The sequence below is a fragment of the Oscillatoria sp. CS-180 genome (assembly GCF_028330965.1).
Classification (GTDB): Bacteria; Cyanobacteriota; Cyanobacteriia; order Phormidesmidales; family Phormidesmidaceae; genus Halomicronema.
The window spans coordinates 115,344-230,686 of sequence record NZ_JAQMUB010000037.1 but is presented as its reverse complement, the minus strand read 5'-3'; the positions used below and the strand labels follow the sequence as shown (position 1 = coordinate 230,686).

83 protein-coding genes, 1 pseudogene and 1 riboswitch (2 of these 85 cut by a window edge) are annotated in these 115,343 nt (G+C 51.4%); of the genes and pseudogenes, 46 read left to right on the top strand and 38 right to left on the bottom strand.

Going from position 1 to position 115,343, the window contains the following annotated elements:
• From PN498_RS09400 to PN498_RS09365, 8 genes are all read left to right on the top strand, one after another.
• Window positions 1–815 carry the 3' portion of an Rpn family recombination-promoting nuclease/putative transposase gene (locus PN498_RS09400; protein ID WP_272062466.1) on the top strand. 52 nt of this gene lie to the left of the window's left edge, so the window shows 815 of its 867 coding nt (coding positions 53–867); its start codon lies beyond the left edge, outside the window; its stop codon occupies window positions 813–815.
• A gap of 73 nt (window positions 816–888) precedes the next feature.
• Window positions 889–1,623, top strand: coding sequence for a DUF4333 domain-containing protein (locus PN498_RS09395; protein WP_272062465.1), 735 nt, complete (start codon window positions 889–891; stop codon window positions 1,621–1,623).
• 296 nt (window positions 1,624–1,919) lie between these two features.
• Entirely contained in the window at window positions 1,920–2,618 is a 699-nt protein-coding gene (locus tag PN498_RS09390; protein ID WP_272062464.1) for a MotA/TolQ/ExbB proton channel family protein, read from the top strand.
• Between the two features lie 27 nt (window positions 2,619–2,645).
• Complete coding sequence (locus PN498_RS09385) at window positions 2,646–3,062, top strand: ExbD/TolR family protein (RefSeq protein WP_272062463.1); 417 nt, start codon at window positions 2,646–2,648, stop codon at window positions 3,060–3,062.
• Between the two features lie 41 nt (window positions 3,063–3,103).
• Window positions 3,104–3,523, top strand: a complete 420-nt coding sequence (locus tag PN498_RS09380) for an ExbD/TolR family protein (protein WP_272062462.1) — start codon at window positions 3,104–3,106, stop codon at window positions 3,521–3,523.
• 296 nt (window positions 3,524–3,819) lie between these two features.
• Entirely contained in the window at window positions 3,820–4,734 is a 915-nt protein-coding gene (locus tag PN498_RS09375; RefSeq protein WP_272062461.1) for a PstS family phosphate ABC transporter substrate-binding protein, read from the top strand.
• 373 nt (window positions 4,735–5,107) lie between these two features.
• Window positions 5,108–5,983 carry a hypothetical protein gene (locus PN498_RS09370; protein WP_272062460.1) on the top strand — a complete coding sequence of 292 codons (876 nt, stop codon included), beginning with the start codon at window positions 5,108–5,110 and terminating at the stop codon, window positions 5,981–5,983.
• Between the two features lie 172 nt (window positions 5,984–6,155).
• Window positions 6,156–8,195: a hypothetical protein gene (locus PN498_RS09365; RefSeq protein ID WP_272062459.1), complete on the top strand. Its 2,040-nt coding sequence runs from the start codon at window positions 6,156–6,158 to the stop codon at window positions 8,193–8,195.
• Between the two features lie 186 nt (window positions 8,196–8,381).
• Here PN498_RS09365 and PN498_RS09360 read toward each other — a convergent pair whose 3' ends face one another.
• Complete coding sequence (locus PN498_RS09360) at window positions 8,382–9,086, bottom strand: esterase/lipase family protein (RefSeq protein WP_272062458.1); 705 nt, start codon at window positions 9,084–9,086, stop codon at window positions 8,382–8,384.
• Window positions 9,087–9,135: 49 nt separating this feature from the next.
• On the bottom strand, window positions 9,136–10,986 hold the full coding sequence (hepA, locus tag PN498_RS09355) for a heterocyst formation ABC transporter subunit HepA (RefSeq protein WP_272062457.1): 1,851 nt from the start codon (window positions 10,984–10,986) through the stop codon (window positions 9,136–9,138).
• A 1,006-nt stretch (window positions 10,987–11,992) separates the two neighbouring features.
• On the opposite strand from hepA, the gene PN498_RS09350 reads away from it, so the two are divergent.
• Window positions 11,993–12,427, top strand: coding sequence for a hypothetical protein (locus tag PN498_RS09350; RefSeq protein WP_272062456.1), 435 nt, complete (start codon window positions 11,993–11,995; stop codon window positions 12,425–12,427).
• 308 nt (window positions 12,428–12,735) lie between these two features.
• Here the strand turns inward: PN498_RS09350 and thiC are convergent, their stop codons facing one another.
• From thiC to hemH, 3 genes are all read right to left on the bottom strand, one after another.
• Window positions 12,736–14,127, bottom strand: a complete 1,392-nt coding sequence (thiC, locus tag PN498_RS09345) for a phosphomethylpyrimidine synthase (protein ID WP_272062455.1) — start codon at window positions 14,125–14,127, stop codon at window positions 12,736–12,738.
• A gap of 52 nt (window positions 14,128–14,179) precedes the next feature.
• Window positions 14,180–15,676 (bottom strand): sodium:solute symporter family transporter, encoded by a 1,497-nt coding sequence (locus PN498_RS09340; protein WP_272062527.1) that lies wholly within the window; start codon window positions 15,674–15,676, stop codon window positions 14,180–14,182.
• A gap of 177 nt (window positions 15,677–15,853) precedes the next feature.
• Window positions 15,854–15,950: riboswitch (TPP riboswitch) on the bottom strand.
• 71 nt (window positions 15,951–16,021) lie between these two features.
• Window positions 16,022–17,185 (bottom strand): ferrochelatase, encoded by a 1,164-nt coding sequence (hemH, locus tag PN498_RS09335; protein ID WP_272062454.1) that lies wholly within the window; start codon window positions 17,183–17,185, stop codon window positions 16,022–16,024.
• 167 nt (window positions 17,186–17,352) lie between these two features.
• Here hemH and pdxA point away from each other — a divergent pair, with 167 nt between their 5' ends.
• Window positions 17,353–18,456, top strand: a complete 1,104-nt coding sequence (gene pdxA, locus PN498_RS09330; protein ID WP_272062453.1) for a 4-hydroxythreonine-4-phosphate dehydrogenase PdxA — start codon at window positions 17,353–17,355, stop codon at window positions 18,454–18,456.
• 128 nt (window positions 18,457–18,584) lie between these two features.
• Here the strand turns inward: pdxA and PN498_RS09325 are convergent, their stop codons facing one another.
• Window positions 18,585–18,785, bottom strand: a complete 201-nt coding sequence (locus PN498_RS09325) for a hypothetical protein (RefSeq protein ID WP_272062452.1) — start codon at window positions 18,783–18,785, stop codon at window positions 18,585–18,587.
• A gap of 300 nt (window positions 18,786–19,085) precedes the next feature.
• Window positions 19,086–20,237, bottom strand: a complete 1,152-nt coding sequence (gene carA, locus PN498_RS09320; RefSeq protein ID WP_272062451.1) for a glutamine-hydrolyzing carbamoyl-phosphate synthase small subunit — start codon at window positions 20,235–20,237, stop codon at window positions 19,086–19,088.
• Between the two features lie 197 nt (window positions 20,238–20,434).
• Between carA and PN498_RS09315 the strand changes: the two genes are divergently transcribed.
• The 4 genes from PN498_RS09315 (at window position 20,435) to PN498_RS09300 (ending at window position 26,052) form a co-directional block, all read left to right on the top strand.
• Entirely contained in the window at window positions 20,435–21,226 is a 792-nt protein-coding gene (locus tag PN498_RS09315; protein ID WP_272062450.1) for a retropepsin-like aspartic protease family protein, read from the top strand.
• A 442-nt stretch (window positions 21,227–21,668) separates the two neighbouring features.
• Window positions 21,669–23,285 (top strand): mucoidy inhibitor MuiA family protein, encoded by a 1,617-nt coding sequence (locus tag PN498_RS09310; protein WP_272062449.1) that lies wholly within the window; start codon window positions 21,669–21,671, stop codon window positions 23,283–23,285.
• Window positions 23,286–23,496: 211 nt separating this feature from the next.
• Window positions 23,497–25,743: a glycosyltransferase gene (locus tag PN498_RS09305; RefSeq protein WP_272062448.1), complete on the top strand. Its 2,247-nt coding sequence runs from the start codon at window positions 23,497–23,499 to the stop codon at window positions 25,741–25,743.
• 69 nt (window positions 25,744–25,812) lie between these two features.
• Window positions 25,813–26,052: a hypothetical protein gene (locus PN498_RS09300; RefSeq protein ID WP_272062447.1), complete on the top strand. Its 240-nt coding sequence runs from the start codon at window positions 25,813–25,815 to the stop codon at window positions 26,050–26,052.
• An 8-nt stretch (window positions 26,053–26,060) separates the two neighbouring features.
• On the opposite strand, the gene PN498_RS09295 is transcribed toward PN498_RS09300, so the two are convergent.
• On the bottom strand, window positions 26,061–26,945 hold the full coding sequence (locus tag PN498_RS09295) for a phosphodiester glycosidase family protein (RefSeq protein ID WP_272062446.1): 885 nt from the start codon (window positions 26,943–26,945) through the stop codon (window positions 26,061–26,063).
• Between the two features lie 238 nt (window positions 26,946–27,183).
• On the opposite strand from PN498_RS09295, the gene psb29 reads away from it, so the two are divergent.
• The gene (gene psb29 / locus PN498_RS09290) at window positions 27,184–27,960 is read left to right on the top strand and encodes a photosystem II biogenesis protein Psp29 (RefSeq protein WP_272062445.1); all 777 of its coding nucleotides are present in this window, start codon (window positions 27,184–27,186) and stop codon (window positions 27,958–27,960) included.
• A gap of 95 nt (window positions 27,961–28,055) precedes the next feature.
• Window positions 28,056–28,532: a hypothetical protein gene (locus PN498_RS09285; protein ID WP_272062444.1), complete on the top strand. Its 477-nt coding sequence runs from the start codon at window positions 28,056–28,058 to the stop codon at window positions 28,530–28,532.
• A 20-nt stretch (window positions 28,533–28,552) separates the two neighbouring features.
• On the opposite strand, the gene PN498_RS09280 is transcribed toward PN498_RS09285, so the two are convergent.
• On the bottom strand, window positions 28,553–29,170 hold the full coding sequence (locus PN498_RS09280; protein ID WP_272062443.1) for a class I SAM-dependent methyltransferase: 618 nt from the start codon (window positions 29,168–29,170) through the stop codon (window positions 28,553–28,555).
• A gap of 108 nt (window positions 29,171–29,278) precedes the next feature.
• On the opposite strand from PN498_RS09280, the gene argF reads away from it, so the two are divergent.
• Window positions 29,279–30,202, top strand: coding sequence for an ornithine carbamoyltransferase (gene argF / locus PN498_RS09275; protein WP_272062442.1), 924 nt, complete (start codon window positions 29,279–29,281; stop codon window positions 30,200–30,202).
• A 151-nt stretch (window positions 30,203–30,353) separates the two neighbouring features.
• Here argF and PN498_RS09270 read toward each other — a convergent pair whose 3' ends face one another.
• Complete coding sequence (locus PN498_RS09270) at window positions 30,354–31,562, bottom strand: argininosuccinate synthase (RefSeq protein WP_272062441.1); 1,209 nt, start codon at window positions 31,560–31,562, stop codon at window positions 30,354–30,356.
• 163 nt (window positions 31,563–31,725) lie between these two features.
• Here PN498_RS09270 and PN498_RS09265 point away from each other — a divergent pair, with 163 nt between their 5' ends.
• From PN498_RS09265 to PN498_RS09255, 3 genes are all read left to right on the top strand, one after another.
• Window positions 31,726–32,670: a glycosyltransferase family 2 protein gene (locus PN498_RS09265; RefSeq protein WP_272062440.1), complete on the top strand. Its 945-nt coding sequence runs from the start codon at window positions 31,726–31,728 to the stop codon at window positions 32,668–32,670.
• Between the two features lie 34 nt (window positions 32,671–32,704).
• Window positions 32,705–33,292: a leucyl/phenylalanyl-tRNA--protein transferase gene (aat, locus tag PN498_RS09260; RefSeq protein ID WP_442951409.1), complete on the top strand. Its 588-nt coding sequence runs from the start codon at window positions 32,705–32,707 to the stop codon at window positions 33,290–33,292.
• A gap of 61 nt (window positions 33,293–33,353) precedes the next feature.
• Window positions 33,354–34,637 carry a lipid-A-disaccharide synthase gene (locus PN498_RS09255; protein WP_272062439.1) on the top strand — a complete coding sequence of 428 codons (1,284 nt, stop codon included), beginning with the start codon at window positions 33,354–33,356 and terminating at the stop codon, window positions 34,635–34,637.
• Window positions 34,638–34,873: 236 nt separating this feature from the next.
• Here the strand turns inward: PN498_RS09255 and ccsB are convergent, their stop codons facing one another.
• Window positions 34,874–35,896 (bottom strand): c-type cytochrome biogenesis protein CcsB, encoded by a 1,023-nt coding sequence (gene ccsB, locus PN498_RS09250; RefSeq protein ID WP_272062438.1) that lies wholly within the window; start codon window positions 35,894–35,896, stop codon window positions 34,874–34,876.
• 196 nt (window positions 35,897–36,092) lie between these two features.
• Window positions 36,093–37,487, bottom strand: coding sequence for a Ycf66 family protein (locus PN498_RS09245; RefSeq protein ID WP_272062437.1), 1,395 nt, complete (start codon window positions 37,485–37,487; stop codon window positions 36,093–36,095).
• Between the two features lie 154 nt (window positions 37,488–37,641).
• On the opposite strand from PN498_RS09245, the gene PN498_RS09240 reads away from it, so the two are divergent.
• The gene (locus tag PN498_RS09240; protein WP_272062436.1) at window positions 37,642–38,343 is read left to right on the top strand and encodes a diacylglycerol/polyprenol kinase family protein; all 702 of its coding nucleotides are present in this window, start codon (window positions 37,642–37,644) and stop codon (window positions 38,341–38,343) included.
• Window positions 38,344–38,373: 30 nt separating this feature from the next.
• Here the strand turns inward: PN498_RS09240 and PN498_RS09235 are convergent, their stop codons facing one another.
• The gene (locus PN498_RS09235) at window positions 38,374–38,712 is read right to left on the bottom strand and encodes a hypothetical protein (protein WP_272062435.1); all 339 of its coding nucleotides are present in this window, start codon (window positions 38,710–38,712) and stop codon (window positions 38,374–38,376) included.
• 720 nt (window positions 38,713–39,432) lie between these two features.
• Here PN498_RS09235 and PN498_RS09230 point away from each other — a divergent pair.
• Window positions 39,433–39,963, top strand: coding sequence for a pentapeptide repeat-containing protein (locus PN498_RS09230; protein ID WP_272062434.1), 531 nt, complete (start codon window positions 39,433–39,435; stop codon window positions 39,961–39,963).
• Between the two features lie 18 nt (window positions 39,964–39,981).
• Here the strand turns inward: PN498_RS09230 and PN498_RS09225 are convergent, their stop codons facing one another.
• The gene (locus PN498_RS09225) at window positions 39,982–40,737 is read right to left on the bottom strand and encodes a VOC family protein (RefSeq protein ID WP_272062433.1); all 756 of its coding nucleotides are present in this window, start codon (window positions 40,735–40,737) and stop codon (window positions 39,982–39,984) included.
• 143 nt (window positions 40,738–40,880) lie between these two features.
• On the opposite strand from PN498_RS09225, the gene PN498_RS09220 reads away from it, so the two are divergent.
• Window positions 40,881–41,156: a hypothetical protein gene (locus PN498_RS09220; protein WP_272062432.1), complete on the top strand. Its 276-nt coding sequence runs from the start codon at window positions 40,881–40,883 to the stop codon at window positions 41,154–41,156.
• Here the strand turns inward: PN498_RS09220 and PN498_RS09215 are convergent.
• From PN498_RS09215 to PN498_RS09125, 19 genes are all read right to left on the bottom strand, one after another.
• Window positions 41,153–41,935 carry a DUF4058 family protein gene (locus PN498_RS09215; protein WP_272062431.1) on the bottom strand — a complete coding sequence of 261 codons (783 nt, stop codon included), beginning with the start codon at window positions 41,933–41,935 and terminating at the stop codon, window positions 41,153–41,155. The two genes, PN498_RS09220 and PN498_RS09215, sit on opposite strands and share 4 nt — an antisense overlap.
• A 200-nt stretch (window positions 41,936–42,135) precedes the next feature.
• The gene (ppsA, locus tag PN498_RS09210; RefSeq protein WP_272062430.1) at window positions 42,136–44,592 is read right to left on the bottom strand and encodes a phosphoenolpyruvate synthase; all 2,457 of its coding nucleotides are present in this window, start codon (window positions 44,590–44,592) and stop codon (window positions 42,136–42,138) included.
• Between the two features lie 139 nt (window positions 44,593–44,731).
• Window positions 44,732–47,704, bottom strand: coding sequence for an SBBP repeat-containing protein (locus PN498_RS09205; protein ID WP_272062429.1), 2,973 nt, complete (start codon window positions 47,702–47,704; stop codon window positions 44,732–44,734).
• Between the two features lie 97 nt (window positions 47,705–47,801).
• A complete protein-coding gene (locus PN498_RS09200; RefSeq protein WP_272062428.1) occupies window positions 47,802–48,614 on the bottom strand; it encodes a class I SAM-dependent methyltransferase in 813 nt (270 codons plus the stop codon).
• A 40-nt stretch (window positions 48,615–48,654) separates the two neighbouring features.
• Entirely contained in the window at window positions 48,655–49,641 is a 987-nt protein-coding gene (locus PN498_RS09195; RefSeq protein ID WP_272062427.1) for an NAD-dependent epimerase/dehydratase family protein, read from the bottom strand.
• A gap of 36 nt (window positions 49,642–49,677) precedes the next feature.
• A complete protein-coding gene (locus PN498_RS09190) occupies window positions 49,678–51,153 on the bottom strand; it encodes a hypothetical protein (RefSeq protein WP_272062426.1) in 1,476 nt (491 codons plus the stop codon).
• 241 nt (window positions 51,154–51,394) lie between these two features.
• The gene (locus PN498_RS09185) at window positions 51,395–53,314 is read right to left on the bottom strand and encodes a hypothetical protein (protein WP_272062425.1); all 1,920 of its coding nucleotides are present in this window, start codon (window positions 53,312–53,314) and stop codon (window positions 51,395–51,397) included.
• Between the two features lie 54 nt (window positions 53,315–53,368).
• Window positions 53,369–56,281: a type I polyketide synthase gene (locus PN498_RS09180; RefSeq protein WP_272062424.1), complete on the bottom strand. Its 2,913-nt coding sequence runs from the start codon at window positions 56,279–56,281 to the stop codon at window positions 53,369–53,371.
• Window positions 56,282–56,382: 101 nt separating this feature from the next.
• Window positions 56,383–61,275: a type I polyketide synthase gene (locus PN498_RS09175; protein ID WP_272062423.1), complete on the bottom strand. Its 4,893-nt coding sequence runs from the start codon at window positions 61,273–61,275 to the stop codon at window positions 56,383–56,385.
• Between the two features lies 1 nt (window position 61,276).
• Window positions 61,277–66,148 (bottom strand): type I polyketide synthase, encoded by a 4,872-nt coding sequence (locus PN498_RS09170; protein ID WP_272062422.1) that lies wholly within the window; start codon window positions 66,146–66,148, stop codon window positions 61,277–61,279.
• Between the two features lie 164 nt (window positions 66,149–66,312).
• Entirely contained in the window at window positions 66,313–72,897 is a 6,585-nt protein-coding gene (locus tag PN498_RS09165; RefSeq protein WP_272062421.1) for a type I polyketide synthase, read from the bottom strand.
• 105 nt (window positions 72,898–73,002) lie between these two features.
• The gene (locus tag PN498_RS09160) at window positions 73,003–74,373 is read right to left on the bottom strand and encodes a hypothetical protein (RefSeq protein ID WP_272062420.1); all 1,371 of its coding nucleotides are present in this window, start codon (window positions 74,371–74,373) and stop codon (window positions 73,003–73,005) included.
• Window positions 74,374–74,564: 191 nt separating this feature from the next.
• The gene (locus PN498_RS09155) at window positions 74,565–74,861 is read right to left on the bottom strand and encodes an acyl carrier protein (protein ID WP_272062419.1); all 297 of its coding nucleotides are present in this window, start codon (window positions 74,859–74,861) and stop codon (window positions 74,565–74,567) included.
• A gap of 110 nt (window positions 74,862–74,971) precedes the next feature.
• Window positions 74,972–75,247: a hypothetical protein gene (locus tag PN498_RS09150; protein WP_272062418.1), complete on the bottom strand. Its 276-nt coding sequence runs from the start codon at window positions 75,245–75,247 to the stop codon at window positions 74,972–74,974.
• A gap of 268 nt (window positions 75,248–75,515) precedes the next feature.
• Complete coding sequence (locus PN498_RS09145; protein ID WP_272062417.1) at window positions 75,516–76,202, bottom strand: DevA family ABC transporter ATP-binding protein; 687 nt, start codon at window positions 76,200–76,202, stop codon at window positions 75,516–75,518.
• A 191-nt stretch (window positions 76,203–76,393) separates the two neighbouring features.
• Window positions 76,394–77,569, bottom strand: coding sequence for an ABC transporter permease DevC (gene devC, locus PN498_RS09140; RefSeq protein WP_272062416.1), 1,176 nt, complete (start codon window positions 77,567–77,569; stop codon window positions 76,394–76,396).
• A gap of 181 nt (window positions 77,570–77,750) precedes the next feature.
• Window positions 77,751–78,950, bottom strand: coding sequence for an HlyD family efflux transporter periplasmic adaptor subunit (locus PN498_RS09135; RefSeq protein ID WP_272062415.1), 1,200 nt, complete (start codon window positions 78,948–78,950; stop codon window positions 77,751–77,753).
• A 171-nt stretch (window positions 78,951–79,121) separates the two neighbouring features.
• A complete protein-coding gene (locus tag PN498_RS09130; RefSeq protein ID WP_272062414.1) occupies window positions 79,122–79,397 on the bottom strand; it encodes a hypothetical protein in 276 nt (91 codons plus the stop codon).
• A gap of 384 nt (window positions 79,398–79,781) precedes the next feature.
• Window positions 79,782–81,608, bottom strand: coding sequence for a fatty acyl-AMP ligase (locus PN498_RS09125; protein ID WP_272062413.1), 1,827 nt, complete (start codon window positions 81,606–81,608; stop codon window positions 79,782–79,784).
• Window positions 81,609–83,166: 1,558 nt separating this feature from the next.
• Between PN498_RS09125 and PN498_RS09120 the strand changes: the two genes are divergently transcribed.
• The 10 genes and pseudogenes from PN498_RS09120 to PN498_RS09075 all read left to right on the top strand — a co-directional run bounded on the left by PN498_RS09120 (window position 83,167) and on the right by PN498_RS09075 (window position 95,001).
• Window positions 83,167–89,304 carry a calcium-binding protein gene (locus PN498_RS09120; protein WP_272062412.1) on the top strand — a complete coding sequence of 2,046 codons (6,138 nt, stop codon included), beginning with the start codon at window positions 83,167–83,169 and terminating at the stop codon, window positions 89,302–89,304.
• 211 nt (window positions 89,305–89,515) lie between these two features.
• Window positions 89,516–89,734: pseudogene (locus tag PN498_RS09115) on the top strand (Uma2 family endonuclease); the annotation flags it as partial.
• A 111-nt stretch (window positions 89,735–89,845) separates the two neighbouring features.
• Window positions 89,846–90,190 carry a hypothetical protein gene (locus tag PN498_RS09110; RefSeq protein ID WP_272062411.1) on the top strand — a complete coding sequence of 115 codons (345 nt, stop codon included), beginning with the start codon at window positions 89,846–89,848 and terminating at the stop codon, window positions 90,188–90,190.
• Window positions 90,190–90,546, top strand: a complete 357-nt coding sequence (locus PN498_RS09105; RefSeq protein ID WP_272062410.1) for a type II toxin-antitoxin system PemK/MazF family toxin — start codon at window positions 90,190–90,192, stop codon at window positions 90,544–90,546. Before PN498_RS09110 ends, PN498_RS09105 begins: the two co-directional genes overlap by 1 nt.
• Before the next feature lie 89 nt (window positions 90,547–90,635).
• Window positions 90,636–91,394 (top strand): endonuclease III domain-containing protein, encoded by a 759-nt coding sequence (locus PN498_RS09100; RefSeq protein WP_272062409.1) that lies wholly within the window; start codon window positions 90,636–90,638, stop codon window positions 91,392–91,394.
• 466 nt (window positions 91,395–91,860) lie between these two features.
• On the top strand, window positions 91,861–92,133 hold the full coding sequence (locus PN498_RS09095; RefSeq protein WP_272062408.1) for a DUF2281 domain-containing protein: 273 nt from the start codon (window positions 91,861–91,863) through the stop codon (window positions 92,131–92,133).
• On the top strand, window positions 92,120–92,536 hold the full coding sequence (locus tag PN498_RS09090) for a type II toxin-antitoxin system VapC family toxin (RefSeq protein WP_272062407.1): 417 nt from the start codon (window positions 92,120–92,122) through the stop codon (window positions 92,534–92,536). The genes PN498_RS09095 and PN498_RS09090 overlap by 14 nt, the downstream gene beginning before the upstream one ends.
• 122 nt (window positions 92,537–92,658) lie before the next feature.
• Window positions 92,659–93,555 carry a S1C family serine protease gene (locus PN498_RS09085; protein ID WP_272062406.1) on the top strand — a complete coding sequence of 299 codons (897 nt, stop codon included), beginning with the start codon at window positions 92,659–92,661 and terminating at the stop codon, window positions 93,553–93,555.
• A gap of 3 nt (window positions 93,556–93,558) precedes the next feature.
• Entirely contained in the window at window positions 93,559–94,257 is a 699-nt protein-coding gene (locus tag PN498_RS09080) for a helix-turn-helix transcriptional regulator (protein ID WP_272062405.1), read from the top strand.
• Window positions 94,258–94,767: 510 nt separating this feature from the next.
• On the top strand, window positions 94,768–95,001 hold the full coding sequence (locus PN498_RS09075) for a hypothetical protein (protein WP_272062404.1): 234 nt from the start codon (window positions 94,768–94,770) through the stop codon (window positions 94,999–95,001).
• 173 nt (window positions 95,002–95,174) lie between these two features.
• On the opposite strand, the gene PN498_RS09070 is transcribed toward PN498_RS09075, so the two are convergent.
• Entirely contained in the window at window positions 95,175–95,468 is a 294-nt protein-coding gene (locus PN498_RS09070) for a hypothetical protein (RefSeq protein ID WP_272062403.1), read from the bottom strand.
• Window positions 95,465–96,016: a DUF6036 family nucleotidyltransferase gene (locus tag PN498_RS09065; protein ID WP_272062402.1), complete on the bottom strand. Its 552-nt coding sequence runs from the start codon at window positions 96,014–96,016 to the stop codon at window positions 95,465–95,467. Before PN498_RS09065 ends, PN498_RS09070 begins: the two co-directional genes overlap by 4 nt.
• A gap of 188 nt (window positions 96,017–96,204) precedes the next feature.
• Between PN498_RS09065 and PN498_RS09060 the strand changes: the two genes are divergently transcribed.
• The 4 genes from PN498_RS09060 (at window position 96,205) to PN498_RS09045 (ending at window position 100,191) form a co-directional block, all read left to right on the top strand.
• Window positions 96,205–96,558 carry a Pepco domain-containing protein gene (locus PN498_RS09060; protein ID WP_272062401.1) on the top strand — a complete coding sequence of 118 codons (354 nt, stop codon included), beginning with the start codon at window positions 96,205–96,207 and terminating at the stop codon, window positions 96,556–96,558.
• 15 nt (window positions 96,559–96,573) lie between these two features.
• Window positions 96,574–98,238 (top strand): GUN4 domain-containing protein, encoded by a 1,665-nt coding sequence (locus PN498_RS09055; protein ID WP_272062400.1) that lies wholly within the window; start codon window positions 96,574–96,576, stop codon window positions 98,236–98,238.
• A 781-nt stretch (window positions 98,239–99,019) separates the two neighbouring features.
• Window positions 99,020–99,178, top strand: a complete 159-nt coding sequence (locus tag PN498_RS09050; protein WP_272062399.1) for a hypothetical protein — start codon at window positions 99,020–99,022, stop codon at window positions 99,176–99,178.
• Window positions 99,179–99,309: 131 nt separating this feature from the next.
• Window positions 99,310–100,191 carry a Uma2 family endonuclease gene (locus PN498_RS09045; RefSeq protein ID WP_272062398.1) on the top strand — a complete coding sequence of 294 codons (882 nt, stop codon included), beginning with the start codon at window positions 99,310–99,312 and terminating at the stop codon, window positions 100,189–100,191.
• A gap of 66 nt (window positions 100,192–100,257) precedes the next feature.
• On the opposite strand, the gene PN498_RS09040 is transcribed toward PN498_RS09045, so the two are convergent.
• Complete coding sequence (locus tag PN498_RS09040) at window positions 100,258–100,815, bottom strand: Uma2 family endonuclease (protein ID WP_272062397.1); 558 nt, start codon at window positions 100,813–100,815, stop codon at window positions 100,258–100,260.
• 244 nt (window positions 100,816–101,059) lie between these two features.
• Here PN498_RS09040 and PN498_RS09035 point away from each other — a divergent pair, with 244 nt between their 5' ends.
• Window positions 101,060–101,902: a Tab2/Atab2 family RNA-binding protein gene (locus PN498_RS09035; protein ID WP_272062396.1), complete on the top strand. Its 843-nt coding sequence runs from the start codon at window positions 101,060–101,062 to the stop codon at window positions 101,900–101,902.
• A 647-nt stretch (window positions 101,903–102,549) separates the two neighbouring features.
• Here PN498_RS09035 and PN498_RS09030 read toward each other — a convergent pair.
• Both PN498_RS09030 and PN498_RS09025 read right to left on the bottom strand, forming a co-directional pair.
• Window positions 102,550–103,299: a creatininase family protein gene (locus PN498_RS09030; protein ID WP_272062525.1), complete on the bottom strand. Its 750-nt coding sequence runs from the start codon at window positions 103,297–103,299 to the stop codon at window positions 102,550–102,552.
• A gap of 104 nt (window positions 103,300–103,403) precedes the next feature.
• Entirely contained in the window at window positions 103,404–103,802 is a 399-nt protein-coding gene (locus PN498_RS09025; RefSeq protein ID WP_272062395.1) for a response regulator, read from the bottom strand.
• A 220-nt stretch (window positions 103,803–104,022) separates the two neighbouring features.
• Between PN498_RS09025 and gyrA the strand changes: the two genes are divergently transcribed.
• The 8 genes from gyrA to PN498_RS08985 all read left to right on the top strand — a co-directional run.
• The gene (gene gyrA / locus PN498_RS09020; protein ID WP_272062394.1) at window positions 104,023–106,569 is read left to right on the top strand and encodes a DNA gyrase subunit A; all 2,547 of its coding nucleotides are present in this window, start codon (window positions 104,023–104,025) and stop codon (window positions 106,567–106,569) included.
• A 219-nt stretch (window positions 106,570–106,788) separates the two neighbouring features.
• Complete coding sequence (locus PN498_RS09015) at window positions 106,789–108,090, top strand: ABC transporter ATP-binding protein (RefSeq protein WP_272062393.1); 1,302 nt, start codon at window positions 106,789–106,791, stop codon at window positions 108,088–108,090.
• Window positions 108,091–108,510: 420 nt separating this feature from the next.
• Window positions 108,511–110,376, top strand: a complete 1,866-nt coding sequence (locus PN498_RS09010) for an NAD(P)H-quinone oxidoreductase subunit F (protein ID WP_272062392.1) — start codon at window positions 108,511–108,513, stop codon at window positions 110,374–110,376.
• Between the two features lie 67 nt (window positions 110,377–110,443).
• A complete protein-coding gene (locus tag PN498_RS09005) occupies window positions 110,444–111,970 on the top strand; it encodes an NADH-quinone oxidoreductase subunit M (protein ID WP_272062391.1) in 1,527 nt (508 codons plus the stop codon).
• 87 nt (window positions 111,971–112,057) lie between these two features.
• A complete protein-coding gene (locus PN498_RS09000; protein ID WP_272062390.1) occupies window positions 112,058–113,359 on the top strand; it encodes a CO2 hydration protein in 1,302 nt (433 codons plus the stop codon).
• 71 nt (window positions 113,360–113,430) lie between these two features.
• Window positions 113,431–113,577: a hypothetical protein gene (locus PN498_RS08995; protein WP_272062389.1), complete on the top strand. Its 147-nt coding sequence runs from the start codon at window positions 113,431–113,433 to the stop codon at window positions 113,575–113,577.
• Between the two features lie 34 nt (window positions 113,578–113,611).
• A complete protein-coding gene (locus PN498_RS08990; RefSeq protein ID WP_272062388.1) occupies window positions 113,612–114,013 on the top strand; it encodes a fasciclin domain-containing protein in 402 nt (133 codons plus the stop codon).
• A gap of 349 nt (window positions 114,014–114,362) precedes the next feature.
• On the top strand, window positions 114,363–115,343 hold the start of the coding sequence (locus PN498_RS08985; RefSeq protein ID WP_272062387.1) for a cation:proton antiporter domain-containing protein. Its footprint extends 1,077 nt past the window's final position; only the first 981 of its 2,058 coding nucleotides appear in the window; the start codon lies at window positions 114,363–114,365; its stop codon lies off the right edge, out of view.

Below are 115,343 nucleotides of genomic sequence, written 5' to 3'. Positions count from 1 at the left end.
TCTTCGAACTCATTGGTCAGCCTACCAGTGAGGCTCAGGGATACCGTTTTGAATCGATAGAAGTGAAACAGACGGCCTTTCGACTGGACGGAGTATTCCTACCTCCTGCAAATCAGTCTGATGCGCCTGTCTATTTTGTAGAAATACAGTTTCAGCGCGATGCGATGCTTTATCGACGGCTGTTTTCGGAAGTGTTTTTATATCTCCGGCAGCGGCCAGCGGTCAAACAATGGCGAGCCGTTGTTGTATATCCCTCCGTAGCAATGGAAATCAGGGAAGCGGAGATGTTTGATGAGTTGCTCGACACCTCATACATGCGAGTAGTTTATCTCGATCAGCTAGGCGCAATTTCAGATTTATCTCTTGAGTTAGGTATTCTGCGGCTAATTGTGGAGCCAGAAGCTAGCGTACCTGTAGTCGCAAAGAGCCTCATTGACCGGGTGCAGCAGTCGAGAACGGCTGACGTAGATACAGTGCGACTTGTAGAATTAATTGAAACGATTGTTGTATATATCTTCCCCCGTCGTTCCCGCCAGGAGATTGCTGCCATGTTAGGACTTGTAGATTTGAAAGAAACTCGGGTCTATCAAGAAACTCGTGAAGAGGCCCTCAAAGAGGGGCGAGAAGAGGGGCGAGAAGAAGAAGCCAAAGCACTGGTTTCGCGTCTGCTGGTTCGTAAGGTTGGTAACCTTACGACTGATTTACAGGAGCAAGTGAATCAGTTGCCACTGGAAACCTTAGAAGTACTGGGAGAAGCATTGTTTGATTTTAATGACATCGCAGATCTCAGAACCTGGCTGGAGCAGCAAGCCTGATCAAGCGTTTGAACCTTTAACACCGTCTTTACTTAATTTCGGTAGTAAATCCGTATAGTAAAAGCCTGACCCAATGCAACGAACATCTATGTCTTCTCTCTCCCGTATGGTTCTTTTGGCCGGTGGGCTGTTAACGCTGACAAGCTGTTTCAATCGTCTCAACGCAACCGCTGTTGAGCAGGAAATTGAAGCTGAGATCGAGAGTCAAAGTCGACGGCTCTCTATTTCTGAAGTTCGTTGCCCCCGTAACATCTATCGACAGGCCGGTGCTTATTTTCGCTGTGTTGGCTATCTAAGACCTGAAGGGCAATTCACCATCAACGTGACGCAAAGAGACAGTCAGGGCAGCATAGAATGGGACGTGCCCAATTCTCAAGTTATTCTCAACGTCGCCAAGATTGAAGAAGACCTTGAGCAAGACTTTGCCAAAGCATTTTCTAGGCGAGCTTCCCTCAACTGCGGAGATATGTATCGGCTAAATCAGCCAGGTGAGGAGTTTGAGTGTGAGGTCGTTGGCGGAGTAACCGTCGAACAGGACGAGATTACAGCGCTTTTGGTCAAAGTTGACCCCGAAGGTAATCTGAACTGGTATGAGGTACGAGACGCGATCGCGCCCGTAGCTAATGCAGCAACCAGTGCGGCAACGGGCACGACTGGAAGCACATCAGGAGCATCAGGGCAGGCCACACCGACACCTGGGGCAGCAGCTTCTACCGGTAATCCTCAGGCGGCTAGTGGTGAAAGCACAGAAAAGAAAGCCGGTACTCGACAGGTTGAGCGCCCGCGAGTCCCCGGAGATGATGATTAGGAATGAATTTCAAGTTCTCAGTTTTGAGTTTTGAATGATTGAGTTATCGGCGAATCCAAAGCTCAAAGTTGATACTTAAAGAAGTTCCCGTTCCTTAGAGCACGGAACTACGCTCAGAGCACAAGCGTCATTCAGGGCAGTCACTTCTTAATCTTCCGTTAAACTCAAGGATGGCTGCTGTTAATCTTCGCTGCAAAGAGTTTCGCTATGCTGAGCGACAGGGCGATTTAGAAAAAAGCGGTTCTTCTATCCACTCAAGTCTGACATTGTTCTTTTGCCTAAATTAAGCGGCTCCCATGACAACTGTATTTGATTTTTTAGCGAAAGGCGGTCCGGTGATGGTTCCCATCCTAGGCTGTTCTGTCTTAACAATTGCTACCGGGTTTGAGCGAGCTTGGTTCTGGACACGTTTATTACAGCGAGAAACCGAAGTTGTTAATCAGGTTTTGGATGCAGCTCGTCGAGATTTGAATGAAGCAGCAGCGATCGCGGCTCAAGCCAGAGATACCGCTGTCGGTCGCTTTCTATTGGCTCCTCTGCGGCTTAAAAATCCCTCGCCCGAAACGTTTCGTTTGGCGCTAGAAAACGCGGGCGATAAAGAGTTTGCTCAGATGCGGCGTGGGGACAAGATTTTAGAGACGATTGTTGCGATCGCACCCCTATTGGGACTGCTAGGCACTGTCACGGGTCTCATTGCGACGTTTAACAACTTGAATATTGGCAGTGGCGGCAGTACCGATACGTCCCAAGCAGCAGCAGGTATTGGGGAAGCGCTAATCACAACTGCGGCTGGAATGGTCGTAGCAATCATGGCACTGCTGGTTTTTCGAGTAATGGTGACTTTTCAGGCCCAGCAGATGGACTACTTCTCGGAGGCAGGCAACGAGCTTGAGCTGATCTATCGCCAATATTGGTATGAACCAGCGGTAGCAGCCCTGGACGGTCAGAAAACAGATCCGCCTCGCCCCGAAGCATTTATTGCTGAACGATACTAAGGACTGGAACTATTTCAGGCATTGATCATGCGCTTTCGAGAGAGTAGAGACACGCCCCCACCTCAGGTTGATCTGGTCCCCATGCTGACTGTCATGATGGGGGTCTTAGCCTTCTTCGTCGTGGTCACCATGACGTTGGGCAACGAGGAAATGATTGATATGAAGCTGCCTGCGGCCCAACCGGAAGAAGAACAACCTCCCCAACCCGTTACGACCCAACCTTTCATCGTCGAGATGGACGCTAATGGGGGGTTTAGGCTCAACAATACACCGACCGACAAAGAATCGTTGAAAGCCCAGATGGAATCTCACTTGACTAGGAATGACGATCACGTGGTTTACCTCTTGCCTGATCGCGAATTGCCCTATGAACAAGTTATGCAGTTTTTAGGGGAAATGCGTGAGATTGGAGGTGATCGCGTGTCACTGGCGATCGAAGAATGAACAGACCGCTCACTTACCCTTTCCTAGTCACCCACTCAACTATGCGTTCTCGCCGTAATCCTGCTTCCAAGGTGCCTGAAGTCAACCTCGTCCCCATGATGGACGTGTTGATGACGGTGCTGACGTTCTTCGTCATCATCTCAATGACCTTAACGGGACGACAGCTAATTGGTATTGATATTCCCGATGATGTCCAGGGCACGGACGAAGAAACTGCGGAGCAGGCTATCGAAGAAGAGACGCTAATTATTGGATTAAATAGTGACAGCGAAATTTTGTTTGAGGATCAAACAATTAGCTTTCAGCAGCTTACTCAGCGTATCCGGACTTACTTTTCAGAAAATCCAGAGGGTAAGTTAGTTCTTAAAGCCGATAAAGACTTGCCCTACAACGAAGTAGCGGCCTTTTTAACCGATTTACGGGATATTGGTGGTAACCAAGTTTCTTTGGCCGTCGAGTAAGGCCTTATTAAAAAGTCAGCTTTCTCTGACTTTTAAGCAGGCTACGCATAGAATTATCACCGTTATTTAACCTGACATTAAATCCATCAATAAACTTTGAAGAATAAAGTCATTAACTCAATCATAGGCAACCCCTGAATGACGGAATTCAGAAGAGAAGGTTCCGACGAGCAAAATTAAGCCAAATTTAACCAATTCAAAAACTTCTCTTGGGCTTTGTTGCAGTCGCTTTTAATCTTGAACCGATACCTTACTCGGTGGCTTTGAGTTTTTGATAGCTCTACGGAGTGTGCTGTATGTTTGCTAATGGAATTAAAGTTGCCGGTGCTTTTGCAATCGCGGCAACAGTTGGTCTGGGAACTTCCGCTTCTGCTCAGGTATCCGGGGACATTGCGATCGATGGTTCTAGTACTGTCTTCCCCATCAGTGAAGCGATGGCTGAGGAATTCATGGCAGAGAACCCCGACGCTCGCGTAACCGTCGGCGTTTCTGGTACTGGCGGCGGCTTTCGTAAGTTCTGCGCAGGCGAAACTGACATCTCCAATGCTTCTCGCCCTGTGAAGCAAGAAGAACTGGATGCTTGTGCTGAAAACGGCATCGAGCCAATCGAACTACTCGTTGGTACTGATGCTTTAACCGTCGTTGTTGATCAAGATAACGACTGGTTGACTGCTATTACCTCTGACGAGCTCAACAAGATCTGGGCTCCTGAGGCAGAAGGCACAGTGACTCGCTGGAATCAGGTGAACGCTGACTGGCCTAACCAGCCTATCCGTCTGTTTGGTCCTGGTACTGACTCGGGTACCTTTGACTTCTTTACAGATGAAATCAACGGTGAAGAGGGTGCTAGCCGCGCTGATTACACTGCTAGTGAAGATGACAATATCTTGGTATTGGGTGTCTCTCGCGACCCTAATGCTCTGGGATACTTTGGTCTAGCGTATTTCCTAGAGAACGATGATGAGCTACGTGCACTACCCGTCGATGGTGTAGAGCCAACTCCTGAAAATGCTAAGAGCGGTGACTACTCTCTGGCTCGTCCTCTATACATCTACGTTAACCCTGCATCTCTAGATGAGCCTCAGGTTCGTGCATTTGTTGAGTATTACCTAGAGACGGCTCGTGATACAGACATCATCACTGAAGTGGGTTATGTTCCACTTGAGGAAAATGCTTACGATGATGATCTTGAGATCATTGGTGCAATGTAGCCTTGGATAGCCACAAGCTTTTGACAGCTAGTTGAAAGCGTACCCCAGGGCAATAGCTTGCTCTGGGGTTTCTATTGATCCAGTTGTCTGCTTAGGTTTCAAAATGGGGCCGTTGTCCATTCCGTGAGAACAAGGCAGCGAGTCATTTGGCGATACGCAAGCACTCAAATGCTGCCGATAGTTGTACCTGTCAGGCAGAAACATATCTTAGGATGAGGTTAGGCACGATCGCCGGAAAATTTCAGGCTAACAACAGTCTCCTTTGAGCCAAAATTGCTTAGGGATCCTAGCTGCGACAGGCATCTATCTTCAAACGTCTTACGCTATTTTGTCCTCCAATATCCGACTTTGGTAGTGACCCATTGAAAAGGGAATGTCTGAATTAGAGACCTTAGAATCCGCAGACCCATCGAATATTCCTGCATCTGCATCCAAGCAGAAGTTGACCTGGCGCTGGCAGTGGCTAATTGCGCCACTTATGGGCATTTCTATCGTTCTCCACATTGCTTTGCTCTTTGTCCCGCTTCCCTCCAGAGAAGTGGCGGAGGAAGAGACGGCTGAGGACGAGATTGAAGAAGTTGACGATGAGGAGCCGATTGATATCCTCAGTCTCTCAGACATTGAAATTCCTGAACCACCTGCCGAGCCACCACCAGAGCAGCCTCAGCCTCAGCAGCAAGCCCCTCCGCCTGATGCCGTCCCCCCTCCACCTGACCCCACCCAGGTAGAGGAACTGCCACCTGAGGAGCAATTTATCGAAGAAGACTTTCCCGAAGAGAATGGTTTTCCTGAAGAAGAGGCTCCAGTTGGATTTGATCTGGCTAGACAGCAAACTCTGCTGGGGCAAACAGGTGCCATCAATCGCGAGTTTGACCAGACTGACTATTTTCCCTTGTATGCCTGGAATCCCACAGGAGACAATTCGCCAACTTATCTAGGCGGTTGGGCACCTGAAACACTAAGCTGCTTTTTCTCATCTATTGAAGAGAGCTCATTCGTCTTAGACCCCAGAGCTGATCGATTGAAATACTTAGTGCGTAACTATGGTTTAGTAGTCAGTGAAGACTTGCCTCAAACCTTTGCTGGACAGACGGTGGTTCCAACGGCTGAGTACTGCGGAATGCCCCTTTATGAAGTCCAGGAAGGAGGAGCAACGACGGGAATCTATGTTTCGACCATAGGCATAGGCCCTGGCAGCCCACCAGGGGCAATTCTCCTGATTTTTTGGACGTCGGACCCCCGTGTGTAAACGCTGATAGGTCCGCTAGCTAGAAAAAGCTTCTCCGCTGTGTGAAACTTGAAAGTCGGTTAACTGCTCACGAGCGACTGGATTTGACTCAAAATTGCGATCGCAAACTGCCATGAATCTGCCCCCTAAACCAACTAAGAAAAAACCGCTTTGGTATTTTTTATTGCCTCCGATGCTTTTAGCATCCCTAGGGCTGCATGGATTGGTCCTGTTTACTCCGGTGGCGCCTTCTGAAGATGATCTTGTGCCGCCGCCTGATCCAGAAGATACAGGTATTGCCATAACTAAGGTTGATCCCCCTCGGCCTCGTCCGAGGGCTGCGGCACCTGCTAATACAGGCACAGTTAAAACCAACCCAACCACTACTCCCGCCACTCAAGCCCGAGCCAATGCGGCAGCAGGGACCAGTGGTGGCGCGTCCCGTTCTGGAGGAAATCGTAGTGGCACTCGTAGCAGTAGGACAGGTAATCGCACCGGTGCATCCAGTTCAGACAATCGTTCCTCCCGCTCTCAAGGTAGAGTGCCTCAGGTCTCTCCCGCTGCTGACACTGTCCAGAATCCTAATACCGATCCGCCAAACGTTACTGCGCCGCCGCTACAGGCGCTTGCTGATTCCCCGGAGAAGGCATTTGAGGAGTATGTAGCCGTTTTTGGTGCCTACAATGGCGTCAAGATTGCTGAGGCTGAAGCGACAGATCTGAGGGAGTCCTGGATAGAGAGTTTTAGCGATCGCGGTGCCGCCTTCACCGATCTAGAAATCCAGCCACTCAATGATTTTGACGACCTGCCCTACGAAGCCAATATTTGTCTGCCCGGTGACCCTACAGCAGCGGAGATTCTGGTCTTAGTGGATGCAGACGGCACAGTTGATGAATACAAGCAGTTTGTGCAGAGGACCGGCTATCGCAACTTTGACCGGGAAGCCCTAAAGCTGCTTGATAGCTATGACTTTCCTGATTCGGATGCACCCCAAGCCTATCTCGCAGAAATTGCAGTGGACTACGATGCTGAAGATTGTGAATGGCCACCTTCGATTGAAAAGATTCCAGACGAATACTTTGCTGTTCTCGATGACTACGTTGGTCCTGACCTGACTACACCAGCTGAGGCTAAAACCGCTCGCGAAAATTGGTTAAAAGCCCTCAGCGAAATTGAAGATATTGAGCTTCCCGCAGCCGAGACAGCTCCGGAGGCAACAGAAGGAGAGGACGCTTCGCAGGCTAGTAGCGTGGCTGTAGAGATACTGGACGATCTTGAAGAGAAAGTTCCCTACCCGTTGGGCATTTGCCTGCCGATCGCCCCTAAAGATGCCGAATGGGGTGTTGTAGTGGGTCCAGACGGGGTCCTAGTCGGTGATCCTCAGCCCTTGCGCTCAACGGGCTATCAGGATTTTGACGATCGCTCCCTAGAGCTGGTCCAAAACGTTGACTTCCCTGAAGCTGAAACACCACAAGTTTATGTTGTTGAAGTGGAAGTGGACTACAACGCGGTCAACTGCCAGACTTTGGACTCCGACGAGTTTGAAACACCGACAACGACCGCCGCTAACGGCAGACGTCCAGAACAAAGCACTGAAGATGCTCCAGCAGAGGAAAACGAAACAGCCGCCACTGAAGAAGAACAAGACGTAACAGATCAATCGACCCGGACTCCCGAAGTAGCCGCAGCGACCAGTCCGGCCACGCCCCAAAACCGCAACTCGGCCAGGACTTCCAATACTTCAAGGACCAGGGTTAGTGATACTGACTCTGGCGACTCTGACGATGCCGTGCCTGTGTCTGAGCTAGTTGCGTTCAATCCTGAGAAGCAGGCGGAACTGATTGAAGCTGGCAGAATCAATGTGCTCAACAACTCCGTGGGCAGTCTGAATGCGCTACCCGAAATTGCTGCTGATGCGATCGCAGATGGCTGGCCAACTGGCATCGACCAAAGCTGCTTTCTAGCTGATCTAACCCCCGAAACCGGTCCTGTCCCTGTGAGTGCGGCCAAGGATGCCCTAGTGATGACTGAAAGCTTCGACTTCGTTCCGTCAACGCTTTCACGTCTCTATCAGACTGAAATTGCAGATGCCGGCGAATACTGCGGTGCACCTCTCTTGAGAATGGCTGTAGAGGGAACCCCACAACTTTTCTCATCCATTGTAGGATTTGGGGCAGGCAACTCAAACGCACTAGTGGTGATTTGGCCGGAAGATCCTCGGGAGCTTGAGTAGTCCAGATGAAGGCAGAGAAATATTGGCACAGTAAGGGCTTCAGCGTTTCCAAACGACTCCCTTGCTGGCAGTAGCGATCGCTCTAATTCACTAAGTAAGGAACGGGAACTTATTTAAGTATCAACTTTGAGCTTTGGATTCGCTGATAAATCAATCATTCAAAACTCAAAACTGAGAACTTAAAATTCATTCATTCCTAAGATAGAGCACCCACTGATCGACGACCTGAGGCGAACCATACCAAGCAATCCCCGGCTTCGGAGAATGGTATACCCCTTCCAGAGTAATATTCTTGGCATCGGGAAGATGGGCTGCTGTGATCGGGGTGATGCCATCGCCCCAGCAGGCCCCCTCACCAACCGTGAGCTTGTAGCTGTTGTATGTAAACCAAGTGCGCCAGCGCCGACCAAAAACGGCCTTCCCTGCAATACAGATGTAGTTGACCGTATCGTGGTGAACACCCGGATAGGTTTGATTAACAAAATCTAAGTTGCGACGAGTCCAGCGTTCTTGACTAACGTGGGGGGTGCCCAACGTCAGCAGCGTTTCCACCTGCTTATACCCCGACCAAGTATTTTGCCGAGTTTGATCCGCTTTGTGGACTGCGTAGGGAACATCACCCAAATAGATGCGGGCAATCCACCCGCCTGCTGAATGGCCCACCAGATTGACGCGATCGCACCCCGTTGTGGATGTTGCTTCGTTGACGGTTTGAGCGATCGCCGCCAAAATAGGCTGCACTGATCGCCCTCCAATGGTCGGCAACCAGCTTGCCTGCGTCAACGGCACCGTCTTTGTCCAGATCCCCCGCTGATTTAGGTCCGCCGCCAAAGAACGATAGGGCGCTGCCCCAGCAAGATATCCCGGAATAATCACCGTCGGCAAAGGCATAAAGTACGCTCACGGACTACATGATTATTATCCCGTATGAGTCATGTCCTTAAACCGTTTCGGGTTTCTTGAACTGGGTGTCGGCATTTTCGAGGAACTGGGCTTTGTGATAGTCCCAGAGTTTGCCTTTCTGCGCTAGCAAGCCTTGATAGGTGCCTTGCTCGACGATGCGGCCTTTTTCAAGGACAACGATTTTGTCGGCATGGGTAATGGTGGAGAGGCGATGGGCGATCGCAATCACGGTTCGGTTGGTGGAGAGCTGCTCTAGGGATTTTTGAATCAGCTGCTCTGAGACGGAATCGAGGGCGCTGGTGGCTTCGTCTAGAATCAGGATTTCGGGGTCACGCAGGAGGGCACGGGAGATCGCGATGCGCTGGCGCTGTCCCCCCGAAAGTTTGACGCCGCGATCGCCCAACACGGTATTGAATCCTTCCGGTAAGTTCTGAATAAAGTCAATGGCATTGGCCAGTTCAGCTGCGCGATAAACGTCGGTGTCGTTGACGTCTTCTAAGCCATAGGTAATGTTATTGATCACCGACGTATTAAAGATGAAGGTTTCCTGACTGACGATGGCAATCTTATTCCGTAGAGAAGTGATTTCAAAGGCTCTTAAATCAACGTCATCGACCAGAATTTGCCCTGCTTGCGGGTCATAAAAACGACAAAGCAACGATGCTAACGTAGATTTTCCAGAACCAGAAGCGCCCACCAAAGCAGTTGTTTTGCCTTTTTCAATCACCAAATTGATATCCTGAAGAATACGACTGTTGGTATCGTAGGCAAAGCTGACAGAACAGAACTGAAAAGCATTCTTCAAGCCTGAAAAGGCGATGCGACCATTTGCAAAGTAAGGCTTATTGTGGGTCGATACCAGGTTCCTGACATTGTGCAGCGATCCTTGTTGATAGCTAACTTGCCCAGATAAATAGTGCATATATCGGAGCGTTTTAACGACACTATCGAGGATGTAGACAAACATCAGCAGTTGGGCAACGGAGACCTCGAAAGACAGGTAGCCTATTGCAATGATAAATAGAATAATAGTGGAACCGAACCCAAAGGAAAGAGGACCCTGTAAAGCAACTCGGGATAGAGCTTCAACCTCAGCATCAGCAATTTGTTGACTCGCGCGATTGAAGCGTAATTTCTCGATTTGCTGAGTTGCAAAGGCATGAACAGTAAGAATACCAGACAGAAATTCAATCCCTCTCGCGGTCATCTCGCTATTGGCAATTGTAATTTTTTGACTAGATTGACGAATATATCTTCTCAGTTTTGAAATAACAATTGAAAGAATACTGAGTAAAGCAATCGCAGTTAGAGACAACTTCCAAGAAATCCAAATAATGATTAATCCATAAATAGTGACTCGTACACTGTTGACGAGCAAAAAGGAAATTGAGCCAAATAAGTTTTTTAACTTGGTGATATCGTTCGTCAGGAGACTCACTAAGTTACCTGAACGAACGTCAGAAAAATAGTCGAGTCTGAACGCACACAGTTGCTCAAAGACACGCCGTCGCAGTCGATCTAGCAGCGTAATTTCGACGGTTCCAGTGAGCATGGCTTGCAGAAAATCAACGCCGGCACGTAACCAAGTCACCAACAGGGTAATACCGGCAATTCTAATTAACTGCTGATTTTGGGGTAGATCAACTCCCAAAACATGAGTATCAATCCAATGAATACCGGTCTGAGTACCTTCAGGTTCAAGGGAGGTCAGGCTTTGCAAAAAAGTCAATAGCAGACCGATGCCAAGGCCATCTAAGATCGATACTAAGACTGAACAAATAAGCGCTAGAGCAGCTAATAATTTAAGATGGCCTAATTCATGCAAAACGAAGTCATAATTCTGAAACCTAGCTCTAATGATTTTTAATACCGAGCGGTAGATTGTCATAAGTCGCAGTGTTGGCATAGCTCAGGATTTTTGAGTAAATCCAAGGTTTAATTTAGAGTTTGATTGATTATATTGGCTAGGTTTTGCACATATGGTTCACGTAGCAGGGAACCATGCAGCCCTTTGACGACTTGAATTTCATAGATGCATTCGTCAATGGCGTTGATGCCCGCAGTGATAATGGCGCAATCAGCCGGCTGTAGACCTGAAGTTGGGGTGCCCAGGAGAAGGCATGGACGTTCGGGGGCGGTGGTTCTAGTTCAGCCGAATCTAATCGACTCCCTAAACCAACAACAAGTTCCCGCTGAGGTTGATGGGCGATCGCTGCAATTACGTCTTTAGGTGCTGCTTATTGCTCTTCGCTAGACTGCGACCGCCATGATAGATCACCGCATGATTTCAAGTAAAATCATATTCTTAAGTTGTGTGAATTATGTATTGAAATTGAAATATAAGTTCTTTATCGCAACAAAAGTAAAAGAAGATTGAGTCCGTTCTCAGTAGAACATTAAACGGAACAGAAAGAACCTGATGTGACCATTAAAATTGATGCGATAGCACTACCTAAAGATTGAGATCTCGCCGTAAAAGCAGCCAAAATGTCCGTATTCGACATTTAAAATGAGCAGCCGCAGCAATAATACAGTATGGCAACACACCATTCATTTCTTAAGAGAATCAGATAGTGTTATCGCTTTTCCAAAAAATCAGTGGTTTTATTTAAGAAGATTTTAGGGTTGGATGCTTAAATACGGTAAAGCTGAAAAAAAAAGAATTTTCTTGCTCTATTAGAAGCTTCACCTATCAAAATGGGGGCAAGTCATAGATTGTAGATATGTAGCACTAGTCATTCTGTTCGAGGTAATGAGTATCTTTAAATACTTAGTACATTAACAAGATGACTTGCAGGCTTGTTCTAGTTGGACTAGCGATCGCTATAGCTCTACGTAACTACGTGTTAGTGAGCAATTTCCTTTCTACCAATCCCCAACCTTATGGTTAACCAATGAAACCTTCCCAAGACTATGTACTCGTTTTGGATGAGCAACAGCGGCAGATGCGATCGCCAGAGCTCCCGGACATCTCTAGCCAGTATCCATTTATTGTTGTCTCCTCCGTTGAGCATGCAGTCGAGCAAACACGGCAAGCGATCCCCTGTTTGGTAATCCTGGTGGGCGAGAATCACGCCTGGTTTGAAAATCAGGTCAAAGCCTTAAGACATTCGTCGCAATCCCCTTCTATGACCATTGTGGCGTTGACAGATTCGGCCTCCCCAAGATGGAATGCGTCCGAAAAAGCTTTGCAGCTGGATGGTTTCCTGGTTAAGCCTTTGACGGACGATATATTGGTTTCGCTCGTTCAATCTGCGATCGTCAAGCAATCCTATCGCTCTGGTGGTTGGGATACTTTTTCGGAACCCACTCAGGGACAGGTCTGTTAAAGATTGGGTCTATGCCATAGAACTGGCATCTTGCACCTATGCATCACCTGATATACATAAGTATCTGCATTTAGCTCTCTAATCTGCCGCCAGAAAACCCAGCGTATCCTTTGCTGACGTTGGGTTACGCTGCGAGAAGGTAGGGCCTGCACTGCGTTCTACACTAACCTACAAGTACCCCATTTGGAACGCTGATAAAGCCATAGGCTATTGCGCCAAACATCATGCGGATGCTTAGCGCAATAACCAGAGCTCATTGTCTTGTCCTAGTGAAACTGGCAACGGCTGTAATTCACCACTGGACCTTGCTAAGCATGAGCGGGTTGGGCGTCTCTGGGTGATTCGGCTTGGGCTAAGAATTTCTCAAGTTCAGTCAAAGCCTCAGCATCAACCTTCGTTTGCATGGGGCAGAATTTAGGTCCACACATGGAGCAGAATTCCGCCGTTTTGTAGATATCGGCGGGCAGGGTTTCATCGTGGTATTCTTTGGCCCGTTCAGGATCAAGGGATAGCTCAAACTGACGATTCCAGTCAAAGTTGTACCGGGCGTGAGACATTTCATCGTCACGATCGCGAGCTCCTGGACGATGCCGCGCAATATCAGCCGCATGGGCTGCAATTTTGTAGGCGATGAGTCCAGCCCGAACATCTTCGGCATTAGGTAAACCCAAGTGCTCTTTAGGCGTCACGTAACACAGCATGGCTGCGCCACTCCAGCCGGCCAGCGCCGCACCGATCGCAGAACTGATATGGTCATAGCCTGCTGCGATGTCAGTCACCAGTGGTCCCAAGACATAGAAAGGGGCTTCGCTACAGTCCTCCATCTGCTTTTTGACGTTGAAATCAATTTGGTCCATCGGCACATGTCCGGGACCTTCCACCATGACCTGAACATCGTGCTCCCAAGCTTTGCGCGTCAGCTGTCCTAGGGTTTTCAATTCGGCTAGCTGGGCAGTGTCACTGGCATCATGCAGACAGCCTGGTCGCAGCGAATCCCCCAAGCTAAAGGACACGTCGTAGCGTTTGAAGATCTCGATGATGTCCTCAAAATGAGTATATAAAGGATTCTGCTTGTGATGATGCAGCATCCATCGAGCCAGAATGCCGCCACCGCGAGAAACAATGCCTGTAATGCGATCGCGTACCAACGGTAGGTGCTCAATCAGGATTCCAGCATGGATGGTCATGTAGTCTACCCCCTGCTGAGCGTGCTTTTCGATAATGTGCAAAAAGTCCTCAGGAGTGAGCTTTTCAATGTTGCCGTGAACGCTCTCCAGCGCTTGGTAAATCGGCACCGTACCGATGGGGATAGAAGACTTCTGGATAATTGCAGTCCGAATTGTATCTAGGTCACCCCCTCCGGTAGACAGATCCATTAGCGTATCTGCGCCGTATTTCACCGCTAGATGGAGTTTGGCAACTTCTTCGTCAATGTCAGACGAATTGGGAGATGCACCAATGTTGGCATTCACCTTGCACTTGGCAGCAATGCCAATCGCCATCGGTTCCAAATTGGGATGGTTAATGTTAGCCGGAATGATCATTCGTCCCCGCGCCACTTCCTCTCGAACTAGCTCAGCAGAGAGGTTTTCCCGCTTAGCCACATAGTCCATCTCTTCAGTGATCAGACCTTGGCGAGCATAGTGCATCTGAGAGACGTTTGTTTGACCTTGGCGCTTGGCAATCCATTCGGTTCGCATGATCAATAATTCCTCTGATAGATAAACAGCAAATTCTGAGATTTACCGTGTGCTAGCAACTCACCTTTGTCGATAGGGCGGGTTCATCGTAGGCACGGATGTTGTCGTTCAAAGATTTGAAGTCAAATGCGACGGTTTGTCCTCGTTGGGCATTGACTCGCATCCAAATCATGGAAACCAAGGAGGAGACAATGATGGGAAGCACAAAACTGAGCAGCAGGTCTCCTGACAAGGGCAGGCTATTCCAGGGGCTGAAATCAGGACGTGGGAAAAAGAGTGCGCCCGCACAGATACCCAAGAGGGTGCTCCAAAAAGCAATAGATCCTGTTAACCGCCGAGAATAGAGTCCTAACAAAACTGGAAACAACGCTCCGGCACAGACTAAATCTGCCAGTAAAAACAGATAAAGCACGTTGTACCCCTGGGCGGCAATCAGTACCGTTGGTACCCCGATCGCTACAGTCAGAATTCGAGACGCTTTGAGGATGCCAGCAGACTGCATTGTGGGAAAGAGGCGAATCAAATCCGTCGTGAAAACGCTGGCAATGCCATTGAGGAGAGTATCCAGGCTGCTCATGACCAGCGCCAGGACTAATATGAGAACGGCAATTGTGACCCAACTAGGCAGTGCTAGCGCTTGAATCAGCAAGAAAAAAGCGCGATCACCACTCAATCCGAAGTGCATTGCCAGAATGCCTAACAACCCTGAGATAAACAGCATTGGCAGAATAAACACAAACGAACCGAGAAACGATCGCCGCACAACGAGATTGTTCTTGCAGGCATAGACCCGCTGCCAGTTGGCCTGATTAAACATCTCCGCTGCGATGACAGCGACCACAAGAGTGGCTCCAAACTTAATGCCAGGGCCATTTGCCAGCGTCAGCAGCTCTGGAGCGGTTTGGGCAACAGGCGCGATCGCATTACCCCATCCACCTAAGGCAAACACGGCGATGCCAAAACTGAACAGCAGCAGTGGCACAATCACTGCAAACTGAACGGCGTCGGTGAACATGGTAGTTCCCAAGCCGCCAACGGTGGTGTATGCAAAAACAGCAGCAATCACCAAGAAAGCGGTTAGCCCTAAAGGAATACCCGCCATCAATTCAACCGCTTTGGCGATCGCGGTCAGCTCAGCTGTCAGATAAACAAACATGTAAAAGACGATAATGCCCAACGTCAACCCGTACATGGCATTACCGAAACGATGCAGGACATACTCATTTAGCGAATGCCCCTGTGGCATTAGAAAGCGAATGCGGGTTCCCACAAAGGCAAACAGCGCCGAGGGGACTGCTTGCCCGATACAGTACCCTACGATACCGGCAACGCCACTACTGGCACCGACTTCCGGTGGACTGAACAAAATCCAGGCCCCCATAGCAGAAGCAACTATCGTGGCAAGCGCTACTCCTGTTCCTACATGATTGCGACTGACCATGTAGTCTTCTAACGTGATCGGTCTACGGCTAGCCTGCCATAGACCCACTAGTGAAAAAGTCCCCACAGTTAGCACCGTGACGACTAGCGCGATCGCACCAAGAGTCATAGACAAAGCACCTCGCTGGTTTAACGCAAGATGCTAGAGGTGGCACTCATGGGAAGGTGGCAAGATGAAGCGGATCTGAATTGACTGGAGAGAAACACGTTTTCAGAGAGCACGGTCTGCTCAGCAGCGACCGTTGATCTCTAGCCTATCGTGCAACCGCTCGTCGTTTCGGTCTCGTAACCTCAATCAACGCTTCCCTCCGCTGGCATTAACCAGGTCAGGTTCTGAGGGTATAATCTCAGCCCGATTCACTCGGACACCCCTAGCTTGGAGGTGATTGTATCACTCCACCCTGGCCAGAAGATCGCTTGAGATACGTTGCTTAAAACACTGCGCAAAGCGGAATTACAGTAGACCAACCAAGTGCAGTGGTCCGTGACCGCTCATAAGTTCCAGAATCAACGCCAAGAAACCCACCATCGCCAGTCGCCCATTCCAGACCTCAGCAACTGGAGTCAGCCCCCAAGCAGAGCGCTCCTGAGGATAAATCTTGACCTTCTTATCCGGCTCAACCACGTCAGAGAAGAGGCGACGAGGAGAATCCAAAGCCTCCATCACCATCTTGGCCATGTCATCAATAAACCCAGGATGGGTGTTGAGGGCAGGCACACGGAGGAAAGTCTCGATACCTGCCTCCTCAGCAATCTCGCGATACTCCATGTCAATCTCTTGCAACGTCTCAATGTGCTCAGAGACGAAACTGATAGGAACCACTACAAGCTCATTGACGCCTCTCTCAGCTAACTCTTCAATGGCGTCTTCCGTGTAGGGCTGTAGCCATTCCACAGGACCCACCCGACTTTGATAAGCCAGTGTGTATTCATTACTGCGGCCCAGCGCCTTCATAATCAAATCAACGCAGTGTTCAATCTCACGCTGGTAAGGGTCGCCAGCCTCTTCGACGTAGCTGACTGGCACACCATGAGCACTGAAAAAGACATGTCCAGTACTGGGATCTGGAAGCTGATCCAGTTCCTGAGCGATGAGGTCAGCCATGGCACGAACGTACCCCGGACGAGCATACCAAGACGGAATCACCGTGTAGCGAATTCGCTCCAGCGAAGGATCTTCTTTCCAAAGCTTTTGCAGCAGGCGGAAGCTGGACCCACTTGTACTAATGGAATATTGCGGATAGAGGGGAAGGACGACCAGTTCTTCGATGCCATCACGCTTGATGCGAGCGATCGCCTCCTCAGTAAACGGATACCAGTAGCGCATACCGATATAGGTTTCGGCCTCATGCCCAGCCGTTTCCAATCGCTGCTTCAAGGCATCAGCTTGCTGTTCTGTAATACGTCTGATGGGTGAACCACCGCCAATCTGACTGTAGTTCTGCTGGGACTGCTTAGCTCGACTGTTAGAGATCAACCATGCCAAAGGCTTCTGCAACCAAGGGACTGGTAAACGAATGATCTCAGGATCGGCAAACAGGTTAAACAGAAAGGGACGGACGTCCTCTAGCTGTTCTGGCCCACCTAAGTTCAGCAGCAATACCCCTACACGGCCCATGACGGTTGAGATCCTAAACTTCTAATAATTCCTAAAATTATCGTAACAATTGATTTAACCATCGGACACACTCGAAACAAAATACCTGTTCGTTTTGTGTCGTAAAAGCGTTCAATTGCCTCAAACACCTGAAGTGTCAACATTCTAAACTAGCAAAGGGATTGCTTATGAAAGAATCCGAAATCATTGACATAGATCAATCCAAGTTTTTCCTCAAAACCGGTAAAACACCTCCGAAGCTGGCCATTCCTTTAGGTGATCCTGCCGGAATTGGCCCCGAGGTTGCGCTAAAAGCACTAGGTCATCCGGCTTTTCAATCGACAGCTGTTATAACGCTGGTTGCTGATAAAGCTTGGTTAAGGGCCATTGCAAACTCTTTCGAGGCTAATGGTCAGTGTACGACGCGATTTGACCAAATCGCCGTTGTAGAGCCAGATCAACTCATTTCGGGTTTAGCGGATGTCGAACCCGGCATTCCAAGCAAAATTTCTGGTGAGGCCAGTTTTCAATGGCTGAAGCGAGCGATCGCGGGGGCCATGTCAGGTGAATTCGACGCGGTAGTCACAGCGCCCATTGCTAAATCAGTTTGGCATGCGGCTGGACATCTCTATCCAGGGCAAACGGAGGTGTTGGCTGAACAGGCAGGAGCCACCCGATTTGGCATGATGTTTGCCGCTCAATCCCCCCACACTCAGTGGTCCCTTCGCAGTTTGCTGGCAACCACCCACATTCCTTTGAAAGCCGTTCCCACGACGCTGAGCGCTGACCTAATGACCCAGAAACTTGATTTGTTAGTGGACTGCTTGCAACAAGACTTTGGCCTGGCGACACCTCACATTGCAGTGGCGGGTCTCAATCCTCACAGTGGTGAAGCCGGCAAGCTAGGCACAGAAGAGCAGGATTGGCTCATTCCTTGGCTAGAAACGGCACGGCAGAGCTATCCTCACGTCAGCCTAACAGGACCTGTTCCACCCGATACGCTGTGGGTTAGTGCTGGACAAGCTTGGTACAGCACTGCAGAGGCCAGTCCCTACGACGCTTATTTAGCGCTTTATCACGATCAGGCGCTAATCCCCATTAAGCTGCTGGCCTTTGATCGAGCGGTAAACACCACAATCGGTCTACCCTTTGTCCGTACGTCACCCGACCACGGTACAGCCTTTGATATTGCAGGCCAAGGTATCGCTCGCTCTGAAAGCATGGAGGCCGCGATCGCCCTAGCAATTGAGCTGGTTAACCACAGAAAAAAGCTCAGCCTCCAAAGAAACTGAGCTTTTTCTCACCTATGGCATGGCGCCTTACAAAAGTGCAAGAGCTAGGATGAAGCATGACACTAGCTTAGCTGCAATCCAATACCCCTCTTGTCTGACACGTGCTGGTCATTGTTCAGTCTGAAAGACTAGCTCAAAGCGGAATGGCTACGGTTGTAGCTATCACTAGCGTTGGCGCTAGGCTTGCCCTGGATGTGGCTCCAGTGAGAAACAGTCTCAGCAGGCATCCCAATCTCAGAGTTGACGCGACCCAGCATGGACTGCTGACGACGCTTGACTGTGTGGTGATGGCGCTGCATTAAAGCACGGGCTTGTTCAAATGTAGACATTACTTTCTTCTCTCCTGAAACGGCAGATATCCGTTACAACTGCTATGAGCAAATCCTAACAAAAAACTGTAGCTGTTGCTACCAAAAGGAGCGATCGCTATAGAAAGTAGCTTTTCTTGGTAAAACGCAAGACTGAAGGACCGTCATCCAGATTAGACTGCACGCTGAGCAGTGCCGTTATGGCCGTCGCCAGTTTCGTCAGGACAAGACAGCAAACTATCAGGCGATGTGCTTAGCACCCAAATGCTCTCAGGTGCACTCACCTAGTTGGCTGAAGTTGCATTTCCAGGATTCCCAGCGTTATGCAGATTGTTTATGTTGCTGCATCAGGGTTACAAATTCACGGAACAGATAATCAGCATCATGGGGACCAGGGCTAGCTTCGGGATGATATTGCACTGAAAAGAGCGGCAATGTTTTATGGCGAATTCCGGCAACGGTGCGATCGTTGAGGTTGAGATGGCTGATTTCGACCTCGGCGTCAGTCAGGGAATCGGCATCTAGCGCAAAACCGTGATTTTGACTGGTAATTTCCACCTGCTGAGTCACGCCACAAGGATGATTAAGGCCACGATGACCGAATTTCAGCTTGAAGGTTTCAGCGCCAAGCGATCGCCCAATAATTTGGTGGCCCATGCAGATGCCAAACGTGGGCAACTGTTTGTCCAGCAGTGCTTTCACAATGGCAGGCGCTTCAGCCACCGCAGCAGGATCTCCCGGTCCGTTTGATAGGAAAATACCGTCAGGACTGTAGCTAAGAATGTTTTCGGCGGGTGTGTCAGCAGGGACTACAATGACTCGACAGCCATAGCGAGTTAGCCGCCGCAGAATATTGCGTTTAATGCCAAAATCAATCGCCACCACCGTGAGGCTAGCAGGAGATATCTCAGCCTCATCTGAAAAACACTCCCAGTTAGTTTCCGTTGCCTCTCTCCATTCGTAGGGTTCAGTAGTAGTAACGACATCAACCAGGTTCAATCCAGTCATGCTGGGCGTGTCCTGAAGCTGCCGTAGGAGTTCCACCGGGTCAAGAATCTCGGTGGAAATGGCCCCATTCATCACGCCCGTCTCTCGTAGCTTACGGGTCAAGGCGCGGGTATCGACACCGAAAATGCCGGGAACTCCATGCTGTTTCAAGTACTCCGGCAGGGATTGAGCCATGCGCCAGTTGCTAGGATGATGGCAAATACTACGAGCGATCGCGCCCCTGACGTGAACTTGATGCGACTCCTCATCACGGGGGTTGACGCCTGTATTACCTAGTTCTGGATAGGTAAAAGTAACAATTTGGCCGCAGTAGCTAGGGTCGGTCAAGACTTCTTGGTAGCCTGTCATCGCGGTATTGAAGACAATTTCTCCCATCACAGTTCCAGGTGCACCAAAGCTCCATCCTTCGTAGATGGAGCCATCTGCCAGAACCAGCAGCGCTGGAGTAAGATTGTCAGAAAACATAGAGTCTCAAGAATGGGTGTAAGCGTGTACCGACAGGGCATCCTTAAGAATAACGGACAATCTTGATGTCCGAGAGGGTAATTTGAACGTTTCGCCTTTGGTTAAGATTCATGACTCGCTCTTGCCGTCGTCTTTTTTTGATTTGTGCCAGTAGTTGCGTTCTTTCGAGCTGCTCGTTACTGCCATTTGCCCGTGAGATGCCAGACAGCGAGGTCTCTGAGGAAAGTGCGATCGCAACTTCGGAAGAGGTTACAACGACTGAGCCTGAATCGACTGAATCGGCTACTGCGCCCGTGACAAACGTATCTGCCTCAGAAAATCCTGCACCTGAGCCAGCAGCGGTTCCTCAATCGAATTTCTTCAACGAGGGGGTGACTCGGGCACAAAGCGCTGTTGCAATTGGACAGTCAGCTCAATCGACAGATGACTGGAATCTGGCCGCTAGCCGTTGGCAGCAAGCAGCCGTTTACATGCAGCAAGTGCCTGCTGCTGACCCGAATTACGCAACGGCGCAGCAGAAGATTCAGGAATATCAGCAGAATCAGGTTTTAGCCGAGAGACGCGCGGCAGGCAAAGGGCCTGCGACGACTCAAGTTGCTGAGGCAGAGCGCCCTGCGGGACTTATTGCAAGCATCCCCATTGTCAACCGCCTACCGGGCGGGTCACCCGTTGTGCCGGTCACGCTGACTGGAAACCAAAGCTCTCGACAGTTCACTATGATGTTTGATACAGGAGCATCAGCCACGTTAATTACTCAGGCAATGGCAAATGAGATCGGCGTCGTGAGCCTGGGCACAGCAACCTTTGTTGTCGCAGACGGACGACAAGTACAAGTGCCCATTGGCTATGTCGATACTCTTGAAGTGGGTGATTTGGTGGTCACAGATCTGGTAGTCGGAATTGGCGGAGACGTCGGTCTGTTGGGTCAAGATGTGTATGGAGAGTACGGTCTATCTATCGGCGCATCCAGAATCGATTTGTATCAGTAAATAGAAACGTCACCACCAGCAAAGTTTTCATGCTAAATATTGCGAAATATTCTGCAAACCTCGCGGTGCTTCTATGATGTGGATAATCCTTTTCAATCAGAAATAATAAAGACGGGTTCTTCTACAAAGTTTCATATGGCTTCTTATGGGTTGATTCCCCCCACTCGATGACGGAAGAAATAAGTTAAAAGGGCTGATGTAGGAAAAGTATTGTTGTCTTGCCTACTTAGGAGACCTCAGTGTGTCTTGAAAGGGCATCCCTGTATTTTCTCCTTTTGAGTCTTTTATGAATGGACGTAAGGTGCTAACTCTACAACATCATCGGTATGGTCGGAGGAAATACGGTTCCGCAAAAACGATTTCCTGCTGACTTTAACCGACCGATACGGATTGCAATCTTATTAATTCAGACTTTCGCGATCGCAGAGATTTAGTTGTGCAGATGCCCGATTTTGCTGGTTCTAGAAGCCCCATTTTGATCGAAACTGAGATTACCGCTGTAACGGTGTATCCGGATCGGGCCAGCGTCACTCGTCAAGGACAAGCTGAAGTTACCCAGCAGCACACAGTCCTAGAACTCAGTCCTTTGCCTGGTGTGCTTCAAGCGGAAAGCATTCAAGCTCACATCATCGGCGGAACGGCTTCGTGCGTATTGCAGAAACCTTGCCTAGAGCTACTGCCCCCCAGTAGTCAACATCGGCAGGATGAAAAGGCCATTAGCGATCGCGTGCGCCAAGCAGAAGGAACTTTTCGTAACTGCAAGGATGTCCTATCAGCTTTGGGACATCAAAAAACCTTTCTTGAAGCGCTTTCGGAACAGACCGCGCTGAGTTTCGCCCAAGGACTCTCGCAGCAGTCGATGACTCTAGAAAACGTGGCTCAGTTTCTGGCGTTTTTTGAACAGTCATACCAACAAAATACGGCAGTAATTGCATCCAAGGAGCGCCTCAAGCAGGAATTCGACTCGCAGCTCCAGCAGGCCAGACAGCATTTGCAACAGTTTCAAGATCAGGCTTCAACGTCGCCATATCGAATGTTGTTGCCTTTGGAGATTCACCAAGAGGGCAGCCTGCAAATTCGCGTCGTTTATGACGTTACTCAAGCTCAGTGGCATCCAGCCTACGATGTTCGCCTGGATAGCGATCAGCAATCGCTTCAGATTGATCGCATTGCTAGCATTCAACAGAACACAGGTGAGGATTGGTCTGAAGTTGATATTACGGTCTCCACAGCGGTACCCGATAAATCTGTAACGGTGGCCAACCCCAGACTTCTACAAATACCGCCTCCGATTGAAGAGCCTGAGGAAGAACCGCGAGGCCGAACTCGGATTAAATCGCGCAGTCCTGTTTTAGACGAAACCTACCGCATGTTGGGAGCGGTTCCTGGAAGCGAGATTCCGATGGATGCTGAGGAAACGGCACCTGAAATCGCAGTGCTGCGTCCTGTTAATCCGGCTATCAGTTTTGAGGCGATCGCGCCCGCTACGATACCCAGTAACAATCAACTTCACCGTGTCTTACTCAACCACCTTCAGGTGGATAGCCAAATCACCTACGTAGCCTTGTCCCAGCGATGCCGTGCGCTCTATTTGTCTGCTGAGTTTACGAACTCAGAGCAGTCACCGCTGTTACCTGGAACCCTCCATCTGTTTCGAGCAGGCGCTTATGTCGGCGAACAGACCATCGATCACATTTCGCCCGGAAAATCGTTTCAAATTAACTTGGGATTGGATGAACGCATTCCTATTGAGCGAGAGCTGGTTATGAGAGAGACGCAATCAGGGGAATTAAGTCGCCATTCGAGAGCTTATCGACTCACCCTGTACAATCCTTTTTCCTACCCCATCAATGTCATGGTGCTTGAACAGGTACCGATTAGTCGCACTAAAGCAATTCGTATTCGTTTGACCAAAGCTGAGCCTCGCGTCTCCCTGACTGAAGTCAATCAGTGTCGGTGGGCGCTACAGCTTGCAGCTCAAGCAACTCAGCACATCTATTACGAATATGTAATTGAGCACCCCAACAGTATCGCGATCGCGGACCTCAACGAAGACTAAACACAGCCATCCAGATAATTTCTGGGGATGAGAAGGCTTTTTGAATCAGGTTTTTCTAGGAAAGCCTTCAAAATCCAGGTAAGAGCGCTACATTCTCATCAAACTATCAGAAATATTTCACAGGGAGTTTAGGTAGTCCGGCGAAGGTGTAGTGGAGTTAGACACCTGATTGAGACTAGTATTCACGCTGTCGTACATCTCCTCTTCGCCCATGACTTCTGTACAGATTAAACAACGTTCGTTTCGTCCTCAGCTAGCCACCCTGTTGATGATTGGCACGCTAGCGCTGGCTGCTTGCGTCGCACTCGCCTGGTTTGCAGGTAATGGTTTGATTACAACGATCTTTCAGCAGCTCGACCATTTGCAACAGCATCCACCCGGTTGGGCCATGACCCCAATGATGTTGGGTAACTATTTCCTATTTTGGGCAGCTTCATTGATGGCGCTGGTTTGGGTCGTGATGCGAATTTCACCGACACCCCAAACCTGGTCCCGCACGCTAGTGATCCTGATTTTGGGCGTGCTCACCATCCGATATTTATTTTGGCGAACCACAGCAACGTTGAATCTCAGTACACCACTGGACGGAGTGTTCAGCTTGGGTTTATTCGCTCTGGAATTATTGATTTTAACTAGCGGTATGGTTCAGCTTTTTTTGTTGCTGCGGGTGCGCGATCGCCGCAAAGCTGCTGACCAGCTAGCTCAAACAGTTCTTGACGGCAGCTACCAGCCTACAGTAGGCGTGCTGATTCCGACCTATGACGAACCGGAGTTCATTTTGCGGCGAACAGTAATCGGCTGTCAGGCTATGGAGTACGGTCCTAAGACCATCTACCTCCTAGACGATACCCGGCGGCCTGCTATCAAGGCTCTGGCTAAAGAGCTGGGCTGCGAATACATCACACGTCCAGACAACCGTCACGCCAAAGCTGGAAACCTGAATCACGCTATTCCCCAAACGCAGGGCGAACTGCTGGTTTTGTTTGACGCTGACTTCGTACCGACCCGGAACTTTCTGACTCGCACAATTGGCTTCTTTCAAGATCCCAAAGTGGCGCTGGTGCAAACGCCACAGAGTTTCTATAACCCTGACCCTATTGCTCGCAATCTTGGTCTTGAGGATGTGTTGACTCCAGAAGAGGAGGTGTTCTACCGACAGATTCAACGAGTTAGAGACGGCGCTGGAGCAGTTGTTTGTGCGGGAACCTCGTTTGTTGTCCGGCGAACTGCCTTAGAGGATATTGGTGGCTTTGTTACCGAAGCCGTAAGCGAGGACTTCTTTACGGGGATCCAGCTAGCAGCCAAAGGCTATCGACTGGTGTATCTGAATGAGAAGCTGAGTGCTGGACTTGCGGCTGAAAATATTGCTACCCATGCTCTACAGCGTGTGCGGTGGGAGCAAGGCACCCTGCAGGCTTTCTTCATCCAGTCCAATCCGGTCACCATTCCAGGACTTAAACCCATTCAACGACTGGCGTACTTCGAGGGATTAATTCACTGGTTCAGCAGCATTGCCCGTGTCGGCTTTTTGCTGATGCCTCTCGCTTACGCCTTTCTGGGCATTATTCCCTTGAGAGCGACAGAATCTGAACTGGTTTACTTTTTCCTGCCCTTCTATCTAGTGCAGCTCAGCGTTTTCTCCTGGCTGAACTATCGATCGCGCTCTGCCCTCCTGTCGGATGTGTATTCACTGGTACTGGCCTTTCCGCTAGCGCTGACCGTATTCCAAGTCATGTTACGGCCTTTCAGCAAAGGCTTTAAGGTGACGCCTAAGGGAACAGCGAGCGATCGCTACCATTTCAACTGGTCGCTAGCTTGGCCCTTGGTTATTGTCTTTGGTCTGACAGCTCTGAGTCTGTGGGTGAATTTGGGCCATTGCTTAGTCACGATGGCAAGCCCGGCTGAGCATTTGCGCGGCATTGGCATCGGCTGGCTTTGGAGCACCTATAACCTGATCATGCTAGGACTGGCGCTGTTGATCTTGCTGGATGCTCCCCGTCCAAGTCCCTATGAGTGGTTCAAAATCCAGCGGGTTGCCCAGTTAAATTTCACCTCTCCCCAAGGGCAAACAACTACGCTTTGGGGCACCACCACCATGATTTCGGAAGTCGCAGCGGCTGTCTCTCTGACCAAATCTCGTGATCTTCCCTTCAAGAGCGGGTCCCCCCAAGCTGTTGAACTGGTACTGGCGGACGAGCAGTTAACACTGCCTGGAACGATCACCTCAACCCGATTGGAAGAGGGAGTACCCACATTCACCATTGAATTCGCACCGTTGTCGCTTCCCCAGCAGCGACAGCTCGTGGAAATGCTGTTCTGTCGGCCAGGACAGTGGCAGAGTCGCTGTTCACCTAACGAATTACAGTCTTTGTGGCTGATTATCAAATCAGTGATGAGACCCCGATTTTTGGTCGAGCGACAACCGCAGCCCAAGCCCGTCTTAGTCAGTCGTGGGTAACGAAGCCGGGGGTCCAAAAGAAAGCTTCAGTCCAACCTTGCTCACAACAACACTTTGAAGGAGATCATCATGATTACCGTAGTCCCTTTGGAAACAACTCAGCGGCTAATGCAGATATCGCAAACTCGCGAATTGGACTTACCAATTCCTCTCAGCAGCGGCTGCGCAGGCTATTTGTCTCAAGAAGAGATGGACATCATCCTACAGACATTAACCGGATTGGCTGAACAGGATGTCTCTGCAGCAGGGTTGGTCAATGACTTGCACGACTATCAAGCCCGGAAAAATCCGGTCATTCCCTGTCACTGAGGCTGCGACTAGTCGGCAATCCGAAATCCGAGATGGTTGGCAACGGGACGCTCTCGCATGGGCAGCTTAGTGTGAACGGGGGCATTGAGCAGAACGGGACCATCGGCAGTATCCCTCACTAGCGTTGTGGAGCCACCGCCGTCTAAATTGATGGCAGCATCGGCTCCTAAGCTCAAGGCAATCTCGGTCAGTTGAGCTAAAGTTGCCCCTTCGCTGTAGTTGGGCTGTTTTCCGTCCACCACAACCAGCCAAAGCCGATCGCCCTTCTCATCCACGGCTGCCATTACTCGGGCATAGGCGCGGTCTTCGGTCTCGATAGGTACGGGACGGCCTGCCCACAGCAAATGCTGAATTCCCGAGATCGCCTGCTGCGTGCCTGGGGGACAAATGCCGTCTACCGCAGTCACCTCAGCTCGATTCGCGGCATCAAAGCAGAGTGCCGGCCATTCTGTCTCGGGGGGTGAATAACCCTCACCGTTCGCAACAGCTATCCCTAAAACGTTGGTGCGATCGCCCGTACGGGGGTAAAAATTCCAAGGTGTTTTCTCGTCAAAGGGATAGAAGAAGTTGGCGTTCACGGCTAGATGTAAATTATTGCGAACCACGAAATCTGAGGTTGTTTGAGCGATCGTTTCTAAACCGTCGTCGCCCGGATTACCGGGACTTGTTAGCACCTTTAAATTGGGTTGCGTCAGATCAATTTCAACAACGTGGATCACCTGCGGCCAAGGCTGATTCTGAATCTGGCGCTCATATGTGATGCCTTCAAACAGTTCTGCCTGAGGAACGGAAATTCGGGAAGGTCTTTGCCATTGCATAGCGCTATACCAAAGCATTGGCGTTGCTGCGGCGATCGCACTAGCAGCCCACACTAACCTCGTCTTCCTCACCATGGATTTTTTCCGACTCCTTTACACCTTGACTCCATTGCCTTCTCTAGCAGCTTTTGCAAAAGCCTATCCCAGATTTCTTGAAATCACGAGTTTCTGGTTGCTTCAGTACGACAGGCGAACTGCAGCTGTAGGCAATTGAGAAATTTCCGAGTCCTGACACCCTCATGCAGCGTTTTGTAGCTTGGCAAACCGACTGCTAAGAGCGAGAATAATAAAGCTGTATTTTCGGCAAATTTCTGTGAGCAACGTCCGCACTGTATCTGACACCAAGCGCGCTTTTTACGATAACTTCGACCGCCCCGTCACTTCGGTTTATCGTCGAGTGATTGAGGAGCTAATGGTGGAGATGCACCTCCTCTCTGTCAGTGGCGACTTCGTTTACGATCCTATTTATGCCTTAGGGATCGTTACAACGTACGACACTTTCATGGAAGGGTACCGTCCGGAGGGCGATATCGAACCCATTTTTTCTGCCCTTTGCCGGTCCATTGAATCCTCTCCCGAACAATATCGAGGCGATGCTCAACAGGTCTTGAGTATGGTCGAAGGCATGTCCATGGATACCTTCAAGAACATGCTGACAACCCTCGACAGTTCTTCTGGGGAAGGGCTAGCTGGAATCTTGAAGGGGATTTCTGAGCGCGATCGCTTCAAATATAGCCGTGCTTTCGGCATTGGTCTTTACACGCTGACGGAAAAAATTGACCCTGAGCTAGTCAAAGACAAAGAAAAGCTCATGACCTTTATGAAAGAGACCGCAGAGACACTCTCGATCTCGTTCGACAAGCTCCAAAAGGATATCGAGCTATACATCAGTAATCTGGACAAGATGGTTCAAGCCAAAGCACTCATGGCTGAAATGCTAGAGGCCGAACGCAAGAAGCGCGAAGAACGAGCTCAGGCAAAGGCAGAGAAAGTGTCATCAGCTGAAGCAGGCTCAGCTGATGACGAAACGCCTGAGAAGTCTGATAGTGCTCCTGTCCCAACGACCACTGGAGAAGGCTCAGAGGAGTAAGAGAGGATTGAGAAAAATTGCTATTCAGCGTTTCAGGCACTCTCCTATTCTGGGATGATCTATGATTGAGTAGTTCAAGTGAACTAAGAAAGACAATGGTTCAGTACACGCTCGCTCAAAGTCCAGAGGTTGTTCTTAACGTTTCGGGTAAAGATTCTCGTAAAGCACGAGAGAAAGCGATGGATCAGCTGGTAGAAATGATGGACGATGGCAAGTTGCCCACAAACCTTGCCAATGGATTTGACCCACAGCAGTTTATCGAAGTGAAAACGCCTGAAACGACTTCTGATGTCAAGAGTCAAGAAGACGCGGTTGTCGAAGCCGTGCAAGTTTTGAGTCATCTAGCGACTTTGAAAATGAAGACTCAGGACTCCCGCGAGGAAGCCTTGCAGGTTCGGAAGCTAGTCGACTTGCTCTTCACCGATGAACCCATTACCGAGGAGCAAATTTCTAGCCTGAAAGACGGATTTAAGACGCTGAAAACCTTTGCTCAAAGCAATCTGAAGTATAGGGATGCGCGATCGCACGCTGAATCTGCGCGTCGAGTGCTAGACGAAGCATTGAAGCCTTAGCCGACAGGGCAAAGGAGACGCTAGCAGAGCTTAGTGGCAATGCCTTGGTAGAAGTAACCGCTGATTTTAGGCATGGTTGGAGCATAGAAGGTCTCCAAGCTCTCTAGAGTCAAATAGTCTTCTACGAGGTCAGCGATCGCCCGATCTAGGTGACAGCCATCTGCAATGCGCTTCTGAAGTGGGGTAATGCGGTGCTGCCAAGTTCGGATGCCGGGTTCAGGACTGCGACCGTGTTCGATGAACGTAAACTTGCCGCCCGGTTTAAGGACTCGCTGAATTTCCGACAGGGCCTGATCAATATTCTCAATACTGCACAGCGTCCAGGTACTCACCACCCAGTCAAACGTATTATCTGCCATTGAAAGGGCTTCGCCACGAAGGGATTGACTCGTAACTGACAGATCGCTAGCTGAAAGGCGCGGTTGAGCGATCGCGGACATCCCGGGATTAGGGTCAATAACCGTCAGTGCTGACACAGCTTCGGGATAGTAGGCCAAATTCAACCCGGTCCCAAACCCAATCTCCAAAACCTCACCTTCAACATTGGCTAGGACTTGTTTTCGGTAAGTGACAAATGGCTCACCGGCCATCACCCAGTCAAGTAACCGTGGAAAGACCTGTCGGTTATACCAGCCCATTTTTTTACAGCACCTTGGTGACGTCACTGTTCTAGAGCGTAAACATTTACCCGTACAACTGTCGAAAGTTTGGTAGCTTTATAGTTTCAAAACGCAGGCAAGAAGCAAATGACAGGGTTAAAGGGTCGAGATTTTCTCAGCATTGCTGATATTACCTCGCAGGAAATGACGCATCTACTGACGCTAGCAGCTCAGCTCAAGACAGGTGAAGTTACGGCTAACTGTTCTGGCAAAATTTTAGGGCTACTCTTTCGCAAGTCTTCAACCCGGACTCGCGTTAGCTTTGCTTCAGCCATGTGGCGTTTGGGTGGTCAGGTGCTAGATCTCAACACGAGCCTGACTCAGATTAATCGAGGCGAGCCGATCAAAGATACGGCCAGAATTTTGGACGGTTATCTCGATATCCTCGCCGTCCGGACCTATGACCAAACAGAGCTTCATACCTTTGCCAACTATGCCAAGATGCCTATCATCAACGCTCTAACGGACTGGGAGCATCCCTGTCAAGTTCTGGCAGACCTGCTGACTGTTCAAGAAGCTTTCCAGGCCAATTTGTCAGGGCTTACCTTGACCTATCTCGGCGACGGCAACAACGTGGCCCATTCTTTAATTCTGGGATGTGCTCTCATGGGCATGAACGTTCGTGTCGCTACGCCCAAGGACTATGCCCCCAATGCTGAGATTGTCGAAACGGGCCGAAAACTAGCGGGCGATCGCAGCACAATTACCCTCACGGAGGATCCCCAAGCAGCCGTTGAGGGTGCTCAGGTCCTGTACACCGACGTTTGGGCCAGTATGGGACAAGAGGATCTGGCGGAGAGCCGTATCCCCATTTTTCAGCCCTACCAAGTCAACCAAGAGCTGTTGGCGATCGCAGATAAAGCGGCGATCGTTTTGCACTGCTTACCCGCCCATCGGGGCGAAGAAATCACGGATGAGGTCATGGAAGGTCCGCAATCTCGGATTTGGCAGGAAGGCGAAAATCGCATGCATGCTCAGAAAGCTCTGCTAGCTGCTCTGTTGGGTGAGTGAGAGGAGAGATATCGTGTTCCCTACGGAGTTGGTAGTCTCTCCTCAAATTTTGAGTTGGTAAAGGTCACAAAATTTTGAGTTTTGAATTGTGAATTGTGAATTGTGAATTGTGAATTCAAATCTTAAAACTCAAAACTTAAAGCTCAAACTCCTAAGCCTCATCCCCCAATCTCTCAGACCAAACGCGGGTAGGCAGCCCCCAAACGTAGATAAACCCTTCAGCGGCTCGGTGGTCGAACTGGTCGTCTGCGCCGTAGGTGGCGAGTTCCTCGCTGTAAAGTGCGTTTTCAGACTGTCGCCCCACAATTTGAGCATTACCCTTGTGCAGCTTGATCCGTATGGTTCCTGAGACAAACATCTGAGTATGTTCGATGAAGGCATCTAGAGAAGACTTCAAAGGGCTGTACCAAAGGCCGTTGTAAACTAGGCGGCTGTAGGTTTCTTCAATACTGCGCTTGTATTGAGTGACATCAGCAGTCAGCGTCAGGCTCTCTAAATCTCGGTGGGCAGCGATCAGCAAGAGTAAGGCAGGCGCTTCATAAATTTCGCGGGACTTGATGCCGACTAAACGGTTCTCAATCATGTCGATACGCCCGACGCCATGATTGCCCGCGATCGCGTTCAACTCGGTCAGCATTTGAATCGCAGACATCTCTTGTCCATTGAGGCAGGTCGGTTCACCAGCGGTAAAGCCAACTTCAACGTACTCGGGCTCATCGGGGGTATCGGCGATCGCCTTGGTCATGGCAAACACCTCCTCTAATGGCTCAGTCCAAGGATTTTCTAAGGGGCCAGCTTCAATGCTGCGGCCCAACAGATTATAGTCAATGCTGTAAGGAGAGGATTTCTTGACTGCGAAAGTGAGGCCAAATTGCTCACCGTAGGCGATCGCCTCTTCTCGGCTCATGCCCCATTCCCGCGCCGGAGCCAGGACCTTAAGATTGGGATTCAATGCCCCAATAGAAACGTCGAATCGGACCTGATCGTTGCCCTTGCCTGTGCAGCCATGGGCCACCGCGTCGGCACTACATTGATCTGCCGCCTCAACTAGAAGTTTGGCAATGAGAGGACGGGCTAGCGCAGTCGATAGAGGATAGCGATTCTCGTAAAGGGCATTGGCTTTGATAGCCGGTACTGCATAGCGTTCTACTAGAGCTTTCTTCGCATCGACTACTAGCGATTCCGATGCTCCAGCCTTAAGGGCTTTCTGACGAATAGGTTCTAGATCTTCTCCCTGGCCCAAATCGGCGGCCAGCGTAATGACCTCCTTGACCCCAAATTCGTTTTTTAAGTAGGGAATGCATACGGTCGTATCAACCCCACCTGAATACGCTAAGACGACTCTCTCTGCTCGACCCATACCCAGTACCTACGAAACTCACAAGCCATATATTGTCTCAGACTTATGGAATTTTGGCTGATCAAAAATTGCTGACCACCGTACTATTGGGCTTTCTGGTTTTCACCCATAAGGTGCGCTACAGCAACTAGAGTAGGATTGGATTGCTGGCTTGAGGTGTGCTGTGTTTATCAGCGTTGTCATTCCGACTTACAATCGCAAACCGATTTTGGAGAAGTGTCTGCGCGCGATGGAGCAGCAGCAGTTGCCAGTGGGTAATCCTGTTGAGGATTACGAGATTGTGCTGGTGGACGATGGTTCAACGGATGGCACGGTGGCTTGGCTACAGGAAAGCGCTGCTGATTTTCCTCATGTTCGCTTATTCGAGCAAGACCATAAGGGACCGGCGATCGCCCGTAATTTCGGAGTGCAGGTGGCGAAAGGCGACACTATCGTCTTTATCGATAGCGACCTTGTCGTGCTGCCCGATTTTCTGCATCAGCACGGAATGGCCTTGCAGCAAGCCTATGCCGAGAAAGGCAGCGATCGCGTCTTCACCTATGGTCGCGTGGTTAATACCTGTAATTTCGAGCACCCGACCTCAGAGCCGTTTAAGGTCACTGATTATTCCCAAGCGTTTTTTGCCACAGGAAACGTAGCGATCGCTCGACACTGGCTAGAACAGGCTGGACTCTTCGATGTTCGGTTTCAACTCTATGGCTGGGAAGATTTGGAACTGGGGGTGCGACTCAAAAATTTGGGGTTGTCTTTGGTGAAGGTTCCTGCCGCCGTCGGCTATCATTGGCATCCACCGTTTTCCCTAGATCAGGTTCCTTCGCTAATTGACAAAGAGATTCAGCGAGGCCGTATGGGTGTTCTGTTCTACCAAAAACATCCTACCTGGGACGTTCGCATGATGATCCAGATGACGTGGCTACATCGATTGCTGTGGGGTATTTTGTCTTTAGGGGGTCGACTTAATGAAAAGACGCTGGCTCCACTTTTGCAATGGCTGATCGATACTGGGCGTCCTCAACTGGCGCTAGAAGTCGCACGAGTGTTCCTTAATTGGTACAACGTTCAAGGTGTCTATGCTGCCTATGCAGAGGCGGAGAAGCAAGCAACCTGATGACGACCTACCAAGATCTCTCTCTAACTAGGACGTGATTTTACCTCAGTACGACATTCCCGCCATCATTGAAGGCTATGCCAAAGGCTATTTCTTGATGTCCGATGACGACGGCGATAGCTTAAATTGGTATTCCAGTCGCCAGCGGACACTCATTCCTTTAGACGACCGATTTCGCTATCCCAAATCGCTGCGGCGGGTTCTCAATCAGGAGCGTTTTCAAACAGCTATTGATCGAGATTTTCTAGCGGTTGTGGACGGATGTGCCGATCGAGATACGACCTGGATCTCGGATGAACTGAAAAGTATCTATTGGGAACTGCATCAAGCGGGTTGGGCACATAGCTTTGAAACGTGGCAGGACGATGAACTGGCGGGGGGAATTCTGGGTCTGTCCATTGGCGGCGCGTTCATTGGTGAGTCCATGTTCTATCGCATCCCTGAAGGATCTAAAGCCGCCATGGTGAAGCTGGTGGAGCATTTGCGATCGCGCCATTTTCACTTTTTTGATGCCCAAATGATGAATCCCCATCTGGCTAGATTTGGCGCATACGTTGTCTCCAATCGTGATTATCGTAAACTGCTGAAGCAAGCGTTAGCGATGCCCTGTCGTTTCCAGTGAGTGGCCAATAGGGTGACAGGGTTTGTCATCGCAGGTGCAAAAGAGCGGATTGAGGGAGCGCATGAATGCAGATCTAGTCATTCTGTCTAACGGACCTGGAGAAATTACGACGTGGGTAAAGCCCGTTGTTGCTGCGGTGCGACAGCAATTTCCCTTATCAGCGGAGATCAGAATCTCGGTTATTCTCTCACCCTGTCCTAATGCCACAGGACGCGAAGGCGACATTGCCCGACAGTATCCAGAGATTGACCGAGTCCAAGATGCGAATCATTTTTGGGCATTTTTGCTGGGGGGAAAAACAGCTGAGACCTGGGATTGGCGCGATCGCGGCGTTGTTCTGTTTCTAGGGGGCGATCAAATTTATCCTGTAATTGTAGGGCGACGTTTGGGCTACAAAACAGTCGTCTATGCCGAATGGTTTGCAAACTGGCCCCGTTGGATTGATGCCTTTGGCGTGATGAACGAGGATCTGGTTGACCAAGCGCCTGACCGTTTTCGCCACAAATATACGGTCGTTGGCGATTTGATGAGCGATGGGCAAGCAGTCATTGCCGATAAAGAACGGGCAGCCGAGCAACTGGGACTGACCGAACAGACTGAATTAATTGGGATGCTGCCGGGATCTAAGTCGGCGAAGCTGACTCAAGGGATGCCTTTGCTATTGGCGATCGCGGACCACTTGCACAGTCAACGCCCCCAAACCCGCTTCGTGATTCCGGTTGCACCGACCCTTGATGTGCAAACCCTACTCGACTACGCCAATCCGCAGAAAAACTCGTTTCACGCCGTCTTCGAAGCTCCGACAGTCACCTGGGTCGAGCCTGAAACGTCCGACAACCTGCCCTATCTTAAAACCAGTCAGGGCACTCAAATCTTCCTCTGGCGTCCTTTTCCAGCCCATGCTGTGACCAGTCAATGTCAGCTCTGTTTAACGACGGTAGGAGCCAACACCGCTGAGTTAGGGTCTCTGGCAATCCCCATGCTGGTCCTGTTGCCAACCCAACAGCTAGAGGCCATGAATGCGTGGGACGGCATTTTGGGACTGCTGGTCAATTTGCCTTTAATTGGCAAGCCTTTGAACAAGCTAATCAACCGAGCGTTTTTGACCTACATTCGCCGCCGGAAGAAACTGTTTGCGTGGCCCAATATTTGGGCGCAGCGAGAGGTCGTACCAGAACTGCTGGGGAGATTGACAGCGGAAAGCGTAGGCGATCGCGTGCTCAATTATCTCAATCAGCCAGAGCAGCTGGGGCAAATGCGCCAAGATTTACAGCAGGTCCGGGGAACACCAGGAGCTGCCCAAAAACTGACGGATCTGGTTTTGCGAGTGCTGGAGGACAATTAGTGAGACGTAAGGGGGAGATGTCGGTAAGGCGCAGTGGTAGTACATTACGGCAGAAATAGGCTCACCATTCGGAATGCCAGGAAAGCCCATCTGCCTTGGTTTTGAGTTTTGAGTTTTGAATTTTGAATTTTGAATTCCGCATAGCGGTGCTAGTCAGCGAATGGACCGTACCAAAATCCCCCAAAGTCTTTTTCTGTGGGGGATGGGTGCCGTTTGATGACGGCTTTTTGCGGTGTCTAGAAAAACCAGCCGTAGCTATGTAGCCCTTTCCCTAGAATGTTGACGCCGAGGTAGCAGACCCAGACGACTAAAAAGCCAGAGGCCGCCAAAATAGCAGGGCGACGTCCTTGCCAGCCTTTAGTGATGCGGGCATGGAGGTAGGCGGCGAAGACAAGCCAGGTGATCAGTGCCCAGGTTTCCTTAGGGTCCCAGCTCCAATAAGATCCCCAAGCTTCGTTGGCCCAAACAGCGCCAGAAATGATGCCAATCGTTAACAGCGGAAACCCTAGACCAATGATGCGGTAGCTGATGTTGTCTAAGGTGTCGGCTAATGTCAACCGTTGAGGAATGAGTGTGCTCGTTGCAGTAGGCTGAACCGCTACTTTTTCCAAAACGGCAGTGTTCCTGGTCTCTCCCCCAGCCGTTGCTGTCGCGAGTTCTGGTGTTGTGGACAATGTATCGACCGCAACTCCGTTGCGCCGTAGCTTGACATCACGAAATCCACCTGTGCCCACGGAACTGCCGCGTAGCTCAACGGCCTGTCCTCGGGTGACGACAAGGAATGCGATCGCCATCAAGGACCCCACCATCAGCGCCGCGTAGCTCAGCAGCATGACGCTGACGTGCATCATCAGCCAGTTGGATTTCAGAGCAGGCACGAGAGGTTCTGAAACCTGCATCGTGTCGGGTAACGACAGCGCAGCAAAAGCGGTGATACCCATAGCAACGGGGGCAGTGACGGTGCCCACCAGCGAACTCTGGCTCATGCGCTCGGCAATCAAATGCACCGCTGTGATTCCCCAGGTGACAAAGAAGAGTGACTCATAGAGGTTACTTAGGGGGAAGTAGCCGCCTTCAATCCAGCGGGCTGTCAGCAGGGCAGCGATCGCCAAATTAGCGACAACCATTCCCATTGTGCCAAAAGCGGGTAAAAAGGTTATTCGTGGAAAAGCGACGCTAATCCAGTAAACCAACATTGTCCCAAAGAGGATGGCAAAAGCCGCATTATCCAACCATCCCTGAAGCGTTACAAGATCCATTGCGCTGTCGTTAACCTAACGTCCACTCTCTATCCTAGCTAGATATGCGGTCCTCAATCTCATTGCCGATCTAAACCTTTCCTATAATTTCGGGTGGGCAATTCAAATGGATGCTAGACAAGCAACGCAATGTAGGCTGTCAATCAGCTACAGCAAAATCGTTAAAATCTTCAGGCTAAGGTCGTCAAGTCAATGACTAGTCGGGCCAATTGCTCTCTTCATCGTCATCTGTCGCCGGTGCGGGCGTCGAGGTGGGAGGGCTATTTTGGACTTCATCTGGCCAGTTCGTTTCTGTTGCACTGGCTCGATCAAAGGACTCAGTTGAAGACGGCGTGGATCCTACTTGTGATGCTTCATCCGGCCAGTTTTGCTCAAACTCAGACTCGTTGCTGTCGCTCTCTGCTGCTTGCGGCTGTATAGTCCTTTGAATCGCATCAGCTGGAGATCGCGGAGGCTCTCTATCTATTTGAGGTACTGCTGGAGGTACTGTACTTTCGTCCTTTTTATCAGCGTCCCCGACATCAACCCAGCTAGCATCGGTTTGTGATGATATGGGGCGTCTGGGTGGGGAGGATGGTTTGGCCTCCGCTGCGTCCGGCGATCGCGGAATAGACGGTGCTCGTCGCGGAATTTCAATCACGGCCCGTTGAGGCTTCGGCTTACGGAAACTTTTTGCCATATCTCCAAACCATGCCGCTACTCCGGCGACAGGATTGACTTTCTTCGTACCCTTTGGAATAGGTTTCGACCCTTGGGCGGCTGGCTCAGAAGTGACGGGCTGGGATGGACGCATTGCTGGACGGGACGACTTTTGAGTCGCAGTGATCCGCTGTGGTGTCTTACTGGTCTTGAATGGTGCAGCCTGCGCAGGTTGTCTATTGGCCCTGACGATTTCGGTTTCAGCGGTTTCCACTTCTGCCGCAGCCGTTTCTACAGTCTCTGCTGGAGCGGCACCTTCGTTGGGCGCAGCGACCTCTTCTGTCTCCAAAGAGGCAGAACTGTCTGAAGGAGGTTCTGTTGGAATGGGTGTAGTCCCCTGCTGAGGACTGCGAGCGGAAACGGTGGCAAACTCTGAAGGCACCGATTGACCTTCTCCCGGAGCCGTCTCAAATTCGTAAGCGGGCGATCGCTTCAAGGGCGGCACATCAGATGAAACATCGACGCCTCTAGGTCCCGCAGTTCGATTTCGCATTGATGAAACCGCCCCACGCACATCCGCCCAAACAGCCTGAATGCTGTTGATCAAAGAGTCGACCTTGATATACGTCTTTAGCTGCTGTTGCAGCCCTTGTCCCCAGCGCTGCAAATCTTCCCCTGTCACGGGTGTTCTAACGGTCTCAGGGGTTAGGTCCCGACGCAGTGTCAGCGTCTGCCAGCCCAACCAGCCCAGCAGTGCCACACTGGCAGTCTGTCCCAGCAGCACTGCCCCGGTAATTCGTCCAGCACAAAACCACAGCACCACGGCATAAAACAGGCCCAAGCCACTCCAGAAAAAATCCTGGCGACGATGAATCTCTGGCACGAAAAAGGCTGCCATATAAAAGCTAAAGCTGCCAATGGCGATAACAATTGCAAGAACGTAAGCCAGCATTAGCGCGATCGCCTCTCCTGCGGTGTGCTCCCTTTAAACTTACAGCGCTTTTTAAAGAGTGGAAGAGTTGAAGAATGATGGCAGAGTAGCAGGAGGATAGAGCAACCGCGTGATGAAAAACGATAGAGTATTTCCACGGAACTGAGGAAAGGTATTGCGAGATGCCCTGCTAGATCTCACAGGTTTGCCACTGCCAGTGGTACAGGTGGCCTTAGTTGGACTTTGGTTAGGGACAGTCGGCTTAATCTCGCAAGGCTTATATTGGACTGGATCCGTTTCCTCAGAAGTGACCCGCAAGATTGTTCATATCGGGGCAGGAAACGTAATTCTACTGGCCTGGTGGTTACAAACTCCGGCCTGGATGGGAATTGCCGCTTCTATAGTCTTTAGCGGCGTCGCACTACTGTCCTACTGGCTGCCGATTTTGCCCGGAATTAATAGTGTTGGCCGAACCAGTTTAGGAACCTTTTTCTATGCCATTAGCATTGGCGTACTGACGGCTGTGTTTTGGGGAAACGGTCATCCTGAATTCGCAGCTTTGGGAATTTTGACGATGACTTGGGGAGACGGCATGGCTGCACTGGTAGGTCAATCCCTAGGTCGCCACATTTATAAGGTTTGGGATATGAAGAAGAGCTGGGAGGGAACAAGCGCGATGCTGGTTGTGAGTTTTGTCGCCTGCTTTCTCGTGCTCCGCATTGTATATGGGCAAGGTTTGACGGTTAGCGCGATCGCTCTCCTTGCCGCCCTATTTGCGACGTTCTTAGAGTCCTTTTCAAAACTAGGATTAGACAATCTAACCGTTCCTCTAGGAAGCGCTTTTTTAGCTTACGGGCTAACCCTATGGTGGCTATGACTTAGACATTCAAGCTGGAACAAGCCATAGCTATTGCCTGCTGGCTATCTCTATAAATGAGATCGCGTCTTGAATGTCGTGTCGCAGATGCTCATCCATTCGATTAGCTAACTTCAGTTCATCTTCCAGCAGGATTGCCACAGCACTACGAACGGGTCCTGTATGTTGGGGAATCCTCAGCGCTTCAGGAATACCCTCAGGCAAAATAGCTTTTCGAGCAGGCCGCCCTGTCAATTCGTGACTGGGATCTAATGGGATTCTTTGGTAGCGATGCATCGTGTTCACCTTTGAGAGCGTGTTCCAGGGATCAGGCAAGGTGGAGACCACCCATTTATCAGGCGTTTCTTGGCGCTGAACAGCAGAGGACATGGCACCCCTCCTAACTTTTCTCTTGAATGTTTTCAACCCCTAACCGAACCGATAACAGACAATCAAACGCACATTTTCTCGGGGTTTAATTTCTAATTGCCTCAACAAAAAAAGTTAGTTCAACAAAAAAGTAAAGCCTTTCAGAACGTCACTTCACAAACTAGTTAGTATCCGGTTCAACAGGAACTCTTTTTTACACCAATTGTCTTTTTAGGTCAGAAAATGGCATTCGAAATTCCCAGTCCCCTTAGCAGGAATTATTTTCGAGAAATGAAATTATTCGCTTATATCACTAAGTTTAGCATTTGTTTTTTGATGTCTGTCCTCAAATCCAGACCGCTTTCATGGTCATACAGATAAGCATTTAATGTCAGGTTGATTAAAGATAGAAATGACAGTAATTTTTCAAAACCATACCGTTGCGCTAATTCACTTTAGCTGCATAATTTTCAACGGTTGAAGACATTAGGGTCTGCGCCATAACAAGCTCTATTCTGTCTTTCACGTTGATCCTTCTAGCGTTTACATACCTTTTCATTGTGTTAACGAATTGACTTCTTCGACTAATGCCAAGCAATAATTGAATTATCTGGTTTTAATTCAACAAAAAATAGCACTCAGATTTGAGTTGGTGTTGGCTTGTCAGAACACCAACTCAGAGAAGTATGTGTTTTTTATGAGGATTCAGGATCAGATTAGGTACGGTTTGGAGCAATAAAAATGAATATTCAACAGTTTTTGCACGAGTACAATCAAGGCGATCGCAATTTTTCTGGCCTCAATCTTCATGGCGCTGACCTTAGCAATCACAACCTCAGTGGTATTGACTTAAGCCGTGCAGATCTAACTGGAGCTAATCTTTCTGGTGCAAATCTTACGCGAGCAAATTTGAGTGGCACCAATTTTACTGATGCAGATTTAAGCGGTGCAGATTTGAGCGGCGCCAACCTTGAACGAGTTAATTTAATCGGCACCTCTTTGGCAGGAGCCGATTTGATCGGTAGTAATTTGACACGAGCTGATATGCGAGCTGCCGATTTAGAAGAAACCGATTTGAGGGGAGCCAATCTCACGGAAGCGGATATCAGTGGAGCAAATTTTCGACGGGCTAATATAAACAGTGCTTGTTTAGATGGCGTCGATTTTGAAAGCGTTGATCTACAGGGAACGGATGTTTCTCAGATTCGTTTGAATGATGAATATGCGCCTACAGGAATGTCACGTGATTGGATAACGTGGGGACCAAACTGATGTCTCCAACTCATCCATTTATGGATGCATAAGACCAAACATAGCCTTCGTTGGGTCCATAAGGATACTAAGCCGTCCTGCATGTGGTCTATCAATTTCTGCCGTAACTACTGCACCCAGTACCCTTGCCTTTGTTGTTGATAAATCGATGGTGTTAGTTGCGAGATAAGGTAACCAAATTGCAGAATCGACGGCATTAGTTTGCTGCACTGCTCCAGCTACATTAATGTTGTTTGCATTGACAAAGAGGACGTATTTCATCTCCTTTATATCAACGTCCTTAGACTTCCAAGCAAACAATTCACTATAGAATTGCCTCGCTGATTCAAGGTCTGCGGTCATTAGTTCATCCCATAGGAACGTACCTTTAGGAGTAGGAAAGTTATGGGTAGGAGAGTTTAAGCAGATGATAGCTCCCTGGGGATCTCGAATGACTGCACTGCGTCCTACTCCTGGAGTGTTGAAAGGGCGTTGGTAAACTGTTGCCCCTAAGATCTCTGCTTTTGCTGTCGTGGCATCAACATCTTCAACATTGACATAGGCGGCCCAGCAAGGAGATATCTCCCACCCAGTATTGACAAACCCCCCATGAGCTTCTCCGTTGGCTAAGATCAATGGGTAATCAGCCTCACCCGGTCTCCACACAAAGTTATCCGTGTGTTCGACTTTGTATTTCCAGCCGAGGAGTTGGGCATAAAACTCCCTTGCTTTATCTACAGAGGGCGTTAAAAGATCATGCCAAACAACTTGCCCGGTGCCTGTCTCGATTCCCATGATTTATTGTGGTTTCAAGCCAAAAAAGAGGAATCATAGCTGACTGCTATCGAACTAACTTAGAGCTAGATCGTCATCAATAGAGCTATGAGAACTGGCCCTACGCTATCTCATCAAGTTGAGAAACTTGTGAGGAGGATTTTGTGGACTTAAGTCGCTTTATTACAGGGGTTACGATCGCCCTTTTGGGCAGCATAGTGTCTGCAACTCCCCTACAGGCAGATTTTCAAGAAGCTCATCCCCCTGTCCCGATTCCTGATGATATTGACGTCATCTTGAGATCTGAGTCAGACTTTTTTGATCGCGGTCGAGAGCAGTTTGATCAGGAGATTGACCGTTTAAGACAGGATCCCTCTGAATCAGATGAGGCGTTGCTGACGATTGAGGAGTTTACAGAAGACGTCGATGAGGAAGATTAGACGTTGTGAAGATGTTCCTTCAGCCAAACTTGATCTGCTTCAGACAGGCTAGGAGCTGGCGGCATTTGGGTATAGTCGATGCGGGTTTGATAGCGACCACGCTCATAAACGCCCTCGAAGATAGGCTGTAGAGCGATCGCGATCGCATCGTCTTCAGGCTTCAGCGGAATGGTGATTGTAGGCAGGGGCTGCCGCAGGCCAAAACCATACAAGTCGGCTTTGGGACGCTGATAGCTGGGGCTAACCAAGATTCGGTACGGAGTGGGCATGACATTACTTGAAAGTGGCATGGGATATCCAGCTCGAAGTAAGTCCAACTCGACCAGACTGGTCGCACTTCCCAATATCTGAGTCCGCTTTTCTGTATAGGTCATGCGTCCTTTCTCTGAGCGCTTGTTCTTGGGTGAAAGTAATTCAATGGCGGTAATGACGGCTCCCGATGTCAAATCACGAATCTCCAGATAGCGCTCTGTAACTTCTTCTGGAATGGGCACTTCCACCTGTTGAGGCTCAACCTGCACCGCTAACACTCCTACATCAGAAGGTTGCAGCAGTGTCTCTTTCTGAGCATTTGAAACAATGACAGCATCTGGAATACCCATTAATGCTCCCTCTATTGCATTGTCTAAGTAGGTACGTGCTTCTACCTCGATGTAGTAGTCGGGAGCCAACTGGGTTTCAATCGCATCCGCCAAGGCCACGATAAAGCGACTATGAAACGAGGACCAGAACGCTGGTTGTTCTAAATATGGGTCCATGCCGGGAAGAGGAGAGGGCATCGCAGAAAGCTGTCTGACACTGGCAAGAAAGTTGTTGCTTTCATTTTACTTAGATCTTGCCGTTGAATTTACGCTACCCCCTGCCTCCCAAATTGGACTAAGGCTATAGAATTCCTAAGCCTTTTGCAAATACTCCATCTAACGGCTAGCGGTAGTGTCAGGTGAGCAATGCCCACCTGACGTGGGATCGGTTCTCTCTCTTAACGTCCGTTAAGCTTTTGTTCGACGTCAGCGATGGTGAGGGTTGTTTTGAGTACCGAATCGGGATTGAGACTAATGGAGTCAATCCCCTGCTCGACCAGGAACTGAGCGAATTCAGGATAATCACTCGGAGCCTGACCACAGATGCCAATCTTGCGATCGCATCCTTTTACCCGTTCAATCACCGTGCGGACAGTCTCCATCACCCCAGCATTGCGTTCATCAAACAGGTGCGCGACCAGAGCGGAATCGCGATCCAGCCCTAGCGTGAGCTGGGTCAAGTCATTGGAGCCAATGGAAAATCCGTCAAAAATCTGGCTAAATTCCTTCGCCAAAACAACATTGTTGGGAATTTCGCACATGACGTAAACTTGCAAACCGGCTTCGCCTCGCTTGAGGCCATAGCTTGCCATTTCCGCAAGTACCCGTTCGCCCTCCGCCGGTGTGCGACAGAACGGCACCATCGGAATGACATTGGTCAACCCCATATCGTGACGCACACGTCCCAAAGCTTTGCACTCCAACCCAAAGGCATCGCGATAGCGCGGATCAGTGTAGCGAGAAGCCCCCCGCCAGCCGATCATTGGATTTTCCTCAACGGGTTCGAAGTCCACGCCGCCCAGCAGATTAGCGTACTCATTACTCTTGAAATCCGACAGGCGAATGACAACAGGTTTGGGATAAAAAGCAGCAGCGATCGTGCCAATACCGTGGGCTAGCCGTTCCACAAAGTAATCTGGCTTGTGAGGATAGCGTGCTGTCAGAGCGGCAATTTCTTGTTTAGCCTCAAAGTCCTTAATTTGGTCAAACTGAAGGAGCGCTAAGGGATGCGCTTTAATGTGGTTGGCAATGATAAATTCCATCCGTGCCAGTCCCACACCGTCACAGGGAATTGCCGCTAGGCGAAAGGCTTCCTCTGGATTGCCAACATTCATCAAAATCTGAGTGCGCGTACTCGGCACCTGATCGATCGCAGTCTTTTCGACCTCAAAGGGCAGCAAGCCCTCATAGACTTTACCGACCTCGCCTTCTGCACAGGACACCGTCACTGGCGATCCGGTCTGCACCACATCGGTGGCGTCGCCACAGCCCACAATGGCAGGGATGCCCATTTCCCTAGCGATGATTGCAGCATGGCAGGTCCGGCCACCCTGATCGGTCACAATTGCGCTGGCTCGCTTCATAATGGGTTCCCAGTCAGGGTCAGTGCGCTGAGTAATCAGGACTTCGCCGGGCTGAAACTCAGCAATGTTTTGGACTGAGCGAATCACCTTAGCTTGCCCCTGACCGATCATTTCCCCCACGGCCTGTCCCTCCAGCAAAGGCGTCAGCGCCTTCACGTCAGTCTGAAGATGATAGGTCTGTAACACCGATTCTGATTTCTGAGATTGCACGGTCTCAGGTCGAGCTTGAACGATGAATAATTCCCGCGTCAGACCATCCTTAGCCCACTCAATATCCATGGGGCTGTGCAGGCCTCGCACTTGAGAGTAGTGGTCTTCAATGATGCAGGCCCAACGAGCCAGCGTCAGAATTTCATCATCGCTGAGAGCATAGCGCTGACGATCCGTCTCAGAAACAGGGACGTTTTTGGTCAGCTTACTACCGCCCACGTCATAGATCATTTTGAGTTCTTTGCTGCCTAATCGCTTCTTCAAAATGGGACGGTATCCCTGTTGCAGCGTTGGCTTGAAGACGAGGTATTCGTCAGGAGTGACTGACCCCTGCACTACGTTTTCTCCTAAGCCATAGGCGGCGGTAATCAGGGCTGCATTCTTGAAGCCTGTTTCCGTATCAATTGAGAACATCACGCCGGAGGTGGCGAGATCGGAGCGCACCATTCGTTGGACCCCGACTGACAGGGCGATAGTGAAGTGGTCAAAGCCTTTGAGGGTGCGATAAGAAATAGCGCGATCAGTGAACAGCGAGGCAAAGCATTTATGGCAGGATTCCAAGACACCTTTAATGCCATGAACATTGAGGTAGGTCTCTTGTTGTCCCGCAAAGCTAGCATCGGGCAGGTCTTCGGCAGTCGCGCTGGAGCGCACCGCAACGTCTATATTTGGGTGCCTGCTTTGCTCACAGAGTTGACGATAGGCCTGGGCGATCGCCCCCGATAGGTCATGGGGAAACGGCGTTTCTAAAATTAAGATGCGAGCCTGCCGTCCACAGTGACGAAGCGCATCAACATCTTCCACATCAAGATTAGCGAAGAGTTCCTTCAGCGGCTCTTCCAAATTGGCCTGCCGAATAAAGTAGCGGTAGGCATAGGCTGTTGTAGCAAAACCCGTAGGAACCTGTACACCTTTTGCAGTCAGTCGCTGAATCATTTCTCCCAAGGAGGCATTCTTGCCGCCGACATGGGGAACGTCATCAATACCAATTTTGTCGAACCAACGGATAAAATCAGCGTTTCCTGTAACTTTGACTGGAGAAGAGTGGATTGCTTGAGTCATAAAAATTAGTCTCAACAAGCGATTTAGACTTCTAATTCCACTCATCTGTAGATCAACAGTTTGAGGAATTTATGAGGATTGGCTACAGGCTCCTATGGATCAGGGTAGATACAGAGTTACAGCACTGGTGATATGGGGATCACGCGATCGCTAAGTCTACTTCAAGAATCATGTCGTTGAAGTCATAGTCGCCGCCGCCAGCCATGTCCTCAAACCCAAAGACATTGTCCGATAACAGGCGGACGTGATCGGTCTGGTCTGAGTTAGCAGCCATAAACGGGAAGTAGATCTTGGGATCGTTCAACGTATTGTCGTCGAGTAGCGCTTGAGTCGAACCATCGACAACGATGAAAGGAGCATACAGATAGCCGCCGGCCAGCGCCTGCTCAGTGCTAGCGGTAGAGCGGTTGTCCACAGTCAACTCAAAGCCGAGTCTTTGTTGCAGAGCAGCAGCGATGTAACCATCCTCGCCAGGTAAAATGTCGGAAAAGCCATCACCGTCAGTGTCTACGCCGCCGTTTTCATCCACCCGATAAAAGCCGATGAGATTGTCGTAGCGAGCTTCGCGACTCAGCGTGAATTCTGCATTCAAAGTCTGACCGACAAACGCTCGTAAATCCAGCAGTTCGCCTTCTTGGTCAGCCTGAAGATCTGCACCGATCGCGATCGCACGGTCTGTCTCAGCCACCTGTAGCTCAACGCTGGGAAAAACTGATTCTAGCTGGGTGTCGCTAGTTTCCCAGGTCAGGACATGGTTTTGAGGCGTTTCGCTAGAAAAAGAGACTGATTTGATCGTCGAAAACTGAGCGATATCAAACGAAGCCCGACCGCCTTTGACTTCATCGGAGGAATATTGGTGAATCAAATAGAAGCGATAGCGATCGTCTGTATCCAGCGCTAGAGTACGGCTGATTTCGTCTCCACCCGGAAGCACAGAAGCCGCAGGTAGAATTGAGAATAGCGTTTTGGCTTGAGCCAGGGCCGCTTCTGAATAGCCGTCCTCTCCCGGCAAGAGTCCTGCAACCCGTCCGTCTGCATCCTCAACTCGAAAGAAACCCATGTCGTGGATTGCTGGCGCGTCGTGGTTTTGCAACAAAAACCGAACGTTTTGGCCATCTGAAACAGCAGGTGGAAAACCGTCGTTACTGACGATGGTGCCGGGTCCTTCTCCCTCAGCATCGGTATCGTTGCCGTCTCCTTCCAGGTCTATTCCATCCGTCGGGCTATTGCCGCCACCGTTGTTCGTCCCATCATCAGGATTGTCCGTAGGAACATCCACCTCACCGTCAGGGATACTCCCATCACCGCCAGAATCAGCGGCATCGGCAAACTCCAGGAGTTGCCCGGATGTGCTGTCAACTTTGGCGATCCAAGCGTCATAAGCCCCTTGCGATAAGGCTCCTAAGGATCCTTCTGTAAAACCCGTGACGAAAAGATGCCCCAGGTCGTCAACCACTAAGTCAGTAGCATAGTCAAGATAGGGAGTGCCCCACTGACGAATCCAAGTTTGCTCTCCATCGGCATTGTATTTGGCAACCCAGAAGTCATAAGAGCCAGCATTTTCTCCACCCAGATCACCATCGGTGTAACCAGAAATGAAGATATTACCGTTTGCGTCAATATCCATTCCCGCAAGGAAAGAACCATCGTCGCCGCTGGTGCCAAACTGTTTGACCCAGGCCTGCGTTCCATCAGGGAGATGCTTCGATAGCCACACATCATAGGAACCAAAGCTTTGGTCCCCCAGTTGACCCAGCGTCCAGCCCGTACTGTAAATGTTTCCAGTCTGATCAACCTCAATGTCCCAGCTAAACTCAAAGTCCTCGCTGCCAAATTGGTCAATCCATATTTGCTCACCTGTTTGGTTATCGAGGTGCGTTACCCAAATGTCGTAAAATCCTGAGCTTTCGGCTTCTAAATCTCCTAGGGTCCATCCAGTGGCGTAGACGCGACCATCGTCACCGACCGCAACCCCATAGGATTCATCGAACGTTTCAGGGACGCCAAATTCTGAGAACCAAAGCAAGTTACCGTCGCTGTCGTACTTGCGAACCCACGGATCATCGATAACAGGAACTCCCCCGAGTTCTTCGGGATTGGGATTGTTCTTGACCCGGTTACCTGAAATGTAGATATTGCTATCGGCATCAATATCAATATCGAAGGAGTCAAATTGCAGATCGAATCCGGTTTGCTGACTCCACAAAAGATTGCCATCACTGTCGTATTTATGAATCCATAAATCTGAACCTCCAGCTTGCTTTGGCTCAACAAAGTCACCCCGTGTAGTTCCGGTAACATAAAGGTTTCCGTCACTATCCGTAATGGTGTTGAAAACAGCTTCAAAGGTATCTGTTCCTAATTGTTTGCTCCACTGTTCTTCGCCTGCGCTGTTGAACTTTGTGAGCCAGCCATCATAGGCACCTAAATTTTCATCTAATAGAGAACCGTTCGTTGCGCCACCGACATAAAAGCTGCCTTCAGAGTCAACGGTAATCGTAATACCAAGGTCAATACCAGCACTTCCCAACTGCTTGATTTGAGTTAGTTCTGAGACAGGAGGCGGCGTGTTTCCGGCGAATAGAAAAACATCGTCCTCAAGGGTTAGGACTAGTTCAGGTGAGGAAATAATAAATCCAATAGCATCGGGAATACCGAAATCTGTTTGCCAAAAAATAATTTCTCCAACACCAATATCAACTAAGAAATAATCGTCTGGATTCCCGTGTAGTTGAATCGTATCTTCAGCAGGATTGAAATCATAGAGAACCGCAAAATCATTGAATCCGAGCGTGAAGGTATTTGTCGGTGTAGTGGCAACATAATATGGCTGCTGCCAATCTCCAAGAACGAAGCGATCGCTACCTCCACTAGGCGGATTACCTGCTAGAGTTTGAAAGAGAGAGTCGATAATAAGACTAGGAACAATTTCTAAATCGCCGAACAGAACATCAATGTCAAAATCATAGTTATTCTGCTCGTCGAAATCGTAGCTAATGAGCGTATCGTTGCCTTGACGACCAAAGACTAATGAAAGCAATTCATTGCCGCCAAAGATAGGTTCGCTTCCAGGTGTAAGAACTTCGTTTGCAAATGGGCTTTGGGGGTTCATTTTTTATAGGAAAGAAGAGTCGCGTGTATTGTCGTAACTTAGAAGCACCTTGAGGTGTTATGGGCTAAAGCAGTCAGGCAGAAGGATAGGAATGAATTTATCCTGGCCTTTTGTTAGCTAAAACCACTAACTGAGGAATATCAAAACCGCCTTTGAAAAGGAAATCAGTTACCGTTCTCCAGCCCCGCCAAGTGAAGAATAGATTACGGGCAGATGGACTGGTTTCAGGATGCAGCTGACCACTTTCAAGGAGTTCACGGCGACTGAGAAAGCACTCATCGACACGATGTAGCTCTACAGAAAAACCAGTTTTGTCCAGCAAATCAAAAACATTCTGCTGGCTGAAAGCATGAAGATGATAAGGGTCAAAGTGACGGGTTTCACCCAGTGGAACGGAAAGCAACAAATCACCCTGAGGCGTCAATAAATTCGAAAGCCGAGTGAGAAACTTTTCGGGTGAGAGCAGATGCTCGATGGTTTCAAAGGAAATAACGACGTCGAAGCGCTCAGGACAGGTGAAGGTTTCTGCATTAGCGTGAACAAATTCCAGACCGTCTGTTTGATATTTAGAGCGGGCGTGGCGGACTGCGTCCTCAAACACATCGACACCTTTTACCGAAGCAGCTCCAGCCAGGTGAAGCATGTGGCTACCGTATCCTTCACCACAGGCAATATCCAGCACTTTTTTGTTTTTCACAAATCGACAGGCGGTTTTATAGCGCTGAAAGTGTTGGTCACGGACTTTCTGCCCTGCCGAATCTGTCCCAATTTGATCTGGCATCAGCCGTTCACCCATACCCCAACTCAGATCAAGGGCCTGTCTGACTTGCAGCTGTTCGGGAGTGTAGAGCACAGCGTTATCGGCGCCACTGAGGGCTTGAGATTGGATGAGAGTTTGTTCAGATTGCATGATCTTTTTGTGGAATAAGGGGGACAGTAAATCGAGAACATTAATGCAGTTGATTGAGCCAAACCTGGGTTCTACTCATGCCTTCTTGAAAGCTAACTTTTGGGATATAGCCAAGCTGCTTTTTAGCTTTTTCAATGGAGTAAGTATGAGGACGAGAGATGAAATCGACTGAATCAGGAAAGACGTCTGGAGACTTGCCGACAACAGTTTGTGCAAAGCTACGTAGGCGAATCAGCAGTTTTAATAGGGGTCCTGGAAGCGCAACAGGTTGAGAAATGTTTTTGAGTTTTGCTAGCTGAGTGAAATACTCTTTCCAAGTCGTAGATTGACCATCAGTGAGATTAAATATCTCTCCGTAAGCCTCATTTTCTATAGCCAAGAAAATCCCTTCGATAAGGTTGTCTATGTATACATGGTTCATAACTCCTTTTCCGTTATTTGCAAGGATAAAAAGCCCTTTTGTCATTAGTTCTAAAGGCTTGACGACCCAATAAGTACTGCCGGGTCCATAAACATCGCCGGGTCTAATGACGGTAACGCCATAGTCAGGGGGATTATTAAGGGCTAAAACGGCTTTCTCGCTGTCGATTTTGGTTTGGCAATAGGGGTTGTTTTCGCCTCTCAAAGGTCCTGACTCAGTCACGCCATCGGGAAAGTCGAAGCCATACACCATGACGCTGGAAAGATGAACAAAGGTTTTTGCGCCAGCCTGACGGGCCGCTTTGGCAACCGTGACAGCACCGTCGACGTTGACCTGGTGGAATTCTTCCAAAGAGCCACCTTCACGGACGATCGCGGCAGTATGCAGCACGATATCCGCGCCTTCACAGGCAGCCTTCGCAGCGTCTGGATCAGTGACACAACCGACAATCACATCGGCCCCTAGCTGACGGGCGAGGTCTGCTTTGGGCTGCGATCGCTGTAGCCCTTTCACCGTCATGCCTCGCGCTAGAGCCAGTTCAGCGGTTCTCAGGCCGATAAAACCGCCAATTCCTGTAATTAAGAGTGTTTTTCCGTTGAGTTCCATGGTGGTTCATCCAAAATCATTAAGCTGTACTCAGCCTCACCAAGAGGCTTTCGCCTGTTCACCCTGTAGAACATCCCTGTTGGCGATCGCCTGAGCTTTAATGTCGTCAAAGGCAAGGGCAGCAATGACGAGGTCTTTAAGTCGGGTTGCAAGACGCCATAAATTTTTGTCTTCTAAGGTGAAATAGCTTTTGAAAAAGCTGTAAGGAAAGAGCAAAACGTTCCACGGAAAACTCGAATCGGTCATCAACCACACGTTATGTTTTCCATAGTTCTCCTCCAGAGCAAGCGACCCAGCAGTCCAGCGCATCATCTGCTGTTCCCACGCTTTCATTGCTGGATTATCGGCGGCAATATCGTCACTATTGGGGACACGATTTGTGAAGACCGCTGCTTTGAAAATGCCGCGTTTAAAGCCAGCATGGTAGGCCACGATTGACGAGTGAGTATCTTCAATTCTGGCTCCGGGATATCGTTGAGCAATTACAGATATGAGGCTGATGAGCACTTCGGATTTACCAAAGGTGCCACCTCCCGGGTTCCAATAAAAGCCCTTGTAATTGCCGTGAGTCAAGCTGATAAACCATTGAAGAGGAGGCACGTCAGCTTTAAGAGCAGGCAGCATTACCGACAGTCCATCAATCATTTTTGTCTGATAGAGTACAAAGCGCTCGATCGCGGAATGAAAGTCCAAGTCAGGATTGTTTTTCAAATGGTCAAGACAGGATAAAACGCCATTGGTAGGCGATTTTTCGTTTAAATATTCGTCTAGGCTGAGAAATATCGTTTCCGCATCCATCCTGATGATGTATGCAGGTGGTTTCCAGCCTTGAGCAATGCTTTTTAGAATTAAGGACTGGTAGATATCGTTCAGCATTCGGATTTTGCCAGCAGCGTAGAGGCTGGCGGGCTGATGGATAACAAAAACGCGATGATGTCGTTCTGGCAAGACAGTTTGACTCAGGCGATATTCGTTTCCAGTCCGTTTAGAATTATCATAAATAGGGGCAGCTTGATCAATCGAAAATCGCTCTTTTAGGTACAGATGAATAACTTGAATAGTCTCAATTTTTTGCAGGCAATCTATCAAAACAGGGCACTCAAAGCCGTTGTTCAAGCCTATAAATAGGTCAAGGCCCATCGCAGAGGCACTGATTTGATTAATCAGGTTAGGCAGGGTGTAGGGCAAATACTGCTCGGCTCCTTTTCCTGCGGCAACCACGGCCATGACGCGCTGGTTGTCGAGTTGGCGATCGCACTTTTCTAAAATCCACTGATGACGCTCTTTGACAGCCTCGACATCGGACTGCAAGCGCTGATCTTGAGCGGCTCGAATCTCAGCTTGAGGAGATTTCTGAGGCCGTATTTGTGGGGGCTGTTTTTCGGTTAGTGAGGTCACGATCGCCTCCAAAGGAAAATTTTGAACTTTGAATTTTGAACTTAAGGCGCTAGCCGATGACTTTAATTCGGGTCGGGTGGGCACTGCCCACCAGTGAGAATCCGCTGCGCGCAATGATCTACACGAGAGACGTTTGACGGTTGGATTCAGTTGAGATTCGATTCGGATGGACGCTGTCTAGGATGTTGATTTTGATGGCAATCTGGCGGCGTTTTTCTCAGGCTGGTTTTGGTGGGCAATGCCCACCCTACGGGACTTTTGAACTTTGAATTTTGAACTTAAGGCGCTAGCCGATGACTTTAATTCGGGTCGGGTGGGCACTGCCCACCAGTGAGAATCCGCTGCGCGCAATGATCTACACGAGAGACGTTTGACGGTTGGGACTAGTCGCTGAGGAAGGGGGTGCGATCGCGCCTTTCAAAGCCGCAAAGTGTCTGCCACCCAGCTCGACCTGCCCCCTATCGCAGCCAGCTTTGAGGCGATCGATGAGGCGATCAACATCGGCGGCGATGATGTTGGTGCCGTGATCGGGTTCGATCAGACCAACGAGGGAAAGACCTTCAGAGTGCTGTTGAGCCAAACGACGAATACTGAGGAAGTTGAAGATGCCCGATTCGTAAGTGCCGCAAGGAACGGAGGGATTTTCGACGCCGCTGACGCCTTCGCCATGTTGAAACCAGTCAAGAGCCGGGTAGCCGTGGAAATGCACCATCGGCAAACCGTTCTGGATGAGGTCTGGGAGGTAAAGCGCCGTGGCTAGAGCAATGCCGACCATGACATAGACGTCGTAGGAGGGTTTGATGTCAGCGGTAGAGGGATTGACGCCAGTGGGCATTTGCAGGCAAAGCTGGTCAGTCAGACCAACCCGCAACACGTCAGTCGCTAGGTCAAGCTGTGTCTTCTTGGCTCCTGATCGCGAACTCACGACCCAAACATCTGGGACCTGCCGGAAAGTTAACCCGGCTGAAGTCTGCACAGGAACGTAGCGACGACCCAGGGTGTTCTGTCGCAGTTCCTGGGGGTCAAAGCCTGCGACTGGAGTCAAGGTTTGCCAGACCTCAGCGGAGATCTCCACATCGCCGATATATTGGGGCGGTTCAGCATAGGCCACAAAACCGTAGGACACACCAGTGCGGCCTTTCGCCATCCAGCTCACAATGTCGCGGTGAGACTGACGCTTCAGCACCTTGTCTAGCTTGAAGCCGTTGGGAAAAAGGCCCGTGTTGTCTAAAGTCTGCCCCAATTTGACTAACTGCTGGGCGTAAATGGAAGCTGTCGGGTTATACTCGCTGACCTTGAATCGACTGAGGGAAAGCGGGAAAATGGGCACGTAGATCTTGGGCACTAAGGACTTCAGGATGAAGTTCTGAATCTGGTCGCGGGTGTAGACTGAATCCGACAGATTCATGTTGAGAATGGAAATCCTGTCCTTGGAGACGCCAACCACAATTTCAGAAAAGGTTTTGATCAGCTTGCCGATGCCGATGTCAATTTTGTCTTGGTAGGACGTTTCGGCACTAACGAAGGTTTCGTCCAGATCCGACAGCACGATGAGCTGAGTATTGGTCGGATCTTCGAGATTTTGCAGATTCTCTTCGGCCCAGCCAATCAGTCCAGCGATGCGAGTGACGGACATTTTCTGACCCTTCAGCGCAAATTTGGCATAGGTCTGATAAAGCGTTTCCGCCACGCAAACTTTGGCTTTGCCGATCCAGTTGGGTTGTCGCTCAACATCAATCACGGCGTTGATGTCCGATCGCACAATGCGCGTTTTGATTTGCCACGGGCGGTTGATTAGCGGCAGTTGAATGTCGTAGGTAAAATCCTTGGTGGCTTCCTCCCACGGCACAATCTGCACGCCTAGTCTGGCTAAGCGCTGCTTCAGATCAGCCTGAAAGTCAACGATGGCGGTTTTGGTATAGCCTGCTGGAAGTGGTGGACAGGCGACTTTGAGCCGCTGCGCCATCGCCTGGGATTCCACAATAGGTGGCTGGAATGCCAAGGTTTGATTGACTCCCAGACCGCTGATGAGGCGACCCATTGTACAAGCGCCTAACTCCTGAGCGGCTTGGGGCAGAGGGGCAGTGGTCGTTGTGGTACTGGCAGGCGTGTCCTGACGGTACAGCGCCAGAATGTCTTCTTTGCGGGCAGCGATCGCCGCCTTAATTTCCGGCGTCACGGTCCCTTTGGGTGCTTGAATGCGCAGTTTGCGATCGTCGGCCCAAAGCTGAATACCTTGCTGAGAAAGGGTTTTGATAAATTCGGTAGTTTGCATGGCTAGTCAGTCATAAGTTTGAGTTTTGAATTTTGAATTTTGAATTTTGCCTAGTTAGATTTCAAAAACCTCAGAGTCCTCTGCCTCGGCAAGCAGGGTGTCCGCTAGGTGTTGGGATAGCTGTTCAATGGTGGGGTAATGCATGAGCAAGATAGGGGGAATATCGATGCCGAGGAGCTGTTTGCCACGGCTAGCGATGCTAATGGCAAGAACCGAATCAAGGCCGTAGCTGTCGAAGGGGAGAGTGGGGTCGAGGTCTTGGGAAGGAATGCCAAGTTCTTGAGAGATTTGAGCGGTAATCCACTGCTGAATATCGGCTTGGGTGCGGGGTGGGGGAGTCAGGCGCGGCATCTCAGGTGCGGAGGGCAGCAGGTGGCCTTCACTGGTCCAGGCGGCGATGAGTTTTTGGCGGTAGGTGGCGACGGCCTGTTCAATGTGGTCCATGATCTGGGCGGGGTCGGGGGTTGGGGGGGCGATCGCCTCCAAGTTCCCCTCCAGTTGAATCTCAGGCAGGGATTTGCCGTTGCCATTGGACTGGGGTGTCTCAACCCAGTAGCGCTGTCGTTGCCAGGGATAAGTCGGCAGAACTCGTTTGCGGCGCGGATAGTCTTGGTCAAAAGCGACCCAATTGACGTTGACACCTTGCACATAGAGGTGGGCTAGGTCAGCCAGCAGGGTTTGCCACTCGTCGTGGGTGGGCATGAGGAGGTGAGGAGACGACGCGACAGTGCTCGTTTCTGGCAGGAGGTTAGTGAGATTTTCGATGGGCAGGTCGGACTGCTGACAGGCCGTTTGCCAATAATCGGCGGTGGCGATGTTAATTCCGGTTTTGGCCTCTAGGGAAGTTTTTAGAGGGAGACGCGGAGATTGATAGGTAACGCTTTGCAGCAGGGTGTCGGCGTCTAGGGATGGGATGCTGGTTTGATATTGGCTGCGGACCATGAGCAGTTTGAGGGCGTCCTCCAAAGTCAACACTCCGGCAATGCAGGCGGCGACCCATTCACCCCTGCCGGTGCCAACAACGCGAGCAGGCTGGATACCCCAAGCCATCCAAGTTTGAGCTAAGGCATAGTCCACAGCGAATAGGGCTAAGGCACGGTGTAGGGGTGTGTCTTGGGGACTCGTTTCGGCAGCGGGATATAGGAACTCGGTCAGAGGTGTCTCGACGTAGGGCGAGATCGCGGCAGCACAGGTCTGAATACTCTGGCGGAAGGTGGCTTGAGTTTCGTAGAGCTGACGTCCGCGCTGCTGATAGGCTTCACCGCGATCGCCAAAGCCAAAAACGACCGGGGGCGCAATGCTGGCCTTACCTTGATGTTGGCAGGGATTGTCGGCAGGGAACTGGCTGAGCGCCTGAGCGATCGCGTCAGCGGAGTCTCCTGTCACGGCCAAACGATAGGGAAAATGATTGCGCCCGGTGTTGGCGCTGTAGCAGATGTCGGCAAGGGAATCACCAGGATGCTCCGTCAGATAGGTCTGCATCTGAGCGGCTTTCTGACACAGAGCCGCTTCGGTTTTGGCCGATAGGGCGAGGAGATGATGGGGGCGATCGCTGATCTCAGCCTGGTCTTCTGACCCATCTTCTACGACAGGCGCTTCAGCTACAATCAGATGAGCATTGGCACCGCTGAATCCGAATGTATTGATACCTGCAATGCGACGACGGTCACTTCGACGCCACGGCATAGCTGCGGTAGGGACTTTCAGGGGCAGGGTATCCCAAGGGATATGGGGATTCGGCTCCTCGAAGTGTAGATGGGGCGGGATTTCTTCGTGTTGAAGAGACAGCACTACTTTCAGTAGACTGGCGATGCCTGCGGCTCCTTCCAAGTGCCCGACGTTGGTTTTTACAGAACCAACAACGAGGGGCGACTGACGCTGACCGTTCTGTCCGAAAACCGTACCCACTGCACCGATTTCGATGGGTTCAATGAGGGCTGATCCGGTGCCGTTCACTTCCAAATAGTCCAGGTCAGCGGGCTGAAGACCACTGGCTTGCAATGCTTGTTCCATGACGGCCTGCTGGGAGGGGCCGCTGTGGGCAACCAGGCTGCTGCTGCGTCCGTTGTGGTTAAGGGCAGAGCCTTGAATCAGGGCGAGGATGTTGTCCTGATCTGAGATCGCGTCCGACAGTCGTTTCAGCACCACCACGCCGCAGCCTTCGCCCCGTACATAACCATCGGCTTTAGCATCGAAGGTTTTGCAGCGTCCATCCGGGGACAGCATTCGAGCTTTAGACAGGGCAACGCTGTTTTGGGGAGCCAGGATTATGTTCACGCCGCCAGCTAGGGCCATGTGGCAGTCCCGCTGTCGGAGGCTTTGACAGGCTGTGTGGACAGCCACCAAGGCCGAGGAACAGGCCGCGTCGATTGCGAGACTAGGGCCTTTGAATCCCAATGTGTAGGAGAGGCGACCTGCTGCCACGCTGTGGGCATTCCCTGTGCCGTAGTAAGCATCCACTGGCGCATCGTTCTCCGTGATGCGGCGGGTATAGTCGTCGGTAGAGATAGCGACAAATACCCCAGTTAGGCTGTTTTGTAGGGCCTCCGGCGCCTGTCCTGCCCGCTCCAGCGCTTCCCAACTTACCTCTAGCAGTAGGCGCTGCTGGGGATCCATATTCATCGCTTCCCGCACAGGGATACCGAAGAACTGTGGCTCGAACTGGTCAACCTGCTCTAGAAAGCCACCGTAACGGGTAGTCATTTTGCCCGGAACGTCAGGATCAGGGTCGTAGAAGGTTTGCAAATCCCAGCGATCGCTCGGCACCTCAGTAATCGCATCCACGCCGTTCCGCAACAGGTCCCAAAAAGCCTCTGGCGTCTCGGCTCCCGGCATCCGACAGCCCATGCCTACAATTGCGATTGGTTCGTGCTGTGCCGATTCCACCGCATCGAGTTTGGCCTGGAGATCTGCGATCGCTCGCAATGCTCGTTTGATAGGGGATTGAGTGGGGTCGGAGGTAGTCATGGTTTTGAGGGAAGAAGTAGGGGTAAGGGGGTGGGATTAAGGGGTAGTAGGGTGCCATCAGCGGAGCGACGCACCAATAGACAAGGCGGAGAGTGAGTCGATCAATATTTCAAGGTGTCCAGAGTGTTCAATAACAAGGCTTCGGCTTCGGTATCAGACAGGATTTCGAGGTCATCGGGTGGAGTTGGATCAGGGACCGGCTGCGCATTGGTACGGGCCGGATCAACCGGGTCAGGACATACCCGTTGCAGCAGGTGAGCGGCAAGGGTATCAACGGTGGGATAGTCGTAGGCGAGGGTGACCGGAATGATGCAGCCGAGATCGGTTTGCAACTGGTTGCGAAGCTCGAATCCCATCAAAGAATCCATACCCAGTTCAATGAAGCCAAGCTGCCAGTCAATAGCTTCGAGCTGGCTGATTTGCAAGATTTGAGCGATTAGGGTTTGGATATGCCGAGTCAGGTGGGATAGTCGTTCGGCGGGCAGCGCTGTCTCTAGCTGCTGCCGGAGGGGAGCCACGGAGATGTCATCTTCAGGGATCGGCGCGATCGCAGACAGGAATCGCGAGGCCAAGGGTGGAAGCTGCTGGACGAAAGTCGGCCAGTCAACGTTCATGACTCCAATCTGCCCTGTGGACTTTCCTAAAATCTGATGCAGAATTTGTACGCCTTCATCGGGGTCAATAGGATTGATGCCGCGATCGCTAAGCTGCACTGGCGATGATTTCTCCAATTCAGCTGCCATGCCCACTGCACCCCAGGGTCCCCAGTTGATGCTGAGGCCGGGGAGTCCTTGCGATCGCCGATACTGCATCAGTCCATCCATGAAGCTGTTGGCAGCGGCATAGTTGGCCTGTCCAAAGGAGCCAAGCAGGGACGCCACGGAGGAGAAGCAGACAAAGGTGTCTAGCTCGTGAGATTGGGTCAGGGTATGCAGGTGCCAGGTGCCGGAGACTTTGGGAGCCATGACGCGGCGGCAGCGTTCCCAGGTCTGCTGTTGCACCAAGCCGTCGTCGAGGATTCCGGCAATGTGGAAGACGCCTTTGAGGGGCGGCAGCGTGCGATCAATTTGTTCAATCACCGCTGCTGTTTGGGCAGAGTCGGCAACGTCGGCCTGAAGAATCTGGATTTGAGCACCAGCGGCCTGCAAAGGGGCAACTTTGGCTGGATCAATTTGAGCCGGGTTGCGGCGGGTGGTTAGCACAATATGCTGCGCACCCTGGTCCACCAGCCATTGGGCGACAACTTGGCCCAACGCACCGAGTCCACCAGTGATTAAATAAGTACCATCAGCAGTCAGTACTGTCGGCGGCTCTGAGAAATCCTCGTCGCGAACCAGTCGCGCAACGTGCCGCTGTCCTTGGTGAAAAGCAAGATAGGCTTCCCCATGCGAGGCCACAACGTCAGGCAGCCAGGTATGGATGTGCTCCGGCGTTAGTTGAGTATCCAGATCAACCAGGCCGCCCCAAAGTTCAGCATGTTCCAGCGCGATCGCTTTGCCGAGTCCCCATAGGCATCCCTGTAAAACGCCAGCAGATGTTGGGGTCGTTCCCGTCACGCCCTGAGTCACCATCCAGAGTCGAGGCGGATTGAGCCAAGACTGTCGGGTCAGAGTTTGGACCAGATGCAGCAAACCGCTACAGGCAGGGGCAAGGGCGGATTCAACGGTTTGAGCTGAACTTTCCGAAGTACTGTCAATGGCAGTACTCTCAACATCCAACCCCCACAAGTAGACAACGCCGCTGAGAGGGCGCGCATCGGTTGACTGAGTAGCGGCGATGAGCGTTTCCCAACCGGAAAGGTCTGTGGGGTTGAGCTGCCAAGTATCGGCAGTTTGGGAGACCGTAGCGGTCGTGGGATAAACGCGGAGACAGGTGTGTCCTTGAGATTGAAGGGCTTTGGCGATCGCTTCTCCCTGTCCGGCGCGATCGCAGAAAATCAGCCATTGCCCCGGTTCCGAATGCTTCACCCCACCGTTTGCAGTACGGGACTGGGGCTGCCAGTCAATCCGGTACAGCCAGTCTTGTAGAGACAGGGGCGTCTCCGCAGGTCCCTCAGTAACCTGAGCCTGCCGCAGCAGGACCTCCACGACCTTGGGCAATACCGCCTGTTCAGAAGAGGAAAACTCCCCAGCATCGGTCAGCAGCTGAGTAAGCGCATCGGACTTACCCGCCTGAATCAGGGCCATGAGCGGATGATGCCCCCTGATGCTGTCGGTGCGGGGAGTAGAAATCGGAGTTTCGTCTACCCAATACCGCTGCCGCTGAAACGGGTAAGTCGGTAGAGGCAAACGGATGCGGTGATCATCCTGCTCAAAACCCTGCCAATCAATGTCATACCCGTGGGTATAGAGCTGGGCAAGACTAGTGAGCAGTTGCGTCCAGTCGGCTTGACCAGGACGCAGGCTGGGCAACCACAGGGCCTCGGTTTGAGGGAAACAGCGGCGACCCATTCCCAACAACACCGGTTTAGGACCCATTTCCAGAAACGTGGTGGTTTCAGCGTGCTGAAGCGTATTCATGCCAGCGGCAAAGCGAACGGGCTGGCGGATGTGGTCACACCAATAGGCAGCAGTCGCGATCGCCTCAGTTGCCACCTGTCCTGTGATGTTTGAGATCAGTTTGATCTGCGGTGGCTGGTAGGTGATCTGCTCCGCGACGGTGGTGAATGCCTGCACCATCGGCTCCATCAGGGGTGAGTGGAAAGCGTGGGAGACTTTCAGGGGACGAATCTCAATGTTGGCGGCAGTGAGGCTATCGCCGAGTGCTGTCAGAGCCTCCTGCTGACCCGACAGCACCAAATTATCGGGACCGTTGAAGGCGGCGATGGCGATCGCCTCCCCGTATTCGGCCAGCCAGGGACGGAGTTCAGCCTCACCAGTGAGCACCGCCATCATCGATCCCGTGGAGGGCAGCGCCTGCATCAGTCGTCCCCGTGCCGCTACCAAGCGCAGCCCGTCTTCCAGACTAAAGACTCCGGCAATGCAGGCCGCAACATATTCACCCAAACTGTGGCCCATCACGACGGACGGCTCTATGCCCCACTGTCGCCACAGCTGAGCCAGGGCATACTCCACCGCGAAAAGGGCAGGCTGAGTGTAGGCCGTCTGGGTTAGCAAATCTGCCATAGCCGCAGCGTTCTCCGGACTGGGATAGAGGACCTCTAGCAGAGGGTGCTCCAGATCAGACCGTAGACTCTCCTGACACTGTTCTAAAATGCGGCGAAAAGTGGGCTGGGTTTCATAAAGCTGTCGCCCCATGCCAATCATCTGACTGCCTTGTCCGGTAAAGAGAAAGGCGATCGCGGATTTGCCCACTGCACTTCGCTTACCCTGAAATACCGAGGGCGATTGCGGACCGTCAATAAATTCAGCTAGCCGCTGCTGAGCGTCTTCGCCTGATTCAGCCAGCACGGCAAGACGATGGGGGAAGGGCGATCGTCCGCTGTTGGCGGTAAAGCACACGTCGCTAAATGCCGGTGGCTGCTCCCTCAAGTAGCACTGGTAGTCTTGAGCCATGTCGCGCAGGGCGGCTTCGCTCTTAGCCGATAGGGTCAGCAGATGCGGACGGTTGACTGCCGGGCGCGATGGGGCTTGAACGGGAGCTTCCTGAAGAATTATGTGGGCGTTGGTGCCGCTGATGGCAAAGGAGCTGACGCCGGCAAGCCGAGGCGTATCGCCCGTCGTATTCCAGGGCTGACACTGAGTGGGGACCTGCACCGGAAACTGCTGCCAGTTGATGTGGGGGCTAGGATCTTGAAAATGTAGATGGGGCGGAATTTGACGGTGCTGCATTGCAAGAATAACCTTGATGATGCCCGCGATTCCCGCGGCGGCTTCCAAATGGCCGATGTTGGTTTTCACAGAGCCGACGTGCAGGGGCTGATCGGCAGGACGATCCAGGCCCAGGACCTTCGCCAGCGCATTCATCTCAATCGGGTCCCCTAGCGGAGTGCCAGTGCCGTGGGCTTCTACGTAGCTGATGTCAGCCGGACTCACTTTGGCCTGCTTGAGTGCCTGTCGGATCAGCTCTTCCTGAGATCGCTGATTCGGCACGGTCAAGCCACTGCTGCGCCCGTCATGGTTGACGGCAGACCCTTTGACGAGGGCCAGGATGCGATCGCCGTTGGCCCGCGCATCTGATAGTCGCTTCAGGACGATCACGCCGCAGCCTTCCCCACGACCGTAGCCGTCGGCATTGGCGTCGAAGGTTTTGCAGCGTCCATCGGGGGACAGGGCCTGCATACTGGAGAGACTGAGGGTCACTTCGGGGGACAGGATGAGCTGCACACCACCGGCCAGCGCCATCGAACATTCTCCTGCCCGCAGACTTTGACAAGCTAGATGGAGCGCCACCAAAGAGGACGAGCAGGCAGTATCGATCGCCATGTTGGGTCCCTGCAATCCCAAAATGTGAGACAGCCGCCCCGAGGCAAAACAAAAGCCATTGCCAGAGGCGGCGTAGGCATCCAGTTGTGATACATCTCCTGTCTGATGTAGCCGTTTGACATAATCGTTCTGCCCAATCCCAACGAAGACGCCAGTGCGGCTCCCTGTTAGTTCTTGGGGAGCTTGTCCAGCTCGCTCCAGCGCTTCCCAACACACTTCCAGCAAGAGCCGCTGTTGCGGATCGAGCTTTACGGCTTCACGGGGAGAGATACCGAAGAACGCCGCATCAAACTCATCCACCTGGTTCAGGAAGGCCCCTGAGCGGGTGTAGATTTTGCCTGTTGTCTCACGACTCGGGCTGTAGTAAGCATCCACGTCCCAGCGATCGCCAGGAATCTCGCGCACAGCATCCTGCCCGTTCTCTAACAACTGCCAAAAGGCTTCTGGCTGGGTGGCCTCTCCTGGAAAGCGACAGCCCATACCGACGATCGCGATGGGTTCTGTCTTGCTGGCTTCAGCGGCCTCTAGCTTTGTAGTGGCTTCTTCCAGGGCTAGCAATAGCCGCTGAGAGGTGGATAGCTGATTGATGCGGTCTGTCAGGTTGCTCATCTCACTCCTGCCCTAATAGTGCTTCTAGTTTTGAAAGTTTGGCGGCGATGGAGGCATTCACCTCCGCTTCCGAGAGATGCTCGATCGCTGCTACCGTCTGAGCCATAACGTCGTCTGCGGCTTGCTGCTGCTGGGCGTTTGGATCTGCTGCCGTCGATTCCCACTGCAAAACGTCCTCAGCGATGTAGTCGGCTAGGTCGCTAATGGTGGGCGCAGTGAAGGCTAAGGTCGAGGGCAGCGCGCAGCCTAACCCAGTCTCGATACGACTTTTCAGCTCCACCGCCATGAGAGAATCCATACCCAAGTCGAAAAAGCCCTGGTCAACTTCCGGCATGGCGTCCGCCTCTAAGCCCAGTACCGTCATTACTTCCACCTGCAAAAGATGAGTGAGCAGGGATCGACGGGAGCCATCTTCAGCGTCGGCCAGTTTGTCTCGCCAAACGGCAGGCTGGGGTGTCATCGCAGGGGCAGAAACGTCCGTTGCTGGAAGCAGGTCGGTGAGCAGGGGCAGCGATCGACCGCCCTTTATCGCCATCCCGAACCGCGACCAGTCCACATTCATCACCGCGACTTGAGGTAGTCGCTCTGACATTAGCGGGGTGAGCACCGTCAGCGCCTGTTCCGACGTCAGCGGCGTCAAGCCTCGTTGTGCTAATCGAGACTGGTGTCGAGTATCTAGGCGAGTTGCCATGCCGCCCTCTGCCCAAGGCCCCCAGTTAATGCTGAGAGCAGGCAGTCCCAAAGCATGGCGATGGTGTGCTAGGGCGTCGAGAAAAGCGTTGGCAGCGGCGTAGTTACCCTGTCCCGGCGATCCTAGGAGGGATGCAATAGAGGAGAAGGTGACGAAGAAGTCTAGGGGCAGCGATCGCGTTAGACGGTGCAGATGCCAAGCGCCCGCCACTTTGGGAGCTAGCGCCCGCTCGAACTGTGCCCAGTTCTGGTGCAGCAAAATGCCGTCGTCGAGAATTCCAGCCGCATGAATAACGCCCCGGAGCGGCGGCAGCGATCGCGCGATCTGAGCCAGTACCTTGTCTAAGGCTGCGGATTGGGTGACGTCAGCCCGAGCAATTTGCACAGTGACCCCCCGTCGCCGCAGTTGCGTAATCCGCTGCTGAGCCTGATCGCTGGCCCCGCTACGGCCCGTCAGCACTAAGGTCCGTGCCCCCTGATCCGCCAACCAGTGAGCAATTTCTAATCCCAGTGCGCCGAGCCCCCCTGTAATCCAGTAGGTGCCGTTGCTTCGCAGCGGCAGGGAGCGTCTTTCTGGAATCGTAACCGGCTGGAGACGAGGGACGTAGCGCTGTCCGCCTCGGAGAGCAATTTGGTCTTTGCCGGTAGGTTGAAGCAGGTCAAGCAGGAGGGCATCAGCGATCGCTCCCCAATCGGTCTCTTCAGGAGACAGGTCAATCAGTCCGCCCCACAGATCGGGATGCTCCAGGGCAATCACGCGACCGAGGCCCCACAGGAGTGACTGGCTGGGGGCAATGCTTGAGGTGTTGGAGGAGGATGGAGCGATGGGGCGATGGGACAATGGGTTAGGCGCTGTGGTTGCTGGGGTAGGCGTTTGGGTGCGGCCTGCGGCAACGGCTCCCTGAGTTATTAACCAGAGTTTAGGCAATGCCACCAGCTTGTGGGCCGTCACCAAGCTCTGCAAGAGCTGTAAAACACTGCCGCAGCCTGCCTGTTGCGCCTGGTCGAGTGCCGCAGGCGACACCATCTCAAAGCGGGAGTTGGACAGGCCCCAGAGGTGAATAACGCCAGAGAACGATCGCCCCGCCAAAGCACCGTCCTCTTCTAGCAGCGCCGCCAGCGCTACCGGCGTTTCTGCACCAGCATGATAAACCTCTGGCCCCGCCAAGACATCCGGCGTCGAGCCATCCGCATCACCGTAGACCAGGACGCACTGATGGCCCTGCTGGATGAGCCGCTGAGCCAAAGCTTCTCCCAGTCCAGTGCTGTCCGCCAGAATGAGCCAGACACCAGATTCGAGAGTCGTAGGGCGATCGCTGATCGCAGGGGGCTGCACCTGCCAAGTCACCTGGTAGGTCATTTCAGGTTGAGCCGGCAATTTTGAGGGCTGCGGAGCCGCACCAACCCAGTAGCGCTGCCGCTGGAAGGGATAGGTGGGTAGTTCTAGCCGCTGTCGGACTGGATAGGGAGCCTCTAGCACCTGCCAGTTAATCTCACAGCCTTGGGTGTAGAGGTGTCCCAGACTAGTCAGCACCGTCTGCCAGTCTTCTTGCTGGGGACGCAGACTCGGCAACCACTGTACGTCGGCCTGAGGCAAACAGCGACGTCCCATCCCCAACAAGATGGGCTTCGGGCCCACTTCTAGGTACAGACGATAGCCCTGTTCCGCCAACGTGTCCATCGCCTCAGCAAACCGCACGGGCTGCAAGATGTGGTCACACCAGTAGGTTGCACTCGTCATCTCATCCCCAATGCCTTGCCCCGTTACGGTCGAAATGAGGGGAATTTTAGGGCTGTGAAACGCCATCTGCTGCGCCACCGCTTCAAAGTCCGCTACCATCGGCTGCATCAGCGGTGAGTGGAAGGCATGGGAGACCGCGAGGCGTCGCGTTTCGATGCCAGCTTGAGTCAGCTGGGTGCAGAGGGTGGCGATCGCCGCCTCAGAACCCGACACCACCTGACTCTCCGGTCCGTTGTCCGCCGCGATGGTCAACCCCTTCGACAAGAAAGGCTGAAGCTGAGCAGCACTGGCAAAGACCGCCACCATCGTTCCGGTTGCGGGTAGAGCCTGCATCAGTCGTCCTCGCTCGGCGATCAGCCGCAGTCCGTCTTCCAGACTAAAGACTCCGGCAATGCAGGCCGCGACATACTCACCGACGCTGTGACCCATCACGACACTGGGTTGTATGCCCCAGCTCATCCAGGTTTGCGCTAAGGCATACTCCACCGCAAAGAGAGCCGGTTGACTGTAGGCGGTCTGGTTCAGCAGTGCCGTCATAGCGCTCGCGTCTGCCGCAGCGGGATAGAGGACGTCCAGCAGGGACGTTTCCAGGTCGGGCCGCAGAATCGCTTGGCACTGCTCCAGAATTTGGCGAAAGGCGGGCAGCGTCTCGTAGAGCTGTCGTCCCATCTCCACCGTCTGACTGCCCTGACCGGTGAAGAGAAAGGCGACTTTAGGCGCTGACTGGGCCGCAGTACCTCGCATAACAGAAGTCGGTTGAGCTAGGAGCCGTTGAGCGGTTTGGGCATCAGGGGCGGCGATCGCCAACCGATGAGACAACCGGGTGCGGAACTGGTTCGCCGTGAAGCAAATGTCGGCAAAGGGTTCGGCGGTAGTCGCCAGGCAGTCACGATACCGGGCCGCTAGCTGATTAAGAGCCGCTTCGGTTTTAGCGGAGAGAGTCAGCAGGTGGAAAGGACGATCTGAGATTTCCTTGCGCTCTGTTTTCTCATGCGTGAAGCGATGAGATGCCGCAAGCCTCTCAGCATTGAGGGATACAGAGGACTGGGGGGCTGCTTCCAGAACAATGTGGGCATTGGTGCCGCTGAAGCCAAAGGAGCTAACTCCAGCAATCTTGCGGGATGCCTCTGCGGGCCAGGGGGTAGTTTCGGTAGGCACCTGTAGCGCCAGCGTTTGCCAGTTGACGCGGTCCGTGGGCGTTGGACAATTCAAGTGGGGAGGAATGACCGCGTGTTGTAGCGCCAGGACCACCTTCATCAATCCCGCAATACCCGCCGCGCCTTCCAAGTGCCCTAGATTGGTTTTGGCAGAGCCCACGAGAAGGGCAGTGTCGTCAGCGCGATCGCGGCCAAACACTGCACCCAGAGCCTCTAGCTCAATCGGATCACCCAATGCCGTTCCGGTGCCGTGGGCTTCCACATAGCTCACGAGGTTCGGCTCAATGCCGCCTTGCTTTAGCGCTTGACGAATCACCGCCTGTTGAGAAGGGCCATTGGGAACCGTCAGGCCACCGCTGCGTCCGTCCTGGTTCACCGCAGAGCCGCGAATCACAGCCAGGATGCGATCGCCCTCGGCCTCAGCTTGAGACAGTCGCTTCAGCACCACCAGACCACAACCTTCACCCCGCACGTAGCCGTCGGCGCTGGCATCGAAGGTTTTACAGCGCCCGTCTGGGGCCATCATGCGGGCTTTGGAAAAATTGATGGTGGTTTCTGGGGACAGCAGCAGATTGACACCGCCTGCCAATGCCAGGTCACAGTCTCCCTGCCGCAGACTTTGGCAAGCTAGGTGAATCGTCACCAGTGAAGAGGAACAGGCCGTATCCACCGACAGGCTCGGTCCCGTCAGTCCCAACAGGTAAGAGAGGCGACCCGCTGCCACGCTGAGGGCATTGCCTGTGCCATAGTAGGCGTCGATGTTGTTCACGTCTCCGGCTGCCCGCAGCACCTGACTGTAGTCGTTATTGCAAATGCCGACAAACACTCCGGTAGCGCTGTTGAAGACGCGATCGGAGGGCTGATTGGCCCGCTCCAGGGCTTCCCAAGCCACCTCTAACAGGAGTCGCTGCTGAGGGTCGAGGCTTTTCACCTCACGGGGGGCAATGCCGAAAAATTGCGCGTCGAACTGGTCAATGTCCTGCAGGAAACCGCCATAGCGGGTAGACATTTTGCCTGGAGCATTCAGGTCAGCGCTGTAGTAAGTATCAATGTCCCAACGGCTTGAAGGAATTTCCGTGATGCCGTCGAAGCCGGACATCAGCTGCTGCCAGTATTGTTCCGGGGTTTCGATGCCACCCGGCAAACGACAGCCCATGCCCACGATCGCGATCGGCTCATTCTTGTCACCCTCAAGGGTTTTCACCTTGGCCTGCAGGTGATCAATTTTGAGCAGGGCCTGCTGCATTAGGGTGCGATAGTCAGGAGTAGTTGCGGAGGTGCTCATGCGGAGTTGGGGGGTGGATGGGTCAGTGGGAAGAACGTGGATGGGTAATTTAGTTCCAGGGGTTTTGGGTTTTGGGTTTTGAGTTTTGGGTTTTGAGTTTTGGGTTTTGGGTTTTGGGTTTTGAATAAACTGCTCAACTCAAACATTCAAAACTCAACTGTTCTTTAATCAATCAGGGCGAGTTTTTCGGCTAGCAGGTCTGCCAGCTGTTGTTCATCTAAAGCCTGTAAGTCTTCTTGGGGAGCTGGTTCAGCCGTTGTAGCGGCAGGGATATCTTCAACAACGTGGGAGGAGTCTGCGGACGATTCTGAGAATTCTAGAGACAGCACGTCCTCGGTCAGGTAGGTCACCAAAGCTTCCAAAGTGGGGTAATCGAACAGCACTGTAGTGGGCAGAGAGCAGCCTAAGTTGCCTTCTAGCTGCCCCTTCAACTCCACCGCCATGAGGGAATCCAGTCCCAAATCGAATAGCCCTTGACGGCTGTCTACCCGATCCGGTGACGACAGTCCCAGCACCTCTGCGAGTCGAGTGCGGAGGTCGGTCAGCAGCAGTCTTTGACGATCGCCCACAGGAGCCGCTTCCAACTGTTGCAACAGCTTGGGCACCACTGTAGGGGCATCAGTCGGGGAACTCAGATCAGCTAACAGCGGCAGTGGGGAATCCGTGGGGAACTGCGCTAGGAAGCGCGACCAGTCCACTGGAAAGACTGCCACTTGAGCTGAGGATTGAGCCAGCAATGTCCCCATAACTTGCAGACCTTCTTGAGGGGCGATCGCTCGCAGTCCGGTTTGTTGCCAGCGAGCCTGATTACGGCTGTCCACCGTGGCCGCCATGCCTCCCTCAGCCCAGGGACCCCAGTTGAGGCTCAATCCAGGCAGTCCGGCCTGCTGCCGCTGCTGCACAACGGCGTCCATGAAGGCATTGGCAGCGGCGTAGTTGGCCTGTCCGGGTGAACCCAAAAGGGCAGAGATGGAGGAAAAGCAGAGGAAAAAGTCTAGAGGCAAGTCCTGGGTCAGAACGTGCAGATTCCAGGTGCCGGCAACTTTGGGAGCAAAGACCTTCTCAAAACGAGACCAGGATTGCTGCATCAGGATACCGTCATCCAGGACGCCGGCGGCATGAACCACACCCCGGAGCGGCGGTAGCGTCGCCTGCACCGTTGCCAGCACCCGTTCCACGTCAGCTGAGTGGGCGATATCGGCCTGCTGCACTGAGACGGTGATGCCTGCTGAGCGTAGGCGAGCGATCGCGGCTTTAGCCGCATCTTTGGGTGCCCGCCGGCCTAGCAGCACCAAATGCTGAGCGCCCTGATCGACTAGCCATTGCGCTACCTGCTGACCCAAAGCGCCGAGTCCCCCGGTAATGAGGTAGCTGGCGTCCGGTGAGACCGTAAACGTGTCGCTTTCAGGGGCGGCTCTGCTGGGTTGAGCCGCGATCGCGGGCAGGGTCACAACAACCTTACCAATGTGCTTAGCTTGAGCCATGTAGCGGAAAGCGTCGGCCACTTGATCAAAGGAAAACACTTTGTGGGGCAGCGGCTCCAGCGCGTCGTTTTGGAATTCTTGGGCGATCGCGTGCAGCAGGTCTGCGATGATGTCGGGCTGCTCGGTAGCAATATCCAGCAGGTCGAACGGTAAGTAAGTGGCATCCGGTCGGGTGGCCTGCACCTGCTCGGTATTCCAAATGCCGAGCTTGCCAATTTCCACAAACCGTCCGTTGTGCCCCAGGGCGTCCAGACTCTTAGGAATGAAGTCCCCGTTTAGGCTGTTGAGAACGATATCAACACCCGCTCCGTCTGTGTCTGTGAGGACCTGCTCAGCAAACTCCAGCGTGCGGGAATTCATGACATGGCGGATACCTCTGTCCTTCAAAAACTGCCACTTGCCGGGACTAGCGGTGCCAAAAACCTCCGCGCCCGCCTGTTGGGCGAGCTGGACTGCGGCCTGTCCGACGCCGCCTGCCGCCGAATGAATGAGGACGCGATCGCCCGCTTTCATATCCGCCTGACAGCGCAGGGCATAGTGGGCCGTGAGAAAGGCAATGGGCAAAGTCGCCGCCGCTTCGAAGCTAAGGCTAGCAGGCTTAGCAACCACAAACTCGTGACGCACCGTGACGTAACTGCTCAAGCTGCCCAGCGAAAAGGCTGCCATCACCTCGTCACCCACCTGAAAACCGCTCACCCCTGCGCCAACCGCCGCAATGATGCCGGCACACTCGCCGCCGAAAGGAATTTCTTCAGCCGCGTCGATGCCCAACTCATCGGCATATTCCCGTAGCATTCCCAGCGCGTTCAGCACATCTCGAAAGTTCAAGCCAGTAGCCCGCACCTCAATCTCTACTTCACCAGGGGCAGGGGCACGGCGAGTTTGAGGGACAGCGCTAAGATTTTCAAAGCTGCCATAGTCGGAGATTTTGAGCTGCACAGCACTCGATTGGGACTTGTCAGCCTCGGGGCGATCGCCCTGCCGCCGCACCAGCCGACTCACATAGCGCTGCTGGCGATAGACCACTTGGTTTTCACCATCGCCCTGCTGTAGCTCGGCCTGAATGGGATCCAGCAGCCGCTCATCAGTTAGATCAAGATCAGGGTCGAGGTCAATGCAGATCGAAGACAGGTGTGGATACTCCAGCTTCAGAGTGCGCCCCAGCCCCCAAACGGTGGCCTGCTCAGGCTTCGCGATCGCCTGCATCCCCCAAATCTTGGCTCCGTGGGTAACGAGGTAAAGGGAGGGTAGGCGGGTTCCCCCGCTCTTGATCAAAGCCTGTACGCTGTGAAGAATGCTGGCGCAGCTGAGCGTCTGTGCAGCCTCCAGGTCGGTGACAAACTGAACCGTGTCAGCCTCCAGAGCACCGAGGTGAATTACCGTTTCGAAGGGCTGGTCACGCTCAGTCAATAGCCGTTGAAAATCGTCAGGGCTAGTCGGATCAACCTGAACGTGCTGGTCAGTCAGAGTACTGAAGTGAGTGCCGTGAGAGGCGATCACACAATGTGCTCCTTGAATGTGTAAACGGTTGGCAAGGGCCTCTCTCAGAGTTTCAGGACCGCCAATGATCAGCGTGAGACCCAAAGGAGCGGAGGAAGGAGGAGCGATCGCTTTCGCCTGCCAGTCCAGCTCATACAGCCAATCGCTTAGGTCTTCGGCCTGCTGAAGTCGCTGCAAGGCCCGCTGACTCACCCGGCGAACGGTCAATCCCTGAATGTCGGCAACCCGCTCTCCGGCTTCGTTGGACAAACACAAGTCTGCCGTCAGGGTCTTGGGCGACTGTTCCTTTGTGGGGTGTAGCTGGACTTGACTCCACAGCGTTGTCCCCAGTTCGCGGTAGACCGTGATGGACTCAAACTTGACGGGGAGATAGGCATCGCCTTGGCCCGCATCGGCAAACAGCGTGCCGAGCACCTGCAGGGAGGCATCTAACAGCACCGGATGGAGGCTGTAAATGTCCGCCTGGGACGCTAACTCCACGGGGAGGACGATTTGGGCGATCGCAGCTCCGGGACGCTTCCAAGCCGACTGAATCGCTTGAAACGTTTCACCGTAGGCCAACCCCCGCCGTCGATACTGCTGATATAGCTCCGGTACCGACACCGCTTCGGGATAGACCTGTCTCATCGCCGCTACGTCAAGCAGTGCCGTGGGTGCAGGAGCCGCGTGGGACAGCAGTTGTCCTGTCGCATGGAGCATCCAAGTCCCAACGGTGTCGTCACTGTTGGGCGGCGTCAGGCTGTAAATCTCAAAGCGATAGCCCTCAGTGTCGGCCTCTGGTTTGAGGACACACTGTACCGTCTTGCCCGCTTCGTCCGCCAGCGTTAGGGCCTGTTTGATTTCGACCGATTCAAGGCGGAGATGGGGCGATCGCCAAATTGCCTTGCCTGCCGCTAGCGCCAGTTCCAAATAGGCTGTTGCCGGTACAATCACCCGCTGATGAACCTGATGGTCTCGCAAATAGCTGGGATGGGTCGGACTGATATGCCCCTCAAACAGAATCACCTCTGGATGCAGAGCCGAATGTAAGCGATGACCGAGTAAAGGATGCAATTCTGGAATCTGAGCAGCAGCGGATAGAGTCGTTGGGGCGATCACGCTCGTCTTCGCTGTTGCCTCGGCCCAATAGCGCTGCCGCTGGAAGGGATAGGTGGGTAGCGCTAGGAGCTGCTGGCTGGAACTGGGTGCTGATACAGCCTGCCAGTCAATCTCACAGCCTTGGGTATAGAGGTGTCCTAGGGTAGTCAGCACCGTCTGCCAGTCTTCTTGCTGGGGACGCAGACTCGGCAACCACTGTACGTCGGCCTGAGGCAAACAGCGACGTCCCATCCCCAACAAGATGGGCTTCGGTCCCACTTCTAGGTACAGACGATAGCCCTGTTCCGCCAACGTGTCCATCGCCTCAGCAAACCGCACGGGCTGCAAGATGTGGTCACACCAGTAGGTTGCACTCGTCATCTCATCCCCAATGCCTTGCCCCGTTACGGTCGAGATGAGGGGAATTTTAGGGCTGTGAAACGCCATCTGCTGCGCCACCGCTTCAAAGTCCGCCACCATCGGCTGCATCAGCGGTGAGTGGAAGGCATGGGAGACCGCGAGGCGTCGCGTTTCGATGCCAGCTTGAGTCAGCTGGGTGCAGAGGGTGGCGATCGCCGCCTCGGAACCCGACACTACCTGACTCTCCGGTCCGTTGTCCGCCGCGATGGTCAACCCCTTCGACAAGAAAGGCTGTAGCTGAGCAGCACTGGCAAAGACTGCCACCATCGTTCCGGTTGCGGGTAGAGCCTGCATCAGTCGTCCTCGCTCGGCAATCAGCCGCAGTCCGTCTTCGAGGGAGACAACCCCGGCAATGCAGGCCGCGACATACTCCCCGACGCTGTGACCCATCACGACACTGGGTTGAATGCCCCAGCTCATCCAGGTTTGCGCCAGCGCATACTCCACCGCAAAGAGCGCCGGTTGACTGTAGGCGGTCTGGTTCAGCAGTGCCGTCATAGCGCTCGCGTCTGCCGCAGCGGGATAGAGGACGTCCAGCAGGGGCGTTTCCAGGTCGGGCCGCAGAATCGCTTGGCACTGCTCCAGAATTTGGCGAAAGGCGGGCAGCGTCTCGTAGAGCTGTCGTCCCATCTCCACCGTCTGACTGCCCTGACCGGTGAAGAGAAAGGCGACTCGGCGCTTCTTGCGGCTGACCACCCGCCCCATCTTGTCAGTCGAGGTTGAGCTAGTGCGAACGGCGTCCGCCGCTGCCGTAGCGGCACGCGGCAGCACCACCGCCATGCGGTAGTCAAAGTGACTGCGCCCTGTCTGAGCACGCTGACAAATCGTTGCTAGATCAGCTTGGGGATTATTGACAAGGAAGGTTTCGTACTGCTGCGCCAGAGTACTAAGGGCATCCTCGCTCTTAGCAGAGAGCGTTAGGAGGTGATGAGAGCGATCGCCTTCGCCTCCCCTAACCCCATCCTGTTGTGGCACCGCCGTAAACTCCGACAGCACCACATGACAATTGGTGCCACCAAAGCTGAAGGAGCTGACCCCGGCATAACGAGCCTGTCCAGCAGACATCTGCCAAGGCTGGCATTCAGTGGGAATTGAAAACAGTGACTCATCCAGCTTGATGTAGGGATTGAGCTGGTTTAGATGCAGGTTAGGGGGAATTTCTTTGTGATGCAGGGACAGGGCTACTTTAATCAGCCCAGCAATGCCCGCCGCCGCTTCCAAATGACCAATATTGGTCTTCACAGAACCAATGCGACAGGGCTGATCGGGTTGGCGTTCCTCACTCAGGACCGTTTGCAGCGATCGCACCTCAATCGGATCGCCTAGCACCGTGCCCGTGCCGTGAGCCTCCACGTAGCTAATTTGGGCGGGCGTAATGTTGGCGTTGGCGATCGCCTGTCGAATTACGGCCTGCTGCGAGGGACCATTGGGAGCCGTCAGACCATTGCTCAGGCCATCCTGATTCACTGCTGCCCCGTTCACCGTCGCAATCACGGTATCGCCATCCCGTAGCGCATCCGACAGCCGCTTCAGCACCACCATGCCGCAGCCCTCGCCCCGCACAAAACCATCCGCACTCGCGTCAAACGTTTTGCAGCGTCCATCCGCCGCCATCATTTGGGCTTTGCTGTAGGTAATCGTGCCTTCCGGCGACACGATCAAATTGACGCCACCCACCAAACACAAGTCTGTCTCGCCCTGTGCCAAACTTTGACTGGCCAGCTGAACGGCCACTAGTGCCGAGGAACAGGCCGTATCGATCGCCATGCTGGGTCCCCGCAAATCCAGCACGTAGGACAAACGATGAGCCGTGATGCTGAGGGCGTTTCCAGTGCCGTCATAGGCATTGATATCCGCCAAATCCAGGTGGCGCGTTAGATAGCGAGAATAGTCGTAGTTGCCGATACCCACATAGACTCCAGTCTGGCTACCTGCGAGGCAATCAGGAGCAATGCCCGCATGCTCCAGCGCCTCCCAAGCCACCTCTAGGACAAGCCGCTGCTGGGGGTCAATGCGTTCAGCTTCACGGGGAGCAATGCCGAAAAACTGCGCGTCAAACTGATCAATCTGATCGAGGAAGCCACCCCAACGGGTACTCATCTTTCCCGGAGCACCCGGTTCCATGTCGTAGAGAGTATCGACATCCCAGCGGTCTTTGGGGACTTCGCCGATCGCATCGACGCCGTTTTTGAGCAGTTGCCAAAAGGCTTCAGCGGTTGCTGCCTGCGGAAAACGACAGCCGATACCAATAATTGCGATGGGTTCCATAACGGAATGAAATCCTCCTGTGTGACCATTTGGGTGGAGCGGGGGAATGGGGAAATTGGGGGGTAGGGAAGTCTCAACAGGGCCTTAGCAAAGCCATGCCAGTCCCTACACAGCTACAGATTCAGAAAACTCTTGAAACGCAGCGCGACTTCTTCTCAGTCCTGCGTCCACTGTGTTCTCCACATCAATCAGGCGCATTTCCCGATTAATCGGCCAAAGATAGTCAATTTGACCAAAAAACTGGCGAAAATCTGTCACAAACCCTTTCTGATAGCGTTTAGCGACGTGGAAGCCCTCATGTTCTGCACAGAACGATTTCTCCATCCAGTGCCGCGCATCCTGGTCTGACAGCTCAAACACAGGAGATTGCAGCAGCCGATAAATAAACTCCATAAAGGACACGTCGTTGCGGAAACAGCGCGCTGGCAGCCCTGTAGAGAGACCGCTGTGATAGCAAATGACGTTGCGCTGGGCTAGATAAACTGCCCAGTTGGCGATCGCCCGCTCATACACGGTTGGCTTGGCAAAATCTCGATACATGTCTCGTCCGACAATCAGCGAGATTGTGGTGTGGAAGGACTCGTCCAGAAAGTGATAGTGGGAAATGGCAGTCGGGATAGGAATGGGTTCACCGGCCTTTTCCAGTTTCTTGAAATAGCGCGATCGCGGATGCTCCTGGCTCTTCAGCAAACCATTAGAGACATAGCGCATGGCGTAATACTGGCAGGCGAGAAACGGCGAGCTGCCCCAGTTGGACGTGAAGAACTTGAGCACGGTTGGCGAAGCTGCTCGCCCCCCCGATCCTTGGGTTGGCGTCGGCGCAAATTTGCCCTGAGCCTCTAGTTCCTTCAGATAATTGGAAACCAGGTACTCACCCGGCTTCAGCATGTGCTTGGCTAAAAACTGAAGCACCGTATCCTGAGACCTGGCAAACCAATTTGAAACGCGACTCGTTGGTGCCTCTTTATTGTCCTTGCCGGTCCAGCCAAAACCCTTACGCCCCAGCAAGGCCGTGCGCGTCCGATGTCCTACCTTCTGAAATGCGTGGATGTGGTGATATTCCTGATCCGTTTCCAGCGTCAACTCGTCACAAAGCTTGTCGTAGCCACTCAGCGTCTCAAAGACTCCCGCCGTCACCTGGTTATAGATGATGGTGTTGACCTCACTCGCCGCCGTGTTGTTGTTTTGAATGACCCAGTAGAGGTGATTCAGTGCTCGCTTTTGATCCGCCGTTGCCTGCTCATACAGTGGCGTGCCATACAACAGCGACTGCTCCGGCTCTGTCCAATAGCAATGCTGATAGTCTGCATACCGAAACGCCTGCTCCAATGCCTCAATCTGCTCGGTGTAGTCAGATTCATCGTTGTTTCGATACGTGATGTCAATGACCTTACGATGTTTGGCAGATCCTTTGACCGTTTTGCCTACAGCAGATTGGGAATCAGCCCGATAGTTTTTCTCAGTTAGTGATGTCATGGGAAAACTCCCTTTCTTAGGAACAGGAATACCAAGATTGCCGAATTGAACGTGGGATGTATTCAGCGCAGAATGCACCATCGCCAAGCGCATGAAGGCGATTTTGAATTTGCGATCGCGAACAGTTGTGGACAGTTAGACCGTATTCAGCACAACGAATGCTCTAAAGCTCCGTAAGCAGGACCCGTTTCTTATGCCGTTGCCAAGTGTCCCGAAAGACTTTCAATAGTGGGATAGTCGTACAGCAACGTTGGATCAAGACGACACTCCAACCAATCCTCCAGATCTCCCGTCATCCCAATTGCAGCTGTAGAATCCAAGCCAAAGCGATCAAACGGAACATCCGTCTCAACCTCATCAGAATCCATCTCTAAAAGCTCTGCTAAATAGTCCACAATCCACTCCTGGATTTCATTAGCAGTTGCTGTTTTAGCAGGCACGTTGTTACTAGCATCAGAGGGCAAAGTTTGGACAATGGAATTACTCATGGGTGACATCCTTAAATCGCGAATAGACGATGGACAGTAAAGGCAGAAAGCGAAAGTCTTTTATTCAGGAAATTCAAAAATTCATCAAAAATAGGTCTTTGGTATTCTGATCAATGTTCAGGATCAGGAATTTTGTAGCGACTGATATAGTCAGCGACCTCTAGCTGATTCAGACCGTTATCAAACAAATTTTTAACAAAAGCCAGACAGTGCAGCTGATAGTCATTCCAGTGGGTTTGTCGAGGCATATATTGAAAGCGATCGCTCCAATTTGAGACCAACAATTTCATATACTTGTGAAATGTCGCTTCGCTAATCTGAAGTTCTTTCTTTGCCTCTGAGCGGCTTAAAAATCGTGTCTTTTCACCTGTTGCGGGGTTCGTCATCGAAATCATGGAAAATCCATAAGATAAACGGCGTCAGAAATAGCTTAAAGATCCTTTGAATCTGTATTCTTGAAACAAGAAGATTGTCATGAACTTCAGTTAGATTGAAAAAATAAATTTCAGAAGAATGGAATTAACTGCAAGTTCAAAGCAAGTTATGGATAAATTTTACTCAGTATACTTGCGAGTTGTCTGTGGATAAAATCAACAAAAATAAGGTTTTAATCTTTTGTTTCCTATCCATCAAATAATCGTATAAAAAGTAATATTAATCACAAATTAGGCAGCCATCTTCCATTCGAATAATGCGATCTGCGACATCTAAAATTCGGTTGTCGTGGGTCACAAGCAAAACAGCAGAACCCTTATCTTTTGCCAGTACTTGCATCAGTTCAACCACATCTCTACCCGTTTTACTATCCAGAGAAGCGGTTGGTTCATCCGCTAAAATTAAGGGCGGATCGGTCACCAGAGCACGGGCGATCGCAACGCGCTGTTTTTCCCCTCCTGAGAGACTTTGAGGATAGTAATTGAGTCGGTGCTTCAGCCTTACCGCAGCCAGCATTTGTTCTGAACGGGCGATCGCTTCCTGACGTGATAGTGAAGGCTGAAATTCAAACGACAGCTGCACATTTTGTGAAGCTGTGAGAAAGGGCATTAAATTGTGGGCTTGAAAAATATAGCCAATTTTTCGCCTCGTCTTAATCATTTCGGTAGGCGTTGCGGCATTCAGGTATTGTCCCAAGAATTGAAGCTGTCCCTGCTGCACCGATCTCAACCCCCCAATCAGCGTCAATAGCGTTGTTTTCCCAGACCCAGATGGACCCGTTAGGATAACAATCTCTTGAGGATGAATTTTAAAGTTGATATTGGAAAGAACCTGCCGCTTCAAAGCGGCTTCACCATAATAGTGGTTGAGGTTTTGAATGCTTAAGATCGGATTCGATAACGTCATTGATTAATATCCAACTCTGAGTTCAAAACTCAAAATTCAAAACTCAAAACTAAGATAGATAAGCTTTCTCAGTATTCTAAATAGTGATCTTATGTCTGCCATGATGGATTAGCTTGTGCAGGTGAGCATTGTTCGTCCTATCCACGAATAGTTTCCAGGATTCAAAATTCATTAAAGGTAATGCGCGATCGCTAGAACACATCTGCCGGGTCAGCCGACCGAATTTTTTGAACTGCTAAAACGCCTGACAGCGTACAAATTGATGTTACTAAGAAAAAGACTAGAGCAATTTTTAACGGTGTCATCACAACAGGAAGTTTAGTAGCATCCTCGGCTATGTCATACACCATCACGGAAATGATTAATCCCGGAATAAATCCTAAAATTGCGAGAATTAGGGCTTGATTAAAAACAATTCTTGACAAGTAATTGGGTTTAAAGCCCATCGCCTTTAAAGTTGCATATTCCTTGATATGCATTGACACATTACTGTAAAGAATTTGGTAGGAAACTCCCGTTCCAACTAGAAATCCAATCACCACCATGGTTCTAAAGACAAAACCGATAGGTGTTCTTAGATTCCAGTAATCTTTTTCCATTTTGATGAAGTCTGGCAGCGTCAAAATTTTGACGTCTTCAGGCAAAAGCTTTTGTAAAGTCCGACGAACCTGTTCTGGATCACCGTCATCTTTGAGATTAATGATACCGATATTAATGTCATCCGCCTGCGCTCCCCCAAAAGCTCTCAGAAAGGAGAGATAGTTAACAATAATATTGCCGTCAATGCCGAAAGACGTTCCTAAACTGAACAGACCGCCCACTTTGAACCTTTCAGCATTGAGATTATTTTCATAAGAGAACAGTTCTATTTCAACGTCTGTATTGTTGTCAAACAGAGCAACAACAGGACCAAATTCGGGGCGTGAATCGCGATCAAACAGGGCGCGATCGCTGAACTTTAGCTGATCTATTTGTCGATCAACTTCATCTAAATTGAGAGCTGAATTCCCAGGATCAATACCAAATACAAAAATGATGTATTTCTGCCCAGTTTCAATGTTTTTAATCTTGCCGAACTGCGTGTAGAGCGGAATCACTGACTCGACTGCATCAGACGCTAGAGTTTGATATAAGCGATTCCGGGGAAACCGCTGCTCCAAGGTCAACGACTGATATTGAGAACTGACCAAAAACAAATCCCCTTTTAAGCTTTTGTGTAGCCGCACCGAACTTTCAAATAGAGCGTCTTGAAACCCCAGTTGAATGAACAGCAGAATTGCCACAAACGCAATGCCCAACAGCGTGACAACGAACCTTGCCTTCTGATGAATGAGTTGTAACCAGGCGATCGGGATAGCGAAGATCATGACAGAAAAAAGAGTGGGGGCGTGGGGGAGTAGAGGAGTTAAGACTCAGGGAGCGAAGATCCAGTAGGGTACGCGCTGCACACCACACAAATGTTGCCTGAACAGAATTGTTCCTAAACCTCCGAAAATAAACAATCGTACGCCGACAAATCAGCCTTTTGCCCCCTTAAAGAAGTCCTATTCACTGAAGAACAACTTGAACCTGGAGATTACTAAAGCGGCTAACCTTCTGGCTTGATTCAGCATCCAGGGCAATTTCGACTTCAACCACCCGATTGTCCGTGTCGCCGGAGGGGTCCACACCGAAAGTTTGCTGATTACCTACCTGTAACCCAATTTTGCTCACGGTCCCAGCTAGGACTGTGCTGACAGCTGGACTGGTAACGATCGCGGCTTGCCCCGTTTGGACGCGCTCAATATCCGTTTCGTAGATCTCCGCAACCACCATCATGCTTTGGGTCTGTCCAATTTCGACAATCCCATCACCGTTTAAGATCTCACCCGGCGAAACGTGCGTTTTGAGAACCTGTCCGGCCATGGGTGTACGGATATAAGTTGCATCTAAATCCGTCTGGGCCTGGGTGACGGCGGCGATCGCCCGACTTAGCTCGGCTCGGGCCACCTGCACATCCACTGGACGAACTTCGGCAATTGACCTCATAGCGGCTTCGGCTTCATTGATCTGTTTTTGCAACGTCTCAACCGTTTGCTGCTGCATTTCTTGGGCCTCACGCAGTTGCTTTTGCGCCGTCTCAAAGGCTAACTGCCTGGAATCCAGATCAGCCGTCGCGATCGCTCCGGCCTGATAGAGCTGCTCATATCGCTGTAGGTCCACCTCGGCGTTCCGCAGTTCCGCAGTCAATCGGGCAACCCTAGTGTCTTGTATCTCTACTTGCCGATTCTGCTCTGCCTTCAGTCGGTTGATCCGCTCAGTTTGAGCTTCGATATCGCCATCGGGGACACCTGCCTCAACCTTGGCGAGCTTGGCTTCTGCGACCTCAACGGCTGCTTCTGCTTGTTGCAACGCAGCTTCTCGCTGGGGTCGATTGTCAAGAACCGCAACCACCTGGCCGGCCTCCAAAAGGTCTCCTTCCTGTACTAACAATTGTTCAATTCGGATACTTGAGCCATCTACAGAGTGAGGCGCAGAGAGGCGTAGAATATCTCCCTGCGGTTCTAGTCGTCCCAGAGCGGAGACGCCTTGAATGGTTGGAATTTCTTCTAAACCCTCCGATTGGGCAACGGCAGATAGTTTGGGTAGTGATGCCGTTCGAATGAGGTCAATAAAAGCGATATAGCCTAGGGCGATCGCAACGGTTGTTAACGCCAGTAAAATCCAACGTTCTAAAGGCTTAGCAAACAAAGAAAACTGAGGTTTCATAGATGTTCACTTCTACCAATCTTTCTAAAAGTTTGATCTGGGCAGGAGGATTGCAGTAAGAATTGCAGACCTAAAGCATGAAATGGACGATAAAGACAGAAGGCCAGAATTTTGGTTAAAACAGCGTAATATTTTGTAGAGTCTCAGATAATTGAAACCCCACAAAATCCACTATTTAGAAACAAGGAGATACTCAATATTGACAGGTCGCTTTTCTGAAATCCATCTTTTCGTAGTGGTTGCTGCCAACTTTTTCACTCGCTTTGATGGCTTATTTTTGGAATAAGCTCGCATAGTCTGAGGCTCGATACAAAGCTCGGCAGCAGCCTCATCATGGGTTAGTCCAAAGGCCAACCGAAAATTCAGAGGATGCAGTTCGTCTAGATTCTCAGCAATAGTAGCAATGTCCAAGGCTGTGGAAATCGTTGACTTTGAAGTTTCAGACATGGTTGGCGCTCCAATTCTACTTTCGTGAATTCCAAATGCTGTTTCCATTGGACATTTAGGGATAGTTATTTCAAAAAATCTTTGACAGCTTTATCAGAATTGCTTAGAAATTAATTCGGCTTTCTAACAACAATTATCTAGCAGATATCAAAAAAGAGAACTACCCTGCCGGGGTACTCTTTTGATTTGTTGTATGAGCAGGTTTATAGGTTTGGCGATCGCATTCGCCTCAGTAATCAACGCTAGCTATTCAGCCGCGCGATTTATTAGCAAATAGCGCTTTGAAGGCTATTGAAGCCCAGTTCACGATTGGTACAAGCTGCTAAAACACTCATTCAGTCGTAATTCTATGATTCAATCGAGAACTTCTAGGGAATAAGGGATTCAATGGTGTTTAACCGAGAAATTCCTAAGCATGTTCGAAATGTCAGCCTCTAGTGCCTTAAATTTGGTCGTTTCGCTAGGAATTTCACTCCAGTCATTAATCACAGCAAGACTGCCATCAAATAAGCTATTGCGACAGGCTCGACGCCGAATCTTTCCGCTAGACGTTTTGGGGATGCTACCCGGCTTAACCAACACAACCATATAGGACCGAAGAGTATATTCAGCCGAGATAGCTTCTCGAATGCGACCCACAACGTCTTTCACGTCAAGCGATCGCAGGGCACTGCGTTCAACTTCCTGCACCACAACAATGCGCTCTTCACCATTGACCGGAATGGTAAATACGGCTCCAGCACCCGCTTTGAGATCAGGATGGCTGCGTTCAATCGTCAACTCAATATCCTGCGGATAGTAATTTTGACCCCGAATGATGATGAGATCCTTCAGTCGCCCCACGACATAGAGTTGGTCATCTCGCAAAAACCCCAAATCGCCCGTTCGCAGAAAAGGACCTTCATTGCTGTCCGATAGATAGGCTTGGAAGGTTGCTCGGGACTCGGTTTCTTGGTGCCAGTAGCCCTGGGCCACACTGGGACCTGCCACCCAAATTTCGCCAATTTCGTCAGAGGCACAGCTTGCTGACGTTTCTGGATTGACAATGCGAATGGTTTGGTCTAGCTGCCCAAGACCACAGCTCACTAGGGTTCTGCCGCTTTGATAAAGCGTCTCTGCAACGCGATTCTGCTCCAGAGCAGCGGTATCAAAAACGCCAGTGGTGGGCGGCTTATCCCGATGTCCGCCAGTGACCATCAGGGTTGTCTCTGCCATGCCATAACAGGGATAATGCGCGGCTGATTGAAAGCCACAGGGCGCAAATTTCTCCGAAAAGGCTTTCAGCGTTTCTGAACGCACCGGTTCTGCTCCGTTAAAAGCAACCCGCCAACTGCTTAGGTCAAGGGAAGCAAGCTGGTCGGGAGTCACTCTTCGAACACACAAATCATAGGCAAAGTTGGGTCCGCCACTGGTCGTTGCTCGATGCTTGGAAATCGCTTGCAGCCATCGAATGGGTTTTTGCAAAAAGTCTAGAGGCGACATCAGCACGGTGGGCGCACCAACGTAGATGGGCTGGAGGATGCCTCCAATTAGACCCATATCATGATATGGCGGTAGCCAAGATACTCCCGTACTGTCAGGCGTATCCCCAAAGCAGGCGTTGATGAGCTGTGAATTATGCAGCAGGTTGCCGTGAGAAATCATGACGCCTTTCGGATTTCCCGTTGACCCTGAGGTGTATTGCAGAAAGGCCAGGGTTTCACTGCGTATCTCAAGGGGCTGCCAATCGTCTGCGATCGCCTGTAAATTCCCGTCTACGCTAACCCAGTTAAGCTGCTCGAAAAGCTCACTTGAGGCAACTTGTCCCTGCATTCGCTCAGCCAGTCCCGCCGTGGTGAGTAACGACTGGACCTCAGCATTCTGAACAATGCTTTGCAACCGCTCCAAGGTTTGATTACGTCGGGGAGGATAAGCCGGCACGGCAACAACACGGGCATACAAACAGCCAAAGTAGGCGGCAATAAAAGCTAAGCCCGGCTGAAAAATCAGCAGGGCACGAGTGTCGGGCACAACCGTTTTTTGCAGATGAGCAGCGATCGCCCGAGCCCAGCGATCAAGTTCGCTATACGTGAGCGTTCCAATTGTTTCATCACTGGCTGTAAATGTAAAAGCGAGTCGGTCAGGTTGCAGCATTGCCCGCTGACGCAGTAGATCAACAAACGTGGATGTGGACGAGAAATTGTCCCGTTTCGGAATAGTTGAGTTATTCATGACCTCTTCCGGGGTAAGTTTTAGAAAAAACGCTTTACAGACGATTTCTGACTGGAACACTGGTTTTCCGCTAGATCCTGGCCTCTGAAAACGGTAAGAAAGGAAGAGGCGATCGAGCGCTAGCAGAGAATCAAAACGGTGCAGGCTGCGCAGTCAGTCAAATAAGAAATCATCGCACTTGCTAAATATCAATTTAGCTAAGGAGAATTCCGCAAATTTCTCAGCTTGCTTACAGGTAATCGATAAAACATGATTGTTATTCCGTATAGATATTTTCCATTCAATAGCAAAAGAATGTCCTGGACAAGTAAGTAATTTCAAACCTATCGCCTTAGTAGCAGGCGTTTTGATTACCACAAAAAATTGTCAGTTCACCAAAAAGTCGCGATGATCCAGACCTAAAACCTGCAAGCTTTCACGAGAAAGCTTGCAAACCTGTGGAAATGGTAGCCGTAGAAGACCAATCGCCTAGAAATTTGCGGTCAAGCGACTCAAGGCACCTTGACCCTATCATTCAAGATGTCAGTCAATCTCATAAAGAGTACAAACTGTAGAGAAAACTACAGTGGCTACTTCCTGGTGACTCGCACTTAACTAGCAATGTTGTCAAAAATTGAAACCTAGAGGCTGCAAAAAGTCTGTTGAAATTCTCTACAGTTCACGTTTCTTAATACTCAGAAAGCCTGCCTTGCACAGACTCAGACAACTTATTCTATAGATTAACGAAACCTAAACCATCGAAGATTTATTTTCAGAAATCATGGAATTAGACCTTTAATGAAACCGTATTATTATCTATATTTGTAATCCTAAAGTCATTTCAAAAGATACTTGGCTAATGTAGATTTTTTCCATAGACGTTTGATGATCTCGTGGCTAGAGTAACAAGTAACACATATTGATGGGGCGTAAAAGATAGCGAAGGTTGCTAGTCTTTGGAGTGGTATTGATTGAAGCAGTATTGAATCCATGCCGGATTTTGACTATGAAAGCATGGTCAAATATCTTAGTGGGTTCCAAACTTCAGGATTATTAGGAATACAGCATTAAGCCATTCAAGCAGCTTTTCCTTTCTATCTAACTAACAGCGCCCATTTTTAGGGTACTACCTTGCTGCGTTAAAGCTGTAATTCCTGAGTCTAAATTCACAACAATTAGAAACGCTATGCCGTTTTATGAGCTCACCTCACGACGTGCTTAAAATGGCTTGTTTGTCTACGCTTTAAGATTTCTAAAAGCGTAATAAGTGTACTGAAGCCATAAAAATAGCATTGAGGTAGTGAAGGCGATCGCGCTTTATCTATCTTTCAGAATGGAGCATTTCTTAGAAATTTCCTCTCATTCAAGTGGCAGACATTTGTTTTTACCGTTGATAGCAACTGGTCTCAAATCCGGGATTGCCATCAGTAGTTAGAAAATCCTGTTGTCAGGCGCTTAAAGATTTCAAGAAATAAGCTTTTCACAACTTTCCGTAATCCCAAAACGCAAGTCCGTATCTCTTTTCGTGGGTCTACCCAATCTCTGAAATTCAAATCCATCAGTCTCAAGGAGTCGCTCAATGTCTTTACGTGCCTTATTAACAACGAGTCCAGGTCTTGCAGCACTTGTAGAAACGAATGTAGAAATTTTAGGTATCGATAATAGGCGAAACACCGATTTTCGAGGAGCCAACCGGCTTCTTTTCCCGATTAGCATCGCAAGTGCATTTCCTGACATTATTGTTGATCCTCCCCTTACCGGAAATGCGGGCGGACCTGATCAACCGCTGGAATTCACCTTCAATTTTCCAGGCGTCAGGGTGTTTATTCCCTTAGTAGGAACTCGCACGAGAGGAGAATTCACCTTTACTCAAGATGATCTCGTTGATGAAGATGGTGATCCAATTGATATTGCCCTTCCAGATACGCCTAACGATTTCATTTTTGGTTTTGGTGGGGGTGACGTTCTTACCGGCAATGGCGGCAACGACTTCTTGTTTGGTGACAGTCTGTCACCCAGCGATGATGGGTTTGGAGTGGACACTATCAACGGCAACTCCGGAGACGACATCGCGGTAGGGGGGGGCAGCGGCGACTTCATTAATGGCGGCAGCGGCAACGACATCCTGCTGGGCGATTATTTTCTCGGTGCCATTGACGGTGAGCTGAATCTGGAGTTTGACAGACTGCCCATTGCTGACATAGGCGAAGAGGCTGATTTCGAAGCGCTATTCGGTGCTTTTTTCGGAGCCATCTTTGGTTTCTTCAGCGGTGGACTGCTCAGCGGAGTACTGGGTGGCTTTTTGGGTGGTTTCATCGGCGATTTATTCTCCTTCTTAGGCATTTTAGATGCCTCCATTAGCGCGTCCGATGTTTCTTTTGGCCTAGCCGATATCAGCATTCCAATTGATTCGGGCGCTGAAGGGGGCGACACCATTTCTGGAGGTACAGGCGACGACGTTATTCTGGGCGATCGCGGCGATGACACGCTCTCTGGGGATAGTGGCGATGATGTGGTTCTAGGCGGGGCGGATGACGACACTATCGAAGGCGGCTCTGGCCTTAACATTCTCTTCGGTGACAACTTACTGCCCGTAATTGTCCCTTCAGACTTCATCGACCTCGGCGATTCCCCAGTCGGTCCGATTGACATTCAGGACCTCATAGACGGCAACGTCACTGAGGAAGAACTCCTTCAGGTCTTCTTGACACGTAATTTTTCAGTCGACATCGGCTTCAATCCGGCCTTCGACTCCAACGCCTTTCAAAATGATCCAGACGATCCCAATAATCAGCCCATCGTCGGCAGTATCAACCCAGGTACGCCTTTAATCATTGGACTAGGACCCGCAGGAGATGATGAAATCTTTGGCGGTGACGACACCGACATCATTTCTGGCGATGGTGGCAACGATACCATTCGCGGCAACGGTGATCAGGATATCCTTTTGGGTGGTGCTGATGACGACGACATTGAGGGCGGCTCGGGTGATGATATCATCGCGGGCGATTATTTGCTGCCTCCAGGATTTGATCTGCCATTACCAGAAGACACGCTGCCAATCGACATCCTTGAGTTGAATTTGGGGGTGCATGGGGATGACGATATTTCTGGCGGGTTCGGTAACGACATCATTTCTGGCGATGGGGGAGACGATGAAATCTCCGGTGATTCTGGTGACGATTTAATTCTTGGCGGTGCTGACAACGACATCATTGAAGGCGGTACAGGAAACGACGTTCTAGCGGGTGACTATCTGCTCCCTGAAGGTTTTGAACTACCGTTGCCAGACGACCTGCCAATTGAATTTCCCGGCGGCACCTTGGCCTTCAATTTCGGTCCAGAAGGGAACGATGAGATCTCCGGCGGTTCTGGCGACGACATCATTCTAGGGGATGGCGGTGATGACGACCTTGAAGGCGACTCTGGTGTTGACCTGATTCTGGGCGGTGCCGATGATGATGTGATTGACGGCGGTACTGGCAATGATGTGATTGCCGGCGACTATCTGCTCCCTGAAGGCTTCGAGTTGCCCCTACCGGATGATTTGCCGATCGCGTTTCCCGGCAATGTCTTTGTAGTTGATTTTGGCCCCGCTGGCAATGACGACATTGACGGCGGACTGGGCGACGACATCATTTTGGGGGATGGCGGCGACGATGAAATTAGCGGTGGCGAAGGCGTTGATATTATTCTGGGCGGTGCCGACGACGATACCGTAACGGGTGATGAAGGCGACGATATCATTTCCGGCGATTATCTCCTGCGCCAAGGAACCCGCATTCCTCTCCCAGACAACTTACCGATTGAGTTTCCGGGCGGCGTGCTGCCCCTCGATCTGGGTGAAGAAGGCAATGACACGCTCTCGGGTGGCGCAGGCAGCGATATTGTTTCGGGCGACGGCGGCAACGACCAGATCTTTGGCGACGAAGGTTCAGATGTTTTGCTGGGAGGTGCGGACAATGACGGCATTCAAGGCGGTGACGATTCTGATATCCTCATCGGCGACTCCTTCCTACCCCAAGGTTCTAGCCTAGAAGATTTAGGCGACCTGCTGGGAGACTTAGAGACCTCTGTAGATAGCTCACTGGCCGCTGTGCAGCCCATTCTGGCAATTCTCGGCATTGACGTGCCAGAGCTGCCTGACTTGCCGGGGATAGTAACTGGCCTGCCTGAAATTGCTCAAGGCTTCTTCCCGCTTGATTTAGGACCTGGTGGGGACGATCGCCTCGACGGTGGCCTCGGCGCTGACCTTCTCATTGGCGACGCTGGCAACGATACCATCGATGGCGGTGAAGACTTCGATATCGCGCTCTACCTCAGTTCTCCTGAGGGCGTTGTCGTCAACATCGATGAAGAGAACAGCTATATGACCGAGGGCGGTTCCGGCAATTTATTCCACGTATCTCCCTGCACGGTAGGTTTTGAGATTCCGCTTGGCCTGGAACCCAACTTTGAAATTGGGGCAGGCAGCGCTCAAGATGGCTACGGCAACGTGGACACCCTGCGGAATCTAGAAAGCATTGTCGGATCTACCTTTGACGATATCCTCATCGGCAACGACGAGACGAACGTCATTGAGGGACTAGCAGGTAACGACCTGCTCATCAGCAACGGCGGCTTTGACCTGCTCGACGGCAGCGACGGCAGCGACACAGTCAGCTACCTGCGCGAAACCGAAGGCGTCACAATCACGTTGGGACTGCCCTTCTTACCTGGCATTGGCCTAGGTATTACGGCAAACGGCTTCGACGTGCTGCTCAGCATTGAGAATGCAACTGGCTCGGCAGGGGATGACAATATCACGGGTACCGATGGCGACAACGTTCTCTTTGGCGGGGCTGGCAACGATACTCTTTCGGGTTTAGGCGGCAGCGATGTGCTCTTTGGTGAAGCAGGAGACGACATCCTGCGTGGCGACAACGATGATGACTTCCTCGTTGGTGGCGAAGGGGCCGATATTATCGATGGCGGACTATTCGGCACGTCTGGCTTCCTCGGCATCTTTGACACGGACACCGCTTCCTACTTCAACTCGGCATCCGGAGTCACCGTCAGCCTGATTACCGGAGTGGGTTCCGCTGGCGATGCCCTGGGCGATCAGCTCATCAGCATTGAGAACCTGGAAGGCTCCGAATTTGAAGATCTGCTCATCGGCAACGACTTCGACAACGACATCTGTGGTCTGGGTGGCGATGACGTTCTGCAGGGTGAGGGCGGCAACGATGTCCTCCATGCTGGAGCAGGCAACGATCGCGTTTTTGGCGGCACCGGCGATGACAATCTCATCGGTGACGAGGGCGACGACCAACTGCGCGGTGACGAGGGCAATGACCTACTCAGCGGCGACGAGGGCAATGACCAGATCTTTGGCGGCACCGGGGATGATAGGGCTTCAGGCGGCACTGGCAACGACCTCATCGAAGGTGGTGCGGGCGAAGACCTCATCTTTGGTGATGAGGGCAACGACCAAATCTTCGGTCAGGACAACAACGACACTATCAACGGTGGCGCTGGGGACGATCTTGTCGAAGGCGGCGACGGCGATGATGTGATTGTCGGTGATTCAGGCAATGACCAACTCTTGGGTCAAGCCGGCAATGACACCATTCTCGGCAACGATGGCAATGACCTGATTGAAGGCGGCGACGGCGATGACACGCTGAACGGCAATGAAGGCGACGATCAGCTCTTCGGTCAGGCGGGCATGGATACGCTCTCAGGCGGCGACGGCGATGACTTCCTCGATGGCGGTTCTGAAGACGATCAGCTCTTTGGCGATGGCGGCAGCGACCAGCTCTTCGGTCAAATGGGCAATGACAGCCTGGAGGGGGGTGACGGCAACGATGCTCTCTTTGGTAACGAAGGGGATGACTTGCTGTTAGGCCAAGCAGGCGACGACACCCTGGAAGGCGGCACCGGCAATGACGTGATGAACGGCGGTGACGGTAATGACCAGATGTTCGGTCAAGACGGCAACGACTTCATGGAAGGTGCCGCTGGCGATGACTTTATGGATGGCGGTGCCGATGACGACACGATGTTTGGCAACGACGGTAGCGATCGCCTCTTCGGGCAAACCGGATCGGATCGGCTCAACGGCGGCGATGGCGGCGACGTCCTCGACGGCGGTGAAGGCGATGACTTCCTCGACGGCGAAGACGGTACGGATCGGCTCTTGGGTCAAACGGGTAACGACCGTCTTGATGCCGGCGCCGGCAATGACTTCCTCGATGCCGGCGCCGGCAATGACCTCCTCTTGGGTCGCACGGGTGAAGACTTGCTGATTGCGGGCGATGGCGATGACCAACTCTTCGGGGGTGAGGACGATGACGAACTGCTCGGCGAAGCGGGCAACGACCTGCTAGATGGCGAGGCTGGAGAGGATGAACTCGACGGCGGCACGGGCGATGATGAACTCTTCGGTCGTGATGGTGATGACGTCCTGGTTGGCGGCGACGGCGATGACCTCATTGAGGGGGGCGACGGCGACGATATGGCTGAGGGCGGTGCCGGTGCCGATCGCCTCTTCGGTGAAGCGGGTGACGACACTCTCTCTGGCGGTGCTGGTGAGGATAACCTGGAGGGCGGCGCCGGTGAGGACAGTCTTGCTGGCGGTGACGGCAGCGATCGCCTCTTGGGTGGCCTGGACGACGATACCTTAGAAGGGGGCCTCGGTGATGATCTCGTCGATGGCGGTGACGGCGACGACCTCGTCACGGCTGAAGCAGGCAACAATCAGCTCTTTGGCCGCAATGGTGACGACCTCGTAGGTGCTGGCGATGGCAATGACTATGCCGAGGGCGGCTTTGGTAGCGATGTCATCGCCGGTGGCGGCGGCAGCGACCAGCTCTACGGCGACACCCCAGGTCTGGACGACGAGAATCCCGATGACGTTCCTGATGATAGTCCCAGTGACGACGTTCCTGATAACGATGATCCTGGAAATGACTCCCCCAACGATGATCCGAATGACCTTACTGATATTGAGATTCCCGATATCGAATTGTCTGACAGAGAGATTCCGGGAGGCGGGGTTGTGGTCGGCGATGGTGTGCCGCCTACATTCAGGATTCCGCCCATTGAGGTCATTGATGGTCCTGATGGAATCGTGCTTCCCGATCCCACCGACCCAGATTTTGACCCGGAAAATCCTGACGACCTGGAGAATCCCAACCCGGAACCAGACCCAGACGATATCTTCCCTGGCTTTGACTTTGTACAACGGGGCAACAACGACTTCATCGTAGGTGGGGATGGTAATGACTTCATTGATGGTGGACTCGAAAACGACGTTCTGTTCGGTGAAGCAGACGATGATACTGTTCTCGGCAGCAGCGGCTTCGACTACATCGACGGGGGTGACGGCAACGATGTCCTAGACGGCGGGTCCGGCAATGACAACATTGTTGGGGGAGCGGGTAGCGATCGCCTCGAAGGCGGCTTCGGCTTCGACAATCTCCTGGGTGGCGAAGGCGATGATCAGTTCGTGCTTGGCCTCGGCACCGGCACCGACACCATCTTCGACTTCACCTTCGACGAAGATGTCATTGCCCTTCGAGACAATCTTGGCTTCGCTGACCTGACCTTAATTCAGGGCATTGGCGGCAGCGCCGATGACACCTTCATCCAGGCAACATCCAGCGGTGAGGTCCTGGCACTGGTCCTCAACACCCAGGCCACAGACTTCGCTGAGTTCGACTTCATCACGGCATAGGTATTGAACTGGAATGACGGGTAATCATTCCGGTCTGCATAAATTCGCCCAGCCCTTAGTTTAGGGCTGGGCGAATTTCATCTTTCTTGTCCATCGCCACAGAGATTGGATCTAAACGTGTGACGTTCAACATCATCCCAATCCTCCCTCCAATCCAAACTTGCGAATCGGTATACCCTGTAGAAACAGACCTATGGAGAATAGGATCGCCATGATTGCTTCTCCACAACCTCGACTCTCAGTCGACGAATACCTTGAGCAAGAGTCCACAAGCTCGATCAAGCACGAATACAGGGCAGGTGAAGTTTACGCGATGGCTGGGGCGAGTGATGCCCCTGTCACGATCGCAGGCAATCTATTTGCACTCCTTCGCAGCCATGTTTGGGGAACCAGTTGTCGAGTCTACATTGCAGACATGAAAGTTCGTTTGGTATGAAGACGTTTTATTGGAGTGAATTCGCAAGCTGCATCAATTCTTTAACGGTCATCCCCAATCCAAAATCCGTTCTCTAAACCCCAAAGTTGCCAATCGGTATTCCCCATGCAAGCTCAAGATCTCTTTCCGCACATACAAAAGCTAGAACTCCCTGAACAATTGGCATTGCTGAATTTTCTAGTACAACTCATCCAGCAGGAAGTCGCACCTGCGTCCGAATCGCAGCAAACATCCCTGCATCAGCCTTCGATAGAACACTTTCACGAACTGTCAAAAGCAGCACAAGATATCGTTTTTGAGGTGGTTGAGTACTTGCGAATGCGAGACCAAAAATGCGAACAAAAAACTGAATTAGATCAATGGGTACAGTTCTCCCTTAATGCTGCAATGCGTGGTCTAGAAGACGAACCTGCTGAATACACCATTGAGAACCTGCGAGAGACATTTTGATGTTGAATGAAGGCCAAATAGTCCTATTTCCCTTTCCGCAAACGAATCAACGTGCTGGAAAGTTACGACCTGCTTTAGTCTTGCGTCAATGCCCTACCCAATACGACGACTGGCTGATCTGCATGATTTCTTCTCAGGTAAACCAGCGGGTAGACGATATCGATGAACTAATTTCAGCAACGGATGCCGACTTTAACTCAACTGGCCTTAAGAAAACCAGCATCATCCGTCTTACCCGCATGGCTGTCGTTGATAGAGACATCTTAGTAGGAATTTTAGGAGCTGTTTCCTCTACGAGACTTATTCGACTTAGGCAGAAGTTAGCAAGCTGGATTTTGGGAGTGAGCCAACTTTAAGTTCTATTTGAATAACAAGCCATGAGCGACAGGTACAGCTAAACCCCAACCTCAACTCTGAACGGACATCCGCAGAAGGCCTGATTGTAATGCCTCCAGCTAGGAATCCTTCGTCCTTTTTTCGAAAACCCGTCATCATTAAAAAGACCGTTTCATTAATAAGCGCTTTGATAGAGCCAACGTTTGATATTGAGCAAGCAATTCCGCGACTACGCGAGGCGGTGAAGCCCTTTCCTAAAGCAGCCATGTTTCAGCTAGCTGATGAAGGGTTCAACTCACTGTACGAGCAGCTGGTATCCTGCATCATTTCCATTCGGACCTACGATGAAGTGAGTATTCCGGTGTCGCACAAGCTGTTTGCGCAGGCTCGAACCCCGGAGCAAATGGTGAAGCTAAGCGTGGAAGAGATTCTTGAGCTGATTCGAGATTCTACCTTTCCAGACAATAAGGCCGAGCAAATCCATCAGCTTTCGCAAAAGATCCTAGATGATTTTGGGGGTGAGCTGCCCAAAGAGCCACAGGCACTGACTCAATTCAAAGGCGTGGGACCCAAATGTGCTCACCTAGCGCTAGGAGTGGCTGAAGGCTATCCGTGTATCAGCGTTGATGTTCACGTTCATCGGGTGACCAATCGTTGGGGCTATGTGGCGACTAGAACCCCCAAGAAAACGATGGCTGCCCTAGAGCAGAAGCTGCCTCAGCAATACTGGGTCGAAATCAACCAGCTACTGGTTCCCTTTGGCAAACATATCTGTCAGGGGCGATCGCCCAAATGCTGGTCTTGTCCGCTGAACGACCTATGTAATCGAGTGGGGGTTGCACCAGGAAAAGCAAGAGTAACCCACTGATTATAAATGAATGCCTTCAAGCCCCCTCAACGAGGCATCATTGGTGATTTTGGCAGAGCATCTAGGGCATGGGCGTATACTTTCTGTCGATCAGCGAGATTTTGATACCTATCGCTGGAAAAATACTCACCCATTCCAAAGTTTATTGCTTTAGCGATCGCAATCTCCCGTGGATTGGATTGAGCGAGCAAAACTCAACCCACAACTTTACGCTGGGCAAACAGTCGGTAACTTGCTCAGTAAATCAGGCGTTTCCAACTGAGTACCATCGATCAGAAGCTGACCCAGGTCGATGGTGATTTGGGATGCGAATTGAACTGAAGTCCTGGGCTGAAATTGTGACAGAACGTTCGTTCAGCTCTGTGTCTTTAGACTGGAACTATACTGAAGCGTGAATAAGAGAGAGCACTAACTCAATTGCTAAAATGCTAGCAAATTGCCCATCTACATTAAGGCAGTGATCGTCATGGCATCCCTTGAGCAAATCCAGCAAGATCTCCAAATCCTGCCCCAAGAGGCACTAAATCTGGTCTACCAGTTTATCCAGCTCCTCAAAAAAGGTGACCAAATTCCTCAAATCACTCAGGCTTCTCAGTCTTTCTCAGCCCCCATAACCTTAGCCTCCGATACTGCGGATTGGTCTGACCTGATTGGCTGTGTTAGTGCTGAAGAAGATCTATCAATCAATTACAAAACCTATTTGGCAGAGGGACTAGAGAGAAAATATGGTTATCGTTGACTCTGGCTTTTGGCTAGCACTGGCTAATGAACGCGATACGTTTCACCAACAAGCTCTAGCACGATTTCCTGAATTTCAAACAGAAGGATTTATCACAACTTGGTGTGTCATTACGGAAACCTGTTATCTCTTACAGCAAAGGGTTGGCATAAATGCACCTGCTGCTTTGCTGAATAAAGTCTCAACGGGTGCTCTTCAGGTATTTGACTTAACCCCTGGACACTGTTCTAGAGTGCTCAATCTTATGAACCAATATCAAAACTTACCAATGGATTTAGCAGATGCATCATTGGTCATTTTGGCAGAGCATCTAGGGCATGGGCGTATACTTTCCGTCGATCAGCGAGATTTTAATACCTATCGCTGGAAAAATACTCACCCATTCCAAAGTTTATTGCTTTAGCGTTCGGCTGCCGATCGCCCTTTCCTAGACGAATGGGTAGGGGATGGCCTACTCAGATCGGTGATGTCGGACTCGTGGGGTCTCAGCAACAATCGAGAGGTCAACACATTTGAACGATTTCAATGACAACTGCGATCGCTGCTCTCTCCAACGCTCTTTCTGACATCATCACTCAAACTAGCCAAGCCATTGTCGCTGTCAAAGGTCAGCGCTCAGCCGGAACGGGTATCCATTGGCGAAAGGGGCTTATTGTGACCTCCTGTGAGGCGCTGCGCCAAGGCGATCATTTAAGGCTGGGATTGCCTGACGGCCAGACCGTTGAAACCGAACTGCTGGGTAGCGATGCCTCAACGGATGTGGCGGTGCTGGCGCTGCCAGAGGGGACCGACTTGCCCGTGGTTTCTTTGGGCAACAATCAAGATCTGGCTCTCGGGCAACTGGTAACGACTGTAGGGCGCTCCGTTCGCCGGGGATTGTTTGCGAGCTTGGGCATGGTTAGCCAAATCAGCGGTCCCTGGCGTAGTCAGAGTGGCGGCCAGCTGGACCAATATATTGAAGTTAACTTGAGTTTGTACCAAGGCAGTGCCGGGTGTCCGTTGATTAATGCAGACGGTCAAGTGGTGGGATTCAACACCTTTGGTCCTCGCCGGAGGATATTGACGATTCCGGCAACGACGGTCAATCAAGTGGTACAGCAGCTCCAGCAGCGCGGCAAAATTGCGCGGGGCTACCTGGGATTAGGAATGCAGACGGTGCCTTTGTCTGAAGCCGTTCGTCAACAGCATGATTTGGCGAATCAGTCGGCGGTCATTGTGGTGAGTGTGGAATCGGGTAGCGCGGCGGATCAGGCGGGGTTGCTGCTGGGTGATGTCATCGTGACGATCAATGACGAGACGATTGAATCGGTGCAGCAGATTCAAACCTATCTGGGACCGCAGAGTGTGGGGCAGGCGCTCACGGTTCAGGTATTGCGCGGGGGGCAGCCACAGACTGTGACCGTCACGGTAGGCGAACGCTGAGGCATGGCACAGGTTGTTATATGTGCAGAGAACTCGGTGACTCGGGCGGGTCTGGCGGCAATGGCCACGATCGCGGGCGTTGAGATTGTAGACCAAATGGCTGACCTCAAGCAGCTGATTTCTGGGTTGCAAACTCAGCCTGCTGATTTGGTGCTGCTTGCTCTGCCGGAACTCAGCCACCCAACTGCTCAAGCGCTGGTCCAGCTAGTCACGGAATGGCCGTTTGAAACGACTCTGTCTGTTTTGCTGTTGCTGGGCACTTGGGATCCGGCTCTATCCCAGACTGAGGACGAGGCTCCCTCGTTGCTGCATCAGCGATTGTCTGGATTGGTGAAAACCGGAGGCGTTAGCATCTTGCCGCTGACGGTATCGGTTGAGCAGGTGCGAGGGGCGATCGCGGCGATCCTAACGGGGTCGGTCGTTTTGTATCCTGAGTTGGCTGAAGTTATCTCCCTGGCTGACGGCAGTTCTGCCAAAATGCACCTGGAGATCCATTCTCCTATTGAACCCCTGACCCCAAGGGAAATTGAAGTGCTCAATCAGCTAGCTGCCGGACTCAGCAATCGGGCGATCGCGGATGAGCTGATGATTTCGGAACACACGGTTAAATTTCACATCAGCGCTATCCTCTCTAAGCTGAATGTCGCCAGCCGAACCGAAGCCGTGACGGTGGGTATTCGTGCTGGTCTGGTCATGATTTGAGTAGCCGCTTGTAGGTATGGTGAGCCTCTGGCTAGGTGCTAATTTAAGTTCTCAGTTTTGAGTTTTGAATGATTGAGTTACCGGCGAATCTGATTAAGTTCTCAGTACCAAGCTGCACAGGGCTATAGATCGCTAAAGCTTGAAATACGGTTGAACTCTCGCCCGGCTTCTTGTAGGGTATGGCTTGCGGGGAAATGATTTCAGGCGGGGAAAAGAGAAGGTACCAGCTTCTCCAATCCCCTGAACATCCCGAACTTAGCATCGGTAAGTCGAGACGCCTGGGGTCATTGTATTCCCACTGTCTTGCCCTACCGCTACAAGAGGTGATTTGCAAACTGCGGCGAAGTCGGCGATCGCTCGGCTTGACGTAGTTTTATGGAATTTTGCTGAAGTGTATCAAAGCCTGATCAAAACGGGCATTGAGTCGTCTTTGGGAAGTCCTTGGCAAATTAGCGCTCATAGGGATCTGGAAAGTTCCCCGTTTTCCTTTACCGAAAACGGAGATGCGTTATGTTTCAATCAACCGACGGAGAGACGCCAGTCTCTACCGGATTCAATCTACCGAGTTTCAATCAGGAGACCGTACGTCACATTTTGCTAGGCGACTATGCGGCGCTGATTGAAGTGATGAAACGCTTGGCCTCGCTGGGCTATTGCGATCGAACCGCCTGGAGCGATCCGCTACCTACAGGCCGCAGTGGTGAGTTCATCAGCGTCATGACTCGCAGGCGCACTTTGCCCTAGCGGTATCGCGGGGGAGCTATCTGCTGGCTCCCCACACGGGTACTGGTGTAGGGATGTGATATGGAAGCCCTTAGGATATGGCTCGGTTAACACATCCCTACGCAGCACAGTAGAAAAGCTCACAGCCGCTTCGCCTCTATGCATGGTGTCTACTCACCCTGAGTTATGACGAGCTATTGAAGCTGCTCTTGATAAGAGGTGATTTCAAGGGCATTGCAAAAGCTATTAAGACTGCTCAGCAGAGCGTTGTAGTGCGGATAAGCATCGTCCCGAATATCTTCAAGCTGTCCGTATAGAGCAAGTTCTGGCTCTGCCACTAAACAACTAGGAACATCTAAACCCGCTTGAGTTAAGCGGGTCGAGGCGATCGCAACTAACAGCGCTTCAACAGTGTCCGTCTTGCCATTCTGCAAATCTTTTAATCCGGGCAGAACCAACTCTGCCCCTGGCAATGCTGACAACTTCATGACCTATCATCCTCAGATATTTGTTCAACTTGCTTGATAAATACTGCAACTCTGCTTTCAAGAGCACCCAGATTTAAGGCAGGAAAGCGAATTAACTCAGGCTTGATTTTTTCAAAACAGTCACGCAAATCTTCTACTGAAAATAATCCTCGCTCGTACATAGCTCGAACATCACTTATGTCACGATCAAATCCCCGTGAGAGTTTGGAAAGGGCTTGGGCTGTGAAGTCATAGTGGTAAAACGAAATTTGACCTCGTTTACCGATGAAGACGCTTCTGTCCCGCCATCCTGGAAGAGGAGGTAAAAAGTCTTGGGGAGATGCTAATTCAATGTTGATGTTTAGCTTCTGTTTGAGTTTGGCGATCGCTTGGAAAATACCAGGTGGTTCGGGATCTAGACGAATATCAATATCAACAGTAGAACTGCGCCATCCAATTAGCAGAGCACTTGCTCCCCCTGTGAAGTAAATGCTCCCGGAACCACGAGCCTCACGACCCAACATTTCCATCAGGTGCTCTATTCTTTGAGGGTCAATATCTGAACGCATAGTTCTTCTTCTGGAGATTGTGCTGTTGGCTGTCGTTCCTCCCCTTCGGATAAAGTCTTAATTCGCCTATGGGAAGCAAAGCGATAAATTTTCTACCGAATAGATGGTTTCTTTATTGTTTAAGGAGATAGCCAACGGTTTAAGGACGGTAACCTCTAAAGTGTTAAGCAAGAAATCCTATATTAACCATGACTGACGACTTTATTTATGTCTTAACCGATAGAGGACCTATCAGGGGACGCAATGGCGGAGCCTTGCCAAATCCTTATGGAGAGAATACTCCAGTGCCAACAAACCCTCCAGGAATTCCAGTCTCGGCAAAGAAGTTAGAACAGGGCATGGCCGATTTTTTGCAAACGATGGGGCGGGTCATCAAAAATGCCCAAGCTCGTGCCACCGAACTTGGCAATATGGAGCTGGACGAGATTGAACTTTCTGTGGAAGTCAATGGCGAAGGGCAATTGAGCCTGTTAGGATCGGGCACAAAAGTAGGTGGCAGTGGGGCAATGACGCTGCACTTCAAGAAGAAAAGCTCAAGTTAGGTTTGATCCACCGCAATGGCAAAAAATTGGGCGTTCGTCATCGGCATCAACGAATATAATCCTGTCAACTTCAGGCAGTTGAAATATGCCAGACAGGATGCTGAGCAGATCACGGCGTTCTTTCGGAAGGCCGACTTTGAGGTCTGTTGCTTCACCGACAATTCGCCGCCTTTGACCCTCCCCAGCGGACATCCGATTTTCACCCAGCCGACCTACGGTAATTTGATTACCTTTTTGCAAGACCGCTTTGAGACACCGTTTCTAAACGCGGGCGATAACTGTTGGTTCTTTTTTGCTGGGCATGGCGAACGCCATCAAGGTCAAGACTATCTGATGCCGATGGACGCTAACTCTCGGGGGGTGGAGGTCATTGCTGGACTCACCATTAGTTACGTCCGAGAGCGGCTGAATCGCTGCGGTGCCGATAACGTCATTATGATTTTGGATGCCTGCCGCACGGAGGGGGCTCGAGACAGTGGCGGTATTGGTCGAGAATCTCAAAAGGGCGTCATTACCCTGTCCTCTTGTCAGCCAACGCAAAAATCCTGGGAAATCGACGCGCTTCAGCAAGGCGCGTTTACCTATGCCCTCCTTGAGGCTCTTCAGTTATCAGGAGAACGGAGCTGCGCTACCGTAGAGCGATTGGGCAGCTATTTGAAGCAGCGAGTTCCTGACCTGTGCCGACAGCATGGTTATAGTCCCGCACAGGTCCCTCGCATCAGCGTTGACCCCCTGGAAAAGCAGCACTTCATTCTAATTCCCCAATACGCTCGACCGGCCGACATTGATCTCCTGAAACTTGATGTCCATCGGTTTAGGCGCACCAACCCGACTGTGGCGGAGCAAATCTGCATTCGGCTCAATGCACTGGCGATGGGACAAGATTTAGAAGTGATGAACCTGTGGGCAGAGATTCGCAACGAAATCAGCCCTCCGATTCCCCGCACTACACCGGCTTCCAGCTCTGAGGATAGCGATCGTTCAGCCGAGACTTCAACCGCTACCACCACGACCGTCAGCGATGTTCGCTCAAATACCTTTTCTGAAGACGTACAGCCGAAAAGGAACATTTCACAGCAAGCAGCTGAGTCTACGCGCAAACTGCCAGCCACAGCGAGACGGAAACCTCAACAGCCAGACCTGCTTGACCTCAGCTCAGAGCGAGTTGGAGCCGACTACTACGCCAAGCTGCGAGACTTACTCGCTGCCAAAGACTGGAAAGCCGCTGATAAGGAAACCGCCAGATGCATGTTGGAAGTCATGGATCGCCAAGAAGAAGGCTGGCTGGCTGTCGAACATATCGGGCAGTTTCCCTGTCGAGACTTGCGAAATATTGACAGGCTCTGGGTGCATTACAGCCAGGGACGCTTTGGCTTTAGCGTGCAGAAAGACATTTGGCAAAGCTGCGGTATCCCAACCGAACACAATAGCGATTGGGAAAGATTCGGAAAAACCGTTGGTTGGCGGACCGGCGAAGGCAGCTTCGAGCAGGCCGAATCTTGGCTGTTTTATTCGCAACTCACTTTTGACCTGGCAGCACCAAGAGGCCACCTGCCCGTTGTTGGCGTTGGGGTGCGGGGGCGTGTGGTGGGTGGTGTTTTTGTGCGGTTGGGTGTGGGGTTGTCGGTGCTCTTCTCTCGCGTCGAGATTTGTAAAGGATTTGTAAAGTTTAGGCTATAAGCTCTTTAGGCGTTCCTTAAGTTTTATGGTCCGGTTCATGTCTACGAGGATACAGGTATTTCGGAATTTCTATACCTGGCACCGCGCCGCGACCCACCTCACAGCTCTAGGTGATGCCGTCAAATTGAATACCCGCTATCTCAGGGTGCCGCGCATTTGCCAGCACAAACTGCTTGGCAACCTCGTGGATTTCATTGAAGGGGGCTTGCCTGTAGGGTGGGCAGTGCCCACCGAAACCAGCCCTGTAGGGTGGGCACTGCCCACCGAAATTAGCGTAAAAACGGCCTCACAATCAATATCCTATTCCTGCGTAAGTTTAGTGGTGGGCACTGCCCACCCTACCCCTGCTGGAAGCGCTACAAATGATTGCAGCGAAAAAGGACATGTCGCTAGAGCCTGTAGGCACTGCCCACCGAAACCAGCGTCAAAAGAGGCCTCACAATCAATATCCTCGGCAATGCCTATATTCTGCGTAAGTCTTGTTTAGTGGTGGGCAGTGCCCACCCTACCCCTGCCAAAATGGATCTAACTTGAGTGCAGAGGAATGCTTAATTGGCATTAGGAACGTTCAAGGAGTGCAAAGCAACGCTTGTTGGTTGTAGACGAACACTCAAGTGATGCAACGTAACGTTCAAGCGTTTTCAGCGATCGCTTATCGGTTGCAACGTAACGCTTAAGGGTTACTTATCTTTTGTTGACCACTCTCAACCTCGAAGTCGTACAGCCGAGAGCACTGGACTAAAATTAGATTCAGCGATCGCTGTTCGTTTAGTGTCTAAACATGATCCTCTCAACCTCACAGATGCAAACGGATACCTGGGTGAAAGCCACTTGGAATGAATTCGCTGCTGTTATGGATGAGCCTCAGTGTGAGGAAGGGCGTGGCTATTTTGACCAGGGCTACATGAGGATTGAAATGGCTCCGTTAGGTAGCCTTTAGGGTGCCGAAATTAGCGAAAAAAACCGTAATCAGACTGCCTCAAAATCAATATCTTAAGCAGTGCTTATATTATGCGTTGATGCGCTGCGATCGCCAATCATCCATTCCCCTATAGTAGACCGCTAGCCGCTATGACCTCCTTCGCTACTGGGTACTCTGTGCCCCAAACCGATCCACCCCGCTCTCCCCGGGAAACCCTACCCGACATGTATGATTTACCGAGCGAATATGTGGGAGAGCCGGGTTTGCCAGACGAGTTTCATGATTTACAACCCCAACTGCTCAGTCGCACATTAGCGCTGAAGCACTATACCAACGATGAGTGGTTTACTGGGGCTGACCTCAATCTTTATTACGACGTCCATCATCCGCTGTGGTACAAGCGACCCGATTGGTTCTTGGCGGTCGATGTTCCTCGTCTTTACGACGGACACGATATGCGACGCAGCTATGTCACCTGGCAGGAAGGTCGTAATCCCCACGTGCTGATTGAGTTTTTATCTCCCGGCACAGAGCGAGATGATTTGGGGCGGTTTTATCGTGGTGAGGAAGAAGAGGGGCGATCGCCGAAAACCTCAGCAGATTCAGTAACCCCACCAGCCGACACAGAACAGCCTCCCCGAAAATTGGTGGTGTACGAACAGTTCCTGCGGATCCCCCACTACCTGGTTTATGACCGTCCGACGCAACGTCTACGGTACTTCCAGTTCGTCGGCGGTCAGTATCAGGAACAGCCCGTTCTCGCAACTAATCCCAACGTTTGGCTAGCTGATTTGGACATTGGCCTAGGCATTTGGCAGGGTACCTTCGAGGGCATTCCCGGACATTGGCTACGCTGGTGTCAGGAGGATGGCACCTGGCTCCTCACGGATACCGAACGAGAACGAGCTGCTAGAGAACAATCCCAGATGCAGCTCATTCAAGGGGCGAGGAAGTTGCTGGCAACGGGAATGTCAGTTGAGCAGGTCGCCGAACTTCTCGGATTGTCCGCCGAGCAGGTTGACCAGCTGTAGGGAATAACGAAAGCTGAAAACAATAGGGCGAATCTCTCCCCCAGCTCAAACTGAAGATAGCGTTGATTAGTCCAACAATTGTGGGACAGATACAGGGATATCGGGAAAAGCGACGGGTGAGAGGGTGCCTGTTGTCAGCGTGAACTGTGAAGTGTATTCCTGCTGAACTGGACGCCGCATCACAATCAGCTCCATTGTTTGCAGATTGACTATCCAGTACTCAGGAATACCTGCTGCTGCATAGGCTGTTGCCTTCACCACAGAATCTTTTTTGAAACTGGTGTTGGCATATTCCATGACCCAGAAGATATTTTCTGGATATGGGTGATGTTGTAAGTACTCTCTTCCCAAAGGCTGCACGATCGCAATATCCGGTTCTGGTTCAGACTGGGTTGCTGAAATGGTGATGGGTTTGCCTTGCAGAACCTCGGCCCGGTTTCCTAGTAGCTGCTCTAAATATTTTGCGTTAGTGCGACTATAGAAGGCGTGAGGTTCTCCCTCTGGCGACATCTCAATGATCTCTCCATGCAACAATTCCACTGGCTGACCTTCCAAAATACCCGCAGCAATCATCTGGTGATACTGCTGGAGCGTCCATTTGGCAATCTTGACATTGGCAGTCATGGCTGAGAAAGGCTTGGATACCAGTAAAGTCTAGGATTTTGTCGCGACATCCAGAATTTCGCCCGCCATGTATTCTTCAACAACCCACATAGCTGGGGTATTTGGCGCTGACAAAGCTTTCGGAACACCCATTAGGGCACGATATCTACCTAGCCAGGATAGCGCTTTTCACGATGACAACGCCCTACAGTAGAATGAGGAGCCTGAATGTTGTGACTGTCAACCCGGATGACGTAGGTGAACGATGACGATTTGGGAAGCTGACTGCTATCGGCGTCCTTTGCAGGATGACGCTCAAAATCCGCTGTGGGAATTGCTGATTTGCGATAGTGATTTTCAGTTTACCTATGGCGCGATCGCCCCTCAACACGAAGTCAACAGTCCGTGGCTACAGCAGCAGCTGAAAACGGCTCTCCAAAAATCCCAGCAAACCCCAGAAGAAATTCGAGTTTTTCGTCCCCAGTCGGTTTCTTTAGTGCAAGCCGCAGCTCAATCCTTGGATATTGCTGTCAAACCAATGCGCCATACGCCCGTTCTCAAGCAGTGGTTGGTGCAGCGAGCTTCGTGGTATAAAAACCAGTCAACTTACTCTGGCGAACCTTACACGCCTATCGAATTGGATCGTCCGGCTCCAACCCCGATTCCCGAAAACCTGTGGGGTGAGCAGTGGCGTTTCGGCAGTCTTTCTGCCCAGGATTTTCAAGAGAATCTGATTCACGAACCGATTCCAGTTCAAGCTGTTCCGACTGAGTGGCTGCCCCTCAAAGCAGGATTGGCGAGTACCGCCCCCGTTCCCGGAGTGATTATCGACGCGGGGCGACGAGCCATGCTGCTATGTCAGTGGCTGCAAGAGCAGCAGCCCGCTTCGTTGAACTATATTCCCGGTGCACCGGATGGCGTCATTCTAGAGGCGGGACTTGTTGACCGCTGGGTGCTGACCACGTTCGAAGATGAGCAGGTCAAGGTGGCGGGACAGGGGTTTAGCGATCGCCAACAGCAGGCCAACGGTTTACATTTTCTGCTGGTTCGTCCTGACGATTCCGGCATAACCTTTACGGGGCTGTGGCTGTTGAAGAAAACGATGTAGGAACTGAGGGACGTGGTGTATCACGTCCTTACATGATCTCTGTCTTCACACACTCCGTACAATTGCATCTGATTAATCTATTTCGGTTCCTACGACTTAATAACGGAATGATTGGGTTAGCCCCTATCAAGAAGCAATAGCTTGAAATCCCACAGCATGCTGTCCCTTGGGCAAAAGTCGGTCCAAGCTCCATACAGTAGGGCTTCTGGCTACTGTTTGCGATGGGTCATAAGACGACTCTATCGGCTTCGTTAAGGCGGGCGACTGGGGGCAATTTCGTTTTGCCCCCAGACTCCTATCGACCAGGACGAATCTGCCGTCCTGGACCTCGCAGAAAGGGTATTCGGTTGAGCGGTCTCAAACTGGGGGGTGCTTATAGCCCTGTGCAGCTTGGTCAAGTGTATCTCAGTGTCCTAAGGGAACAGGGAATTAGAGAACAGGGTGTGCTTGACTCAAATGCATGCCGCTATATGCATCGGTTCAACTCCTTTGCCCTTCTGCAATCGGTTTATGCAATCTTTGCTATGCCGTCAATGGAGCAACTTGTGTGGAACGGATAGCAGGATGGGCGATTTAAGGAGACTATTCTGGGCTAGCTATCTGACTAATTCATCCTTGAACTCGGCACTGTCCGATAAGTTCAGTCTCTATAAAGCCGATAGAAACTGAAGATAGTCGCTGCTGAGGTCTTTGACCGCTGCTTCATACAGCCGTTTGCCGTGTTCAGGGGTTGCTAGTGCTGGATTCGATCCCATGCGGCCATCGGGATAGTGGGCCCGAAAATCAGCAGCACCGTAAATGGGATGGCCTGAGGTTGCAACCTGGGGTGTTAGCTCAGCCTGCTTGATGTGGTCGGGATAAGCAAATTGGGTAAGCGCCACCTCGCTGGGTGTGGCGTGGGAGCCTTCTTGATTGCCGTAGAGTTCTTTGGCGATCGCATACACGGATCGACCCATATACCAGTTGGCCACTTTGCAGCGAACTCGTCCAGCATTGTCCAGATTCAAATCGCTCAGCATGGCATAGGTTTCTGAAAAGGCGGCTTTCAGCGTGGCGACGTTGCCGCCATGCCCATTGATGAAAAAGAAGCGCTCAAACCCGTTGCGGGCTAACGGTTTCACATAGTCCTGGATGAGTGCGATGAGGGTGCTGGGGCGGAGGCTAATGCTGCCGGGGAAGGCGGTGTGATGTAGGGCCATGCCCACGTTGATGGTGGGGCCAACGATCGCACTCGTGGCCTCAGCCACACCGCGAGCGATCGTTTCTGCACAGATGGCATCCGTTCCAATCAGTCCCGTTGGGCCATGCTGCTCGGTAGACCCAATGGGAAAAATGAGCCCTTTCGAGGTTTGCAAATAAGTTTCAATTTCAGGCCAAGTAGAGAGGTGAAGCTGCATGAAGAGGGTGTAGAGTCGATACGGCAGGGGATGCGTCAAGCATCTGCGAAATATGGTCTAAAACATTCTCAGTCCGTCTCATGCGTCATAGTACAAATGCTCTGCTATGATTTCGGCATGAGGGCAGCGATCTCGTCAACAAACTTCTGGTGATCAACCACAGGTTTGCTAATGTAGCCATCAGCGCCACTTTGTTGAAGGAAATTTTCGCGATCGCCCTGCATAGCGTGAGCCGTCACCAAAATCACGGGCAAATCCGACGTAACTGGATCAGCCTTCAGCATCTGAGTGATTTTAATGCCATCAACGGGCTTACCTTCAAAAATACTGTGGGAGAGAGAGACATCCATCAAAATGACATCTGCTTGCCGAGTTCGTGCAATTTCCATCACCTCATCGACATCTTCCGTATGCTTGACGGTAAAGCCACCCCGCTTAGAGAGTATTTTTGAAAATACACGGGCATTAATCATGTCATCTTCAACGATGAGGACGGTCTTCATGGTGTTTCCTTCAACAACGGGAGCATCAGGTGGGGGACAAACCTTGATACATTGCCCATTATGGACTGTATCTAAAATAGTTATGAATTAATCGTAGCTGTAGATTATTGCGATACACCCGATATTTGCATATACCTTACAGCATTGTCAGAACTTGCTTTATTGGGCAGAATGCAGCCGGACTTTTTTATTAGTTCCCAATTTCAGAGGACAGGGATTCATGGCGGATCAACTCAACATACTTTCATCGGGGCAGGTAGTACCAACCCCTCTTCATACAGAGGTGCAGCGGTCTTATCTGGAATATGCCATGAGTGTCATCGTGGGGCGGGCCTTGCCCGATGTCCGCGATGGTCTCAAACCCGTCCATCGGCGTATTTTGTATGCCATGTACGAATTAGGGTTGAGTCCTGATCGCCCCTTTCGAAAATGCGCCCGTGTGGTGGGCGATGTATTAGGTAAATATCATCCCCATGGTGATCAAGCGGTATACGACGCTCTGGTCCGCATGGTGCAAGACTTTTCCAGTCGTTATCCGCTGCTGGCGGGACACGGCAACTTTGGCTCGGTGGACAACGATCCGCCCGCAGCCATGCGCTATACCGAAACTCGCTTGGCGTCTGTCAGCTATGAAGCTCTATTAGACGAAATTGGTGAAGCGACCGTCGATTTCATCGATAACTTCGACAATTCCCAGCAGGAACCCATCGTTCTCCCAGCTCAGTTGCCAAATCTGCTGCTTAATGGCTCTTCTGGCATTGCTGTGGGTATGGCAACCAATATTCCTCCCCATAACTTGGGTGAGGTGGTGGATGGATTGATTGCCCTGATCGATCGCCCCAGCCTTTCCGACGAGTCCCTATTTGCGTTGATTCCAGGACCCGATTTTCCAACGGGCGGAGAGATCATTGACACTAAAGGTATCCATGATGCCTACCGCACTGGGCGGGGCAGTATTCCCATGCGGGGCATCACTCAGCTAGAGGAGGTCCGCCCTGGAAAAGGACGACAGCGACGCACGGCGATCGTGGTTACTGAGCTGCCTTACCAAGTCAACAAGGCCGGGTGGATTGAGAAAATCGCCGACTTGGTGAATAACAACCGCATTGATGGTATTGCTGATATTCGGGATGAGAGTGATCGCGACGGGATGCGGGTGGTGATTGAGCTGAAGCGAGAGTCGCAGCCTGAAGTTGTCCTCAATGCGCTCTATCGCCAAACGCCACTCCAGAGCAATTTCGGGGCGATCATGCTGGCGCTCAACAATGGGCAACCCCGGCAGCTGTCCCTGCGAGAGATGCTGCAAGCCTTTCTCGATTTTCGGGAAACGACGCTGACTCGTCAATATCAGTATGAGCTGGAGAAAACTGAGGCGCGGCTTCACGTCGTCGAAGGGCTAATTCGAGCGCTGGATAACCTGGATCAGCTCATTGATATTTTGCGGAATGCACCGGATGGCACCACCGCGAAAGTGTCTCTGCGGGATGCCTTTGACCTCAGTGAACGGCAGGCTGATGCGATTCTGGCAATGCCGCTACGACGTCTGACAGGGCTGGAGAGACAAAATCTACAGGATGAATACCAAGAACTAATGGCTCGTCGCGATGAGCTGCAGGGACTATTGGGCGATCGCCGTGAACTCCTCAAAGCCCTGAAAAAGGAACTGCGATCACTCAAGAGAAAGTTTGGCGACGAGCGCCGGACTCGGATTCAAACTGAGGCAGAGCGGCGAGAAGAAACGGAACAGCTGGCCGAGATCCTAGCTGAGCATCAGGAAGAGGAGGTTGTTCTAGAGTTCACCCATAAGGGATATGTGCGGCGATCATCAGTTCGAGCCTATCAGCGACGACAGGCTCGACAACCAGACACCGTTACGGAAGTTCTGCAAGAAGTTGAGGACACCACCTTGCAGGTCGCAACGGCCAACACGGTTCAAGAACTGTTGGTGCTGACGCGGGATGGTAAGGCATTCACGCTCACGATTGGGGATATTCCTCAGGCACAGCGCCAGTCTAAAGGGGTGCCGTTGGTCAATCTACTGCCGAATTCTGTTGAGTCGAGTCCAGAAGCGATCGCCGCTCAATTGGTGCTGACTGAAGATGTGCTTGCCCACGAATTGGTAATGCTCACTCGGCAAGGACGCATCAAACGAGCGCTGCTGTCAGAATTTCAGAATCTTACTGGTCGGGGACTGATGGCTCTGAAGCTCAAGAAGGGAGATGAGTTGGCCTTTGTGACATTGGCTAAAGCGGGTGAGGAACTGGCGATTTCAACCTCAGGAGGACGGCTCATTCGCTTTGCGATCGATGACGAAAATCTTGCGGTCATGGGACGGACAGCGCAGGGACCGCAAGCTCTACGCCTTCGCAAACAGGAAAGCGTCGTCGGCTGTGTTCGCATTCAGGACGATAGCGATTGTGTATTAATGATATCGGCAGCAGGCTTCGCAAAACGGTTGCCGATTTCTGCTGTTCATCTCGGGTCAAGGGGTGGTATTGGTACTCAAGCCTTTCTATTCAAACTGAAGACAGATAACCTAGCGGCTGTATTGCCAAGCCCTGCTAACGGTGACATCATTTTCATCACGACTCAAAGCCGTAGTGCTCAAATTCCTGTTGCCTCTATTCCTCGTCAAGGGCGAGATGCTACCACCGCTTATCGTCTGGGTAAGTTTGCCAAGGGCGAAAAAATTGAAACCGTCATGCTGACGTCGTTGGTTGATAATGAGTCAGTTAGCAGAAATAGTGGAGATGATTCTGAGGAATAGCGGTCAGGTTGTTTGAACCAAAACAGAAGAGGGCAAGGAAGAGCGCTGATTGATTGCAAAAATCCCGGATTGGGGCGCGATCTGCGTTATCTAATGGCAGCGGACTAACTGACTGCGAAAATTCTGTATTGCGTAAGGCAACTGCTTCCTGACAGGGGCATTAATCCCAGAGGTAGGTTTTCTGTAAACTCAAATTGCCATTTAGAAGGGAAATGGGCTGTGGCACAGGTTGTTTTAGAAAATTTGTACAAGACCTTTGTCAAGCAGGGGAACAGTCAACCCGTCGATGTCGCAAATTCGCCTCAGGTAGACAGCGCCGTTCTACGGCGTATTTGCCTAACGGTACAAGATGGTGAGTTTATGGTGCTAGTAGGACCCTCTGGGTGTGGCAAGAGTACACTCTTGCGACTCATTTCTGGGCTGGAAGAGATTACGGCAGGCACCATTCGGGTCGGTGAGCAGCGCGTGAATGAACTGCCGCCCAAGCAGCGTGACATTGCGATGGTGTTTCAAAGCTATGCCCTGTATCCGCATCTGACGGTTTACGACAATTTGTCATTTGGCTTGCGCCGCATGGGGGCCAGTTCTCAGGTTTTGCCAAGGCGGACCGACGGTAAGACTAGTCCGTCGGTCATGATGGATGCCAACCAGGAGCTCCAGCAGGCCCTCTTAAAACGAACTCGCTGGCAGACACTCCTGGCTGGAGCAACTCGTCGTTTTCCTAAAAAGCTGTGCTATCTGTCCGCAGCTGACAAGCTGATTGATCAGCGGGTCCGATCCGTAGCTCACATGCTGCAAATCGATGAATTGCTCGATCGCTTACCGCGTCAACTTTCGGGCGGACAGAAACAGCGGGTGGCGTTGGGGCGAGCGATCGCTCGCAATCCTCAAGTTTTTCTCATGGATGAGCCGCTCTCTAACCTGGATGCCAAGCTGAGGACAGAAACTCGCGCCCAGATTGTCAATCTCCAGCGTCAGTTAGGTATTACGACCATTTATGTGACCCATGATCAGGTGGAAGCGATGACAATGGGCGATCGCATTGCTGTTATGAATCAGGGGCAAATTCAACAGGTTGCAACTCCCTTGGAACTCTACCGACAGCCCGCGAACCGCTTTGTGGCGTCTTTCATTGGTTCTCCTCCCATGAATTTTTTACCGGTTCAGGTGAGTGCGCCTCTTTTGGTTCACCATCATCACTTTCGCCTAACACTTTCGGGTGACTGGGAAACAACGCTAGCTGCCTATGATGGAGAGACGGTTACTTTAGGTATTCGGCCTGAGCATTTTTCTTTAAGTTCTCCAGCACCTAAAAATTTGCAGGTGACTGTTCGGCGCATAGAAGCACTAGGCAGTGAAACTTATCTTGCTGTTCAGTTTGGCGATGACTTGCTACAGGTTAGAGTCGAACCTGATCGTCCATTTAGCATTGGCGAGGAATTGTGGCTAGCGATCGCTCCCGACAAAGTTCACCTTTTCGATTCCCGTTCAGAAGCCGCTCTAAACCGTGTTCAAGTTTAAGGGCTGATCTGATAGCGGCATGCACTATTCCCTGCTCCCTTAAGACACTGAGATGGACTTGATCAAGTTGCACAGGGCTATAAGCTTGGATCCTACTGTGTCCGAAGACGATAAGGAAAATAGCCCTCAAGGAGAGGGGTCCTATTATCGGTATTTATTAATGACAATCGAATTTCAAATTGACTTCAATCAATTCACCCCTAGACGAAGTTGAGAGCAAAATATTAGACTGAAACTATGCATAGACTTAATTCAATCGAGAGCTAAGTTCCATAGATTTAGACTTAGGGGAAGCGTTTCTTCAACCTGAGCCTAACTAACGTTCCAGACCAGAATTCTTGGGACTGAGGACGGAGCTAGCTACGACTGAGTCAGGTACTAAAAATCTGCACTGTCTAAAGCTAACGCTCAAATCCACCCATGCTTACCGAAACCAGTTGGCTGATTCCGTTATATCCCCTGCTTGGGGCACTCCTTACGATTCCCTGGTCACCCGCTTTTATCCGCCGAACAGGTCCTCGTCCTGCAGGCTATGTCAACATTGCGACAACCCTGTTAGCCTTTATCCATAGCTTGGGCGCTTTTCAAGCCTTATGGGGAAAGTCTTCAGAGCAATTTTTCTTCGTTCCTTGGCTGCAAGTGGCCGATTTGAACTTGAATATTCCCATCGAAGTTTCAGCCATCACGGTTGGTGCTTGCATTCTGATCACAGGTCTTAATCTGACGGCTCAGGTGTATGCCATTGCTTATCTAGAGATGGATTGGGGTTGGGGCCGGTTTTATGCCTTTATGGCATTTTTTGAAGCGGGATTATGCGCCCTCGTCCTTTGCAATTCTCTCTTCTTCTCCTATTTCCTGTTGGAACTCCTGACGCTAGGCACTTATCTGCTGGTGGGCTTTTGGTATAACCAGTCACTGGTTGTGACCGGAGCGCGGGATGCCTTCCTGACCAAGCGAGTAGGCGATCTGGTCCTACTGATGGGAGTTTTGGCAATTTACCCGCTAGCACACACCTGGGATTTTCGAGAACTAGCGGCTTGGGCACAGACTGCTCAAGTTGAACCGCGTCTGATAGCGCTAATTGGTATCGGGCTGATTGCAGGCCCCATGAGTAAGTGTGCTCAGTTTCCTCTCCATCTTTGGTTGGATGAGGCCATGGAGGGCCCCATTCCCAGCACCATTCTGCGAAACGCTGTTATTGTCGCAACGGGAGCTTGGGTGCTTGTTAAGTTGCAGCCAGTATTGGCGCTATCACCAACAGTGCTGACCGCCATGCAGGTAGTGGGTACCATCACAGCTTTGGGAGGCGCTCTCATTTCAGTTGCCCAAATAGACTCAAAGCGTATCCTGTCCTATCTTTCCAGCGCTTACATGGGACTGATTTTTATTGCTGTCGGTGCTCAACAGCCCGAAGCGGCATTGCTCTTGGTGTTGACCTATGCGATGGCGATGGCGCTTCTCGTCATGGGGGTCGGTTCCATTATTCTCAATGTCATTACCCAAGACGTAACGCAGATGGGTGGTTTGTGGCAGCGACGACCTGTCACCGGATCAGCGTTTCTGATTGGCATTTTTGGACTAATTGCGATGCCTCCGCTGGGCGGCTTTTGGGCCATGTTGAAGCTGGTGACAGGATTGTGGGTTAATCACCAAGTTGCTTTAGTGGCGATCACCCTAGCCGTGAATTGGATTGTTGCATTCAGCTTGGCTCGTGCATTCGGCCTCATCTTTGCTGGTGAAGCTGATCAGATGACTATCCGTGCTCCAGAACCGCTCTGGCTGCTTGTCATGCCGATGATGATTACGGCAGGCTTTACGCTGCATTTGCCTTTGATTCTCAAGGCGTTGGGACTCTTGCCTGTCTGGAGCGACCTCAATAAAGATATGGCCTTAGCGTTAATTTGGGCGAGTATCCTAGGTTTTGGTGTTGGTGCAGTCCTCTACATTGGTCGCCAAATCTCTGTTCCTGGCAAGCTTGTTCCTGAAAGTATCCAAAGCCTGCTGGCCTTCGATTTCTACACACCTCGTCTCTATCGCTCCAGCGTCGTTCTGGGGGTTGACTTGCTTTCTCGGCTTACAGACTGGCTGGACCGATACTTGGTTGATGGCTTAGTCAATTTCGTTGGCATGGCTTCAATCTTTAGCGGTGAAGCGCTGAAATACAACAACACTGGACGCCTGCAGTTCTATGTGCTGACCATTTCTTTCTGTGTAGCGGTCATCAGCATCATTATGAGTTGGCAGTACATTCCTAGAGTCGTTACTGCTGCTCTTTCGGGTTTCTAGCTGACAAGCTGTCTGGCTTCATACCGTCTTTCTACCGCTGCCCCTCTATCTAAACCAACCTAAAACCATGCTGAGTGTTCTCATCTGGCTCCCCATCCTTAGTGCCATACCAATCGCGTTTTTGCCTCAAGTTACAGCAAAGCAAGCGCGATCGCTTTCTCTAGCTGCATCAGGTACCACCCTACTTTGGACTATCTGGCTGTTCACTCAATTCGATTTGAGTAATTCGAGCGTTCAATTTAGTGAGTTTTTCGCTTGGATTCCGATACTCGGGCTGAACTACAGTCTGGGTCTAGACGGTCTCTCTCTGCTGATGGTGGCTCTGAACAGCTTAATTACTTGGGTTGCTTTGTGGAGCAGTCGTCCTGATATTGAGCGTCCTAAGTTGTTCTATGCGCTCATGCTACTGGTTAGTGGTGGTGTGGCAGGTGCTTTCTTGGCTCAAAACCTGCTGCTGTTCTTTTTGCTTTATGAGATTGAGCTAGTTCCTCTCTATCTCTTGGTCGCTATTTGGGGTGGACAAAAACGCAACTATGCCGCAACCAAGTTTTTGCTCTATACAGCGGTCTCCGGGGCGTTGATGCTAGCGAGTTTCTTAGCAACGGTCTGGCTGACCGAACACAGCGATTTTGCCTATGTGGCAGCAATGGGGCAAACCTTACCTTTGACAGGGCAGCTTATTTTGCTGGGTGTCATGCTAGTTGCCTTCGGCATCAAAATTCCTCTAGTTCCCTTCCACACTTGGTTACCGGATACCTACGTCGCTGCATACACCCCGGTTGCCATGATGCTAGGGGGGGTACTGGCAAAGTTAGGCACCTATGGTTTGTTCCGCTTCGGTTTAGGCATGTTTCCTGACGCTTGGTCTGTGTTAGCACCTTACTTGGCAGTGTGGGCCGCTATCAGCGTTTTGTATGGCGCCATCACAGCGATCGCCCAAAAGGATATTAAGCGCATGGTGGCCTACAGCTCGATTGGGCATATGGGCTACGTCTTGTTGGGAGGGGCAGCCATGACCGACCTAGCCTTAACTGGAGCCGTCAGTCAGATGGTGTCTCACGGCATCATTCTGGCTATCTTATTTCACTTGGTCGGCGTTGTTGAAGCCAAGGTGGGGACCCGCGAACTAGATGTTCTGAATGGACTCATGAATCCGGTTCGAGGATTGCCGATGACTAGCGCGTTGTTAGTTTTAGGCGGCATGGCTAGTGCCGGAATTCCTGGACTGGTAGGCTTTGTGACCGAGTTTCTCGTCTTTCAGGGAACCTATGCTGTTTATCCACTTCAAACGCTCCTATGCGTTACCGGTACTGGACTAACTGCGGTCTATTTCGTGATTCTCCTAAACCGTACCTGTTTTGGCAAGCTTGACAATGAGATCGCCTACTTCCCTAAGGTTGATTTCATCGAGCGATTTCCAGCTTTGGTCCTCGCGACACTCATCTTGTTTCTAGGATTGCAGCCGAATTGGCTAGTTCGTTGGAGTGAACCGACCGCATCTAATTTAGTGGCGCTCACCCCTGTATCTGTCCCAGAACGAAAAAGTGCCCCAGCAGACAAAATCGCAACGGTGCTGCTATCGCCTCATGAGTGAGTAGCTAACGAAGGATAAATGGATCTCGTTTCGTGGCTTAGCCCTCCCTCTGATAAACAGCTTGATATCTGAAGAATCTCCAAACCGATGACTACTACGCTCACCTCCGAAAAGACTGATATTATTCCCCCGTCTACGCATCCTCATGCGGATGTGATTCACCGCCTTGAAGCGGGTGGTTCTATGCTGCCCGATACACCAGAAAACTTGATGCAAATCATCGGTATCTACAAGGCTTATGCCGTACCGATGGATTTCTACTGGCGGGATTTGCTCTACATCGCAGAGCGGGTTTTTCTGGATCCGCTACCCGCCTTCAAATACTTTTTGCCCAAAGAATACCTGGACTTACACAATCACTATGCCGGCGATACAGCAGACTTGAGAATCTGGCGCGGCGTGGCAACGGCGCATCCAGAACTGTTGGAATTTATGGCCGAAGGTGAACTAGATCGAAATCTACCCAAGCTCTTCCATCACCTATGGCACGATCGCGTCAACATGGAGTTTGCTGAAGCCTGTATGAAGGCCATGCTGTGGCATCAGGATATGGGTGGACGCTACAACGACTATCTCTATACCGATGAATACAAGGCGAACTGCGATCGCGCCATCAAAGCTTACTTCAAGCGCAACCCGCTCATGTTGGGACTGTACAAACTTTTTCCCGAGATGTTCTATGAGAAATGCCGGGAATTGTCCTACTACTCAAATTTGGGATTGTTCTGGGAGGTCATGGCCCCTGTCTTCTTCGAAATGAGTGACATCTATGATGAAGGCGGTTTTGAGGGGGTTCCTGCGGCGATGGACTTTTTGGTCAACGGTATCTTTGCCGTGGCAGGACGTCCCATCTATCACCATGTTTATATAGGCGACGAATGCTACGAACTGATTCCTAAGTCAAAGGGCTTCACCTGGCTGTATGAAGCGGCATTGCCCTATGTTGAGGCTGTTTTCTATCGCACGGCTCCGTTTAGAGGCACTAAGTCTTACAACGCTCAAGCTGGGCAGGTTCCCGAAGATCAGAATGATTTTCACTACGGCATTCTCTATGCCGATGTCTTTCCGGTAGGCAGCGCTGGCATTCCACCCACTCTCTTGATGCAGGATATGCTGCATTTTCTGCCTCAATATCTCCTGGACTATTACGACCAACATTGCCGGGGCGAGGATGACATTCTGATTCAGTTAGGAATTACGTTTCAGCGGTCCATGTACAACGTCACTTCGGCGGTTATTCAAGCTCTGAGAGCGGCCTTACTTTATCCGCTTGATGATCCCAACCCCAGACATCGCATGGCAAATCGCAAGTTCTTTGAAGCTCAAATGGACCGATTTCTGCGTCCTGAAGCCCGCTTACGGGATATTCAGAGTCAAGACTACCGATAGATGATATCGGCTTAAGTTCATTCAACACTTAAACATTCAATGCATGTCTTATGTTTGCGAGGAATGACATTATGAGACGGCTTTTAGACCGATTGGATCCCTTCTTTGCGGCGGCTGCGATTGCGATCGCAGGCATGACGTTAATTTCACAAAATCCCCACCCCATCATTCTTTTAGAGCTACCTGCGATCAAGATGCCATCGTCTTCAACGCAGTAGTTCTCGTGCCCATTGTCAACCTACTTCAAAACCTATGCCTACCATCGTCGATATTGCTGTCAATACCGAGGGGTTTTCAACGCTTGTTGCTGCTGTACAGGCGGCAGGACTAGTTGAGACCTTGCAAGGAGACGGGCCTTTTACTGTTTTTGCCCCCAACGACGACGCTTTTGCAAAATTGCCGCCGGGCACTGTGCAAACCCTAGTCCAAAATCCACCTCAGCTGGCTCGCATACTGACTTACCACGTTGCGATGGGTAAGCATACCCAGGCTGACTTAGTTGAAAAAGGGCAGATTACGTCTATTGAAGGTGCTCCGATTCCGATTGACGGGACAGAAGCTTTTGAAGTTAAGAATGCCACGGTGTTGGCTGCGGATATCGAGGCAGACAACGGCATTATCCATGTTTTGGATAATGTCATTTTGATGGGATAAAGTTTGCGTTTGTCCACATATAGCCTATAAGTAATCCTCAAGCTAAAGGGTTGTCAAAGCTTTAAAATTTTGTTGAAATAACGATAGACCAGGCTATATTTCCAAGGGAATCAATATAGATTCGGGTAAATACTTCTTCTACGAAGTGCTGCTGAATAAATTGTTTCCAACTGAAATTTGGCTGGGGTCGTTATCTCCTTATAACTCCTGTGTCAAAGTAGGTGAGGGTTTCCTTGCCTACTTTTTTGTTCAAGTTTGATCATCGACGTGTCCGATTGGATGTTGGCAACCTGCATGGACACTGTAAAGGCAAGGTATTTCTTGAACGCTGTTTGGCGAAAGTGACAGGATGGAATCAATTAGGCAGTTGGCTGTCGATAATCCTTTGGTGGCCTTCACGGTTTTGTTGCTTGTAAGTCTAACTCTGCCACCTTTGTTTGAACGGATACGACTACCGGGGTTAGTAGGGTTGCTATTGGCAGGTGTGGTCTTAGGACCTAGCGGTGTCGGATTGCTTGATCCCACTGGAGATATTGAGAAACTCTTCTCAGACATCGGGAAGGTGTACCTCATGTTTGTAGCGGCGTTGGAAATCGACCTCAAAGAATTCAGCCGCAACCGCGATCGCTCTATTATCTTCGGAGCGCTAACCTTTGCAATTCCGCTTATGGGCGGCCTGATTTTGGGGCGAGTAAGCGGTAGCAGTTGGCCTAGTGCAGTTCTCATTGGCTCACTGCTGGCTTCCCATACTCTGCTGGCATATCCCATTGTGATGCGGTTAGGCGTTTCGCGCGATGAAGCGGTCACGGTGACGGTCGGCGCAACTATTTTTACGGATATTGCGGCTCTGCTAGTGCTGGCGATATGTGTCTCAGTTCAAGCGGGTGATTTTTCGTCCCTGTCACTCACACTTCAGCTTGTGGGGTTAGCGCTTTATGCAGCAGCGGTCTTACTGGGTCTGGATTGGGCTGGCAGGCTTTATTTTCGCCGCACCGGTGATGAACAGGGAAACAAATTTTTGTTCATCCTATTAGCCGTTTTCTTATCAGCAGTAGGGGCACAACTCATTAATGTTGACAAGGTCATCGGAGCTTTTCTGGCTGGGCTGGCCGTGAATGGCGTTGTGGGAGATGGTCCGGTGAAGGAGAAAGTGGAATTCTTTGGCAGTGTGCTGTTCATTCCCTTCTTTTTTGTCTGTATGGGACTACTCCTGGATGTCCCGGTCTTCCTAGAGGCTCTGACAGACCGCTTGGGTTTGACTTTAGGAATCGTGGTAGTTTTGCTAGCTACGAAGTTTATGGCTGCGGCGATCGCAGGCGCCCTTTTTCGC

Excerpts from the sequence above, each read along its gene's own strand:
- PN498_RS09395 (WP_272062465.1), top strand. The coding sequence starts at position 889 with ATGCAACGAACATCTATGTCTTCTCTCTCCCGTATGGTTCTTTTGGCC.
- PN498_RS09390 (WP_272062464.1), top strand. The coding sequence starts at position 1,920 with ATGACAACTGTATTTGATTTTTTAGCGAAAGGCGGTCCGGTGATGGTT.
- PN498_RS09385 (WP_272062463.1), top strand. The coding sequence starts at position 2,646 with ATGCGCTTTCGAGAGAGTAGAGACACGCCCCCACCTCAGGTTGATCTG.
- PN498_RS09380 (WP_272062462.1), top strand. The coding sequence starts at position 3,104 with ATGCGTTCTCGCCGTAATCCTGCTTCCAAGGTGCCTGAAGTCAACCTC.
- PN498_RS09375 (WP_272062461.1), top strand. The coding sequence starts at position 3,820 with ATGTTTGCTAATGGAATTAAAGTTGCCGGTGCTTTTGCAATCGCGGCA.
- PN498_RS09370 (WP_272062460.1), top strand. The coding sequence starts at position 5,108 with ATGTCTGAATTAGAGACCTTAGAATCCGCAGACCCATCGAATATTCCT.
- PN498_RS09365 (WP_272062459.1), top strand. The coding sequence starts at position 6,156 with ATGCTTTTAGCATCCCTAGGGCTGCATGGATTGGTCCTGTTTACTCCG.
- PN498_RS09360 (WP_272062458.1), bottom strand. The coding sequence starts at position 9,086 with ATGCCTTTGCCGACGGTGATTATTCCGGGATATCTTGCTGGGGCAGCG.
- hepA (WP_272062457.1), bottom strand. The coding sequence starts at position 10,986 with ATGACAATCTACCGCTCGGTATTAAAAATCATTAGAGCTAGGTTTCAG.
- PN498_RS09350 (WP_272062456.1), top strand. The coding sequence starts at position 11,993 with ATGAAACCTTCCCAAGACTATGTACTCGTTTTGGATGAGCAACAGCGG.
- thiC (WP_272062455.1), bottom strand. The coding sequence starts at position 14,127 with ATGCGAACCGAATGGATTGCCAAGCGCCAAGGTCAAACAAACGTCTCT.
- PN498_RS09340 (WP_272062527.1), bottom strand. The coding sequence starts at position 15,676 with ATGACTCTTGGTGCGATCGCGCTAGTCGTCACGGTGCTAACTGTGGGG.
- hemH (WP_272062454.1), bottom strand. The coding sequence starts at position 17,185 with ATGGGCCGTGTAGGGGTATTGCTGCTGAACTTAGGTGGGCCAGAACAG.
- pdxA (WP_272062453.1), top strand. The coding sequence starts at position 17,353 with ATGAAAGAATCCGAAATCATTGACATAGATCAATCCAAGTTTTTCCTC.
- PN498_RS09325 (WP_272062452.1), bottom strand. The coding sequence starts at position 18,785 with ATGTCTACATTTGAACAAGCCCGTGCTTTAATGCAGCGCCATCACCAC.
- carA (WP_272062451.1), bottom strand. The coding sequence starts at position 20,237 with ATGTTTTCTGACAATCTTACTCCAGCGCTGCTGGTTCTGGCAGATGGC.
- PN498_RS09315 (WP_272062450.1), top strand. The coding sequence starts at position 20,435 with ATGCCAGACAGCGAGGTCTCTGAGGAAAGTGCGATCGCAACTTCGGAA.
- PN498_RS09310 (WP_272062449.1), top strand. The coding sequence starts at position 21,669 with ATGCCCGATTTTGCTGGTTCTAGAAGCCCCATTTTGATCGAAACTGAG.
- PN498_RS09305 (WP_272062448.1), top strand. The coding sequence starts at position 23,497 with ATGACTTCTGTACAGATTAAACAACGTTCGTTTCGTCCTCAGCTAGCC.
- PN498_RS09300 (WP_272062447.1), top strand. The coding sequence starts at position 25,813 with ATGATTACCGTAGTCCCTTTGGAAACAACTCAGCGGCTAATGCAGATA.
- PN498_RS09295 (WP_272062446.1), bottom strand. The coding sequence starts at position 26,945 with ATGGTGAGGAAGACGAGGTTAGTGTGGGCTGCTAGTGCGATCGCCGCA.
- PN498_RS09285 (WP_272062444.1), top strand. The coding sequence starts at position 28,056 with ATGGTTCAGTACACGCTCGCTCAAAGTCCAGAGGTTGTTCTTAACGTT.
- PN498_RS09280 (WP_272062443.1), bottom strand. The coding sequence starts at position 29,170 with ATGGGCTGGTATAACCGACAGGTCTTTCCACGGTTACTTGACTGGGTG.
- argF (WP_272062442.1), top strand. The coding sequence starts at position 29,279 with ATGACAGGGTTAAAGGGTCGAGATTTTCTCAGCATTGCTGATATTACC.
- PN498_RS09270 (WP_272062441.1), bottom strand. The coding sequence starts at position 31,562 with ATGGGTCGAGCAGAGAGAGTCGTCTTAGCGTATTCAGGTGGGGTTGAT.
- PN498_RS09255 (WP_272062439.1), top strand. The coding sequence starts at position 33,354 with ATGAATGCAGATCTAGTCATTCTGTCTAACGGACCTGGAGAAATTACG.
- ccsB (WP_272062438.1), bottom strand. The coding sequence starts at position 35,896 with ATGGATCTTGTAACGCTTCAGGGATGGTTGGATAATGCGGCTTTTGCC.
- PN498_RS09245 (WP_272062437.1), bottom strand. The coding sequence starts at position 37,487 with ATGCTGGCTTACGTTCTTGCAATTGTTATCGCCATTGGCAGCTTTAGC.
- PN498_RS09235 (WP_272062435.1), bottom strand. The coding sequence starts at position 38,712 with ATGTCCTCTGCTGTTCAGCGCCAAGAAACGCCTGATAAATGGGTGGTC.
- PN498_RS09230 (WP_272062434.1), top strand. The coding sequence starts at position 39,433 with ATGAATATTCAACAGTTTTTGCACGAGTACAATCAAGGCGATCGCAAT.
- PN498_RS09225 (WP_272062433.1), bottom strand. The coding sequence starts at position 40,737 with ATGGGAATCGAGACAGGCACCGGGCAAGTTGTTTGGCATGATCTTTTA.
- PN498_RS09215 (WP_272062431.1), bottom strand. The coding sequence starts at position 41,935 with ATGCCCTCTCCTCTTCCCGGCATGGACCCATATTTAGAACAACCAGCG.
- ppsA (WP_272062430.1), bottom strand. The coding sequence starts at position 44,592 with ATGACTCAAGCAATCCACTCTTCTCCAGTCAAAGTTACAGGAAACGCT.
- PN498_RS09205 (WP_272062429.1), bottom strand. The coding sequence starts at position 47,704 with ATGAACCCCCAAAGCCCATTTGCAAACGAAGTTCTTACACCTGGAAGC.
- PN498_RS09200 (WP_272062428.1), bottom strand. The coding sequence starts at position 48,614 with ATGCAATCTGAACAAACTCTCATCCAATCTCAAGCCCTCAGTGGCGCC.
- PN498_RS09195 (WP_272062427.1), bottom strand. The coding sequence starts at position 49,641 with ATGGAACTCAACGGAAAAACACTCTTAATTACAGGAATTGGCGGTTTT.
- PN498_RS09185 (WP_272062425.1), bottom strand. The coding sequence starts at position 53,314 with ATGCAAACTACCGAATTTATCAAAACCCTTTCTCAGCAAGGTATTCAG.
- PN498_RS09180 (WP_272062424.1), bottom strand. The coding sequence starts at position 56,281 with ATGACTACCTCCGACCCCACTCAATCCCCTATCAAACGAGCATTGCGA.
- PN498_RS09175 (WP_272062423.1), bottom strand. The coding sequence starts at position 61,275 with ATGAGCAACCTGACAGACCGCATCAATCAGCTATCCACCTCTCAGCGG.
- PN498_RS09170 (WP_272062422.1), bottom strand. The coding sequence starts at position 66,148 with ATGAGCACCTCCGCAACTACTCCTGACTATCGCACCCTAATGCAGCAG.
- PN498_RS09165 (WP_272062421.1), bottom strand. The coding sequence starts at position 72,897 with ATGGAACCCATCGCAATTATTGGTATCGGCTGTCGTTTTCCGCAGGCA.
- PN498_RS09160 (WP_272062420.1), bottom strand. The coding sequence starts at position 74,373 with ATGACATCACTAACTGAGAAAAACTATCGGGCTGATTCCCAATCTGCT.
- PN498_RS09155 (WP_272062419.1), bottom strand. The coding sequence starts at position 74,861 with ATGAGTAATTCCATTGTCCAAACTTTGCCCTCTGATGCTAGTAACAAC.
- PN498_RS09150 (WP_272062418.1), bottom strand. The coding sequence starts at position 75,247 with ATGACGAACCCCGCAACAGGTGAAAAGACACGATTTTTAAGCCGCTCA.
- PN498_RS09145 (WP_272062417.1), bottom strand. The coding sequence starts at position 76,202 with ATGACGTTATCGAATCCGATCTTAAGCATTCAAAACCTCAACCACTAT.
- devC (WP_272062416.1), bottom strand. The coding sequence starts at position 77,569 with ATGATCTTCGCTATCCCGATCGCCTGGTTACAACTCATTCATCAGAAG.
- PN498_RS09135 (WP_272062415.1), bottom strand. The coding sequence starts at position 78,950 with ATGAAACCTCAGTTTTCTTTGTTTGCTAAGCCTTTAGAACGTTGGATT.
- PN498_RS09130 (WP_272062414.1), bottom strand. The coding sequence starts at position 79,397 with ATGTCTGAAACTTCAAAGTCAACGATTTCCACAGCCTTGGACATTGCT.
- PN498_RS09125 (WP_272062413.1), bottom strand. The coding sequence starts at position 81,608 with ATGAATAACTCAACTATTCCGAAACGGGACAATTTCTCGTCCACATCC.
- PN498_RS09120 (WP_272062412.1), top strand. The coding sequence starts at position 83,167 with ATGTCTTTACGTGCCTTATTAACAACGAGTCCAGGTCTTGCAGCACTT.
- PN498_RS09110 (WP_272062411.1), top strand. The coding sequence starts at position 89,846 with ATGCAAGCTCAAGATCTCTTTCCGCACATACAAAAGCTAGAACTCCCT.
- PN498_RS09105 (WP_272062410.1), top strand. The coding sequence starts at position 90,190 with ATGTTGAATGAAGGCCAAATAGTCCTATTTCCCTTTCCGCAAACGAAT.
- PN498_RS09100 (WP_272062409.1), top strand. The coding sequence starts at position 90,636 with ATGCCTCCAGCTAGGAATCCTTCGTCCTTTTTTCGAAAACCCGTCATC.
- PN498_RS09095 (WP_272062408.1), top strand. The coding sequence starts at position 91,861 with ATGGCATCCCTTGAGCAAATCCAGCAAGATCTCCAAATCCTGCCCCAA.
- PN498_RS09090 (WP_272062407.1), top strand. The coding sequence starts at position 92,120 with ATGGTTATCGTTGACTCTGGCTTTTGGCTAGCACTGGCTAATGAACGC.
- PN498_RS09085 (WP_272062406.1), top strand. The coding sequence starts at position 92,659 with ATGACAACTGCGATCGCTGCTCTCTCCAACGCTCTTTCTGACATCATC.
- PN498_RS09080 (WP_272062405.1), top strand. The coding sequence starts at position 93,559 with ATGGCACAGGTTGTTATATGTGCAGAGAACTCGGTGACTCGGGCGGGT.
- PN498_RS09075 (WP_272062404.1), top strand. The coding sequence starts at position 94,768 with ATGTTTCAATCAACCGACGGAGAGACGCCAGTCTCTACCGGATTCAAT.
- PN498_RS09070 (WP_272062403.1), bottom strand. The coding sequence starts at position 95,468 with ATGAAGTTGTCAGCATTGCCAGGGGCAGAGTTGGTTCTGCCCGGATTA.
- PN498_RS09065 (WP_272062402.1), bottom strand. The coding sequence starts at position 96,016 with ATGCGTTCAGATATTGACCCTCAAAGAATAGAGCACCTGATGGAAATG.
- PN498_RS09060 (WP_272062401.1), top strand. The coding sequence starts at position 96,205 with ATGACTGACGACTTTATTTATGTCTTAACCGATAGAGGACCTATCAGG.
- PN498_RS09055 (WP_272062400.1), top strand. The coding sequence starts at position 96,574 with ATGGCAAAAAATTGGGCGTTCGTCATCGGCATCAACGAATATAATCCT.
- PN498_RS09050 (WP_272062399.1), top strand. The coding sequence starts at position 99,020 with ATGATCCTCTCAACCTCACAGATGCAAACGGATACCTGGGTGAAAGCC.
- PN498_RS09045 (WP_272062398.1), top strand. The coding sequence starts at position 99,310 with ATGACCTCCTTCGCTACTGGGTACTCTGTGCCCCAAACCGATCCACCC.
- PN498_RS09040 (WP_272062397.1), bottom strand. The coding sequence starts at position 100,815 with ATGACTGCCAATGTCAAGATTGCCAAATGGACGCTCCAGCAGTATCAC.
- PN498_RS09035 (WP_272062396.1), top strand. The coding sequence starts at position 101,060 with ATGACGATTTGGGAAGCTGACTGCTATCGGCGTCCTTTGCAGGATGAC.
- PN498_RS09030 (WP_272062525.1), bottom strand. The coding sequence starts at position 103,299 with ATGCAGCTTCACCTCTCTACTTGGCCTGAAATTGAAACTTATTTGCAA.
- PN498_RS09025 (WP_272062395.1), bottom strand. The coding sequence starts at position 103,802 with ATGAAGACCGTCCTCATCGTTGAAGATGACATGATTAATGCCCGTGTA.
- gyrA (WP_272062394.1), top strand. The coding sequence starts at position 104,023 with ATGGCGGATCAACTCAACATACTTTCATCGGGGCAGGTAGTACCAACC.
- PN498_RS09010 (WP_272062392.1), top strand. The coding sequence starts at position 108,511 with ATGCTTACCGAAACCAGTTGGCTGATTCCGTTATATCCCCTGCTTGGG.
- PN498_RS09005 (WP_272062391.1), top strand. The coding sequence starts at position 110,444 with ATGCTGAGTGTTCTCATCTGGCTCCCCATCCTTAGTGCCATACCAATC.
- PN498_RS09000 (WP_272062390.1), top strand. The coding sequence starts at position 112,058 with ATGACTACTACGCTCACCTCCGAAAAGACTGATATTATTCCCCCGTCT.
- PN498_RS08995 (WP_272062389.1), top strand. The coding sequence starts at position 113,431 with ATGAGACGGCTTTTAGACCGATTGGATCCCTTCTTTGCGGCGGCTGCG.
- PN498_RS08990 (WP_272062388.1), top strand. The coding sequence starts at position 113,612 with ATGCCTACCATCGTCGATATTGCTGTCAATACCGAGGGGTTTTCAACG.